This window comes from Neorhizobium sp. 2083 (genome assembly GCF_031455615.1).
GTDB lineage: Bacteria > Pseudomonadota > Alphaproteobacteria > Rhizobiales > Rhizobiaceae > Neorhizobium.
This window is the reverse complement of sequence record NZ_JAVDTC010000002.1, coordinates 774,287-886,051: the sequence shown is the minus strand read 5'-3', so window position 1 is coordinate 886,051 and position 111,765 is coordinate 774,287. Positions and strand designations below refer to the sequence as shown.

Below are 111,765 nucleotides of genomic sequence, written 5' to 3'. Positions count from 1 at the left end.
GGGCTGGTGCTGGTTTGCCAGAAGCGAACGCATTGCCGCTAGTGCCGCATTTTCCTTGGAATGATCAGCGCATCAAGAATGCGCACGCCCTTGCCCTCCGGCAGCACAGCCACCGGATTGAGGTCGATCGCCTCGATATCATCGCCGTACCGGGCCGCAAAGTCCGATACCTTGACCAGCAGCTCGGCAAGCGCTTTGCGATCCGCCTTCGGCGCACCGCGATAGCCTCCCAGCAGCGACGCCAGTTTGGTCTCGCCGATCATCGCGTCGGCGCGGGCGAGGTCGATCGGCAGGAGGTCGAAGGCGCTGTCCTTCACCAGTTCCACCAGCACGCCGCCGATGCCGACGACGATGCCGAAACCGAAAGGATCGTGGCGGACGATGCCGACCAGCGCCTCGATGCCGCCTGTGACCATCTCCTGCACCGAGACGCCGCGAAGCTCGGCGGTCGGGGAATAGGCACGGGCGTCTGCCATGATGGCTTCAAAGGCGGCGCGGGCTTCGGCCTCCGAAGCGACGCCGAGCTTCACGCCGCCGGCTTCGGTTTTGTGCAGGATATCCGGCGACTCGATCTTCATCACGACCGGAAAGCCCAATGACCTGGCCGCTTGCGCGGCGGCATCCGCGTCCGCGACGAGATGTTCCTTCGGAACCGGCAGGCCCTCGGCGGCGAGCAGAGCCTTGGCTTCTCGTTCGGTGAGTGCGGTTGCGGGCAGGGGGCTCTTTTCGGACAGCGCAGCATCCGGCCAGGAAACGGTGCGTTCCTGATACATCAGGCCGCGGACGGCGGTGAGCGCGCTCTTCGTTCCCCGCAGCACCGGCAGGTTGGGCAGTTTCGCTTCGACGGCGACATGGTGCCCGCTCGAAAGGTTGCTCATGAACACGACCGGCGCCTTGCCCGTCCCGGCATAGCCGTAAACAGCTTCGGCAATGCCGAGATATTCGGAGGCGCAGAAATCGTCGAGGCCGATCGGCGCATCCTGTGCGGCGACGATCAGGCCGATCGAGGGGTCGTCGGCGAGCGCGTGGAGGATGTCCCGATAGATGTCGCCATCGGCAAAGACGACGCCGGTCGTGTCGAGCGGATTTTGTGGCGTGGCGAAAGGCGGCAGCAGTGCCCTGACCCGCGCGGCCGTTTCGGGCTGCAGGTCGGGCAGCGACAGGCCGACCTCCTCGGCGATGTCCGAAACATGTGCCACACCGCCGCCGGAGACACCGACGATCGCGACGCCGGGTTTCTCCGGCCGCTGCTTCAGGTTCAGGCAGAGCGTCGCCGTCTCCATGAAGCCGTCCATATCCGGCACTTCGATGATGCCGACCCGCCTGAAGAAGGCGCGGTAGGCGTCGTTGCTGCCCGCAAGCGACCCGGTATGGGCAGCGGTCGCCTGGGCGCCGCGTTCCGAGCGGCCGGCGCGGAGTGCGATGACCGGCTTGTTCGCGGCGTGCATCTTCTCCATGGCCGCCGCCAGCTTTTCCGGTTCCCGGACGGCTTCGATGACGATGCCGACGGCGCGGGTATCGTCATCCGTCGCGAGGAAATCGAGATAGTCGGGAATGTCGGTGGCGGCGCTATTGCCGGAAGAGACGATGTGGCTGAGCCCGAACCTGCCGGTATTGCCGAGCGCAATCGCGCTCGCGCCGGAATGGGAGAGGATCGCGAAACGTCCCTTTTCCAGATCGGTCGACAGGCTGGAGGAATAAAGTGCTGCGCCCGAGCCGAGGTTGAAGAGGCCGAGGCAGTTCGGGCCACAGATGGCCATGCCGTAACGTTCGGCGATCTCGACCAGTTGCCGCTGCCGCTCGCGGCCGGTTTCGTCCAGTTCGGCAAAACCGGAGGCCAGAACGACGGCCGCCTTGACGCCGGTGCTTCCGGCTTCTTCGAGGGCCGCGATCACCTTGTCGGCGGCGATGCCGATCACGGCCACATCCGGCGGCGTAGCAAGCGCGGACAGGGAGGGCGAGGCGGGAAGCCCGAATATCGTCCCGGCCTTGGGATGCACCGGGATGATTTTCCCCTGGTAGCCGAAGCGCATCAGGTTCTTCATCACGAAGCTCGATGAGGCGTCGGCGCGCTCGGTGGCGCCGACGACTGCGATGGAGCGTGGCGCCATCAGGGCCCGCATAGCGTCCGGCGTGTTGGCCGCCATGGCCAAGGCCTCAGTCGAGACCCTTGAAGGGGTCGTCGCGGAAGGCGAGATATTCCTTCAGAGACATTTTCGCGAGGTTCGCCATCCATTCACGGCCTTTTTTGGTGACGTGAAGGGCGGCGATCGCCTCGATATTGTACTGGAAGGACGGCAGCAGGCCGGCAACCATCTGCTGGTTGTTGATCGAGGCCTTGGTGTATTTCAGCGCCGGAACCGGCATGCGAGCCAGCTTGCGGGCGAGGTTTTCCGTCTTTTCCTTGAGCTGGTCGGCGGGCACGACCTTGTTGATCAGGTGCATGCGCAGCGCCTCTTCAGCATCCACCATGTCGCCGGTGAACATCAGCCAGCGCACGTCGCGGGTGGCGAGCAGCCAGGGCATCATCAGCGCCGGCGGGCCGGAATTGTGGCGCACTTCCGGTTCGCCGAACTTGGCATTGTCTGCGGCGATGGCGAGATCGCAGCACATCATCAGTTCGAGAGCGCCGGCAAGAGCGTAGCCGTTGACCGAGGCGATGACCGGGATCGGGGCGCGCCAGATGTTGAGCAGCGCCTCTGCATTTTCCGTCATGTCCACGCGCCAGAAATCGATATCGACGTCGAAATCGTCGCCCTGCAGGTCGTAGCCGGAGGAGAAGGCGCGGCCCGCGCCGGTGATGACGAGGGCGTTGACGTCCGGGTCTGCGACGGCTGCGGCGACCGCGGCATCGATCTCGCGGATCACCGGTTTGTTCATCGCGTTCATCTTGTCGGGGCGATTGATGGTGATCGTCGCGAACTTGTCGGTGGCGTCCTTTTCGTAAAGGATCGTCTCGTAGGTCATGGCAGTTCCCCTTGTTCTTGAACTATTTGCCGGCCTTCTTGAGCGCCGCGTAGGCGACGGCCATCTTCGCGGCCAGCCGCGCATTGTTCCTGACCAGCTCGATATTGGCCTTCAGGCTCTCGCCCTTGGAGAGCTCGTTGATGCGGGCGAGCAGGAAGGGTGTCAGTTCCTTGCGGCCAATGCCCTTTTCATCCGCTTCGCGCACGGCGTCGGCAATCGTGCCGTCGATGAAATCCGGGGTGAGGGCCGCTTCTTGCGGGATCGGGTTGGCGATCATCAGGCCGGTGCCGGTGCCGAGCTGGTGGTGCAGGTACATGGCTCTCGCGATCTCCTCCGGCGTATCGAGCCGGTGGTCAGCCTTGAAACCGCTCTTGCGGGTGAAAAAGGCCGGGAAATCGTCGGTGCCGTAGGCGATGACAGGCACGCGCTGGGTTTCGAGATATTCCAGCGTCTTGGCGATATCGAGGATCGACTTGACGCCGGCGCAGACGACGGCGGTTTTCGTGCGGCCGAGTTCGGTCAGGTCGGCGGAAATGTCAAAGGTCTGTTCGGCGCCGCGATGCACGCCGCCGACGCCGCCGGTCGCGAAGATGTCGATGCCGGCGAGGTCGGCCATCAGCATGGTGGCGGAAACGGTGGTACCGGCCGACTGGCCCCGGACCATGGCGACCGCGAGATCGCGGCCGGATGCCTTCACCACGCCCTTGGCCTGGGCCAGTTCTTCCAGTTCGCTGCGTTCGAGGCCGACGCGCAGCTCGCCGTTGACGACGGCGATGGTGGCCGGGATCGCGCCGTTTTCGCGGATCACCGCCTCGACGCCGAGCGCGGTCTCGATGTTCGCGGGATAGGGCATGCCGTGGGTGATGATGGTGGATTCCAGCGCCACGACCGGGCCGCCGGCCGCAATCGTTTCGGCCACTTCGCGGCTGAGCTTCGGTTTGATGAGGGCCATTTCGGTATTCCTTGGATCGGTTTCGACCAGCCTGATATCAGCCGGCCAGTCGGTGCATATTGGCTTCCAGGAAGCGTTCGGACAATTCCGTATGGACGCTCGCGGTGCTTTCCGTCGTCAGCGTGCCGAGCAGCGCGCCGGTGCGTGCGGCGTTGTAGGTGTCTTCCCCATGCAGGATACGGTGCAGGGTGCCGGCGATCATCGCGTCGCCGGCGCCGGTGATGTCGACCGGGCGGGCGTGCACGGCGGGGAAGGTTTTGGCGCCTTCGGTGCCGGCAACGGCGATGCCGCGCGGGCCCATGGTGACCACCGCCTCGCGCGCACCCGCCGCCTGCAGGGCAAGGGCTGCTTCCTTGGCATCATCGATCGTTTCGTGCGCCTTGCGGTCGAGGACCGCATTGGCCTCGTCGATATTCATGAACAGCAGGTCGATGCCGGTGAGATCCCGCGGGAGGCGAGCCGCCTTGGGGGTCGAGACCGCGTCGATTGCCAGGCGGAAGCGGGCGCCCTGGCGCTTGGCGATCAGGGCGGCCAGCGTTTCGGCCGGCAGGTTGCAGTCGGAAAACACCCAGCTCGCGGCGGCCAGATGCGGCCAGATACGCTCGATATGGTTCGGCAGCAGTAGGTCGAAAATGCTCATGTCGGCAATGCCGAGCACGAGGTCGCCCTTGGTGTCGAGGATGGCGGCATATTCGGCCGTCGGGCGTTCGGTGGTGGTGATGATCTGGCTGACATCGATGCCACGGTCGCGCATGTGCTTCAGCACGGCGCGGCCGCCTTCGTCGTCGCCGACGATCGACACGAAACTCGTGGTGGTGCCGAGAAGGGCGAGGTTTTCCGCGACGTTGCGGGCAACGCCGCCAAGGCTGCGCACGCCGTCGACCGGATTGGAGGTCTCGAAGACGAACTCCTGCTTGGCGCGGTACTTGCGGTCGAGCACGGCGCCGCCGATGCAGACGGCGCGGGTCTCGGCGGGCATCACATAACCGCGGCCGAGGATATAGCCCTTCTGCATCAGCTGGACGATATGGGCCGCGACCGTGGAGCGCGCCAGCCCGAGCATGGTGGCGATCTCCTGCTGTCCCGCGAACGGGTTGTCCTTGATGATTGCGAGGACCGCCGCTTCCTGTGGCGCAAGATCATCCATGTTCGGTCGATTATCCCTGAGGCGCGAGAGCCACGTTGCAACTTCGTTAATTTTGATATGGACAACAACAGATGTTTTTGTCAACATCTGTTTGTCAGATGTGAATTGGAGGAAGGCCATGTCCCTAACGAGCGCCAATCCCGCGTCATCGCATGATGCCGTTCCCGGCATTCCGGTGATCGATCTCAGCCCCTTCATCCGCAACGAGACAGGTGCCGCCGCCGCCGTGGTCAAGGCCATCGAGACGGCCTGCCGGGACACCGGTTTCTTTCTCGTCACCGGCCACGGCGTTTCGCCGGAAGTGACGTCCCGCCTCTATAATCTCGCCCGCGCCTTCTTCGATTATCCGCAGGACTGGAAAAAGACCCAGGGGCGCGGCACCGGCGTTGCGGGTGGTGTCTCCTTTTCGCCGATCGCCGAAGAGGCGCTTGCCGCGACCCTCGGCATCAAGACGCCCGGCGACTACAAGGAAAGCCTCAATTTCGGCAGGAACCTTCCCGGCGACACCTGGCCGGATCGCCCGGACGGGCTGGAACAGGCCTTCCGTGACTATTTCAAGGAAATGGAAGTCCTCGCCAAGCATATGCGCCGCATCTTCTGCCAGGCGATCGGGCTCGACCAGGATTATTTCGAACCCTCCTTCGAAAACCATCTCTCGGCGCTGCGCGTCATCAACTATCCGGAACAGGAAGAGTCGCCGCTGCCCGGCCAGATGCGGGCCGGCGTCCATACCGATTACGGCTTCATGACCATCCTGCGTTCGGAAGCCTCGGCCGGCGGACTGCAGGTGCAGAACCGCAACGGCGAATGGCTGGATGCGCCGTCGATCGAGGGTGCCTATGTGATCAACATCGCCGACGCTTTCATGCGCTGGACGAACGACGAGTGGGTCTCGACGCCGCACCGGGTCGCCAATCCGCCGACCGGGTTCAAAGGCACGGCGCGTCGCCAGTCCATCCCGTTCTTCCTCAATCCTTCCAAGGATACGGTGATCGAGTGCCTGGCGCCGTTCGTAAAAGGTGGCGCGAAATACGCGCCGATCACCTATGGCGAATATATCGACCTGAAGACGAAACAGGCTTTCTCGAAAGGTTGAACGCCGACTGAATTCGACTGAACTCGTGCGCAGAAGCGGAACACCGCCGGCACATATCGATCAAAGATCGCAACAAGGGGAACTGCCATGATGGATTTGACAAGGCGGCAAACGCTTGCCGGAATGAGTGCACTCGCCGCGGCCGGCCTTTTCGGCCTTCCGGCGCGGGCGCAACAGAAAACGCTGGTCGTGCCGACGCTCGGCGGCGTGTGGGAACAATACTGGCGCTCTACGGTCGCTCCCGCCTTCACCAAACAGACGGGTGCTGCCGTGACGCTCGACGTCGGCAACGGCCGTGTCTGGGGCGCCAACCTGCGTGCGGCAGGCACGGCCAAGCCGCCCTATTCGATCGTAATGACCAACGAGGTCTTCGCCTCCGGCCTGCGCAAGGAAGGCTTCTTCGAGAAACTCGACCTCACCAAGCTGCCGAACTACGCCGACCTCTACCCCCTCGCGAAAAAGACGGACGGATGGGGCGCGATCGGCGCCGTCTCGCCGATCGGCATCGGTTACCGCACCGACCTGGTGAAGACCAAGCCAAAATCCTGGAAGGATCTTTGGAACAATCCGGAATTCAAGGGCAAGATCGGCCTCTACAATTTCGCCAACAGCGCCGGCAAGATGGAACTGCTGCTGTTTTCGAAGATCTTCGGCAAGGACCAGTATGACGTCGATGCCGGTTTTGCGGCCCTTCAGAAGCTCGGCTCGGTGATCCAGGTGGACTTCAACATGTCGACCGGCCTTGCCTCCGGCGAATTGGTCGTCGCGCCGTTCGATTTCGGCGAAATCGCCCGTCTTCGCCGCCAGGGCCTGCCGGTGGACTGCGTGATCCCGGAAGAAGGGATGTTCATGTTCGACCAGACCATCAACATCCTCACCAACGCGCCCGAGAAGGACCTGGCCTATCAATACGCCAATTTCCTGCTGTCGCCGGAAGTGCAGGGGATGATGATGAAGGAATTCTTCATCTCGCCGACCAATTCCAAGGTGATCGTGCCGCCCGAACTCAAGGTCGATGTGCCGGTTTCAGGCGCCGACATGGACAAGATCCTCACCTGGGACTGGAACTTCGTCAACGAGAAGCAGGGCGAGCTCGCCGAACGCTGGGCGAAGACCGTCAAGTGATTTTCCCCAACTGCGATCATGGCCTGCCATGAGGGCAGGCCATGATCGGCTTTTTTTCGGGGTCAGGCTCTTCAATTGGAAAGTGGTATTTCATGACAGAGGTTAGCATCGAAAAGCTGACCAAGGACTACGGGCAGGGCCCCGCGGTCAACAGCATTTCGATCAGGATCGCCGAGGGCGAGTTCATCTCGCTGCTCGGCCCGTCGGGCTGCGGCAAGACGACGACGCTGAAGATGATCGCAGGCTTCGAGGATGCGACCGAAGGCGCGATCCGTTTCGACGGACGCGATGTCGTGCATGTGCCGGTCGAAAAGCGCGATATCGGCATGGTCTTCCAGAACTATGCGCTCTTCCCGCATATGACGGTCGAAAAGAACCTCGCCTTCGGGCTGGAGATGCGCAAGACGCCGAAGGACGAGATCCGCACCCGCATCGCCCGCGTGCTGGATATGGTGCAGCTCACCGGTTATTCCGAGCGTTATCCGCGTCAGCTCTCCGGCGGCCAGCAGCAGCGCGTGGCGCTTGCCCGAGCCCTCGTTATCGAGCCGAAGATCCTTTTGCTCGACGAGCCGCTCGCCAATCTGGATGCCAAGCTGCGCGAGGAGATGCGCGTCTTTATCCGCGACCTGCAGCGTCGCGTCGGCATCACCACCGTCTACGTCACCCATGATCAGGCGGAAGCCATGACCATGTCCGACCGGGTCGTGGTCATGTTCGGCGGACGCATCGCCCAGATCGGCACGCCCTCGGATATTTACGAGCGGCCCGCCAATCTGGAAGTCGCCGAGTTCGTCGGGCAGGTGAACATAGTGCGCGGCAAGGTCGGCAACCGCGTCGTTTCGACCGCCTTCGGAGACATTCCGGTCAGCGGCGATCACGCTGCCGGGACCGAGCTGATGCTGGCGCTGCGGCCGGAAGCCGTCGAACTGCTGCCGGTCTCCTCCGGGGCAGACGGCGTGCCGGCCAAGGTCCTGTCCAGTTATTATTCCGGCAGTCTCGTCGATTACCGGCTGGAGCTTGCCGGCGGCGCGACCGTCAGCGTCCAGACCTTTCCACGCACGCGGTTTGCCGATGGCGATCAGGTGCTGGTGCATGCGCCGGCCGATCGCTTCTGGCCGCTTGGAAGTGCCGCATGAACGCTCCTGCCAAGAAGCGTTTCGGACCGCTGCTGCTGATCGCGCCCGCCGCGATCCTGATCGGCGTGTTTCTCGTGCTCCCCTATCTCAACATCGTGCTGATGAGCTTTCGCATGCCGGGGCAGGGCACGCCATACGGGCCGGGCTTCACCTTCGGCAATTACGGCAAGTTCTTCTCGGACTTCTTCTATATCAGCCAGGTGATCAATACGCTGTGGATCGGGTTCCTGACGACCTTCATCTGTCTGGTCCTGGGTTATCCGGTCGCCTGGCAGCTGGCGCGCGGAGCCTCGGCCTTTCGCGCCGTGGGGTATGCGCTGGTGCTCTCGCCGCTTCTCGTCGGCATCGTCATCCGCAGCTACGGCTGGACGATCCTGCTCGGCAATAACGGCATCATCAACCGGACGCTGACCGGCTGGGGCATCATCGACGGGCCGCTGCCGCTGATGTACAACGCGCTCGGTATCATCATCGCGCTGGTACACGTCTTCCTTCCCTTCATGATCCTGCCGATCATGAGCGCCATCCAGGGCATCGATCCGTCGCTGGAAGCGGCAGCCCGGTCGCTGGGAGCGTCCAAAGTCACGTCCTTCCGGCGCATCACCCTGCCGCTGTCGCTGCCCGGCATTCAGGCCGGCTGCATCCTCGTGTTCGTCCTGTCGCTCAGCGCCTATGTCACGCCGTCGCTGATCGGCGGGCTGCGCGTGAAAACCATGGCCGTCACGGTGGTGGATGCGCTGATCGATACGTTCCAGTGGCCGTTCGGTTCGGCGCTGGCTTTGATGCTGTCTGTCACCGGCGCGATCATCGTCGTCATCTTCGGGCGGCTGACCGTCATGAAATGGAAGGCTTGAGGCGCATGTCGAAACCGTTCTTCACCGTCTATTGCCTGATCATCTACGCCTTCCTGCTGGCGCCGATCGCGGTGGTGGTGATCGCCTCGTTCAATGCCGGGGCCTTCCTCACCTTCCCGCCGCAGGGGCTGTCCTTCCGCTGGTATGTCGTGTTCTTCAACAACGAGGTGTTCATGCGGGCGATCCGCACCTCGCTGTGGATCGCGGCGCTGACCATGGTGATTTCCGGGATCATCGGCACGATGGCGGCGATGTTCTACGTCACCCATGCCGGCAAGCTCAAGGAAACCGTGCGGGTCGCCATGCTGGCGCCGCTTCTCTTGCCGGAAGTGCTGACCGCGATCTCGCTTTTGTTCTTCGTCTATTCCATCGGTCTCGGCACCCAGAACCTGGTCGGCATGATCGTCGGCCACGTGCTGATCACGCTGCCCTTCGTGTTCATCAACGTCTCGGCCTCGATGGAGAGTTACGATCCTGCCTGGAGCCTTGCGGCGCAGAGCCTGGGTGCCGGGCGGTTCACCCGCTTCCGGCGGATCATGCTGCCGCTGATCAAACCGGGCGTGATCGGCGGCTGCCTGTTCGCCTTCATCATCTCGTTCGACGTGTTCACGATCTCCTTCATGCTGAAGGGGGTCGGCATGTCGACGCTGCCGATCCAGCTCTTCGACTACCTGCGCACCAATTTCACACCGGAAGCGGCGGCGGTTTCGACCTGCTCGATCATGCTGACGATGGCGGTGGTGATCGTCTCGGAAAAAGTGCTGGGCCTGCGCATCCACCGCTTCTAGGCGGTCAATAGAGCTTGCCGCGGGCGGTGACCGGCCAGAGCGCCTCGACCCGGCCGTTCCGGACGCAGACGTACCAGTCGTAGAGATTGCAGGTCGGGTCGCAATGGCCCGGCACGAGCATCAAGCGGTCGTTGAGCTTCAGCGTATCCTGTGGGTCCTCGATCTTGCCGTGTTCGTCGGACGCGCTGACGAACTTGAGGTCGGGGCGCTCGAAGACGGTCGGCAGGCCGCTGTCGATCGAATGCGCCTTCAGGCCCGCGTCGCAGATGGCGCGGCCGGAGGCGGGCTTGCTCATGATCGAGGTCAGAACGAACAGCGCGTGCTCGAAACCGCCGATCGTGCCATTGCCCTCCGTCGCTCGGACGCGGGCATAGTCGGCATCCATGAAGATGTAGGACCCTGGCTGGATCTCGTTATAGACGCCGGATGCACCTTCGAGATTGTGGGTGCCGGTTCCCGCGCCGGTGACGATCCGCGGCTCCAGGCCGGCATGGCGCAGCAGGTCCGCCGTCTCCCGCGCCATGCCGATCGCCTTGTCGATGGCGGCGCGGCGTTCGGCGGGATCGTAGATATGCTGGGCGCTGCCGTGATAGGCCTGGATGCCGGCGAAGGCGAGGTTCGGTGCCGCGGCGACGGTGCTCGCCAGTTCGACGGCGGGTTGGCCGGGCAGCACGCCGCAGCGCCGCGCGCCGCAATCGATCTCGACCAGCACGTCGAGCGTCACCTCATGGCGGACGGCCGCTTCGGAAAGTGTTGCGACGACCGCAGGATCATCGACGCAGACCGCGACGTGGGCATGCTTTGCGAGCCGCGCCAGCCGGTCGATCTTTTTCGGATCGGCGACTTCGTTGGCGACGAGCACATCGGTGACGCCACCGCGCACCAGCGCTTCGGCCTCCGACACTTTCTGGCAGCAGATGCCGACGGCGCCGCCACTCTGCATTTGGTACAGCGCGATATCGGCCGACTTGTGGGTCTTGGCATGCGGACGCAGGCGTATGCCCGCTGTCTCGGCATAGGTTTTCATCCGTGCGACATTCCGCTCGAAGGCGTCGAGATCGATGATCAGCGCCGGCGTCTGGACGTCGTCAAGGGTGTCGCCGATCGCGGCTGGGACGTCGTAGCCGATGTCGGCGTCGTGGATGGAAGAAGTCATGAAGATCGGGCTCGTTAAAGGATGGCGCGACGATAGGTTCTGCGCGGCATCCACGCAATCTTGGCCTGCAATTTCGTTCAAGATCGCAGGCATGGTCTTCGGTAGCTATGGGCAAACACCCCGAAAGGAGAGCCCATGAGCCTCGAATTCCTGATCACCTCCCTCATCGTCGTCGCGTCGCCCGGGACCGGCGTGCTGATCACGCTTGCCGCCGGCCTGTCGCGCGGTGCGCGGGCGAGCCTCGTCGCCGCCTTCGGCTGCACGCTCGGCATCCTGCCGCATATGATCGCGGCGGTCTCGGGCCTCGCGGCGCTGCTGCATGCCAGCGCATTGGCCTTCGAGGTCATCAAATATCTGGGCGTCGCCTATCTGCTGTTCATGGCGTGGCAGGTGCTGAAGGAGAAGGGGGCGCTGACGGTCGAGATGGAACGGACGCCGAAATCCGTTAGCCAAGTCATCGTTTCGGCCATTCTCGCCAATCTTCTCAACCCGAAACTGTCGATCTTCTTCTTCGCCTTCCTGCCGCAGTTCGTCGCCCATGACGAGGCGGCACCCGTTCTGCGTATGACCTCGCTCAGCCTGGTCTTCATGCTGATCACCTTCGGGGTTTTCGTCCTCTATGGCCTGTTTGCCGCTTCGGTGCGCAACCATGTGATCTCGCGGCCGAACATCCTTGCCTGGATGCGCCGCGTCTTCGCCGGCGCCTTCGTTCTTCTCGGCGCGCGGCTTGCGTTTTCGGTGCGATAGTTATTACCTGCCGCGTAATTGAGACGATGCAGCCGCTCCGGCATGTTCGCCCTGCCTGCAGCAAGCCAGGCGAACAAAGGAGAAAAGACATGACCGATGCGAACACCAAAGCCGAACTTTATCTCGCCATCTGGAACGAGACGGACGCCGTCCGCCGCAAGGCGATGATCGCTGAGGCCTGGGCGGAAGACGGGCTTTACGTCGATCCGCTGATGCGCGGCGAAGGCCGCGAGGGGATCGAATGCCTGGTCGAAGGCGTCCAGGCGCAGTTTCCCGGTTTTCGTTTCACGCTGCTCGGGCCGGCCGACGGCTATAACGACAATCTGCGGTTCTCGTGGGCGCTCGGCCCGGAAGGCGGGGAAGCGCTGATCAAGGGCACGGATTTCGCCACCCTGGAAAACGGCCGGCTGAAGACGGTCCATGGTTTTCTGGATCAGGTTCCGGCTGCCGCATGACGACGCTCGCCGCCGCCCGCCCTCTTGGTGACTACCTGCGCGACTGGCGCCGCCGCCGGCGCATGAGCCAGCTCGACCTGGCGCTGGAGGCCGATATCTCGCAACGCCACCTGAGCTTCATCGAGAGCGGGCGGTCAGCGCCCAGCCGCGACATGCTTCTGCATCTGGCGGAGCGGCTCGAGGTGCCGCTTCGCGACCGCAATCCGATGCTGCTCGCCGCCGGTTTCGCGCCGGTGTTTGCCGAGCGCAGGCTCGACGATCCGGCGCTTCAGCCGGCGCGCCGGGCGATCGACATGGTGCTGAAAGGCCACGAACCGTTTCCGGCGCTGGCGGTCGACCGGCACTGGACGCTGGTGGCTGCCAATGCCGCGGTGGCGCCGCTGCTTGCTGACGTTGCCGACCGGTCGCTGATCGAGGGACCGGTCAATGTCCTGCGGCTCAGCCTGCATCCGGCAGGCCTTGCGCCTCACATCGCCAATCTGGCGGAATGGCGCAATCACCTGCTCGAGCGGCTGCACCAGCAGATCGCGGCGACCGGCGATCGCGTACTCGAAAAACTGCTGGAGGAGCTTGCCGGCTATCCGGTGCCGGAGGCCGCGTCGAAGTCTGCGGCGAAACATGATTATGCGGGCATCGCCGTGCCGATGGAACTGCGCACGCAGGCGGGACTTTTGTCTTTCATCTCGACCACGACCGTCTTCGGCACTCCGGTCGATGTGACGCTGTCGGAACTGGCGGTCGAATCCTTCTTTCCCGCCGATGATGAAACGGCCCGGCTTCTGCGCCAGATGGCGGAAGCCGGGCCGTCGAAGAGCGACAGCTAGAGGGTGCTAACCGGCCGACGATCAGAATTCGGTCCACTGGCTTTCGGCGGGCGCTGCCGCCGCTGCACTCGCGCCGCCGCCGAAGGAGCGGGTGACGCGTTCAGCGAGGCGGCGGGCCGGCGATTCCTGCGGAGCCGCGTTGCGGCCGGCAGGCGCCGGAGCGGAACCATGGGCGGGACGCTGCTGCATTCTGGGGCGCTGGCCGCCTTCGGAAAGCGTGAAGCGGGTGAGCAGGTCACGCAGCTTGGTGCTTTCGGAGGCCAGGTTGGCGCCGGCGGCGTTGGTTTCCTCGACCATGGCGGCGTTCTGCTGGGTCACCTGGTCCATCTGGTTGACGGCCGAGTTGACTTCCGCAAGACCGACCGACTGTTCGCGGGCGGCGGTGGCGATCGCATTGATATGCTCGTTGATGGTGACGACGTGGGATTCGATCGTCTTCAGCGCGTCGCCGGTCTCGCGCACGAGCTTCACGCCGTTCTGGACTTCGGCACCCGACTTGCGGATGAGATCCTTGATCTCCTTGGCCGCATTCGCCGAACGCTGGGCAAGCTCGCGGACTTCCTGGGCGACGACCGCAAAACCCTTGCCGGCCTCCCCGGCGCGGGCTGCCTCGACGCCGGCGTTGAGCGCCAGAAGGTTGGTCTGGAAGGCGATCTCGTCGATCACGCCGATGATGTTGGAGATCTGGCTGGACGATTGTTCGATGCGCTGCATCGCGTCGACGGCGTTGGCGACGACGGCGCCCGACTGGGCGGCGCTGGAATTTGCCTGTAGGGCGATCGCCTTTGCCTCGTCCGCACGCTTGGAGGAGTTCGATACGTTGGCGGTGATCTCGTCGAGGGCGGCTGCGGTTTCTTCGAGCGAGGCGGCCTGCTGTTCGGTGCGCTTGGAAAGGTCGTCGGCGCTCTGGCTGACTTCGCGCGAACCACTGTCGATCGACTGAGCCGATCCGGCGACTTCCGAAAGGGCGGCGCCGAGACGGGACACGGCCGAGTTCAGGTCTTCGCGCAGCGCCTCGAAATCCGGAGCGAACGGCTCGTTGAGCTGGAAGGCGAGGTCGCCGGAAGCGAGGCGGCGCAGGCCGGCCGCGAGGCCGGAAGTCGCCTGCTGCAGACGGGCCCGGGCCGAGGCTTCCGCCTCCTGCTGCAGGCGGATCCGGTCGGCTTCGGCATGGGCGCGGGCCTTTTCGGCGTCTTCCTGAAGCTGCCGGTTGGAGATCGCCGCCTGGCGGAACACCTCGACGGCGCCGGCCATGGCGCCGACTTCGTCCTTGCGACCGGCGAAGGGAATCGCGGTCGCCGTGTCGCCAGCGGCAAGACCGCTCATCGAAAGGGTGATGCGCTGGATCGGACGGGCGATACCGGAGAGGACATAAACGGCTGCGCCGACGATCAGCAGGAAGACCACGCCGAGGATGATTTCCATCGTGGTGAGAGCGGTGGAATAGGTCGTCTTTGCCTTGGCGGTTTCGAGGGCCGCTTCATCCGTATTCGACTTGACCAGCTTCGTGACGGCCTCTATGACCGGCTGGATGGTGATGCGCATCTTTTCCATCTCGACGCGGGCGCGCGCATCCGAGGCCTTGCGCGAGAAGTCCAGCATTTTCTGGCCGTTCAGCACGTATTTGTCGATGCCGGCCTGGATCTGTTCGATGATCTGCTTTTCCTGCTCGCTCGAGATCAGCGGCCTGTAAGTGTCGAGAGCGGCCTTCAGCGCCGCCGACTGCTGGGCGATCAGCTTTTCCGCCGATTCCATGCCGAAGTCCGACGTCGTCGTCAGGTGGCCCATATAGGCGACCGTCATTCCGAGAATGGCCGTCTCGATATTCTTCGAGGCCTGGACGCTCGGCATCGAGTTTTCGGAAATCGTGTTGAGATTGCCGGCGACATTGGAGAGCGAGGAAATGGCCGCCCAGGCAAGAACGGCGACGAGCGCCGCAATCGCGCCGAAGACGGCGATAAGCGAGCTGCGAATGGAGAGACGGGACATGCGGTTCGGCTCCGGAATGGTGAAGCCTCGAATGAGGCGACGCGTTTTCATGCGCAGATCTGATATCTGGCAGTGTGGGAAGAGAACCGGTCTCATACCGGCTCCTGCGCTACACCGGATGGCGGTCGCGCGGTGGCCGGAGAGTAGGATCAAACTCTTTAACGACAGATTGCATTTTGATAGTGTAGAATTGCCTTTGATGACTTTTCGGGCGAAAAATCCGAAATCAGGCGTCCTTTATCCATTTATTTTATAATGATAATATGGGAATCAGGCGCGCTAATTAGCAGGATACCTGTCAATTGCGCATTGCTTGATTTTCCGTTCAAACAGGATACGAAATCTAGCCTATGCGACAGGCCGTCCCGATGCTGATCCGATGCCGGCAGCGGGCGTTATCTGCGGGTCCGGAGGCCGTCCATCAGCAGGCCGATCAGGCGATGCGACCGTTCCCGCCATTCGGGCGATTCCGGGATCGAATAGATGCTGGACAAGGCGTGCATCAGATCGGTCGTTTCGATATCGCGGCGGATATAGCCCTGTTCGCCGGCGGTCTTCAGCAGGCTCTCCAGCGCACCGCGGATCAGGCCCGAGCCCTCGGAAAAAAGCGCGGAGTTCGAGGTCATGAGGATGCGCAGGCTGTTGGCCATGCCGCGCTTGGTCGCGATATAGCCTACGAAGCGCCGCATCCATTCCTCGAGGGCCATGTCCGGCGAATGTTTGCCGGCAAGCTCGGTTGCCGCGGCAGCGAGGCTTTCGAGTTCGCGTCGATAGACGACCTCGACGAGATGTTCGCGGGTCGGGAAATGGCGGTAGAGCGTGCCGATGCCAACGCCCGCCTGACGTGCTATATCCTCCAGCGAGGTCTCGACGCCTTTTTCCGCAAAGGCGGCGGCCGCAACCTCGATCAGCCTGTCGCGGTTGCGGCGGGCGTCGGCGCGAAGCCGGGTCTGGGCGGGCGGTGCTGTCTTCGGCTCGGCCGAGGCCAAAATATTACTCCAATGGGATCCGGGGCTTGACGAAAATCCGCAAGCCATTAATTTAAACGGAGGCGCCTCCGTTTATGTGGAGTGCCTTCCACTTCTTAATCCAGAAGCTTGCAGGATGTCATGCCGAAATCTCATCGGGCCGAAATCTCATCGGGGCACCTGCCGGAGAAAAAACCATACAGCATCTGGTCGACCGTCGGCCAGAGCGTTCTACATTCCGAACTTCCCATTCTCGTGACGATGGCAGGAGCTTGATCCATGACACGAACCATCCATCTTTCGCTCGATATCAACGGGAGGCGGCACGATCTCGATATCGAGCCCCGTGTTACCCTGCTCGACGCGCTGCGCGAACATCTGGCGCTGACGGGCACCAAGAAGGGCTGCGATCAGGGCCAGTGCGGCGCCTGCACCTGTCATGTCGACGGCAGCCGCGTGCTCTCGTGCCTGACGCTCGCCGCCCAGGTCGAAGGCCGGCAGATCACCACGATCGAGGGGATCGCCGCCGAAAACGGCGAGCTGCATCCGGTCCAGGCCGCCTTCGTCGAGCATGACGCATTCCAGTGCGGCTATTGCACGCCGGGCCAGATCATGTCCGCCGTCGCCTGCATCCGCGAGGGCCATGCGGGATCCGACGAGGAGATCCGCGAATACATGTCCGGCAATCTCTGTCGCTGCGGAGCCTATAACAGCATCGTGGCGGCGGTGCGCGAAGCGGCGGAGATGGCGTGATGAGAGACTTTTCCTATCTCCGCGCCTCCTCGGCCGACGAAGCCCGCCAGGCGGCGACGCAGGCCGGCGTCATGCTGCTTGCCGGCGGCACGACGCTGCTCGATCTCGCCAAATGCGGCGTGATGGAACCGGAAACGGTCGTCGACATCACCCATCTCTCCGGTCTCGGCGGGATCGAGGTCGATGAAAACGGCGCCAGGATCGGCGCGCTGGCAAAGATGGGCCAGGTTGCCGATCACGCCGGCATCCGTGCTGCTTTCCCGGCGGTTTCGGAATCGCTGTCGCTGGCGGCTTCTGCCCAGCTTCGCAACATGGCGACGATCGGCGGCAACCTGCTGCAGCGGACGCGCTGTTCGTATTTCCGCGAACCGGACGTGTTTCCGGCCTGCCACAAGCGCAATCCCGGCTCCGGCTGTTCGGCGCTCGGCGGCGTCACCCGCAATCATGCCGTCCTCGGCACGAGCGATACCTGCATCGCCAGCTATCCCGGAGATCTGGCCATCGCCCTCGTTGCTTTTGATGCAAAGGTCGAACTCGGAGGCCGGACGGTCCCGGTGGATGACTTCTTTCTTCTGCCCGGCAACACGCCGGAGCGGGAAACCGTGCTGGAACGGGGCGAGATGATCACTGCCATCACCGTGCCGGCCTCCGCCGTTGCGAAAAACTCGACCTATCTGAAGGTCCGCGACCGGCAATCCTATGAATTCGCTGCCGCGAGTGCCGCAGTCGGCCTCGAATTCGAAGCGGACGGCAGGACGGTGCGCGATATCCGCGTCGCCCTCGGCGGCGTTGCTACCAAGCCGTGGCGGGCTCGTGGGGTCGAACAGGCCCTGATCGGCAAGGTGCTCAGTGCCGAAACTGTCGAAACGGCCAGCCGGCTTGCCATGGAGGGTGCCGTTTCGCATGGCGCCAATCACTACAAGATCGAACTTGCGCCGCGCGTCGTCGCCCGCGCCATCCTGAAAGTTGGAGGTCTGGCATGACCATCATGGAACCCCGAAAACACGGCGACGCTTCCGACGGGACGGTCGGCGGTCGTCAGACGCGTTTCGAAGGCAATCTAAAGGTCACCGGCGGTGCGACCTATGCGCTGGAATATCCGGTCGAAGGTCTCGCCTACGCCATTCTCGTGCAAAGCACCGTTGCGGCGGGGCGCGTCGTCAAGGTCGATACGGGAAAAGCGCTTGCGGCCCCGGGCGTGCTGATGGTGCTGACGCCGGATGACGATATGGGTCTCCTGGTTGCCTCCGACTGGGGCGGCAATCGCCCGGAAAACCAGCCTTATTATCCGCTGCCGAAGCAGGTGCAGTACAACGGCCAGTCGGTCGTGGCCGTCGTCGCGGAAAGCCGGGAACAGGCGGTCGAGGCCGCAAAGCTGATCTGCATCACCTATGAGCGGACGGCGCATGTGGCGAGCTTCGACGATCCGGCCGCCGGCGAAGGCAAGGTCATGGGCAACCTCACCTCCGGCTGGGGCGACGCGGAGGCCGCGCTTGCCGCCGCACCCGTCAGGATCGAAGGCGAATACCGTACGCCGCGCGAATATCACGTCGCCATGGAGCCGCATGGTCTTACCGTGAAGTGGGACGGCGACCAGATCACGGTCTGGGAACCGAGCCAGTGGTCTCACGGCATGGCGCGCAGCTATTCCGAGTGGTTCGGCATTCCTTATGAAAACGTCCGCCTGGTCTCGCCGTTCATCGGCGGCGGGTTCGGTTCGAAGGGGGCGGCTCTCGCCCATGGCGCGGTGGCCGCTTTCGCGGCAAGAAAGCTCGGCCGGCCGGTCAAGCTTGCGCTCACCAGGCCGCAGAATTTCATCAATTATGGCGGCCGGGCCGCCACCCGCCAGAAGATAACCCTCGGCGCGACGGAAGACGGCATCCTGCAGGCGATCGTTCATCGCGGCGCCAGCGAGACATCCACCTATATGGACTGGCCGGAGCAGACCGGGGCGGCGACGCCGATCCTCTACAAGGTCGAAAATTTCTCGTCGCAGCATCGGGTCGTGCCGGTCAACACCGTGACACCCGGCGCGTTGCGCGGCCCGGGCAAGAACCCCAGCGCCTTCGGCATCGAAAGCGCCATCGAGGAACTGGCCTACAAGCTCGGCATGGACCCGCTCGAACTGCGGCTCAAGAACTATGCCGACCGCGACTACCAGTCGGGGAAACCCTGGTCGACCCGCCGGCTGCGCGAGGCGCTGACCGAGGGGGCCGAAGCCTTCGGCTGGTCGAAGCGCAGCCACGAGCCACGCTCGATGCGCGACGGCAAGACCCTCGTCGGCTGGGGCATCGGCTGCGGCACCTTCCCGGTCATCCAGGCGCCGAGCGAGGCGATGATCCGCATCCTCGGCAATGGCCGGGTCGAGGTCGTCAGCGGTGCGATCGACATGGGGCAGGGGACCTATACGATCCTGGCCCAGACGGCGGCCGAAGTGTTCGGCATTCCCGTCGACCAGGTCGAGGTCCATCTCGGCGATTCCCGCCTGCCGGGTTCGGCGATCGCCGGCGGCTCGATGCTGGCGGGTTCGATCCTCGGCGCCGTGCACAAGGCAGCGACGGCTGCCCGCGACGAGCTGATCGGGCTCGCGCTCAGCGACGAGAAATCGCCGCTGCGCGAGACCGGCGCCAATACGCTGACCTTCGGCGGCGGCCGGATCGCAGTGCCCCGCGACCAGGGACCGTCGTTCACGCTGCCGGAACTGATGGCGGCGCTCGGCCGCGACGAGATCGAGGTCCGCAGGAATACGCTGCCGGACGGCGCAACTCCGCAGGAACATCATCAGGCCTGGACGACCATGGCAAAGGTCCAGGGGCCGACCATGGGCGAATATTCCATGCACAGCTGGTGCGCCCATTTCGCGGAAGTACGGGTGGACGAGGATTTCGGCACGGTGCGGGTGTCCCGCATCGTCTCGGCCTTCGATTGCGGTCGGCTCTACAATCCGCGGCTGGTCGAAAGCCAGTGGCGGGGCGGCATCATCATGGGCATTGGCCAGGCGCTGCTCGAAGAAGGTCTCGTCGACCTGCGCAACGGCCGGACCGTCAACAACAACATGGGCGACTACCTGGTCCCGACCAACGCCGACGTGCCGGACATCCAGGTGATCTCGGTCGGCGTTCCCGACTACGGCGCCTCGGCGCTGGGCGGCAAGGGCGTCGGCGAAGTCGGTATCGTCGGCGTTGCCCCGGCGATCGCCAACGCGGTCTTCCACGCGACCGGCAAACGGGTCCGCGATCTGCCGATCACGCTCGAAAAGCTGATCTGACCGCCCCGGCGCATCCGGTTTCGACCGGGTGCGCCTATTTCCGCTTCGGCAGGTTCGATGCGCCGAGGCTGCCCGCAAAACGTTCCGCCAGGCGCTCCCGGCGAAAATGCTCGACGACGAAGTCGACGAAGACGCGGGTCTTTGCCGGCAGCAGCGTCTTGCTGGCGTAGTAGATCGATATCGGCCCGATATCGGCATACCAGTCCGGCAGCAGCCGGATGAGTTCCCCGCGTTCGAAATAAGGCAGGCTATCGGGCATGGCGATCATCCCGACGCCAAGCCCAAGTGCTGCGGCGCGGGCGATGGCCGCAGGGTCGTTCATGACGATCTTTTCCACCGTCACCGCCGTCATCTCGTCCCCAACGGCATTTCGCATCACCCATTGGCGGATGCGGCCGGTATTGGAAGACCGCATGTGGATGCCGTCGAGGTTCGCAAGGTCTGCCGGATGGGTGGGGAGCGGCTTGTCCTTCATATAGGCCGGCGACGCGACCAGAATGATATGGGCCGGCGCCAGCACGCGGGCCACCGTGCCGGGTGTCAGCTCGAAGCCGCCGCCGATCGCGGCATCGTAGCCTTCCGCGATCAGATCGACCTGCCGGTTCTCGAACGTCCATTCCGGCCGGATGAGCGGGTAACGGGCGATGAATTCCGGCATCAGGGGCAGGATATAGTCCGTTCCGAAATGCGGGCTCATGCTGACCTTCAGCACGCCGGCCGGCTCCGCACCTTCCGATGAGACCCCTTCGATTGCCGCCTGCAACGCCTCCACATGACCCCGGATCTCCGACAGAAAGCGCTCTCCCGCCTCCGTCAGCGTCAGCCTTCGGGTACTGCGCTGGAAGAGACGGGTGCCGATATTCCGTTCCAGAATCGCGACATTGCGGCTGACGGCCGCCGGGGTCAGCGCCATCCGCCTTGCGGCCGCCGAAAAGCCCCCGAGCTCCGCACTGCGGACGAAGGACTCCAGGTTGGCGAGGCTTTCCATGATCGACCTGTCTTCAACGGATGCTTGAAAATGATCCGCATCATTGCCGGCTAATCAAGAGCCAGTCCAGAGGCGATATTCCTCCCATCGAAACACGAAGGAGTATCGTCCATGACCATCGGTATCATCGGCGCCGGCAATATCGGCGCGGCTTTCGCCCGCGCTCTTGCCCGCAGCGGCGTGCACGCCACCATCGCAAACAGCCGCGGCCCGGCATCGCTCGAAGAACTGACCACCGAGCTTTCGCCGTGGATCTCGGCCGGCACGATCGAGGAGGCCGCCAGCGCCGACATGGTGCTGATCGCGGTTCCGTGGACGAAGCTGCCGGCCGCCCTTGCCGGGCTACCGGATTGGAAAGGCCGGATCGTCATCGACGCCAACAACCCGATCGAGTCGCCCCTCTACAAGCCGGCCGAACTTAACGGCCGTCTCTCGAGCGAGATCGTGTCGGATCTTGTTCCCGGCGCCCGGGTTGTGAAGGCCTTCAATCACCTGTTCGCGAAACTGGTCGAGGCAGATCCCGCCTCCGAAGGCGGCAAGCGGGTGCTCTTCTATTCGGGCGACGATGCCGCCGCAAAGACGGAGGTCGCCGCCTTGATCGAGAAGCTCGGTTTCTTCGGCATCGACCTCGGGCCGCTATCGGTCGGGGCCAAGCTGGCGCAGTTCCCGGGCGGTCCGCTGCCGGGGCTCAATCTGGTGAACTTCGGCTGACGCTCAGTCTTCCGAATAGCGCTCCTCCGACCAGGGATCGCCGCGCATGTGGTAGCCGTTCTTCTCCCAGAAGCCGGCCTGGTCCCGGTCGAGGAATTCGATCCGGCTCAGCCATTTGGCGCTCTTCCAGAAATAGAGGTGCGGCACGACCAGCCGCACCGGCCCGCCATGCTCCTCGCTGAGCGGCCTGCCTTCCCATTCCGTGACGATGATCGCGTCCGGCGAGGCGAAATCCGAAAGCAGCAGGTTGGTGGTATAGCCGTCATAGCTCGTCAGCATGACGGCGACCGCCTCCTCCTGCGGATCGACAAAATCCAGGAAATCGTGGGTCGAGACGCCTTTCCAGTTGTTGTCGTAACGCGACCAGGTGGTCACGCAGTGGATGTCGGAGCGCATTTCGGTCTGCGGCAGGGCCTGGAAGGCCGCCCAGTCCAGCGTCCGGCGGTTGTTGACGAGGCCGCGCACGTCGAGCTTCCACCTTTCCGTCGAAACCTGCGGCTGCTGGCCGAGGTCGAGCACAGGCCAGTTCTTGACCAGATGCTGGCCGGGCGGCAGGCGGTCTGTTTCAGGCCGCGTCATCCTGCCGGTCAGGAACTTGCCCTGCTCGGCCCATTTCCGTTTGGTGATGGTGAGCTTCGAATCCTGGGGCTCAATCTCGTCGGCCATGTCCGGTTCTCCTTGCGTCGCCCGATAATCTGATAAACAAGGAAGGCAATCAATTGTCCCTACCGCAATTGATGCCGTTGAAAATCATGTTGTCGGAAAATCATGCCTGCCTTCAATCCACTTGTCGAAAAGCTCAGCCCGCCGCCCGTTCCCTCCGTTGCCGCCTGGGGGCGCGCCTATGACGGGGCAAAAGGACCGCTGATCGACCTATCGCAGGCCGTGCCCGGTTATCCCGCCCACCCGGACATGCTGCGGCTGCTTGGCGAGGCCGGTTCGTCCAAGGCCTTTACCGGTTACGGACCGATCGAGGGCGAGGCGGTCCTCAGGACGGCCTATGCGGCGCATGTCTGCGAGGTCTACGGCGCGAATATCGGGCCTTCGAACACCCACATCACGTCAGGCTGCAACCAGGCCTTCGTCTCGGCGGCGATGACAGTCGCCGGTCCCGGCAATACGGTGCTGATGACCGAGCCCTTCTATTTCAACCATGAAACGACGCTCGCCATGATGGGTGTCAGGACCGCGTTCGTCGCCTGCGAAGCGGCGAACGGCTTCCTGCCGGATCTCGTTGCGATCGAGGCGGCGATCACGCCCGACGTGCGGGCGCTGGCGCTCGTCTCGCCCAACAATCCGACCGGCGCGATCTATCCGCCATCGCTGCTCGAAGCGATCTTCAAGCTCTGCCGGAACAAGGGCATCTGGCTGATCCTCGACGAGACCTATCGCGACTTCCTGCCCGTAGCAGGCCAGGCGCCGCACGGGCTCTTCGGCCTCGACGGCTGGGAGGATACGCTGATCAGCCTCTACAGCTTCTCGAAATCCTTCTGCATTCCCGGCCATCGGCTCGGCGCGATCACGGCCGGAACGGCGGCGGTGGAGCAGATCGCCAAGATCATGGACAACCTGCAGATCTGCGCGCCTCGTGCGGCCCAGGCGGCGGTCGCCGAGGCGCTGCCGCTTCTCGCCGGCTGGCGCGAGGAGAACCGCCAGGAGATCGGCCGCCGCGCCGACGCCCTGAAGGCGGTGATGCGCTCCGTCAACGGCTGGAAGCTCGATGCGATCGGCGCCTATTTCGCCTTCGTGCGGCATCCCTTTCCCGGCAAGAGTTCGGCGGAAGTGGCGGAAAAGCTTGCGAGGCAGGCCGGTGTCATCTGCATTCCCGGCGCCTATTTCGGCGAGAGCCAGCAGGATTACCTGCGCTTCGCCTTCGCCAATGCGGACGTCGCGACGATCGGGCTGCTTGAGGAACGTTTGCAGAACTTTTCCCTATCGTGAGCCTGCCCGCCCGTATATAAGCGGGTGATGGTTCAAAGAGCAGGCAGCGCCGATCTTCCGCTTCACGGCGGCCGGGTTCCCCGGTGGCTCGGCGAGCGCATGACCAAGCTCGGGGCGATCATCACCGAAGCGATCGTCATCGAATACGGCCGCGACGAACTCTTGAGGCGGCTGGCGCATCCCTTCTGGTTCCAGTCCTTCGGCTGCGTCATGGGCATGGACTGGCATTCGTCCGGCATCACCACCAGCGTTCTCGGCGCGCTCAAACGCGGGCTGACGCCGATGGCGGGCGAGCTCGGCATCCATGTCTGCGGCGGCCGCGGAAAAAATTCGAGGCAGACGCCGGACGAACTGATCGCGATCGGCAACCGCGTCGGCATCGACGGCAGCGGCCTTGCGACGACCAGCCGGCTGGTCGCCAAGGTGGACAGCGCCGCGGTGCAGGACGGGTTCGATCTCTACCTGCACGGCTTCATCGTCACAGACGACGGCAAATGGGTGGTCGTGCAGCAGGGCATGAACGGCGACAAGAGGCAGGCGCGGCGTTATCACTGGATCTCCGAGGGGCTGAAGAGCTTCGTCGATTCGCCGCATGCGGCGATCGAAGGTCGGCAGCAGGGCGAGATCGTCAACCTCGCCGACCATCGCGCCGAGGCGTCGCGCAAGGGCCAACTCGATCTGCTGGCAACGCTCGGGCCGGACCGGATCGTCCGCGAGGTGATCGCCATCGAGCCGGCCCGCAAGGTGAAGGACGTGGCGCAGCCGATGCTGCCGCATCTGATCATGCCGGCGCATCACGACGTGCGCGAGGAAAACGTCAACATGAAGCGGCTGCACGGCACGCTGGCGGCGGCCGCCGACCGCGGGCCGGAGGATTTCGAAAACCTGCTGCTGATGCCGGGTGTCGGCGCGCGCACCGTGAAGGCGCTTGCGATGGTCGCGGAAGTGGTACATGGCGCGCCCTGCCGTTTTTCCGATCCGGCGCGCTTCTCGCTCGCCCATGGCGGCAAGGACCGGCATCCGTTCCCGGTGCCGCTCAAGGTCTATGACGAGACGATCAGGGTGATGAAGTCCGCCGTCGGCAAGGCCCGTCTCGGGCGGGAGGAGGAGCTGCAGGCGCTGAAACGGCTCGACGACCAGGCCCGCCAGATGGAGCGCTATGTGACCGGCCCGGACCTCAAGGAAATCGTCGCCGGCGAGTTCCGCCAGTCGCACGAATGGGGCGGCCGCAGCGTCTTCGGCTGGGAGCCGCCGCAGGAGGCCGACCGCCAGGTGCTGCCGTGATTTCTGACGGTAATTTCTTGGCGGTGATCTACGCGATCACTTGAAGGGATCGTAACCGGGCATCTTGTAGATGAGGTCCGGCTGGCCCTGGATGTCGGGCACATAGACCTTGTCCGTCCAGTCGTCCTTCGGGACATCCTGGATTGCGACGGAAATCGAGCTGTCCGCGGAACCGAGGGCGGTCATCAGCGCCTTCGTCACTTCCGCAGTCAGAGCCTGCTTCTGCTCCTCGGAGCGGCCCTCGATCATTTTGACGATAACGTGGGGCATCTGGCGCTCCTTGGATGTTAAATCAGCCGGAAACGAGCATAGCCCGTCCCGTTCCCGGATATCAATCGTGAATTCCCGGCAAATCCGCAGGGCCGGACCATCGCCTGCCGGGAAGGGGCGGCAGCCAGAACCCCTCACGCCATCGGGGTTGTGGCGCGGTGTTTGCCAGTGGATGCGATGCGGCCCGCGAGGCTGGCTACACGCTCCATGGCGATCGCGACGACATCCTCCGGCACGGTCAGCGAGATGCGCAGGAAGCCGGCGGCCTGGTCTCCGAAGGAGGTGCCGGGCATGACGGCGACCTTTTCCTCGCGCAGCAGTTCCCAGGCGAATTCCTCGCCGTTAAGGCCGGTGGCGGTCACGTCGAGCAGGATGAACATGCCTCCTTCCGGCGGCATGGGCTTGACGAGGTTGCTGCCGGCGAAAGCTTTCTCGACGATCGCGGCGCGGCGGCGATAGGCTTCCCGCATCACGTCGGCGGTGTCGAAATGCTGCGACAGCGCCATGGCGGTCATGTCGGAGATGAAGGGCTGGACGCCGAACAGCATGGTCTCGGACACGGGCAGCAGCCTTTCGCAGAACTCTTCCGGGCCTGCGGCCCAGCCGCTGCGGAAGCCGGGTGCGGCATGGGACTTCGAAATGGACGAGACGACGATGGTGCGTTCGGCAAGTGCCGGAATGTCGAAGGGGGAAGCGAAGGACGTGCCTTCGAAGATCAGCTGCTCGTAGACTTCGTCGCAGACGATCCAGAGATCGTGGCGGCGGCAGACCTCGCCGATCGCAGCGATCTCGGCCGCCGTGAGCACGGCGCCGGTCGGATTGTGCGGCGTGTTGAGGAGGAGCACGCGGGCCTCCGGCGTGATCGCCCGTTCGAGATCCTCGGCCTGCAGGTGGAATTTTTTCTCCGGGCGTAGCGGCACGGGGATCATGTGCGCACCGGTCGAGGCGATGACGCCTTCATAGGTGGCATAAAGGGGATCGCCGACCAGCACGCCGTCGCCGGCTTCCACGAGACCGGTCATCACGCCGTAAAGCGCCGTCTGGGTGCCGGGGAAACAGAGGAAGTTCTTCTCGGTGACGCCCGGCCGGCGCTTCGAATATTTTTCGACCAGCGCCGCCAGCACCGGCGGCTCGCCGCGGCCGTTGGAATAGCGGGTACGGCCGGCATACATGGCGCGTGCCGCCTCGTCGAGCAGGGCTTTGTCCGGCTTGACGTCCGGTTCGCCGATGGTGAGCTCGATGATGTCCTCTCCCGCAGCCTGCAGGCGGCGGGCTGTCAGGTGAAGTGCCCAGCGGCCAGAACCGAGATGGGCGAGGCGGTCGGTGATCGAGGCATAACGCATCGGTATTTCCTTATCTTATCGTTGTTCGGCCGAAAGCTCGCCGGGTTGCAGCCGCAGCAGCGCTTCCACGGAGATCAGGGCGTTTTCTGCGAGTTCATGTTCCGCGAACGTGTCGGCGGCAAGCGTTCCTTCGAGCCAGAGGCCGTCGACCAGCGCGTTGAGCCCGATCGCATAGGTGCGACATTGCGCCCGGCTCACCACCCGCTTCTCCTCGGCGAAGAAGGCGGTCAGCAAGGTTTCCAGCGCCTCCAGAAAGGAGAGATAGTTTTCGCGATGGATGGCGGCGAAGCTGGGGTCGATCTGGATGTGGCTGATGAAGGCGGCCCAGAGCGACAACGTGCGCGGATCGGTGACCGGCGGCGTGACATTGGCGACGATGAAGCGGCGCAGACGCGAGCGGGCCGTCTCGCCCTCGATCGCGGCGGTGATCGCCGCCTCGGTCATGCCGGCCATCACCTTGCGGTAGGCCGCATGCAACATCTGGTCCTTGCCTGCGAAATAGTGCCGGATCAGCCCGCCGGTGACCCCGGCGCGCATGGCGATCTGGCGGACCGTTGCCCCCTGGATTCCGAATTCGGCGATGCAATCCAGCGTCGCGGCGATCAGGTCCTCACGCCGCTCGGCCTCGCTTGCCCTATGGTAGGTCCGGCGGTTCAAGGGCATCTCCAGAGGATGTGACAATGTGCTTCTCGCGGCGCCAGAGCTTATTATACGCTTGAATAATTGGCGCAAGCGAATTTGTCGGATGCGGGCCGAATTGCCGTTCTTCGGCCTCCATGAAAATCCGTCGCAAATTGTAACTTTCTATCAGTTTTGAGGGGTTCCTATTAAGGGATCCTATACCTTAACCTTCACAATATGGACCCGATACACCCCAAGTCGGGTGGCGACCGCGGCGGATTGGGGGATCGAAATGTCGTCGGCTGAAGAAAAACGCGACCTGCAAGCGCGTCTGGATTTCATTGGCCTGGACCAGGAGGCCCGGGCGACATTGCGCCGTCTTGCGCCGGTGATCGATGCCGGCCTTCCGGCAGCACTCGGCAGGCTTTACGGGAAAATCCAGGCCACATCCGAGACAGCCAAATTCTTCTCCGATCAGGCTCACATGGAGGGTGCCAAGAAGCGCCAGATGAGCCATTGGAGCCTCGTTGGCGAAGCCAGATACGACGAGCGATATGTGAAAGGCGTGCAGGCCGTGGGTGCCGCGCATGCCCATGTGGGGCTCGATCCCAGCTGGTATATCGGCGGTTACGCGCTCGTCATGGAAAGCCTCATCCACAAGGTGATGGCCGAGAACTGGCCATCCCGCTTCGGCCGCGGCAAATCCGAGGAGCTTGCCAGGCAGGTCAGCACGCTGGTCAAGGCGGCGATGCTCGACATGGGCTATTCGATCTCCGTCTATCTGGATATCCAGGCCGAACAGCGTCGCCGCGCCGAGGAGGCAAAGCTTGCCGCCGAAGAGGAGCAGGAGATCGCGCTCGAGGCCTTGGACGACGTGCTGAAGGGGCTTTCGACGGGTGATCTGGAGACCCGGCTTTCGACCGACCTGCCCGCCAATTTCGTCCGCATGGCGCAAGATTATAACGATAGCGCCGAAAAGCTGCGCAGCACGCTGGCGACCGTGCGCAATGCCGGCGAAGGAATTCTCACCAGTACGAATGGTATTTCCCAGGCCTCGCAGGATCTGGCCCGGCGGACGGAGGAACAGGCCCAGGGACTGGAGGAGAGTTCCGCGACCCTGCACCAGCTCACCCAGAGCGTTTCCGGCACGGCCGAAGGCGCCAGCAAGGCGGCGGGCGCGGTCGACGTGGCGCTTTCGGAAGCGCGGGCCTCGGGGCCGGTGGTCAAGCAGGCGGTGGCGGCGATGGGCGAGATCGAGCGCTCTTCAGACGAGATTTCCAAGATCATCGGCGTCATCGACGAGATCGCTTTCCAGACCAATCTCCTGGCGCTGAATGCGGGCGTCGAGGCGGCGCGGGCAGGCGAGGCGGGCCGCGGTTTCGCCGTGGTCGCCCAGGAAGTGCGGGCGCTGGCGCAGCGCTGCGCCGATGCCGCCAAGGAGATCAAGGACCTGATTTCCGACAGTTCCAGGCAGGTGCAGGCGGGCGTCGATCTCGTCAACAATGCGGGCGCCGCGCTCAGCCAGATCACCACCCGCATCGACGACATCAACACGATCGTCAAGACGATCGCGAGCGAGGCGGCGCATCAGTCGATCGGCCTCAATGAGGTCAACGGCGCGCTGAGCCGGATGGATTCGCTGACCCAGGAAAATTCGGCCATGGTGCTTGAGACGTCGAAGCAGACGTCGGACCTGCGCGACGCGGTGGAACGGCTGGTGACGGCCCTGCGGGGCTTCAAGACCCGCAGCGCCGAACGGCTTGCCCGCGACCGCCAGAACCGGAACGAAACCCCCGGCCGTCGTCTCGTCGCCTGATCAGCGTCTGCCGCCGGCAAGCCGGGCGGCGTCCGGCCTGCCGCGAAGGACGAGCATGGAGGCGGCGCCGAAGATCGGCCCGACCGCCAGGAGCACGAACGTCCAGCGCCAGCCGCCCAGCAACTCGGCCAGATGCGGCATCAGCCAGATCATGAAAATGGTCAGCGCAAAACCCATGCCCATCTGCAGCGACAGGGCCGTGCCGATATAGTTGCGATCGGCAAGCTCGGTGACGGCGGCGGAGAATTGCGCTGAATCTCCGATGATCGAAATGCCCCAGACGATGACGACGAGCGACAGCAGCCAGAGGGGGCCGTCGAAGACGAAGCCGATCGTCAGCGCGCAGAGGCCGGAGACGATCATCATGCCGGCGGTCGTGGCGGTGCGGCCGAAGCGATCCGAAAGCACGCCGCCGGCGAAACAGCCGAAGACGCCCGAGGCGACGGCGATGAAGGTGAGGAGCGAAGCATCGCTGCTGATCCCGCTGCCGCCCTTGTCGAGGGCCGCGGTCAGGTAGGCGAGCAGCCAGGCCCACATGGCATAAAGTTCCCACATATGGCCAAGATAGCCGCCATTGACGAGCAGCAGGTTGCGGTCCTTCAGCACCCGGCCGATCTGGCGCGGGTCGAACAGTGCCTTGCCGAACGGGTAGGGGCCTTCGCGGGTGAAGAGGAGGAAAACGACGGCGCCGACCAGCGCCGCACCGCTCGACAGCAGCACGGCATGGTGCCAGTCGACAGCCGCCGTCATGCCACGGAAGAGGTGCGGCAGCGACGAGCCGGCGGTGATTGCGCCGATGACGCCGGCAAGAGCGAGGCCGCGACCGGTTATGAACCAGGTGGAGACGAGTTTCAGCGCCGGCGGGTAGACGCCGGCGAGCGCAAACCCGGTGACCATGCGGCAGAGGGTGGCGCCGGCCGGGCCGGGTTCCAGAGCCAGGGCGGCATTGGAGAGCGCGGCAAGCAGGGCGCAGGCCGCCATCAGCCGGTTCATGCGGATAAGGTCCGGCAGGTTGAACAGGCTTGCCGCCAGCGCGCCGATCACGAAGCCGATCTGTACGCCATTGGTCAGCCATGCGGCCGCGCTTTCCGACAGCGACCAGGCTCGCTTCAGCTCCGGCGCGATGGCGTTGGCGGAAAACCAGCAGGAGAAGGAGAGCACCACGGCAAGGCATAACAGCGCCAGCATCGACCAGCGGCCTGCGGCTGGGGTCTCCGGAGTTGTCGCCATGATCTCGTCCTGCTCGTTAGATATATTTCGTTTTATGCTTGTACTCTGCGGCACCCTTTGCACTGCCGGGCATCTCCTCCTCTAAGGGGGGAGATCGGCCAGCCGCTCTCATACCCACCGTCATCCTAAGGCCCGCCGTCATCCGCCGCCCCCTCGCCGTCATCCGCCGCCCTCTCGCCGTCATCCGCCGCCCTCTCGCCGTCATCCTCGGCCTTGAGCCGAGGATCCACCGCCGCATCTGCGGCGAAGGGACCCGTCCACGCGAAAGACTTCGCGTGGATGGATCCTCGGCTCAAGGCCGAGGATGACGGAGGATAGCGCCCGGGCATGACGGAGGTCGAGCCCGAGGATGACGGGAACTGAGTTTGGGGAGATGCCCGGCGGGGCAGAGGGGGGTGCCGCAGAAAGCAACCCTTCCCAAAACTCATCCTAGAACCCGATACCTCGCCCCAACATGCCGTCCCGGCAACCGCGCCGTCCCGAACAGCTTTTCCCGGAAGGTGCCCTCGCGATAACCCGTCTTGTAAAGCCCGCGTTCCTGCAGGATCGGGATCACCAGCTCGATGATATCGTCAAAACATTCCGGCACAACCGTGCGTGACAGGTTGAAACCGTCGACGCCCGCCTCGTCCATCCAGGCGACGAGCTTGTCGGCGATCTGTTCGGCTGATCCTACCATCGGCGCCTGGCGGCTGCCGAGCACCATCTGTTCGACGAGCTTGCGTTTCGTCCATTGCGGACCCGCCGTGCGGGTCATCGCCTCGACGTTGGAAACGATTGCCGAGCTCCTGCCGGTCTCGATCGGCTCGTCGAGATCGTATTTTGCGAAGTCTATGCCGAGCGAGCCGGCGGCATGCACCAATGCGCCTTCGGAACTCGCATAGGCGCGGTAATCCTCGAACTTTTCGCGCGCCTCCTTTTCGGTGCGGGCGGTGACGATGGTGGCGCCGACGAAGACTTTGACGTCCTCGGCACTGCGGCCGTATTCGACCGCGCGGGCCCTGATGTCGTCGACGATACCCTTGACCCCTTCGGTCTTCTGGCCGTTGACGAAAACGCATTCGGCATGGGTTGCGGCAAACTGCCGCCCGCGGGTCGAGGAACCGGCCTGGTAGAGAACCGGCGTGCGCTGCGGCGAGGGTTCGCAGAGATGGATCGCCTCGATCCCGTACTGCTTGCCGCGATGACCGATCTTGTGGACCTTGGACGGGTCGGCGTAAACGTGGTTCGCACGGTCGAAGACCACGGCGTCATCCTCCCAGCTTCCCTCCCACAGCCGGTACATGACTTCCATATATTCGTCGGCAAGGTCGTAACGGTCGTCATGGGCCGCGACCCCCTCCAGCCCGACCGCCCTGGCGGCGCTGTCGAGATAGCCGGTGACGATGTTCCAGCCGATGCGGCCGCCCGTCAGGTGGTCGAGGGTCGACATGCGGCGGGCGAAAACGAAGGGCGGCTCGTGGGTGAGGTTGGCGGTGACGCCGAAGGACAGGTGTTCGGTGACCGCCGCCATGGCCGGCACCAGCAGCAGCGGATCGTTGACCGGCACCTGTACCGCGCCTCTCAGAGCCGCCGCGTTGCTGTCGCCGAAGACGTCGTTGACGCCCAGCACATCCGCCAGGAAGATGCCGTCGAACAGGCCTGCCTCGAGCCTCCTCGCATAGTCCGTCCAGTAGCGGAGTTCAGCATAACGGTGCGACTGGTCGCGCGGATGCGCCCAGAGACCCTGCTGGATATGGCCGACGCAGTTCATGTCGAAGGCATTGAAACGGATTTCGCGCGGTCGGTTGTTCCCCATGACCTCTTCCCCTTATTGTCGTTGCGAAAGGGTATCGTCTCTTATAAGATTATTTTGTCCACTATAAAAGACGATCAGCGAAAGGCAAGCCGCTTGCAGCAGACGGAAAACGACCCGGTCCAGGCCATCGCCACGCGGCTGAAGATCGAACGGGAGGGGCGGGGCTGGTCGCTTGCCGAACTCGCCGAGCGTTCGGGCGTCTCCAAGGCGATGATCAGCAAGATCGAACGCAGCGAGGCAAGCCCGACCGCGACCGTGCTCGGGCGGCTCTCCGGCGCGTTCGGCCTGCCGCTCTCGGTGCTGCTGGCGCTTGCCGAGCGGGCGCCGGAGCGCGTGGTGCTGCAGGCGGAACAGCCGGTCTGGACCGATCCGGAGACCGGTTACACCCGCCGCGCCGTCTCGCCGGCGAATTCCCGTCTGGAACTTCTGGACGTCGCGCTGCCTGCGGGCGTGCGCGTTCCCTATCCGGCTTCCGCCTTTGCCTTCCAGCACCAGCAGATCTGGGTTCTCTCCGGGCGGCTCGATTTTCAGGAGGGGGGCGTGATGCATCACCTCGCGGAAGGGGATTGCCTCCTGCTCGGCCCGCCGGCGGATTGCAGCTTCTTCAATCCGGGCGAGGCGCCGGCGCGCTACGTGGTGGCGCTGACGCGGCGGTAGGCATTTCATCGTGAAGCAGGCGGATGCAGCCGCCTTGGACCGCCCCGGCGAAAAGAAAAGGCGCCTCCCGGTGAGGGGAGACGCCAGTCGGGGAGGGTATTTATGACGTCGCCGGTCGCGTGGAGGTCAAGCGCCCGACCCGCCATGAACACATGACCGCGAGTTTTGTTCCGCTTGCGCTCGCAATCGCGGGTCGAACCGGAACCTTCGGTGGCGGTCCCGGTTCGACGATGAGATACGGAAAGGAGAACCGACCATGAGCAAAGCCGTGGAAACCACCGATCACAAGGAAATCAGGGAATGGATCGAGCGACGCGGCGGCCATCCAGCGCGCGTCAGGGGTGCCAAGGAAGGCGGCGTGCTGCGGGTCGATTTCGGCAAACCGGAAGATTCCCTCGAAGGGATCGAATGGGACGATTTCTTCTCGATCTTCGACGACAACAAGCTCGCCTTCCTTTTCCAGGAAGAAACGGAAGCAGGCAAGACCAGCTGCTTCAACAAGTTCGTGTCCCGCACGAAGCATTGATGCGCGCCCGTGCGCGGCAATGCGGAGCCAGGTGGTCTCTTTTCGGGAAGACGGAACCCAAACCGCATCCTCCCGGTTGTCGGAGGTCCGGCCGGTGATATGATGCGGCCGGGCTGGCTAGAGAACCACGTGCGATGGCAGAGACCGTCGCACTGTCCCGGGAGGATGAAATGGCCGGTCTGAGCCCAACTTTTACCGATCGCGAGGATGCAGGACGGCAGCTGGCGGAAGCCCTGCAGGTGGCGTCGCTGCCCAACCCGATCGTCATGGCGCTGCCGCGCGGCGGCGTGCCCGTCGCCTTCGAGGTCGCCCAGCGGCTTGGGCTGCCGCTCGATCTCCTGATCGTTCGCAAGATCGGTGCCCCCGGTCATCCCGAATATGGCATCGGTGCAGTCGTCGACGGACGCGAGCCGCATGTGGTCGTCAATGAGGATGCTGCGCGCCGCTTCCATGTGCCGCCGGGATATCTTGCGACCGAGCGCGACCACCAGCTTGCCGAGATAGAGCGCCGGCACCGGATGTATTTCGGCGAGGACGAACCGAGCGAGCACGATCATACCGGCCGCGACGTCATTCTCGTGGATGACGGAATTGCCAACGGCGTCTCGATCCGCGCCGGCATTCATGCGCTGAGGGACATGGGCGTTGCGTCGATCTGCATTGCCGTGCCCGTCGCGCCGCGTCAGATGCTGGAATCCTTGCAGGAGGAGGTGGACGATATCGTCTGCCTGTCCGCCCCGGACCGCATGGAAGCGGTCAGCCTGCATTACGGCGACTTCGCCGAAACCACCGATCAGGACGTGGTGCGTCTTCTCAAGGAGGCGCGCCGGCTCAGCCGGACGCTCACCCATTGAGGCCTTAGAGTTCGACCGTCACCAGAAGCGGCAGATGGTCGGAAGCCTGACGGGAAAGCGGCGTCGATACGACCCGCGTTTCGACCGGCGTGATGTCGCTGGAGACGAAGACGTGGTCGATCCTCAGCAGCGGAAACCGCGACGGGAAGGTGGCTCCGGCCTTCATCCCGGTCAGGCGCGGTGCGTCACCCATCTGCCGGGCGACCGTCCTGTAGGTCGCGGTGAGGGGAATGGCGTTGAAATCGCCGATCAGGATGGTCGGCTTGCCCTGGCAGGCCGGCGCTGCGATCCAGGCAGGCCCCAGGATCTCGCCGATCTGGCGCATGCGGTCGCTGCCCAAAAGGCCGAGATGGGTGTTGAAGACCTGCAGTTTGTGCTCTCCGACGTCGATCTCCACCCATAGGGCGCCGCGCTGTTCGCCATGCGACGGCAGGCCGGCACCCTTGACCATTCTTGCCGGCAGCGCCGTCAGGATTGCGTCGCCGTAACGTTCTTCGGCGACATTGAGTGCGGCGTGGAAATGGAATTCCATCTGCAGGAGAGACGCGATCGCATGCGCCTGGTCTATTCCGCCGGTGCGGCTGCGGCCGACATCCAGTTCCTGCAATCCGATGACATCCGGTTCCACGGCGGCGATCACTTCCGCCACCCGGCCCGGATCAAGCCGGCGATCGGTGCCGATGCAGCTGTGGACGTTGTAGCTCAGGATTTTCAGGCGATGCCTTGCTGGGGAGGGGCGGGCCGTGGATTGCGCTGGTGGTGCTGTCTGATCCGTCATGGCGCTGGGAACACCTTGGGCCCGGTTTCGTTCCCATTCTTATACAGCCATTCACGTGAGGGACCATGATCGCCAGACGCCATCTGTTCAAGTTCCTGATCGGCGCCGCGATCTGCCTGGCAGCCTTCCTCGTCTATCGCAGCCTCGGCCGCTACACGATGGACGAGATCGAGGAATCCGTCCGTTCGATCGCCGGCTTCCGGCTGGCCGCGGCTTTCTTCTTCGTCATCCTCTCCTATCTCTGCCTTGGCGGGTTTGATGCGCTCGCCGTCCGTTATGCGGGCAAACCGCTCCTCCTGCGGCAAACGTCGCTTGCGTCTTTCACGGCGCTGTCGATCGGCCACAATGTCGGGCTGGCTGCGCTCAGCAGCGGCGCCGTCCGCTACCGGTTCTATACGCGCTGGGGCCTGACCGGCGAGCATGTCGCCAAGGTCATCGTGTTCTGCGGGGTTACCGTCGGTCTCGGCCTTGGAACTCTGGCCGGGCTTGCGCTTTTGCTCCAGCGGGGCGATGCGCCGGATCTGCTCGGCCTCGATCATAGGGCGCGCCTGATGGTCGGGCTTGTCTGCCTCGCCGGGCCGGTCGCCTATCTGCTGATCTGCGCCCTGGTGCGCCGCCCGCTCGTCGTTCGCAAATGGCGTTTCGAGCCACCGGCAATGCCGCTTGCGATCGGGCAGGTGGTCATCGGAACGCTGAATTTCGCCTGTGTCGCCGCCTCCATCCAGCAGCTTCTGGCAAGCTTTACCGAGGCCGACTACCTGGATGTCGCCGGAGCCTATGTCACCGCCAACATAGCCGCGCTGATCAGCCACGTGCCGGGGGGATTGGGCGTGCTCGAGGTCACCATGCTCGGCATCCTGCCGACATCCGCCTCTATCGGGGCGCTCGTGGCCTTCCGGGTGCTCTATTTTTTCGTGCCGCTCATCGCCGGGGTACCGACGCTGCTTGTCACCGAGGCCTATTATCGTCATCGGGGCGGCAAATTCCTAGAGCAGACGGTGATGTGAGAACCGGGCGAAAAGCCGCCTGAAGCCCGTCTTGATTTCAGGGATCGGCCAAAAAGGCTGTTTCGGATCGATGATCCCCGTGCCGACCAGCGAACCGGTTTCGCCTTTTTCGGCATCGACGTCGAAGCTCCGCAGACCGCGCGGGCCGACATTGAGTTGTTCGATGGCCGCCAGCATGGAGCCGGTTTCCGCGATGATCCGCGTGACCTCCGCCGGCTGGGCGCCGAGATGTTCGGCGATCAGGTCGTCGCGCAATGCTGTGATTGCCTGGCGGCCCGCCGGATCCGAGGTTTCGATCGCAAGGTCTGCTTCCGTGTCCAGTCCTTCAGAGCGGTTATTGAGATTGGAAGAGCCGACGCGCACGAACTGGTCGTCGACGATGATCAGTTTGGAATGGACGATGATTTCCTGTTCTCCGCCGTTGCCGTTCGGAACCGTGGCATAGAAAACCCGCAGCCGCCCGAAGCGATCGGCCCGCTTCAGGCGGCGGATCAGCCGGTTGCGGTTGTGGCCCATCATCAGCTTTTCCAGGAAGCCGTGGGATTCCCGGGTGACGATCACCACGATTTCCGGTCCGACGGTTTTCCTCAATCGTTTGGCGAGCGTGCGGGCGACGCCGAAGGAGGCGAGATACTGGGTTTCGATATAGAGATGGCGTTTGGCGGCCTTCAGCGCGTCGTGGGTCAACCGGATCGCCTCGCGGTGACCGCGTCGGCCTTTCCATTTCCACGCCTCCGTCAGCGCCAGACCGGTATTGCACTCGGTGAGCGCCGGCTCCAGGTCGTTTGGCCAGGGCGTCGAGCCCGGCGTCTCGACCGGTTGGAGGGCCTCCCGGGTCGCCTTCTTCCAGCGGCGGCGGGCGACATCGCCGATCAGCTTTGCCGTATCGCCTGTGACGATCGTCTGTATGTCGTGGACCGGGCCGTAGGCGTTGCCGTCCACGGACCGGCGAAGCGGGTTCACCGCCGCATGGCTGCGGTCGTCCCAGCGGCGCGCGGTCAGGTCGATGCCGCCGAGGAAGGCCGTCCGGTCGTCGATCGCAACGATTTTCTGATGATGGCTGGCGCGCAGCGGATGATCGAAGTCGAAATGCAGGAAGATGCGCGGATGGTCGTTCCAATCCATCCTGCCGAACATCCGGAGGCTCTTGCCGGAATAAACCGGGCCCATGCCCCAGACCAGGATGCGGATTTCAAGCGCGGGTTTTTCCTCGACCATCCTGCGCAGCAGCGCGCCGATCGTTTCACCCTCGGGATCGCGGGGACGAAGCAGAATATCGGGATTGAAATCCCAGCCGATGATGAAGACTGACCGTTCCGCCTGCCTCAGAACCTGATCCAGCCGGCGGTAATATTCTTCGCCGTCTATCAGGAAGGCAAGCTTGTCCGCCTTTGCACTGCGCCAGGCATTACGGCCCGGCCGGATGATGGGTTCGAAAGGAAATGCCGTTTCCCGGGTCGGAATTGATTGCGTCGTCACGTCCACCTGCGCCACCTCGTCATGGAATCGCGGAAGAACGCATGGATTTTGCCCTTTGTTCCAAAGGCTGCTTCCTGCACTGACCCGGGTGGGCGGTTCGAAGTCGAGGTATTACTCGACGATCGTTTGCGGCGGTGGACCGGGAGCGATGAAATCGTTGTCGCCATCGCCAAAGGCTTCCATAGCGGCGATAAGCCCGAAAAGGATGAGAACAGCGGCAGCTAGCAGCTTCCAGAGCCCCCCGGGTGCCGACCTGTGGCCAGTGTCGCCCTGTACTCCGCTGCGGTCCGTGTGCGTATGGCTATGGGTGTTCATGATGGATTCCCCGGCGCCCCAGCGCCGGTGCCTCTTCAATTCGATGCCAGGTTGCCGGGCGGCATGTAGACCGGTGGATTGTGGTTTTCGTCGGGATTGGGGAGCGGTGCCTCATCCGGCAGCCGGTCGGGCTCCGGCTCGTCGATCGGCGGCTCAGGCGTCCATACGGGCGCCGGCATAGGCGGCTGTTCACTTGGTTCGCGAGGGGTGGGTATCATGGAAAACTCCCTGTTACTCGGTTCACAACCGCCCCGCATGGCGATTGTTCCTCGCGAACCGGCCTTAAGGCTTCGTGGAGCCGGTATTTGTCGGGTCCGTGCCGGTGGCGGGTGCAGGCGCGGGCATCTGCGCCGTGTTCTTGGTCGCCGGCGGTGCGGGGGCCTGTGCCGCGTTATCTGACGGGCCGGTGAAATAATAGCCGCCCGCCAGCAGGAGGAGCACGACGACAATACCTCCGATGATCGAATTTGCCCTTGTCTCGCGTGACATGATCTTCGCCTTCATGGATCGTGAATTTACGACTGGACAATTCGCAAACGGAGGCAATGTTCCAAAGCATAAAGGCGAAGAGGAACTTCGGATGCTTTCAGGGGTTGAATCCGCTGCCTTGCCATCCGTCTTCCCGAGGTAGCCGATATGGGCAACCAGTTTGCGAGGAGAAGCGAATGACCCATGCCCGAGACAATTTTCTTGCCTGGCTTCGCGCTGCCCATGCCATGGAAGAGCAGGCGATCACCGCGCTTTCTGCCCAATCGCGGCGCATCGAGAGCTATCCGGATCTCAAGGCCCGTATCGTCAGCCATCTGCACGAGACTGAGCAACATGCTCAGGCGCTGAAGGAGCTTCTCGACCATTTCGCAGGAGCCGGCAGCGTGTCCGCGATCAAGGACATCGCCGCCAAACTGACGGCCAAGGCGCAGGGCGTCGGGGGCATGCTGACCAGTGACGAAGTCGTCAAGGGAGCGATGGCGGGCTATGCTTTCGAGCATATGGAGATCGCCAGCTACCGGGTTTTGATTGCGGCGGCCGATGAACTGGACGAAATCGGCGCCAAGGCCGTGTTCGAACGCATCCTCGCGGAGGAAGTCGCCATGGCGGACTGGCTGGGTGCCAATCTCGACACCCTCACCCGCATCTTCCTGATGCGGGACGAGCGCGACCTGATGGCGAAAAGATAAGGCGGGACCTCAGGTTTTCAAATGTGCGTCCGCGGCGAGGTGATCCTGCAGTTCCCGTGGGTCACGCACGCCCTGCTGGTAAAGCTGGATGATCTGAGCGGCAAGAGTGCTGGCAACGGGGCCTCCCGTCGGTAGGCCGCGCTCGGCGCAGATATCGTCAAAAAGACGTTGAAGGAAAGCCAGTTCACTCGGCTCGAAAGCGTGGGTCAGGACTGCCGCATTCATTTAAGCCTCCATAGGTGGTGGCGAAAACGCTTCCTGTCGCCGGAGCGTCGTTTTTACCGAGGTCGGCGATGTTGGAAAGACTACTCCTTCTATGCCTCTTTGCAAGGAAAGAAAGCCGCGTGGTGCCCGGAGGGACGGCTTTCAATCCGTTCTTGAGAGTGTACGGATATATTTGCTTTTTCAGTCGTTAAGATGATTGGCCTCGTGATCGTGGAACTGCTCCGTCTGTATCGTTTTGCTATCAAGCCCGCGTTCCCTCGAATGCTGCGCCTTGTCGCGATTGGATAGAACCTTGTTTTCGGGAAGGATTGCCTTGTCGATATCCGTCATGGCCCCGTTGCCGCTGTTTTTCCCTTGTGCTCCCGCGCCCATGCGTTTCGAACTGGCTTTGGCCATGATCTCTGGCTCCTCGTTTTTTCGGTTCCGGGATAGAACCGCGAGAGGGGGCTTTTGATCCGCGAAAATTGGGATAGGAGGTATCTGAACGATCTTTCTGCGCAGATCTTAAGATTTCAGCCCTAAGGGTTTCGGGTCATGAGGCACGAATTCAGCTCAGCCTTTCCAAAGGCTGCCGATACGATCAATCCTTCGGGGATGCGGGTTCTCCAGCTGGTCACCCATGACAAGATGGGCGGCGTACGCACCCTCGTGCAGATGGTCGAAACCGGCCTGCACGCCCGCGGTTTTGCCGTTGAGACCCTGCCTCTCGACACCGGTTCTGGAATGGTGCCCACGCTTCGCAATCTTTCGCGTCTTGGATGGGCCATCCTCTCGCGGAAATACGACGCGATATTCACCTACCAGGCGGCTGCGTCCGTCTTTGGCGGCTTCCTCGGCTTCCTGGGGCGGGTGCCCGTGCGCGCCGCCCATCATACCGCGGCGCCCGAGGGCATTCGCCGGCATTGGAAGGCACTCGACTGGCTGTTCGGCTCGATAGGGGTTTTTACCCATTTCGTATCGAATTCCGTATCGACCAGCGCCTCGTTCGGCAAATGGCCTGCCGCCTATCGGCGGCGTTTCATCCTGATCCCGCATGGGGTCGATCCCATTCCGCCGGCTCGCGCCGCGGTCGACTGGCGGCAGCGCCTGTCGATTTCGCAGGATGCCCTCGTACTGGTCGCGACCGGCCGGCTCGTCGACCAGAAGGATCACGCGGTATTGGTGGAGGCGCTCCCGATGCTGCCGGGGATGCATCTGATCGTCGCGGGCGACGGTCCCAACCGGGAGGCGCTGGAAGGCAAGGCACGGGCTCTTGATGTGGCGGAGCGTGTCCATCTCATCGGATCGATCGACCGGGATGAACTCGGCAATGTCCTGGCCGCCGGCAATATCTATGTGTTTCCGTCGATCTGGGAAACCTTCGGTCTGGCCGGAGTGGAGGCTTCGATGGCGGGGCTGCCGGTTGTCGCGTCGGATCTCCCGGTTCTGCGGGAGGTGCTTTGCATCGGAGACGACCGTGAAAACGCCGCCATGACGCGGTTCCATCCGCCTTGCGATGCGCTCGGCCTTGTCGAGGCGATCAAGGATGTGGCGGCCAACTATCCGGATCCCCAGCTTCGCAACGATTTTGCGCGATTGCATCGCGAGCATCACAGCCGGGAGCTGATGCTGGAGCGATATACGAACTTTCTGCGCTCCGAGGGCGGCGTCCGCTGATCTGGACACCACGCCCACAGGGATGAGCTATCGCCTGTGATAGAGCCGCAGAAGCAGCGAGCGGGCATCGAACAGGTTCCAGCGCAGCGCGATATAGGCGCTGGCGATGCCGATCAGGACGAAATTGATGGCACTCGCAATCGGCTCTCCCGCCAGGATCTCGGCCCCCTTGCCGATCGCGACCAGAGCTATTCCGAGTGCGAGCAGCAGGGCGCCCCGCGGCATGTCGAGCGGCATGCGCAGGTTTCCCGACGCGTAGACCAGGCAGATCAGCAGTGCCGCCGCCTGTCCGAGCGTGAAGGCGATGGCGGCGCCCATGGCGGCGTATGGCGGGATCAGCAGGTAGCTCAGCGTGCCGGTGACCGCCAGCATCACCACGGAAGCGACCAGTTCGAGGTTCGTCGTCCCGCTGAAATAGATCACCTGGCCGAAATAGTGGGAACGCATCACGAGAAAGGCGTTGGCGACCAAAAGGATCGGCATGATCTGCGTGACGACCGGCAGGTAGCTCGGGGCCAGCAGGACGGCAAAGACCACGTCCCCGAGCAGGATGAACGACACCGTGCCGAAAATGACGATATAGGATTGGGTAATGAAGGCGCGCTTGAGCGTATTGCGTGTTTCGGCCCGGTTTCCCTCCGTATGGAGGTTCTTGGCGCTTGAAATATATCCGGCGCTGATTGCCTCGGCCAGGACCAGGAAGGTCTGCTTCATGAGATCCAGCACCGTCCCGTAAGGGGCGACCGTGCTGGTGTTATAGAGACCCGCCAAGAGCAGACGGTCGATGTTCATGGCGGCTGCGGAGGCGCCGAAGGCGATCGCCAGCGGCCAGCCGTAACGCCACATCCGCCGCACGTCGCTGCCCCGTGGCCAGACAAAGCCGGAGGCCCATATGGTGCGCCTGAAATGCCGGAAAACCGGCACCGAGCCCAGGGCATAACCCAGGCCGACGCCCATCAGCAACGCGCCGGGCGTGTCGAATTCCAGCACGGCGATGAAGCCGAACAGCAGGGAAAAGACGCTGCGGGCGATGGTTGCTATCGCGACCAGCCGGACAAGAAGATGGGCGCGGCTGATCTCGACGGCAACGAAATACAGGGTGAAGCAGATCACCAGCAGGCTGCTGCTGACCGCAACCCCGGCAGGCAAAGTTCCCATGAGGTAGAAGAGGTAGATGGCGGCGACCGCCGGCAGCATGACGACCCCTGAGACCAGCAGCAGGGCGCCTGCGAGCCGATCGGCCTCCTTCGGGTCATACCGCCCGAAATGCGCGAATACGATCCACTGGACGCCGAGACTGTAGACCATCATGCATATGGAGAAGCCGACGATGTACTGGCCGTAGACCTCGGGGCTGGTCATGCGGGTGAAGATGGAAACCGATACGAGATTGATGATGGCCGAGGTCGCGCGGGAGGCCAAATACACCGAGGCATGTCTATCGCTCAATTTCGTCGCCCAATGATATGCATTTGGTCAGAATTAACCGCTAACCCTCTAGGGTAGCCGGATCGTTGCCGGAGGTGATGTAGGGCATTCCTTATCAGGAAAAAACGCAATAATCATAGGGCATGTGATGATTATGAATAGCTCTCGGATTGTTGATCCGGTCGGAGCGCGGATCTGCTTTCTCGTCCGCGGTTTCGACGGCGGAGGGGCGCAGCGCGACGCCATTCTCCTGGCAAACGAATTGCAGGCCCAGGGATTTCCGAGTGCCATCGTCACGCTCCAGAGTTCCGGCCCCCTGCGTTCCCTGATCCGCGCCGACGTGCCCGTCGTCGATCTCGGCCATGGCCGCAAGCTGCGCCTTGCCTTTGCTCCCGCCGCGCTGAGACGCCTGCTGGCGACCGGACGCCCCAAGGCGCTGGTGTCTTCGGAGGCGGCGGCGAATGTCCTTGTGGTGCTCGCCTCCCGGGGGCTGGCACGGGAAACGCGGCCGTCGATCGTCCTGCGCGAGGTTGCAAGCCCGCTTCAGGCGCAGACGGGAGATCCCTATTGGCAGAACCGGCTGGCCTACAGGCTGATCCGTTTTGCCTATCCGCGCGCCGATCTCGTCCTGACGCTGACGGCCGGCGCACGAAACGACCTCGTTTCCCGTTTCGGGGTCCCGGCGGAGAAGGTCGCCAATCTCGGAACCAATGCCGTCCTCACGCCGCAGATGCGGCAGAGGATCGGGCAGCTCGGCCATGCGCCGCAGCCCGGCCTCATCGTTTCGGTCGGCAGGCTTTCTCCGGAAAAGGGATATGCGACGCTGATCGAGGCGTTCGCGCAGCTCCGTCAGACGCGTCCTGCGCGGCTGACGATCGTCGGAGAAGGCGACGAGCGCGGCAACCTGGAGGCCTTGATCGAAGCCAAAGGCCTGTCGGGGGATGTCAGCCTGACCGGGCACAATCCCGACCCGCTGTCGGTCGTGTCGCAGGCTTCGCTTTTCGTGTCGTCATCCTCGCACGAGGGGCTGGGGAATGCGCTGATCGAAGCGATGGCCTGCGGCGTGCCCGTGGTTGCGACCGACGCGCCCTACGGCCCGCGCGAAATCCTTGAGGACGGCAGGCTGGGACGGCTGGTTACGGTCGGCGACGCGACCGCGTTGGCCGGGGCGATGGCCGCAACCCTCGACCAGCCAACCGACGGCGCCATCCTTCAGGCCCGCGCGGGCGAGTTCAGCGTGGAGAGATCGGCGGAGCGGTTCATCCAGCTTTTGCAGGCTGCCGGAATAGCGGGAAAAGCGGAGCCGTCGGAGCCGAGGGTTGAGACAACCGTAAGTATTTGACATTATGGTGCCGAAGTCTGGAAGTCTTGATCTGAGTGGGTGGGGGTAGATGGGGAAGACGAAGCTCTGGGAAATGTCCGGTTCCGAGATACTGGCGGGCGTGTCCCGCAAGATCGGCCGGCATGTCTATTTTCGCCCGCATCTGTTGAAGCTGGACGCGCCTGTCGTTGCTTTCACCTTCGATGATTTTCCTGTCTCGGTTTTCGAAAATGCTGCGCCTGCTCTTGAGGACGCGGGCATGCTTGGAACTTTCTATCTGGCGAGCGGGCTGATGAAGCGGGTCGAAAACGGCCAGCTGATCGTCGACGAGGAGATGGTCGCGGCACTTTCGGCAAAGGGCCACGAGATTGGGGGCCACACGCATGGCCATATCAACGTCCAGAAAACACCCCGTCCCGACCTGATGGCCGATGTCAGGCGCAACGACGAGGAAATCGCCCGGATCGTCGGTTTCCGGAAGCCGGTTTCCTTCGCCTATCCTTTCGGGATGATCTCGGTCCCGTCCAAGCTGGCGCTGATGAACCATTATCCGGGCCTGCGCGGCATCAAGGTCGGCACCAATTCCGGCCTTATCGATCTTGCCCATCTCAAGGCGCAGGAACTCTACGATTGCAGCAACACGTCCGCGTCGATCGACAGGATGCTCGACGATGCCGAGCGGCGGCGCGGCTGGCTGATCTTCTATACTCATGACGTGCGCAAGGATCCGACGAATATCGGCTGTTCGCCGGCATTCTTCTCGGAAGTGGTCGACAAGGTCCGCCGGCGCGGCATCAAGGTCGAGACGGTGATCGATACGCTGAAGCGGATCGGCGTCGCCTAAGAAACTTGTCGCCTAGCTGCGGTCGGACTTCAGGTCCTTGTAGACCGCCCAGAGGAAGGCCCAGGACGTGACGAAATAGCGCTTTGCCAGGCGGCGCGGTTCCGTCGCCACGCGCCAGAGGAATTCGAGGCCCGCCTTTCGCAGGAAGACCGGAGCCCGCGATTTGACGCCGGCATAGAAATCGAGCCCGGCGCCAAAACCGAAGCCGTAGCAATCGGGAAGCTCGGCCCGATGCCGGTCCATCCAGATCTCGGATTTCGGGGCGCCGATGCCGAAGAAAATATGGGTCGCGCGGTTTTCCCGAAGCCTGGACACCAGTTCCCGGCCAAATGCCTCGTTCTTCTCGAAAGCCGGCGGCGCCGTGACGATGATATGTTCGGAAAAGCCGAGTGCGCGCAGTTTTTCGTCGAGGACCGCGGCAGTGGTTTCGCTCGAGCACAAAAGCAGGGGCCGGTGAATGCCCGGCTTCAGGCGTCCGATGATTTCGGGAAACAGGTCTGCCCCGGTGATACGGCCGGGGACCGCAAGCCCGCGCAGCCACGCATAGAGGAGGACGGGGGCTCCATCGACGGTGGTCAGCCACGCCTTGTCATAGGCGGCCTTGAAGGCGGGGTTCCTGCTCAGCTGGACGATGTGATCGAGGTTGGCGGTCACCAGCAGCCGCAGGCCTTCTCCCGCCGGCACCGGTTCGGTGACGATCGCATCGACGATCCTGCCCGCATCCCAGGTGGAGAACTCGATGCCGAAGACGGAGGTTCGCCGCGGATTTGCGGGTGCTTGTTCGGACATGTCAGGCGTATGCTGGTCCATAGGCGGGCTCTGCCTTCCTGGAGGCTCGGATGCGGTAGCGTGCCTGGTAGCCAAGGCCGAACATGGCGACCATCATCGTGAACCAGATCGGTCCCGACCGTGCGAGGAAGATGCTTTCGAGGCAGGCAAGGAAGATCGAAAAAAGCCAGATCCTCAGGAAAAGCCTGGTGAGGGGGGTGAAATTCTCTGCGGCGTCGATTGCCGACAGGTTTTTAAGGGGAGTAGCCAAGACCCATATCACCATCAATATCAATCCCGGGATGCCGGCGTTCATGGCGGCATCGACATAGGCATTGTGGGCGTCCACCGCGCGCACGGCCCAGTTCAGGGTGCGCATGTCGCTGTTGACGAGGCTTTCCGCACCCCAGAAAGAGCCGAAGCCATAACCGGTGATCGGATGCTGCGCAATAGCGTCGAGCGCCAGCCGCCAGATATCGGCGCGCGCCGTATAGGTGGTGTCGATCCCGGTGGCGGCGACGATCTCCCGGAGCGGCGCAATGGTCGATACGCCGACCGTCGCCAGGTTGAGCAGGCCGACGCCGCCGAAGACGACGGGAATGCGGATCCAGCGCCAGCGCTCGAAGAAAATACTGAGGAGGAAGATGCCCGGCAGCATGGCGGTCGAGGTCTTGGCGCCGGTCCTCAGCAGAAAAAAGCAGCTTGCCAGGATCAGGAGCAGGCCGGCGACCCGCGACCAGGCGGACATCAGGTAGATGCCGACGAAGCAGGAAAGCGCCATGACGACGCCGGTTTCGTTCTTCTGGACGTAAATTCCCTTCCAGCGACCGGCATGCTGCGGCTCGAGAAAATCGGTGAGCTGATGCACGGCGAGCCTGGGGAGAAAGAGCACGCCGAAATAACATAGCCCGACGATCAGGATCACACCGCCGCCGGCCAGCCGCGCGAACTGGCTTTCGCCCTTCGGCAGCATCAGGAATGCGCTGGCACTGATGCAGACGGTCAGTGCAATCAATACGCGCCTGACGGCGCCGAGCGGATCGACGGAAAGCGCCGCAGTCAGAAACAGCCATCCGAACACGACCGCCAGCAGCAGACGGGGCTGGAAGATGACGCTGCGCACCCTCGGTGTGATCGCATAGACGACCACGATCAGGAACAGCATATAGGCAAGCAGCTGGCTCCAGAGAGCCGGTTTGGCCAGGGCCGGATTGACGCTCGTATCAACGAAGGGTGTCAGGGTGATCCAGTAAAAGCACCCGACGCAGCAAAACAGCAGCTTGGTGCCGAAATTCCCAGAAGACGCAACTTCGTCCGTGTCTCTCGTCATCCGCTCGCCGCCGCGTCCTTCTGCGGGCGAATCGTAACAGAAACCGCCGAATCCCGCCAGCATCCATATCCGCACAGCAGCCCGCTTCGACGGCGTCCAGGGCGGCTGCAGCCCGGTTCGGCAAACCGGTAAAGCGAAAGTGCGGTCGCGCGATATCCCGCGCGTTCATCATAACCGGATAAACTTCGGCGGTTTGCTTGACCTTTTCCCGCCGAACCGGATTTTTCCTTCCATGACGTTATCCTGCGGCGCGTTTCGGGCAGGAATGGAGAGTTTCGGATGCTGAGGATATTGGCGCTGCTTGCGGGATCTCTCATGCTGATGGCGTTGGCGATCGTAAGTGCGCGGGCGCAGAATTTCACGTTGAAACCGTTTTCGGAAACCCGTGCGCCCGAAATCGCCGGGCTGACGGCGGCGGACCAGGCCAGGGCGCTGGGGCGAGGGGTCAATTTCGGAGGGACGCTGGAAGCGCCGAGCGAAGGCGCCTGGGGAGGAAAGCTTTCCGCAGAACTGTTTGCGGCGGTCAGGGAGGGCGGATTTCAGACCATCCGGCTGCCGGTCCGTTTCAGCAGCCATGCGGCCCTCTCGGCGCCCTATACGCTTGACGCGGCCTTCATGAAGCGCGTCGATTTTGCAATCAACAACGCGCTCTCGCGCGGGCTCAACATCATCGTTGATTTTCATCACTACCACGAGATGGATGGCGATCCGCTCGAGGCTGAGGAGGTCGCGATCGGCGTGGAGAAGAGCCGTGAGCGTTTCCTGGCGATCTGGGAACAGCTCGCCCAGCGCTACCAGAGCCTTCCCAACGACAAGGTGCTGTTCGAGATCTACAACGAACCGCACGGCAAGACGGAGGACGTCTGGAACGAGCTGCTCGCCAAGGCGCTTGCGGTGATCCGCAAGACAAATCCCCACCGTTTCCTCATCGTCGATGCTGCGAACTGGGCGACGGCCTGGGGGCTCGAGAAGCTGGCGATCCCGCCCGGCGACCGCCGGCTGATCGTCACCATCCACAATTACGCACCCTTCAAGTTCACGATGCAGGGCGCCAGCTGGATCGAGGGATCCAAGCCCTGGCTCGGCACCTCGTGCTGCGAAACGGCGCAGATCGAGGAGATCAGGACGCCGCTCGACATGGCGGTCGAATGGGGAAAGAAGAACGACCGGCCGATCTTTGTCGGGGAATTCGGCTCCAACTCGCTCGCCTATTATCCCGACCGGGTGACCTATACCCGGATCATGCGGGAGGAAATCGAGAAACGCGGGCTGAGCTGGGCTTACTGGGATTTCGCGTCCCACGAGTTCGGCCCCTGGGACCCTGCCACCAAGTCATGGCTGCCGGAATTGCACGAGGCGCTGGTTCCGAAGAAATAGGGTCAGGCGAGTTCCCGGCCGGCTTCGCGCATATGGCCGAACAGCCCAAACGTCAGCGCCATCAGCACGCCGAAAATGGCGCCGGCAAAAGCGCCGCCGATCATCAGCAGCACCGAGCTTGGCGGCCAGCTTTTCGATTGCGGCGGCACCGGAGGCGAGATCACCCGGACATTGCTGGTATCGATCTGCTGCCGCTCGCTGATCTGGCGCGTGCGTGACAGATAGGTTTCATAGACCGCTGCCTTGGAGCGGGCATCGCGCTCCAGTTCGCGCAGGCGCACCTGCGCATCGTTTTCGGTAAACACCGTCGAGCGCGAGGCATCGGACTTGCGGCGCAGTTCCTGGAGCGCGCTGTTTGCCTGATCGACATCGGTCTTGGCGGACTGGAGAAGACGGGCGGCTTCCTCCGAGATCGCCCGGTCGACGGATGCCAGTTCCGACTGCAGCGCGACCAGCCGCGGGTGTCGGTTGCCGTAGACCAGCGTCATCGAACTGATCTGCTGCTGCAGGGCGCTGTAGCTGGCGCGCAGGGTGATCATGGTGGCGGAATCGAACACGGCCGAATTGGCAACCCGCCGGTCGGCATAGGCCGATTGCAGCTGCTTGTAGCGGGTATCGGCCTGGATCAGCCGCTGCTGGGCGTCGAGGACCTGGGTGTCGAGCGCGCCGGAAATGCGGGTGCTGGTGAGCTCGCCGGCGGTCGACTGCAGGTCGTTCTGGCGCTTGAACTGCTCGACCTTTTCCTCCGCCTCGGTCACCGATCGGCGCAGTTCGTCGAGCCGGCTGTTGAGGCCGACCGCAAGCTGGCCGGCGCTCTCCGACGAGGACTTGAACAGCTCGCCTTCGAAGGCCGAAACGATCGCGTTCGACAGCTTGATCGATTTGTCCGCGTCTCCGGTCCAGACGGAGAGGACGACGACGAACGAGCCGTCGTTGCGCGTCGCGGTGATCTGCTTTTCGAGCTGGCGCAGCACGCTCAGCTGCCTGTCCTCGGGGATGGACGGCGAGGAGAACAGGCGGCGCAGACCGTCGAGCCGTCCGGGGCGGTTGAATTCGGGGTCCTGCGTCAGGTTGAGATCGTTGATGACCTTGTTCAGCACGTTGCGCGACGTGAGGACCCGCAGCTTGCTCTCGACTTCCAGAAGCTGGGAATCGCGCTGCGGATTGGCGGAAAAGACGTCGTCGGAAACGAGGTTCAGGTTGGACGGATCGATGATGATCTCGGTGCTGACCGTATAGCGCGGCGAGGCAACGGCCGCGTAGAGCAGCGCCAGCACGGCACCGAGGATCGCGGCGGCTATGATCCGCAGAAAGCCCTTGCGCAGCCAGCGGATGATATCGGTGAAATGAATATCCGTCAGGCTGTGAAGCTGTGCCTCGAGCCGTTTTTCAAACGGAATGTCGTCATATCGCATCCGGTCGTCATCTTCCCGTTCATAGGCGGGCGGGCGACGATGATAGTCCGAACGGGACCGATAGTCAGGTAGCGAAGAAGGACGAGGATACTGGCGCACCGGGGGCCGTTCTTCCGGCTCCTGTTCGTCTTGGATCGGATGGTCGAGGAGGGAATTCTGGTATTCGCTGCGAGAGCGCAACGCCCGGGCCGATGCCGACCGCCGAGTATGTGGCTCCTTCGGCTCGTACATGGACTACCTCCGCCCTTCCGCCACAGCGAAAGAACCTACAATTGGACACACTCCGGCGATCATGCCGAATTGTCGTGAATTTTAGGTTAATTGAAGATTTTCAATGGCTAATACGCGACCTTGCGAATGGTCTGCGTGTTGTCTGCGGCGGATCGGGAAAAACCCTTCAGCCAGAGCTGGGTGGACAATATGCCGACGAAGGCCGCGTTGTCGCGGAACCCGGAGACGGGCTGCGTCCGGCATTTCTGATGCAGTTTCGCGACGGCCCTCGGATTGAAGAGGCCCGAGGCGGCGATTGCCTGTTCGCCCAGCATCTCGCCGACATAGGCCTGTTCGTTGTTGCCGGCGAACGAGCGGCTGTCCGGGGCGCGATAGGGTTGTTTCGGGCGCTTGCTGATGATGTCGGGCAGCAGATCGCTGGCGACCCGGCGCAGGATGTGCTTTTCCTCGAGGCCCTTGAGCTTCATGCCGGGAGTGAGCCGGCCGGCGAACTCGACCAGCCGGTGATCGAGGAACGGGAAACGGCCTTCGATCCCGTGGGCCATCGCCATGCGGTCGCCCTGGCTCGACAGGATGTAACCGGGCAACAGGAAGCGGCTTTCGAGATATTGCGCCTGGTGCAGCGGATGCCAGCGGCGGAAATTTTCCGGCAGGCGGGAGGCAAGTTCCTCGGCCGCGTCATAGCCGCCGAGCGTGGCGCGGAGATCGTCGGAGTAGAAGATCTTGGCCGCCGCGGTGGAGCGGAAGCGCGGGCGGTGGGAGAAGAGCGGATCGTCCGCCATATCGTTTCCGGCACCGAAGAAGGCTGCGAGATATTCGGAAGACTGCTGCTTCAACCCCGGCAGATAGGGATAGAGCTTGCGAAAAAGATGCGGCCGCATTTTCGATCCGGGCTGGCGGGCACAGAAACGGCGGACACGGGCCTCGCGAAAGATGTCGTAGCCGGCGAATATCTCGTCGGCGCCTTCCCCGGTCAGCACCACCTTCATGCCGGCATCGCGGACGAGGCCGGAGAGGCGGTAGAGCGGGGCAGGGGCGGTGCGCAGGACGGGCCGTTCCGTGAAGCGGATCACATCCGGAAAACTCGCGGCGATATCGGCGGAACCGCTCGCGACGGCGCGGTGACGGGTACCAAGCGCTTCCGCCACCTGTCGCTGGAAGGCGCTTTCGTCGTGTTCGGCATCGTCGAAGGTGACCGAGAACGTGTTGAGGCCGTTCGGCGCCATCGGTGCGGCAAGCGCTGATATCAGCGAGGAGTCGAGCCCGCCGGAAAGATAGGCGCCCACCGGCACGTCGGCGCGCATGCGCAGCCGCGTCGCATCGGTCAGCAGCGCCCGCAATTCCTCTTCCCTGACCGACTGATCGGCTATGGCATGATCGCCCGCATCCGGGAAATCGAGCACCCAATAGGGCCGGGTTTCGGTGCGGCCGTTCTGGGCGATCATCAGATGGCCGGGTTCGAGTTCGAAAACGCCCTTGAAGGCGGTGCGCGGCGGGATCGGCGCCCAGAGGGTAAAAATCTGGTCGAGCGCGACCGGATCGAGTTCGGCCTCGATGCCCGGCACTTGCAGAAGCGCCTTGATCTCGGAGGCGAAATAGAGCGAACCCTTGTTCTCGGCATAAAAGAGCGGCCTGACCCCCATCCGGTCGCGGGCGAGCATCAGCCGGCGCTCGCGGTGATCCCAGATCGCGAAGGCATAGTCGCCGTTGAGGCGAGACAGGCAGGCTTCGCCATAGGTCGCGTAGAGCTGCAGCAGGACTTCCGTATCGCTGCCGGTGCGAAAGACGATGCCGCGCGCCTTCAGTTCGTCGCGCAGTTCGACATAGTTGAAGATCTCGCCGTTGAAGACGATGGTGAAGCGGTTTTCGGCATCCGTCATCGGCTGCTGGCCGTCGGCGAGCCCTACGATCGACAGGCGGACATGCGCAAGACCCAGGCCGGGGGCGGCGAAAATGCCTTGTCCGTCCGGCCCGCGATGGGCGATCGCCTGTGCCATGGACGACAGCAGCGCCTCCGGATTTCCGGAGCCATATGCCTCACCGACGAAGCCCGCAAAACCGCACATCTGTTTCCATCATGAACAGGGACACTGATGCCGATCGTCATAGACGGAAATGCTTGCCGGCCCGCTTAGAGGATCGATAAAATTGTAATCGTGTCCAAAAGAGGCTCAGATCGGCCGCTTCCCGGTCAAACCGGCTTCATGCCAAGGACAACCGTCGGCCAGAACTCCGAGACCGTCGGATGGATCGGCACCGCCCAGCGCAGCGTATCGTAGGTGGCGCCGGCATTCATCATGTCGAGCACGCCGTGGATCGATTCATCGCCGCCGGTGCCGAGGATGGCGGCGCCGAGGATTTCGTGCGTGTCCGCATCGGCCACGAACTTCATCAGGCCCTGCGTTTCGCCCTTTTCGACGGCGCGCCCGACCCTTGCCATGGACTGACGGCCGACCAGGACCTTGCGGCCGGATTTAAGGGCCTCCGCCTCGGTCATGCCGATGCGGCCGAGCGGCGGGTCGATGTAGAGCGCATAACCGACCTTTCGGTCGGAGACCTTGCGGTTCTCGCCGTCGAAGAGGTTGGCGGCGATGATCTCGAAGTCGTTATAGGCGGTGTGGGTGAAGGCGCCCCGGCCATTGCAGTCGCCCATCGCCCAGATGCCGGCGACATTGGTGGAGAGGTCGTCGCCGACCTTGATGTAGCCACGCGCGTCCAGCTCGACGCCGGCCTTGTCGAGGCCGAGATCGTCGGTGTTCGGACGGCGGCCGACCGCGAGCAGCACGTCGGAGCCGATCACTTCCGGCGCGCCCTGCGTGCAGTCGACACCGACCGCGACACCGTCTTCATGCTTGCGGAAACGGATGCATTCGGCGCCGGTGCGGACATGGATGCCTTCGGCTTCGAGGATTTCGCGGATTGCCTGCGAGATTTCCTCGTCCTCGCGGCCGACAAGGCGCGGCCCTTTTTCGACGACGGTCACTTCGGCACCGAAACGGCGGTAGATCTGCGCGAATTCCAGGCCGATATAGCTGCCGCCGACGATGACCAGGTGTTTCGGCACCCGGTCGAGCAAAACGATATCGCTGTTGGTCATGTAGGGCACATCGTCGATGCCGGGGAAATCCGGGATCGCGGCGCGGCCGCCGACATTGAGGAAGATCTGCGGCGCGGTCAGGACTTCGTCGCCGACGCGGATGGTGTTCCTGTCTTCGAAGCGGGCATGGCCGCGGATCAGCGTGCAGTTCGGCATGCCTTCCAGCCAGCTCTCGTTGCCCTGGCGCGAGTCGAGCGTCACCTTGTGCGAACGGCGCATGACGGCCGGCATATCGATCTTCACCGGGCTGTCGAGAACGACACCGTAGTCCCCGCCACGGCGGGCGACATGAGCGGCATAGGCGCTGGCGACGAGCGTCTTGGTCGGTTTGCAGCCGGTGTTGACGCAGGTGCCGCCGACATGTTTGCGCTCGATGATCGCAACGGTCTTGCCGGCGTCGTTGAAGCGTCCGGCGAGCGAGGGGCCGGCCTGGCCGGCCCCGATGATGATCGCGTCGAAGGTTTTCATACCGCGCCTGCGACGGGTAGGGACGCAACGATCAGATAGGCGCCGATGATGGCGACAGCGTCCTCGATGAAGGCGGCCGGAGGATCCTTGCCGAAGCTGGCGGCCAGCTTGGCGCGGACGGCAGCGCCGCCATAGGTGCCGATTGCGGCGCCGATAATGCCGGCAATCAGGCCGACGATCCAGCCGCCATAGGGCGTGCCGATCGCGGCACCCGTGAGCGCACCCATGATCAGGCGGGCGCCGAACTGTTGCGGCACCTTGCGGCTCGGCGTGGAGGGAAGCTGGTCAGTGACGAGCTCGACGACGGCAAGGATGGTGAATATGCCGACGGCCCAGATCGTGCCCATGAAGGAGAGCCAGGAACCGGAGAGATTGAGCCAGCCGAGATAGGCGGCCCAGGCGATCGCGGCGGGTGCGGTCATGGCGCGAAGGCCGGCGACGATACCGATCAGCAATGCGAGCAGATAAACCATAAAACCCCCTTGCGCCGCCTTTGCGGCTTTCCCCGTTGTGCGCCTGTGATCGAAGCATGATCGGGTGCGAAGTCAAGCAGTAGGGGAGCATTATTACGAGAATACGAGGAATGATTGCAGAATCCAGCCCCCGCTTGCTTGTCTCCCGAAAGCCGAAAGGCGGCCAGGGCCCTGATTTGACAGGGCGGAAGGATTTTATGGAAATCGGCAGTGCAGCGGTTAGAATACGCTTTTGGCCGTCGCGGGAGGCGGTTAAGCCAAGTGGAGGAACCCGGGCCTGTTCAGATATCGCTTTCTTCTGCCCCTGGCCCTGCTTGCGGCGATCGGTGTGGCGCTGGTCTTCAAGGGCAGCGATATCGCCGCGCGCGGTTACATCGACGAGGCCGAGATCCAGGCGGGCACGACGCTGCGTCTGGCCGTGTCGGCGCTGGACGGCCATCTGAAGCGTTACGAGGCGCTGCCGGCCCTCATCGCCGACCAGGGCAATATCGAGGCCCTGATCCTCGATCCGAAGAACGAGACGCTGCGGGCGACGACCAACGCCTATCTCAAGGACATCAACGCGCTTCTGAAATCCTCCGACATCTATGTGATGACCATGGATGGCGAGACGATCGCCGCCAGCAATTACGACAGCCCGGTCAGCTTCGTCGGCGAGAACTTCATCTACCGACCTTATTTCCAGGATGCCGCAGAGGGCCGCCAGTCGCGCTTTTACGCGCTCGGCACCACGTCTTCGAAGCGCGGCTATTATTTCGGGTCGCCGATCGAGATCGGCGGCGCCATCCGCGGCGTGATCGTCTTCAAGGTGGATATCGACAGCCTCGAAGCCTCCTGGGGCGGCGGCGACGACCGGATTTTCGTGTCGGATCCCGAAGGCATCATCTTCATGACCGGCAGCCCGGAATGGCTTTACGCCAGTATCCTGCCGCTGACGCCCGACCGGATCGCCCGCACGGAGGCGTCGCGGCGTTATGCGGATGCAAAACTGCGGGAACTGCCGGTCAAGCGCGGCAGTTTCGCTGGCCGTGACGTCATGACCATCCGCGACGGCGGAGCCGAGAAGGAATATCTCGTCGTATCGCAACCGATGCCGGATGCCGGCTGGACCGTCAACGTGCTGATGGATACCGGTTCGGTCCATACCCAGGCAAAGACCGCGACGGTTGCGGCGCTGCTGACGCTCTGCCTTGCCGGCCTCGGGCTCGCCATCGTCCTCCAGCGCCGGGCGAGGCTCAACGAACGGCTGATGCTGCAGGCGGAGGCCCGCAACGAGCTGGAACACCGGGTTGCCGAGCGCACCGCCGACCTTGCCCGGGTCAACAGCCGCATCGAGGAGGAGATCGCCGAACGGCGGCTGACCGAACAGCGGCTGCGCCAGACCCAGGCCGATCTCATCCAGGCCGGCAAGCTCGCCGGCCTCGGCCAGATGTCGGCGGCCCTGTCGCACGAACTCAACCAGCCGCTCGCCGCCGCCAAGACCTATGCGGAAACGACCGGCGTGCTGATCGATCTCGGCCGTACCGACGATGCGCGCGACAATGTCCGGCGCATTTCGGCGCTGATCGACCGCATGGCCTCGATCAGCAAGCATCTGCGCAATTTCGCCCGCAAGCCGAACGAAAAGCTCGGCGCCGTTGCGCTGGACGATGTGGTGCGCGACACGCTGGAGATCGTCGCGGTGCGCCTGAAGACGGCGGATGCGGAGCTCGAGCTCGATCTCGATCCCGGCATTCCCCCGGTCAGGGCCGGCGCCGTGCGCCTCCAGCAGGTTCTGGTCAACATCATCACCAACGCGGCGGATGCGGTCGAAGGCCTCGATGACCGGCGCATTACCGTCTCCGCCAGCCAGGCGGACGGCAAGGTCCTGGTCTCGGTGCGCGACCGCGGGCCGGGCGTCGCGGCTGCCATCCACGAGCGCATCTTCGATCCGTTCTTCACCACCAAGGGGGTCGGCAAGGGCCTCGGCCTGGGATTGTCGATCTCCTACAATATCATCAAGGATTTCGGCGGCAGCCTGAGCGTCGCCGATCACCCGGAAGGCGGCGCGGTCTTCCTGATCGAACTGGACGTCGCCGACGGCAATGTCCTGGAGGCAGCCGAGTGAGCGAGCAACGGGTTCTGCTGGTCGACGACGAGGAGGAACTGCGCCGTTCGACGGCGCAGGCGTTGGAACTGTTCGGCCTGTCGGTCCAGACTTTTTCGAATGCCGACCACGTGCTGGAACTGACCGGCTTCGGCTTCGACGGTGTCGTGGTCAGCGATATCCGCATGCCGGGCACCGACGGGATGACGTTGCTGCAGAAGATCCGCGAGCTCGATGCGGAAATCCCGGTCATCCTGGTCACCGGTCATGGCGATGTGCAGCTTGCGGTCAAGGCCATGCGGGAAGGCGCTTACGACTTCCTCGAAAAGCCGTTCACGCCGCAGCATCTCGCCGGCATCATCCGCCGCGCGCTCGACCGGCGCAGCCTGGTGATGGAAAACCGTCGCCTCAGGGCCGTCGCCGGCAAGCGCGACGATGTCGAGGCCCGGCTTCCCGGCCGCACCCAGGTGATGGTCGATCTCCGTTACCGGATCCGGGCGATCGGCGCGGCCGACGCCGATACGCTGATCATCGGCGAAACCGGCGCCGGCAAGGAAGTGGTGGCGCGGGCGCTGCACGACATCAGCTCGCGCGCCAACCGGCCGTTCATCGCCATCAATTGCGCAGCGCTTCCCGAAAACCTGATCGAGAGCGAGCTGTTCGGCCACGAAGCCGGCGCCTTTCCCGGCGCGCTGCGGCCGCGCTACGGCAAGTTCGAACACGGCCGCGGCGGCACGATCCTGCTTGACGAGATCGGCTCGATGCCGGTCGACCTGCAGGCGAAATTTTTGCGCGTGCTGCAGGAGCGGGTCATCACCCGGCTCGGCTCCAACGAGACCGTGCCGCTCGACGTGCGTTTCATCGCCACCAGCAAGGTGGATCTGGAAGCGGAAGTGGCGGCTGGCCGGTTCCGCGCCGACCTTTTCTACCGGCTCAACGTCGCGACCATCCATGTGCCGTCGCTCATGCAGCGGCGGGCGGATATCCCGCTTCTGTTTCTCCAGCTGGTGCGGGAGGCGGCTGCCCGCTACGGCCGCGAAGACCTGGACGTGCCGGCCGAGGTAATCTCGGCGATCGCCCTGCGCGACTGGCCGGGCAATGTCCGCGAACTGCGAAACGCCGCCGACCGGCTGGTGCTCGGCCTCGACCCGAAACCCGGCGAAACGGGCGGGGTGGTGAAGGACGGGGTCAGGGACGGGCAGGGGAGGCTCGCCGACAAGGTGGCGGCCTTCGAACGCAATCTCATCGCCGGCGAGATCGCCGCGCATGGCGGAGCGCTCAGGCCGGTCTACGAATCCCTTGGGATTTCCCGCAAGACGCTCTACGAGAAGATGCAGAAATACGGGCTCGACAAGAAGCTGCTCGGGCCTGAGCATATGCTGCAGGACGACAGGGACGGCTGATTGCGGCGGCATGTGTGGATATCCACCCATCCTTTTTGTCGATTGTTCCCGAATCCACCCATATTGCGGCGCGATATCTCCGGAAATGGTGTTTTAGGGCTTTAGCAACGATTGCGCGTGTTCCGCGTCTTGCCGCAAATGGTCCCCAGGTTGGCGTCGGAGGAAATTTGCGCGCCGGCTGAACAAAGTTTCATCCTGGAGGAGCCCCGATGAAAATCCTGAACGCCGTTCTCGGCGCAACCGCTCTTGCGGCGCTTTCCCTTTTCTCCGCTTCCGCCAACGCCGCCGGTTATCCCGAGCGCCAGATCACCATGATCGTGCCGTTTGCGGCCGGCGGCCCGACCGACACGGTCGCGCGTCTCGTCGCCGAATCCATGTCGAAGGATCTCGGCCAGCAGGTCATCGTCGAAAACGTCGGCGGTGCCGGCGGTACGCTCGGCGCTGCCCGCGTCGCGAATGCCGAAGCCGACGGCTACACCGTTCTCCTGCACCATATCGGCATGGCGACCAGCGCCTCGCTCTACCGCAAGCTGCCCTATGACACGCTCAACGCCTTCGACTATGTCGGCCTCGTCACCGACGTTCCGATGACGCTTCTCGCCCGCAAGGACATGCCGGCCACCGATCTCAAGGGCCTCATCGAATACGCCAAGGCCAACAAGGACAAGGTGACGGTCGCCAATGCCGGCATCGGCGCGGCCTCGCATCTGTGCGGCATGCTGTTCATGAGCTCGATCCAGACCTCGCTCGTCACCGTTCCCTACAAGGGCACCGGTCCGGCGATGACCGATCTTCTCGGCGGCCAGGTCGATATCATGTGCGACCAGACCACCAATACCACCAAGCAGATCCAGGGCGGCACCGTGAAGGCCTATGCCGTCACCTCGCCGGCACGCCTCAACGTCCTCAAGGACATCCCGACCGTCAAGGAAGCGGGCCTGCCGCAGATGGAAGTCGGTATCTGGCACGGTCTTTACACGCCGAAGGGTGCCCCGAAGGATGCGATCGAAAAGCTCAACAAGGCCCTCAAGTCTGCCCTGAAGAGCCCGAGCGTCGCTGCCCGCTTCGCCGAACTCGGCACCGAGCCGTCGCCGGACAACGACGTCACGCCCGCGGCGCTGAAAGCCAAGCTCGAAAGCGAAATCGCCCGCTGGAAGCCGGTCATCCAGGCTGCCGGCCAGTACGCGGATTGAGCTTCGCTGACGCAACGTACGCCTTCTGCCCTCTGATCGAGGCTGCCCCTCACCCTAACCCTCTCCCCGCTCGCGGGGAGAGGGGACCTGCCAAGCCCATCTTCTGCGATCCGGGAAGTCGGTGCGGCATATCCCTTCTCCCTGCGAGTGGGGAGAAGGTGCCGGCAGGCGGATGAGGGGCAAGCCCCCCAAGCATCTCCACCGTTCACGGAGACACCATGAATTCCCTGAAATTCGACACCGTCAATCTGATCTGCGGGCTGCTGCTGATCGCGACAGGCCTGTTTTTCGCCTACCAGTCGATCGAACTCGAACTCGGCACGGCGCTCAGGATGGGGCCTGGTTATTTCCCGTTCATCCTCGCCTGTGCGCTCATCCTGTTCGGCGCGATCATCCTCGTCCAGTCGATGCGGCTGGAGGGAGCGCCGGTCGGAGCGCTTGCCTGGCGCGGCATGTTCTTCATCCTGCCGGCGCCGGTCTTCTTCGGGCTCACGGTGCGCGGTCTCGGCTTCGTGCCGGCAATCTTCATCACCGCTCTGATCGCCGCTTTTGCCTCCAGCCGGATGAAACCGCTGCCCGCGCTTATCCTGTCGGCAGTACTGACGGTCTTCTCGGTCGCGGTCTTCAGCTATGGCCTCGGCCTTCCGTTCCGCCGTTTCGGGCCCTGGCTCGGTTATTGAGGATTAATCGATGGATCTGTTCAATAACCTCGCGCTCGGCTTCGCGACTGCCTCGTCTCTGGAAAACCTGTTCTTCTGCCTCATCGGCGTGTTGCTCGGCACCCTGATCGGCGTGCTGCCCGGCATCGGCGCCACGGCGACCATCGCCATGCTTTTGCCGATCACCTTCCAGCTCGAGCCGGTCTCCTCGCTGATCATGCTCGCCGGCATCTATTACGGGGCGCAATACGGCGGTTCGACCACGGCGATCCTGATCAACATGCCGGGCGAATCCTCCTCCGCCGTCACCGCCATCGACGGTTACCAGATGGCGCGCAAGGGCAAGGCGGGCGCGGCGCTGGCGATCGCCGCGATCGGCTCCTTCTTCGCCGGCACGGTCTCGACCTTCCTCGTGGCGATCTTCGCGCCGCCGCTCACCAAGATCGCGCTGCAGTTCGGCGCCGCCGAATATTTCTCGCTGATGGTGGTCGGCCTCGTCTCCTCGATCGCGCTCGCCCACGGCTCGATCATCAAGGCGCTTGCCATGGTGGCGCTCGGCCTGCTGCTCGGCCTCGTCGGCACCGACATCTACACCGGCACGCCGCGCTTCACGCTCGGCATCCGCGAATATGCGGACGGGCTGAATTTCGTGGCGGTCGCGGTCGGCGTGTTCGGCATCGCGGAAATCCTGCGCAATCTCGAAAGCGAAAAGACCCGTTCGGTGCTGATGGCCAAGGTCAGCGGCCTGATGCCGAGCCGGGAAGACTTCAAGGCAATGATCGGGCCGGTCATCCGCGGCACGGTCGTCGGCTCGATCCTCGGCATCCTGCCGGGCGGCGGCGCCATCCTTGCGGCCTTTGCGTCCTACACGATCGAAAAGAAGGTCTCCAAACATCCGGAAGAATTCGGCCATGGGGCCGTCGCCGGCGTCGCCGGGCCGGAATCGGCCAACAATGCCGGTGCGCAGACCTCGTTCATCCCGCTGCTGACCCTCGGCATTCCGGCCAATCCGGTCATGGCGCTGATGGTGGGGGCGATGATCATCCAGGGCATCGTACCCGGCCCGAACGTCGCGACCGAGCAGCCGGCGCTGTTCTGGGGCATCATCGCCTCGATGTGGATCGGCAACCTGATGCTCGTCGTGCTCAACCTGCCGCTGATCGGGCTGTGGGTGAAGCTGCTGACCATTCCCTATTACGTGCTGTTTCCGATCATCATGGCCTTCTGCGCCATCGGGGTCTACAGCGTCAACTCGAACGTCTACGATCTCTATGCGGTCGCCTTCTTCGGCCTCATCGGCTACGCGCTGGTGAAGCTGCGCTGCGAGCCTGCGCCGCTCCTGCTCGGCTTCGTGCTCGGCCCGCTTCTCGAAGAAAACCTGCGGCGGGCGATGATCCTGTCGCGCGGTGATCCCATGACCTTCGTCCAACGTCCCATCAGCGCGGCCCTTCTCTTCCTCGCGGCCCTCGTCCTCGTCATCGTCTTTCTGCCGAGCGTCAAGGCAAAGCGTGAGGTCGTCTTCCAGGAAGAGGATTGAGAAGCTGCGGACAGCGCCGCGCGAGGAGACGCGCGGCGCTGAAACCCTTCCGCATGGCTTCCTGACGGGCCGTGCGGGCGGCGCTCCGGGTGGTCAGACCGTCTGGAGCGCCTGCAATTCATGGATGGGGGCAGGGCCGCCGATCCGCTTCAGGAGCAGCTTGCCCATGAGGAAGCCCGCTTCGGTCAGGTCCTCGTAGATCGTCTCGACGCGGGGACGGATCTGGTCGAACAGGCCCGAGGTCTGTTTCGCCACCAGCCTGATATCCTTGCCCAGTTCCAGGCTATGATCATAGGCGGATGCCATGACGGCGAGTGCCGAGACCTCGCCGCCGCAGATATAGCCGTCCGGGCGCTCCGGCTCGCCCATGCGGCGGAAAACGTAATCGCGGATGTCGTCCGATTTGCTGTCGAGCGTCACGCCCTTGGCGATCTCGAAGCCGACACCTTCTTCGCGTACCGCCGTCATGAACCCGTGCTTCAGATGGTGGGCGAAGGTGAAGCGCTCCGGCGGCAGGATGATCGAGAGCTTGCTTGCGCCGGCGGCGATCAGTTTTTTCGCGGCCTGATAGGCGAAGCTGTAATTGTCGTAGTCGACGTAAGGATGGGCCGTCGCAAGCTCGGTCCGGCCGTGACAGATGAACGGAAAGTTGTTCTCCATCAAAAGTTTGACGCGCTCGTCCCCCGGTTCGGTGCGGGTGAAGACGATGCCGTCGGCCATGCGGTTGCGCATGATGTGGCGCACCGGTTCGATCTGCGGCGTATCGGAAAAATGCGGTGTGATGACGAGGTGATAGGCGGTGCCGCGCAGGGCTTCCGTAAGGCCGTTGATCATCGAGGTGGCATAGCCGAGGATTTCCTCATGCGGGTCGAGGACGAGGCTGATGACATTGGTGCGGCCGGTGCGCAGCCGCTGCGCCGCCCGGTCCGGCAGATAGCCGATGTCGGCTGCGACCTGCCGCACGCGCTGGCGGGTTTCGAGCGCGATCTGCGGCGCATCGGCAAGCGCGCGCGATACGGTTGTGACGGCAAGGCCGGTCAGTTCGGCAACGGTCTTCAGGGTAGGCTTCGCATCCGCGCCGGATCTGGCGACCAACCGCTCCGACTTCGCCCGCCGACCTTTTTCCTTCAGGTCATCCAGCGACATATCCTCGTCTCCTCCGCTCCCGCCCCAAAATCGGAGCGAGCCTCATCTATATCGTTACAAATTTTCCGTCCGCCGCCAGGAATTTTTCTCGATTCCTGAGGAAAATTTTGCCAACTCCTAAATTTGCAAGTTTTTTCATCATGTTAGATGCTTCGCGGATGACGCAAAAAACTCCTCCGGCCGGGTTGACACCGACCGTAATTATATCGTTATAAATCGCAATATCCGGAGAGGAGCCCGGATGCAAAGGGAGATTCTCAATGAATATTCGAATGATTGCCAAACTCGCCGCTAGTGCGGCGCTTATCGCCATGACTGCCGGTGTTGCCAAGGCCGCAGAACAGGTCGAAGTCCTGCACTGGTGGACTTCGGGCGGCGAAGCTGCAGCACTCAACGTGCTGAAGGAAAACCTGCAGAAGGAAGGCGTTGCCTGGAAGGACATGCCGGTTGCCGGCGGTGCAGGTTCCGCGGCGATGACCGCGCTGCGCGCCCGCGTCACGGCCGGCGACCCGCCGACCGCCGTCCAGCTGCTCGGCTTCGACCTGAAGGACTGGGCTGAAATGGGCGTCGCCGCAAACCTCGACGACCTCGCCCAGAAGGAAGGCTGGGACAAGGTCATTCCGGCTGCCCTGCAGAACTTCTCGAAGTACAACGGCCACTGGATTGCCGCTCCGGTGAACATCCACTCCACCAACTGGCTGTGGATCAACAAGGCGGCGCTCGACAAGGCCGGCGGCAAGGTTCCGACCAATATCGCCGAGCTCATCACCCTGCTGGACGCCTTCAAGGGCCAGGGCCTCACCGCTCTCGCCCACGGCGGCGTTCCGTGGCAGGACGGCACGCTCTGGGAAGCCGTCGTGCTTTCGACCGGCGGTCCGGACTTCTACAAGAAAGCCGTTCTCGACCTCGATCCGGCCGCTCTTTCCGGCGACACGATGAAGAAGGTCTTCGACACGATGTCGAAGCTGCGCACCTATTTCGACCCGAACTTCTCGGGCCGCGAATGGAACCTGTCGACCGCCCTCGTCATCGAAGGCAAGGCCGGCGCCCAGGAAATGGGCGACTGGTCCAAGGGCGAATGGCTGCGCGCCAACAAGAAGCCAGGCACCGACTTCGTCTGCATCCGCTTCCCCGGCACACAGGGCTCGGTTCTCTTCAACGCCGACCAGTTCATGATGTTCGACGTGGGCAAGGGTCAGCGCGACGCACAGCTCAAGATGGCATCCGCCGTCGAGAACCCGGGCTTCCAGATTGCCTTCAACACGGTCAAGGGTTCGGTCCCGGCCCGTACCGACGTCGCCAACGACAAGTTCGACGATTGCGGCAAGAAGGGCATGGCGGACCTCGCCGAAGCCTCTTCCAAGGGCACGCTGATGGGCTCGCTCGCCCATGGTTACGCTCAGCCGGCCGCCATCAAGGAAGCCATGCTGGACGTCATCACCCAGCACCTCAACGGCCAGCTGACCACCGAAGCAGCGCTGAAGCGCCTGCCGGAAGCGGTCAAGGCTGCCAAGTGATCGACTGATCGCACAATTCTGACATGCGGGTGGCCGGGGACAACCCCGGCCACTTTTCAAATTCCGGCTTGCCGGTATCTTTTAGTTCTGGTGTCTGCCGGAGGTCATGATGACGACAATCGAACCGGTTTCGGTCGTGGAACCGCAAAGACAGCGAAGCACATTCGCCGACGGATTGCGTAACGCGCTGCCGAAGATCGTGCTGGCGCCCTCGTTCGCGGTGATCCTCGTCTTCGTCTATGGCTTCATCCTCTGGACGGTCTACCTTTCCTTCACGACCTCGCGCATCCTGCCGGTCTACAAATGGGGCGGGTTCGATGCCTATTATCGCCTCTGGTCGCAGCCGAACTGGTATGTGGCGATGCAGAACCTGGCGATCTTCGGGGTTCTCTATATCGGCATCTGCATCGCGCTCGGGCTTGGCATCGCCATCCTGATGGACCAGCGCATCCGCGCCGAAGGCGTGCTGCGGCCGATCTTCCTCTATCCGATGGCGCTCTCCTTCGTCGTCACCGGCACCGCCTGGAAATGGTTCCTCAACCCCGGCCTCGGGCTCGAGAACACCATGCACAATCTCGGCTGGACGAGCTTCAAGTTCGACTGGCTGGTCAACCCCAATATGGCGATCTACACCGTCGTCATCGCCGGGGTCTGGCAGGCATCCGGTTTCGTCATGGCGATGTTCCTGGCCGGTCTTCGCGGCATCGACGGGGAGATCATCAAGGCCGCCCAGATCGACGGCGCATCGAGTGTGTCGATCTACCGCCGGATCATCATCCCGCTCCTGCGTCCCGTCTTCCTGTCCGCCTTCATCGTGCTCGCGCACATGGCGATCAAGTCCTATGACCTGGTCATCGCGCTGACCGGCGGCGGACCGGGCAATGCGACCGAGCTGCCTTCCACCTTCATGTATTCCTACACGTTCACGCGCAACCAGATGGCCGTCGGTTCGGCGAGCGCGGTGATGATGCTGATGGGGATCACCGCGATCATCGTGCCCTATCTCTATTCCGAGCTTCGGGAGAAGCAGTCATGAGCGCCGCCAACGAAACCGCCAACGGGACGGTAAGCGCCGGCGGCGCCCGCACCGCCCGCTATTTCATCTATGCCGCGCTCGTCATCCTGGCGCTGGTCTATCTTCTGCCGCTCTATGTGATGCTGTCGACATCGCTGAAATCGCTGGACGAAATCCGCGGCGGCGACATGCTGGCGCTGCCGCGCGATCCGTCGGTGGCCGCCTGGGTGCGCGCCTGGGGCGAGGCTTGCATCGGCGTCTCCTGCGTCGGCATCAAGGGCTATTTCTGGAACTCCATCAAGATGGTGGTTCCGGCGGTCGCCATCTCGACCCTGCTCGGCGCGCTCAACGGCTATGTGCTGACCAAGTGGCGTTTTCCGGGCCACAAGCTGGTGTTCGGCATGATGCTGTTTGCCTGCTTCATTCCGTTCCAGGCGGTGCTGATTCCGATGGCGCGCCTGCTCGGCACGTTCGGCCTTTCGAACTCCACCGCCGGCCTCGTGCTCGTGCACGTGATCTACGGCCTCGGCTTCACCACGCTGTTCTTCCGCAACTATTACGAAGCCTTCCCGGACGAGCTGGTGAAGGCCGCGATGATCGACGGCGCGGGTTTCTTCCGGATCTTCTGGCGCATCCTGCTGCCGAGTTCGGGGCCGATCATCGTGGTGACGGTCATCTACCAGTTCACCAATATCTGGAACGACTTCCTGTTCGGCGTGTCCTTCTCGTCCGGCACGTCCTCGCCGATGACGGTGGCGCTCAACAACCTCGTTGCCTCCTCCACCGGCGTCAAGGAGTACAATGTCGATATGGCGGCTGCCGTGTTCGCAGCGCTTCCGACGCTGTTCGTTTATGTCGTCGCCGGACGCTATTTCGTGCGTGGCCTGATGGCCGGCGCAGTCAAGGGATAACCGCACATGAGCTTTCTTGAAATCAAGGATATTCGCAAGAAGATCGGCAATAACGAGATCCTGAAGGGCATCAATATCGAGCTCGAAAAGGGCGGATTCCTGGTTCTCGTGGGCCCATCCGGCTGCGGCAAGTCGACCCTGCTCAATGCGATCGCCGGTCTCCTGCCGCCGTCGTCGGGCGACATCGTCATCGACGGGCAGGTGGTCAACGACCTGCATCCGTCGAAGCGCGACATCGCCATGGTCTTCCAGTCCTATGCGCTCTATCCGAATATGACGGTGGAGGAAAACATCGCGTTTGCGCTGGAAATGCGCGGCGTGGACAAGGCGCAGCGCGAGGCGGCGGTCAAGCAGGTCGCCAAGACGCTGCAGATCGAGCATCTCCTGACCCGCCGGCCGAGCCAGCTTTCCGGCGGCCAGCGCCAGCGCGTCGCCATGGGCCGGGCGCTGGTGCGCCAGCCGCGCGTCTTCCTGTTCGACGAGCCGCTGTCCAATCTCGACGCCAAGCTGCGTGTCGAGGTGCGGGCCGAAATCAAGGCGCTGCACCAGAATACCCATGCCACGATCGTCTACGTCACCCATGACCAGATCGAGGCGATGACGCTCGCCACCAAGATCGTCGTGCTGAAAGAGGGCATGGTGCAGCAGGTCGGGACGCCCGCCGAAATCTACGGCCGCCCGGCCAACCTCTTCGTCGCCGACTTCATGGGTTCGCCGGCGATGAACATGCTGAAGGGCAAGGTCGTTTCTTCGGGCGGCGCCCGGAGCATCGCGTTGTTCGGCAATGAAGGCGTCACCGTCGCCATGCCGCCATCCGTGACCACCACGCTCGCCGATGGCAAGGATGTCATTCTCGGCCTTCGCCCCGAAACGATCACCGATGCCGGGCTCGTCGATCCGCAGGCACGCGCCACCGCCCATATCGAGGCGGAGGTGACGATGATCGAGCCGACCGGGTCCGACACCTTCGTCACCGGCAGGCTGGACGGCGCGACCTTCACCGCCCGCACTCGCTCCGACGCGCATGTCGAACTCGGGCAGAAGTTCCCCTTCTCCTTCAATCTGGACAAGGCCGTGGTCTTCGATCCGCAGACGACCAGCCGAATCGACTGAACGGGCGGCTAATCTCGCCTGCAGTCGACCGCCTTATTTTAATATAGCGATTACAATATGTTAGGCGCGTGTGGGGAACCTTTCCCCGCGGACCTGTATTTCCTTGGGACGTTTGCAGCCGAGGAGATATCATGTCGCTGACGCGAGATTTCACGCCGTTCGATTCGCGAAACGAGGGTTTTGACCTCCCGTCCCGCCGTGCATTTCCCAAGTCCTGGGGAGCGGAATATCTCGGTGACGGCGAGGTGCTTTTCCGGATCTGGGCGCCGGACCTGGAGCGCGTGCGGCTGCAGATCGCCGGCCGCAACCGGGAAATGCTGCCGGCCGGCGAGGGCTGGTTCACCTTGACGACAGACGGTCTGGCGGAGGGTACGCCCTATCAGTTTTTGATGCCGGACGGCGTGCTTGTGGCGGATCCCGCTTCGCGCGCCCAGGATGGCGGCGTTCATGGGCCTTCGCTCGTCATCGATCCCACCTCCTACCGATGGGAACGGCCGGACTGGAAGGGCCATGCCTGGGAGGAGGCCGTTCTCTATGAGATCCATATCGGCGCCTTTACCGAGGAGGGCACTTTTCGCGCCGCCGCCGAGCGGTTGCGGGAGATCGCTTCGCTTGGCGTGACGATGCTGCAGATCATGCCCGTCAACCAGTTTGCCGGCAGCCGTGGCTGGGGTTACGACAGCGTACTCCCTTATGCGCCGCATCACGCCTATGGCGAACCGGACGACATGAAGGCCTTCGTCGATGCCGCGCATCGACACGGCCTCTCGGTCATGCTCGATGTGGTTTATGACCGTTTAGGCCCGGGCGGCAGCGTGTTCGAGCCCTATTTGCCGTCCTTTTTCAACCTCGGGCGTACCACGCCCCGCGGGCCGGCAATCGATTTCAGCCAGGGCCCGGTGCGACGGTTCTTCATCGAAAATGCGCTTTATTGGCTGGAGGAATTCAATCTCGACGGCCTGCGGCTCCATGCGGTCGACCAGGTCCACGACGATGCCTCGCAGATGCACGTGCTTTGGGAACTGGCAAAGCGGGTTCAGCGGGAGGTGACCGGCCGGCGGCGTCATCTCACGATCGAGGATAACCGCAACATCACCCACTATCTGGAGCGCAGTCGGTCCGGCAAAGCCATGCTTTACGATGCGGTCGTGAACCATGGCATCCCTCAGGCGGCGAACGAGATTGCGACAGCCGAGAGGGTCGGTCATGCCGGCTCTGGCGGGGAAGATCCGGTGGGCAAGCTTGCCAGGGGGCTGGCGGAAGGTTTTATCACCCGGGGCGGAACCGGGCAGGATGGCGGCGCGGGCAGTGAGCCGAGCGGCCACCTGCCGCCCACGGCCTTCATCAACGCTCTGCAGAACCACCAAGAGGCGGGCAATCGCGCCCGTGGCGAGCGGCTGATCTCGCTCGCGGATCCGCGGATGCTGAGGGTGATGACAGCGGTCCTGATCCTGTCGCCGCAGGTCCCGCAACTCTTCATGGGCGAGGACTACGGCGAGAGCCGGGAATTCCGTTTCTTCGGCGATTATGATGACGGGCCCGGCAGGGCGGCCGAGGGCAACATCTCCGGCGAAACCAGGGGCCTCGACGGGGCGCCGGACGGTTTCGCGCAACGGGATGACGTCGCCGATCCGCATGCGGCGGAGGACTTCCGGCTCTCCAAGCTGCGCTGGAACCGGGCACGGGAGCCGCAGGGGCAGGCGCATCGCGACCGCATGCGCACGCTGATCGCCAGGCGCCGCGAACATGTGGTGTCCGGCCTTCATGCGGTTGCGCCGTATTCGGGCACGGTGCTCGATGCCGCCGATGGCGTGATTGCCGTCGACTGGCGGCTGGGGGACCGGTTGCTGCAGCTTCGGGCCAATCTTTCGAAAGAGGAGAGGCGGGTCCCGCCCGTTTCCGGTGTCGTCATCCATAGCGAACCGGCGGACGTGGCCGTGGGCGACATTCTTCCGGGCCTCTCCATGACCGTGGCGGTATCGGCCAATTGAGCTTCGGCAGTCCCCGCAAAAAGCGGAACAATCCCGGGAAGGCGGGGTTGGATCAGCGTCCCGTATGGAACGGGACCAAACCAGACCGAGGAGACAGACAATGGCCAGTGGAAATCATTCCCAATCGGGCGGGTATCGAAACGACCGGATGCGCGACGAGCGTGATTACGCCCGCGAATCCTCCAGCGATTATCGCCCGGGCGATACCGGTTATGTGCGTGGTTTCAGCGACGATCTGCGGAGCGGCGATCCAAATCGGGAGGACGGCGATCGTTCGCGTTTCTCCCGCTACGGCCGCAGCGAACAGTGGGCCTCCGACGACGGCGGGTTCGAGGCGGGCTACGGCGATTCCGAACGCTCGCAGGCCTGGGCTCGCGATTCCTATCGCGGCAGGCCTTCCTCGTTCAGCTACGAACCGGGCCGCAACCGCGTCAATCAGGCCTATGGCGACCGTTACGGTTCGGACTACCGTTTTGGCGACGAAAACCGTCAGCGCTCGGACAATCGCTTCCGCGGATCGGAAGATCATGGCGGCGGCCGGCGCGGCTTCATGGAACGGGCGGGCGATGAAGTGGCGTCGTGGTTTGGCGACGAGGATGCGGAACGTCGCCGGATGATGGACGAGCATCGCGGAAAAGGGCCGAAAGGCTACCAGCGCTCCGACGCCCGCATCGAGGAAGACGTCAATGACCGGCTGAGCGACGACCCGGTACTCGACGCATCCAATATCACCGTGACGGTGCAGGGTTCGGAGGTGACGCTCGACGGTTTCGTATCCAGCCGCTGGGACAAACGCCGCGCCGAGGACCTGGTGGATGACGTTTCCGGCGTCCGGCACGTGCAGAACAACCTGCGGATCAACAACAATCCGACCGATACGCTGACCGGTTCGACCACGATCTGACCCGGCCCGGATTCACGCGTCAGGCCGCTGACGGTGGCCTGACTTTCATGCGGCAAGGAGACATCATGACCAAAACCGACGATACCGCCCGGATCCGCAAGGATGCCGAAGGACAATATGCGAAATCCCAGGCCGATCCCAAATCCAACGGCGTAGCGAGTGCCAAGCCGACGGTAATAACCGGTTCGGACGACGCGACCGAGCATCGCGATCCGCCGGGCAAAAAGAGTTCGAAGCCGGATTGGGACGTCAATTTCGACGTGGGGGAGCGGCCTCGGCACACGTGACCGGTGGCGTTCCGCTCAAACATATCGCCGGCAATCAATCCTTGGCCCGGCGTCCAAAACCGGCTAGAAAAGCCCCGCTAGAATATTAGCAGATGGCGGGACACGGAAATGGGCAATGCCGGCAGGTGGTACAGGCACCTGCAGCCTCTTCTATAGGGTAAATGCGCGGGATGTTTAGAATTTCGCGGTTTTTCCCAACGGCGCCGATCGGTGCCTATCTGGTTGCTCTCGCGGCTGGGGTGGCATTGCCGTTGCTGGTTTTCGTCGGCTATCTGATGATGGAGCTGGAGGCAAACGAACGGGAGATTCTGGCGGGCGAGACCGCCGAGGACGCGCAGCTCATCGCCCGCTCGATCGACCGCGAACTGCAGGACATGGCGACCACGTTGAGGCTGCTGGTCACCTCGCCGGAACTCGAAGCGGGCGACCTGCGCGCCTTCCACAACCGGACCCAGAACAGCCTTCGTTCCAATTCCCTCTATATTCTTGTCGTCAATGCGGATGGCCAGCAAAGGCTCAACACCCGTGTGCCGTTCGACGCGCCGCTCGGCAAGGTCTCCAACATGCCTGCGCTGCAGTCCGCGCTGAACAGCGGCGTCACCGAGGTCTCCAACGTCTTTTTCGGGGCCACCAGCGGCAAGCACGTCTTCAACATCACCATGCCCCTGCCCAGGGAGATTTCCTATTCGGGCGCTGCGATGATCATGACGCAGAATGCCGAGGATCTGCAGAAGCTGATCTCGACGGAAGGTCTTCCTGCCGGCTGGTCGGTTGCGGTGATCGATGGGGCAGGGCAGGTGGTAACCTCGCTCGGCGCCCATGGGCTCACGTCCGGCACGGCGTTTCCTTCCGACACGCTCAAGCTGATGACGGGCTTCAAGGGCACGATCGAGGACATGGACGGACGTCGGCGGCAGATGTACGGCTATGCCCAGATCACCGGCTGGACCTGGAAAGCGGTCGTCTGGGGGCCTATCGATGCGGCGCAGGCGAGCATTCTTACGACCTGGCGGCAGTTGATCGCCGGTGGAGCGATCTTCCTTGCCGTCGCGATGCTGATTGCATGGCTCGTCGGTCGCCAGCTTCGGATACCGATCCGGCAGATCGCCCAAATGGCGGAGCGGATCGGCAAGGGCGAGATCGTCTCGCCGGTGGAAACCAAGATCCGCGAGGCGAACCAGGTGGCCATAGCGCTCTCGAACGCCTCGTTCGATCGCAGCGAGGCGGAGGACCGCATCCACCTCATCCTGCATGAGCTGGTGCACCGAACCAAGAACATCCTCACGCTGATCCAGGCGATGATGCGCCAGCTGGCGCGTCAGGACACGACGATGGAAGAGTTCCAGAAGGCGATCAGCACCCGCCTCCAGGGTCTCGGCAAATCGATCGAGGCGCTGGCCAAGGAACAATGGGCCGGGGTCTCGATCCGTCGGGTCGTCGAAATCCACATGAGCACGTTTGCGGACGTGGCGGACCGCGTCGAGCTGCAGGGGACGGATTTTGTCCTGAAGGCCGAAGCGGTGCAGAATCTCGGGCTGATCCTGCATGAGCTTGCTACCAATTCGGTGAAATATGGGGCGCTGTCCGTGCCGCAGGGCAAGGTGCGCATCAGCTGGAAAGACCTGATCGGCGAGGACGACGGCGAAGGCAGGCTCGAGCTTGTCTGGGAGGAGAGAAACGGCCCGGCGGTGCGTGCGCCTTCGCGCACCGGTTTCGGCACGACGATCATCAAGCGCCATGCGGCGGCGGCTTTTGCAGGCCATGTCGAGGTCGACTTCCGAGACGAGGGGCTTTGCTGGACGCTGAACGCGCCGCGCTCCGCCTTTGAACGCGGCGAGGGCGCCGAAAGCCTCAAGGATATCGCCATCTAGCCGTTTTGCCGGTCTGCCTCGGAACGAAGGCAGGGGCGTCGCCGTTTGATGCGCCATGGACGCCATGCTCACCGCGATCGACATCGATCAGGATTCCCTGAAAACCATCGGCCTTACCTACGTCAGCGACACGGAACCCGGCATCCGCAGGCTCAAGCGCGGCAAGGGCTTTACCTACCGCCTGCCGGACGGCACGCTGCTGGCCGATCCGGAGCACCGCCTGCGGATCTCGTCGCTCGGCCTGCCGCCTGCCTATGATAATGTCTGGATCTGCCTCGATCCGCGTGGACATTTGCAGGCGACGGGCTACGATTCCCGCGGCCGCAAGCAGTATCGCTATCACGTCGATTGGCAGAATTTCCGTAGCGAGCGCAAGTTCGACCAGCTTGTGCGGTTCGGCGAGGCCCTGCCGCGCATCCGCCGCAAGGCGAAACGCGATCTACAGCTCGGGCTCGACAGATCCGATGCGGTGATCGCGGCGCTGGTGGTCCTGATGGATGCGACGCATCTCAGGGTCGGCAATCGGCTTTATGCCAAGCAAAACAAGACCTATGGCGCGACCACGCTGCTGAAGCGCCACATGACGCTGTCAGGCGAGGCGATCATGCTGCGCTTCGTGGCCAAGGGCGGGCAGCGCGTCCAGCACACGCTGAAACATCCCCGCCTTCAGCGCATTCTGGAAGAGATCGCCGATCTGCCGGGCCGGCAGCTGTTTTCATGGCCGGACGAACAGGGCGTGCCGCATCCGATCGATTCAGGCCGGCTGAACGCTTATCTTGCCAAGGCCGCCGGCTTTGCCGTCTCCGCCAAGACGTTCCGCACCTGGGGCGGCAGTCTCGCCGCGCTGATGGCGGCCTGGGAGGTGGTGGAAGAGGAGGGCAGGCGACCCAAGATCAAGGCGATGTGCAAGGCTGCGTCGCAAGCGCTCCACAACACGCCGGCGGTCTGCCGCTCGAGCTATATCCACCCGAGCATTCTGGCGCTTTCGGAGGACATCTCGCCGCTGGAAACGGTGATGAGGGACAAGGCGGTGCTGAACGGGCCCAAGGAGTTGCGTGCCAACGAACGGCGGCTTCTGGCTTTCCTGAAGCAAGTTTCAGCCACTTGCGCGACGACCGCCCGCGAGGAGGTTGCGGGCGGCCGGGGCCGGGTTTGCGTCTAAGTTACGCTGCCCGGCGATTGTGGCGTCCTTCCTGGACTTCCTCGACGATCTTGGCCACGAATTGCGGCAGATCTTCGGGCGAGCGCGAGGTGATGATGCCGTTGTCGACCACGACGGCCTCATCCTTCCACGAGGCGCCGGCATTGCGGATATCGGTGCGGATCGAACGATAGGACGTCGCCTTGCGGCCGCGAAGCGCATCGGCTTCCACCAGCAGCCAGGGGCCATGGCAGATCGCCGCGACCGGCTTGCCGCTCTTGACGAAGTCGCGCACGACCTTCATCGCATCCTCGTCGTTGCGCAGGATGTCGGGGTTGATCTGGCCGCCCGGCAGCACGAGGGCATCGAATTCCTCGGCCTTGACGTTTTTGGCCTCCAGATCGACCGGGACGGTGTCGCCCCAGTCCTTCTTGTCCCAGCTCTTGATCTCGCCCGCCTTGATGGAAGCGATCTTGACGTCGGCCCCGCGTTTTCTCAGTTCCTCCATGGGGACGCGCAGCTCCGACCGTTCGTAGCCGTCGGCTGCGAGGATCAGGATGTTGGCGGACTCGATGGTGGTCATTCTGGTCTCCTTTTGTTGAACGGTCTTGTCATTCACGATCTTGGCCGGGTCGAATGTCTCAAAGCCGGCCGGTCGAGAGGTCCCGGCCGTTGATGGAGGCGGGGACGCTGATTTCTTCGCGAGGCGATTTCGGCAAGGGAAGGACTACCGCGTCCGGTACGACGACCTGCAGTTCCTCCGGATGGGCCACCGCAAACGTCTTCTTCTGCTGCGTGCCGGTGAGCCTGTTTCTGAGCATTTTTAGAAAGTGTCTCATGATTTTCTCCCGTCGCGAAAGCCGGGCACTTGCCCGTCACAACGGGGCAAACCCATCGCAAAAGGATTCGTTCCATCTTTTTCACAGCCGGTTACACAAAGTTATCCGGCGTCTGGAACAAAATTCAGGGTACTGCGTTCGGGCCCGAATGTTTTGCGGCCTCTCTGCCGCGGCCTCTCTGCCGGGTACATGTCGAATGAACGATGACCGCTTGACCGGCTCATGCCGGCCAATCCGATCAAGAAGCCGTATCGGGCGGCAGGGCGTTCCGGGCTGCCAACGGCGGAGAGCTCGACCGGTCTTCTTCATCCCGGCTCTCTTGCCCCTTATTTCCGCCTGCTCCGGTATCCAGTCGGCGCTCGATCCGGCGGGGCGCGAGGCGGCGGATGTCGCTACCCTGTTTTTTGCGATGCTGGTCGGCGGTGTGGTCATCTGGGCCGGCACGGTCGGCATGCTGTTCTATGCCGCGCGCAAGAGGCGGGTTCATTCGGAAAAGGCGGCGGGCCGGGTCATCCTCTGGTGCGGCGCGGTCCTGCCGACCGTCATTCTCGCGTCGCTGCTCTCCTATGCGGTCTGGCTGATGCCGAATATCCGTCCCTGGTTCGGGGGCACGGACGGCGGCATGCGCCGCATCGAGGTGACCGGCGAGCAGTTCTGGTGGCGGGTGCGGTATCTTGAAGACGGCGGTCAACCTGCGTTCGAGACGGCCAACGAGGTGCGCATACCGGTCGGCGAACGTGTCGTCTTTTCGCTGAGATCGCCCGATGTCATCCACTCCTTCTGGATCCCGGTGCTCGGCGGCAAGATGGACATGATCCCCGGCCGCGAGAACCGGCTGACGCTGCTTGCCGAAAAGCCCGGTACCTATCGCGGCGTCTGCGCCGAATTCTGCGGGACGTCGCATGCGCTGATGGCCTTCACCGTGCTCGCCATGGAGAAACAGGCCTTCGAGGACTGGTTGGCTGCACGTCGGAACTCGTCCGGAGGGCGGGATGCCGAAGGGCTGGCGTCCTTTCTCCGCCACGGCTGTTCCGCCTGCCACGCGATTTCCGGCACGCAAGCGCAGGGCACGATCGGGCCGGATCTCACCGCCTTCGGCGAGCGCGGGACGGTCGGGGCGGGTACGCGGCCCAATCTCGAGGAGCACGTCGCAAGCTTCATCCGCGATCCGGGGAAGATCAAGCCCGAGGCTCGCATGCCGCATTTTTCCATGCTGCCGGATGCCGAAATCGAGCGGATCGCTGCCTATCTGAAAGGGCTCAGATGACCGTGGAACTCGGCAATTTTTCGCCGGAAGAGCGTGCGGCCCAGGAGGAGCGGCTCCGCAAGACCTGGGAAACGCCGAAGGGCATCCGCTACTGGACTTCGGTCAACAACAGCGAGATCGGCCTCTGGTATGGCGTCACCGCCTTCGCCTTCATGCTGTTTGCCGGCCTGCTCGGGCTTTTGATGCGGCTGCAGCTGGCGGTGCCGGAGAACGATTTCATCTCGGCCGAGCTGTTCAACCAGGCCTTCACGCTGCATGGCACGGTGATGATGTTCCTGTTCGCGGTGCCGATTTTCGAGGCGGTGGCGATCTTCCTTCTGCCGTCCATGCTCGGCGCCCGGGAGCTTCCGTTCCCGCGGCTCTCCGCCTTCGGCTTCTGGAGCTTTCTTCTCGGCGGCGTCTTCGTCTGTGGCTCGATCTTCTTCAATGCCGCTCCCAACGCCGGCTGGTTCATGTATCCGCCGCTTGCGACCGACGACGAATATGCCGGCATCGGCGCGGACATCTGGCTGCTCGGCCTGTCCTTCATCGAGGTGGCGTCGATCGCCGCCGCCGTCGAGATCATCGTCGGCATCATGAAATGCCGGGCGCCCGGAATGCGCATCAACCTGATGCCGATGTTTGCCTGGTATCTCCTGATCGTCGCGGGCATGATCCTGTTCGCCTTTCCGCCGCTGATCGCCGGCGACATCCTGTTCGAGATGGAACGGATGTTCGACTGGCCGTTCTTCGATGCGACGCGCGGCGGCGATCCGCTTTTATGGCAGCACCTGTTCTGGATCTTCGGGCATCCGGAGGTCTATATCATCTTCCTGCCGGCGATCGCGCTGATGGCGATGATCGTGCCGACCTTCTCGCAGCGGCCGATCGTCGGATATTCGTGGATCGTGCTCGCCGCCGTCGGCACCGGGTTCCTGAGCTTCGGGCTCTGGGTACACCATATGTTCGCGACCGGCCTGCCGCAGATCTCGCTCGCCTTCTTCTCGGCGGCGTCGGAGGCGGTCGCCATCCCGACCGGGGTGCAGATCTTCGTGTTCATCGCCACCATGCTCGCCGGCCGGGTCATCTTCTCGGTGCCGATGCTGTTCGGGGCAGGGGGACTGATCATCTTCGTGATCGGCGGGCTGACGGGCGTCATGGTGGCGCTCGTGCCATTCGACTGGCAGGCGCACGACACCTATTTCGTCGTCGCCCACCTGCATTACGTGCTGATTGGCGGCATGCTGTTTCCGGTCGTCGCCGGCATCTATTATTATTTCCCCTTCGTGACGGGAAAGAAGCTCAGCGACGCCTGGGGCAAAACCGCCTTCTGGCTGATGTTTGCGGGTTTCAACATCGCTTTCTTCCCGATGCATCTTTCCGGGCTGCGCGGCATGCCGCGACGGGTTTTCACCTATCCGCAAGACATCGGCTGGGACTGGTTCAACCTCATCTCCACCATCGGCGCCTTCATCTTCGCCGCGGGCGTCGCGACCTTCGTGATCGATATCTTCCGCCCCAAACCGGGACCCGGAGAGCGTAACCTCAATCCGTGGAATTCCGGCACGCTGGAATGGACGAACGATCCGTCCGAAAGCTGGGGCATGCGATCGGTACCGATCATCACCAGCCGCTATCCGCTCTGGGACCAGCCGAACCTGCAGGCTGATATCGAGGCGGGGCGCTTCTATCTGCCGGATGCGAAATCCGGCAAGCGCGAGACGCTGGTGACCTCGGTTCTGGATGCCGAGCCGATCCAGTGCCTGCGGGTCGGCGGGGTCTCCTATGTGACGATCATCGCGGCATTGGCGCTCGGAGGCGTGTTCATCGCGCTGACGTTCAAGCTGTGGATCACCACGATCGTTTTTGCGATCGTCACCTTCGTCGCCATCATCCATTGGCTCTGGAACGGAACCGCGCCGATACCGGAAGCGCCGGACGTCGATGTCGGGCTCGGGCTCAAATTGCCGGTCTACGTTTCGGGGCCGGCCTCGGTCGGCTGGTGGGCGATGTTCATTACCATGGTCGGCGACGGCACGGCCTTCGCAAGCCTCGTCTTCGGTTATTTCTTCTATTGGACCATCCACAGCGACTTCACCACGACCGCGCAAGGACCGGGCGTCCTGTGGCCGATGGTGGCACTGGTGCTCTATGTCGCCGCCTGGGGGCTGACGCTGCTGGCGCGCGAACTCAACGAAAGGGGGCCGGCCGGCGCGCGGGCCGCACTCGGTGCCGCGTTCGTTTTCACGATCGCGGCCTCGCTGGCAGGTCTTGCCGGTCCCTACGTTCACGCGATGGACCCGACCTCGCATGTCTATCCGGCGATCGTCTGGATCGTTACGATCTGGACGGTCACGCATGGCGTGGTCGGCGCGGTGATGCAGGCCTATTGCCTGGCGCGCAGCCTCGCCGGCAGGATGACTGACGAATACGACCAGGATATCCGCAACGTAACGCTCTACTGGCATTTCACGGCGTTTACCGCCGTCGTCACCTTCGCGGTCCTTGGCCTGTTTCCACTGGTGAGCACATGAAGAGTTTCATTCCGCGCGAAGTCGAAACCCTCTGGACCCTGTTCACCGCCCCGGTCGTCTGGGCGCTGCATTTTGTCGTCTGCTACGGGGTGGTCGCGGTCTTCTGCGCCAAGGGCCTCGCCTCCGAGGTCTCGTTCGATACGGTGCGGATCGCACTCGGCGTCATAACCGTGCTGGCGCTGGCGATGATCGTGCTGTCGGCCTGGCTCGCCTGGCGGCAATGGGGTTTCGGCGCCGACGATCCGCCCCATGACGAGGCGACCCGCAACGCCCGCACGCTGTTCCAGGGGTTTGCGACGCTGTTGCTGTCGGGCTTGAGCTTCGTCGCCGTTCTCTACATGGCGATCCCGATGATCTTCATCGCGGAGTGCCAGCCATGAAGAAGGCGGCGCTGGTCGGCGGAATGGTCATGGTGTTCGTGCTCTGGGGGATCCTGCTTCCCTTTGCTGATCGGTCGTCCTTCTCGGTGCACATGATCGCCCATATGGGGGTCGTGGCGGGTGCCGCGCCGCTGATCGCCATCGGCCTTTCGGGGACGCGTTTCGACTTTTCTGCAAATCGCCCATGGCTGACTCCGCTCACCGCGTCGCTTGTCGAACTCTTCGCCGTCTGGATGTGGCATATTCCCGTCCTGCGGGCTCTGTCGGAATCGTCGCCGCTCATCGCGGCCTTGGAGCAGGCGGTTTTCCTCGCCGCGGGTCTTTCCCTCTGGCTCTCCTGCCTCGGTGGAGCGGCGACGGGGCGGGAGGAGCGGCGGCTCGCCGGCACGTTCGGCCTGCTCTTCACCTCCATGCACATGACGCTTCTCGGTGCGCTGCTGGCGCTTTCGCCGCGTCCGCTTTACGGTGAGGGCGAAGTGAGCTGCCTCGGCATAATGCTTTCGGCGGACGTGGACCAGCAGGCCGGCGGGGTTATCATGCTGCTGGTCGGGGCAGTGGTCTATCTTGCCGGCGGTGTGGCGCTTCTCGCCCGCACCCTCAATGACCAGGTGCCGGAGCCTTCGGGGAGGAATGGCCGATGACGATCCGCTGGAAGCATATCATCATTCTCGTGATCCTGGCGCCGCTGCTGGGGCTGGGATTTGCCTGGTCCGGGTTGATGGGCGTCCAGGCGAGCACCGGCCATTGGGCGGTGACCGACTGGTTCCTTCATTGGGTGATGCGCAATTCGATCCGCACCGCCGCTCTTTCCGTCGAGGTGCCGCCGCTCGACAATCCGGCGCTCGTGCCGCCGGCCGCCGGCCATTTCGAGACGGGTTGCGCCATCTGTCACGGCTCCCCGGCGCAGGGGCGCTCCGGCGCCGTGCTTGCCATGCTGCCGCCGCCGCCGGACCTCAAGACCGTGGTGCCAGGCTGGAGTGACGCCCAGCTCTTCGAGATCGTCAAGCACGGCGTTCGCTTTACCGGCATGCCGGCCTGGCCGGCGCAGGCGCGCGATGACGAGGTCTGGGACATGGTGGCGTTTCTGCGCAAATTGCCGGGCATGGACAGCGGCGCCTATCTGCAGGCGTCCGGCCTGCACGGCATCGGGACGGCGGGCGAAGTCTCGCCGCTGCCGATCACCTGCGAGAGCTGTCATGCGGAAAAGCGGCTCGACGGCAACAGCATCATTCCCCGGCTCACCGGCCAGTCGGAGGCCTATCTCCTGAACAGCCTGCGCGCCTATGCCCACGGCGAGCGGGCGAGCGGGATCATGAAGGTGGCAGTCGGTACCCTGTCGGAGGAGAGCCTGCCGGAGCTTGCGCGCTATTATGCCAAGCAGGCAAGGCCGCAAAGGCCTGCTGTACCGGTGGACGCACAACTGCTGGAGAAAGGCCGCGAGATTGCGGAAAGGGGAAGAGCGGCAGACAAAATTCCCGCCTGCCTCAGTTGCCACGAAAAGCCCGGCGGCAATCCCGCCTATCCGCGCATTTCGGGTCAGAACGCCCCTTATCTGGAGCGTCAGCTCCGCCTCTTCCACGCGGGTGTCCGGGGCGGATCCTCGTTCAGCCACCTGATGACCGAGACGGCACAAAAGCTGAAGGATGACGATTTTGCCGCTCTCGCGGCCTTTTTCGCCAGCCGCGAGAGCAGTGGGCCTTGAGATCAAGGCCGCTCTCCTCCCCAGGAGCTTCGAAAACTCAGACCGGGATGACCATCATGTAACAGGCGGCGATCACCAGAACGAAACCTGCTGCTTCTACCCATTCTCTGACCATCGTCGCCTCCATCGCTTCGGTCGTAAGTGAACGAGAAAGTCCCATTGTAGTTCCACGAAATGGCCATAAACGTGGCGAGATCGCCTTAAATGTGAAATCGCTTGGTTAACAGGGGCTTACTGTTTGTCCGCCTGTGCCCTGGCGCGGGCGGCGTCCAGGATCGAGCGGACCTCGCGGGCGGCGGAATTTTCGATCGCGAAGGCTCCGTCCGGCAACAGGCCCGGATCCTCCTCGTTGTCCTTGAACGTCGCGTCGTCGCGCAATCGCCTGAGGAACGAGGTGATGGTGATTTCGCCGCCGATCATGGCCGACAGGAGTTCGATCATCAGTTCGCGATGTGCATTCAATCGGCCTTCCAGTTCCTGGGGTGTCAGCGTCGACATGGTTTCCTCCCTGTCCAGGTTTCGCATTCTCAAGGAGATAGCGGAGGCGCCGGCAGAGGGAACAATCGCGGCGACGGAAAGTTGATCCTCCAGCAGACACATGGAGGAAGACCATGGCAGAGTTCGCCAGACCGGGCGGCAGCCCCGATGAACGCGATGCGCGCGACCGGCTGATCCTCGCCCTCTACGCCCAGCTGAAAGCCGAACGGCAGACCCGCGAGGCGCTGGAATATGTCATCCGCAACGGCGCGTTGGCGCCTGAAGTGCTGGAAGCCATCGCCGCGGATCCGATTCCGGCCGCGAGCGCCGAAGATGTCGCGGCGGTCGAGAAGGTGATCGCGCTCGATGCGCATCGCCGGCAGGCCGCCTTTCGCAAGTTCAATGGAGAAGACCAGACATGAAGCGTCTCATCGGCGCTCTTTCGGCCGCGGCTCTCCTCAGTGCCTGCAGCGACAGCGGCGAGAAACAGAAGGATCCGATCAATAACACGCCGCCGTCGCAGTCCAACAACACGGCCCCCACGGATCGCAGCCCGTCGCCGCAAACCGGGACCGGCGGCCAGAGCCCGGCGACATCGCCGACCGGAACCGCAAACACCACACCCGGAAACCCGCCTCCGCCCGCATCGGGCAACCCGTAGGCTCGGGCGGCCCGCAGTTTATATGACTGTCCAGGGAACGAAATGCTGTGCCGCACCATTATGACGGCAGTCTTTCAACTGGGTGCCGCATGGATACGAAATCAACTCACTTTGTCATCGAGCCCGGCTCCTGGCTTCAGCTTGGAGCCAATTTTGACGGCGAGGGCGTCAATTTCGCGATTTTTTCGGCGCATGCGGAGCGCGTCGAGCTTTGTCTCTACGATCCGACCGGCAAGGTGGAGATCGCCAGGCTCGAACTTCCCGAATATACCCATGAGATCTGGCATGGCTATGTGCCGGGATTGAAGCCCGGCGCGCTCTACGGCTTCCGGGTGCATGGGCCCTACGACCCGGAAAACGGCCATCGTTTCAATCCGAACAAGCTGCTGATCGACCCCTATGCACGCGCATTCGCCGGCGATGTGGACTGGAACGAGGCGCATTTCGCCTACGACCTTCTGCACGAAGACAAGGACCTCACCTTCGACGAGCGCGACAGCGCGCCGTTCATGCCGAAATGCCGGGTGATCGATCCGAACGAGTTCGACTGGCAGGACCAGAACCGGCCTAATATCGCCTGGCCGGCGACGATCGTCTACGAGACACATGTGAAGGGTTTTACCCAGCTCAATCCAGGTATTCCCAAAGACCTGCGCGGCACGTTCGAGGGCATGGGGCACAAGGCCTCGGTCGAGTATATCAAGAGCCTCGGCATCACGTCCGTCGAGCTGATGCCGGTTCATTATTTTCCCGACGACCAGCACCTGCTCGACAAGGGCCTGCATAATTTCTGGGGCTACAACACGCTCGGCTTTTTCGCGCCCGCTTCCCGCTATTACGGCCCCAGAGGCATCCAGGGCTTTCGCGACATGGTGCGGTCGTTCCACGATGCCGGCATCGAGGTCATCCTCGACGTGGTCTACAACCACACGGCCGAGGGCAACGAGCTCGGGCCGACGCTCTCCTTCAAGGGCATCGACAATTTCTCCTACTATCGGACCATGCCGGACCAGCATCGCTACTATATCAACGACACCGGCACCGGGAACACGGTCAACACATCGCATCCGCGGGTGCTGCAGCTCGTCTTGGATTCGCTGCGCTACTGGACCGAGAGCATGCATGTCGACGGGTTCCGGTTCGACCTCGGCACGATCCTCGGACGCGAGCCGGAAGGTTTCGACCAGCGCGGCGGTTTCTTCGACGCGATCACCCAGGATCCGGTGCTTTCCCGGGTGAAGCTGATCGGCGAACCCTGGGATATCGGCCCCGGCGGTTACCAGGTCGGTGGTTTCCCGCCCGGCTGGGCCGAGTGGAACGACAAATACCGCGATACGGTGCGCGAATACTGGAAGGGCACCAATGTCTCGACGGATTTCGCCGCCCGCCTGCTCGGTTCCGGCGATCTCTACGACCAGCGCGGCCGCCGACCGTGGGCGAGCGTCAACTTCATCGCCGCCCATGACGGTTTTACGCTGAACGACCTCGTCTCCTATAACGAGAAGCACAACGAGGCGAATGGCGAGGACAATAACGACGGCCACAACGACAACCGCAGCTACAATTACGGCGCCGAGGGGCCGACCGAGGACGAGGGCATCAATGCGGTGCGTGATCGCCAGAAGCGCAATTTCCTCGCCACCCTGTTCTTCTCGCATGGCACGCCGATGCTGCTGGCCGGCGACGAGTTCGGCCGCAGCCAGATGGGCAACAACAACGGTTATTGCCAGGACAGCGAAATCTCCTGGGTGCATTGGGAAAACCTGCCGGAGAGCTGCGAGGAGCTTCGCGCGTTCACCCGCCAGATCATCAAGCTGCGCCAGGAACAGCCGCTGCTGCGCCGTGAGAACTGGCGCGACGGCCTGGACATCAAGTGGTTCAATGCCGGCGGCGGCTTCCAGACGCCCGAACAGTGGGACGAGGGGTCGACGCTCGGCCTCTATATCGGCCGGCCCGATCTCAAGGAGGAGGAGGGCATCTGGCACGACGTGCTGCTGCTTTTCAATCCTTTCGAGGGCAATGTCCCGTTCCGCATCCCGCAGTTCGGCGAGGGCGGGTGGGTGCTGGAACTCACCACCTCCGACCTTTCCAAGCGCGGTCTGGTGATCACCAAGGAAAAGGATTTCGAGCTCGAGGGCCGCAGCCTCGCATTGTTCCGGAGGCCGTGAGGCGGCCTCCTATTATCCCTCCCGTCACCATTAAAAAACCGGCCTTCGGGGCCGGTTTCTTTTCGTGCGCGTGGCGGGAGAAACTCAGAGCGTCGCGCGCCGGATGTCGGAGTTCGCCGAGGCGACATGGCCGGACTTGAGCGCCAGATTGGCATAGACGGCGGCATATTGCTGGGCGCTGCGCTCCCAGGAGAATTTCGCCTTCATGCCCTGGTTCTGCAGGCGTGCCCACATCTTCGGATCGGCATAGGCGTGCAATGCACGGCGAAGCGCCAGGCGCAGCCCGTCTGTCGTCACCGGATGGAACTGGAAACCGGTAGCGACGCGGGCGGACATGGCCGCGTCGTTTGCATCGATAATGGTCTCGGAGAGCCCGCCGGTGCGGGAAACGACCGGGACGCAGCCATAACGGAGCGCATAAAGCTGGGTCAGGCCGCAGGGTTCGAAACGCGACGGCTGCACGATCGCATCCGAGCCGCCATGGACCAGATGTGCGGTCGGCTCGTCATAGCCGAAATTGACGGCCATGCTGCCGGGAAACCGCGCTGCGGTTTCGGCCAGCGCCCGCTCGATCTCCCGATCGCCCTGACCGAAGACGATCACCTTGCCGCCGTGGCGAATGATCTCGTCCGCGGTGTCGGCGAACATGTCGAAGCCCTTCTGCCAGGTGAGCCGGCTGACGGCGGAAAACACGGGACCTTCCTGCGCCGGGTCCAGCCCGAATTTCCGGAGCAGGACGGCGCGGTTCTCGCGCTTGCGGCGCAACGTGCCGACGTCGTAGTTGCGCGGCAGGTGCGGGTCCGTCGACGGATCCCAGATATCGAGGTCGATGCCGTTGACGATGCCGCGCAGGACGGAGACGCGGGCGTTGAGGACCCCGTCCATGCCCATGCCGAAACGCGGCGTGAGGATCTCGCGCGCATAGGTCGGGCTGACGGTGGTGATCGCATCGACCGTCTGCAATCCACCTTTCAGGAAACTGATATCGCCGAAATATTCCATGCGGTTCATGGAATAGGCTTCGGGGGGCAGGCCGATACCCATCAGGACGCCGGCGGGATACTGGCCCTGGAAGGCGAGGTTGTGGATGGTCAGCACGACCGGCGTCATGCAGCCGCGTTCGCGCATGTAGACCGAGGTCAGTGCGGACTGCCAGTCGTGGGTGTGAACGAGGTCCGGGACCCAGCCGGGAAGCAGTCCATCGGCAATTTCGGCGGCGGCGAGGGAAAGTGCCGCGAACCGTTTCCAGTTATCGGCATGGTCTATGCCGTCTTCATCGACATAAGGGCCGCCCGGCCGATCGTAGAGAGCGGGTGCATCGAGGATGAAAAGGCTGAGGCCTTCGACCCGGGTATGGAGGAGCGCGGCCTTTTCGCCGAGCAGGCTGTCAAAGGTGACCAGCGGCATGGCGCTCTTCAGCTGCTGCATGACCTGCGGGTAGCCGGGGATCAGGGAGGTCGTTTCGATGCCGAGGGGGCTCAGCGCCTTGGGCAGGGAGCCCGTCACGTCTGCAAGGCCACCCGTCTTCACCAGGGGGAAGATTTCGGAGGTGACCGAAAGTATTCTCATTCCAGGAAGCCCCCGCATTCCATAGCCGGCATTAATCCCCTGTTTCGGCGCGCTCCGCTCATCTCGACGAAGGCCGTCGATCGGGACGTAAGCGTTCATCATGCGTGCCTCCGCCATCTGCCAATCTCACCCTCCAGAACGTTTCCGCCCTCGCCAACGTTCCCCCTCCGGGCAGAACCCTGGCCAAGTCCAGACGCAAAAGCCATTTCGATTTTTCCAGGACAAACAGACCCGCGGCCGCGACGAGGTCAGTCGCCGAGACCCATAACGACAATGATGAAGTTGGGTGGCCGGGCGGCGTCAAGCGCCAGCCGGAACCTTCTTGGAACGCTTCTTGGCCGGTTCCGCCGCTTCGGTCACGGCAGCGGCCGGTGCCTTGGAAGTTGTCTTTGCCTGGGAAGTCTTGGCCGCGGCCGCCTTCGGTGCCGGTTTGGCAGACGCAGCCTTCGCCGCCGGCTTGGCCGCTGTTGCCTTCGGAGGCTTCACCGCAGTCGCAGACTTGCCGCGCGACCCCGCCGCGGGCTTCTTCGAAGCGGTCGGCCCAAGCGTCGCATATTCAAGCTTGGCCTGTTCCCAATGCTCCCTGTCCTTGCCTGAGGGATAGCCTTCTTCTTCCCACAGGGCATAGGCCCGCTTTTTGATCCAGATTTCTTCGGATTCCGCCATTATTGTCTCCATTCGCCCAAGCGCCCAAACGTGCGCGGCGCAGAAAAGTTCCCTGGTAAAAACGAAAAATCGCAACTGGCTACGACGCAGCCATCACTCGAAAAAAACTTCCCCGGAGGCGGAACTTTTGCCTGTCGAATGTACTTATGGCCGCCGGGAAGGAGACACATCCAATGGGAAAATACTGCGATATCGTCCCACACGCAACAGGTTGGGTCTATGTCATAGACGGCCTTCAGTCTGCGTCTTATTACCACACCTACGAACTTGCCATGGAAGCCGCCAAGGCTCATGTGGCGCGTGAGCGTAGCGGACGGGTCGAGATTTTCCGCCGACAGGCGCTGAACGGCGAAATGTTGCCCGTTCCACCGCTCGGAGGAACGTCAGACACCTCGATTTTGAGACGATCTTTCCCGGCTTGAGGAGGCCGGGAAAGGGAGGAAAAGCCCGGCTTCGGCCGGGCTTTTTCGTATCGATTTCCGTACCGCGGGGGCAAAGAAAGGGCGCGACCGAAGCCGCACCCTTGCCGATGTTCGATGTCAGGCGGCCTTCTGGGCGGCCGTGTTGACGGCTGTCTTGGCAAGACCCGTCAGCGCCTCGTCGGTCTTGCTTTCCTCGGCGAGCGTCTGTTCGAGGAGGGTTACCGCCTCCCGGTGGCCAAGCTGCTGGGCCCAGGCGCGCAGGGTGCCGTAGCGGCTGATCTCGTAGTGTTCGACGGCCTGGGCCGCGGCGAGCAGGCCCGCATCGAGGGCCGGAGTCCCCTTGAATTCGTCCAGGATTTCCTCGCCTTCTTCGATGATGCCGTCGATCGCGGGGCAGGTCTTGCCCTGGGCCCGCTTGCCGATGATCTCGAAAACCTGCTTCAGGCGATCGATCTGGCCTTCGGTTTCTTCCTTGTGCTTCTCGAATGCTGCCTTGAGCTTCGGATCCTGTGCGCCGCGCGCCATCTTCGGCAGCGCCTTCACGATCTGGCGTTCGGCGTAATAGATGTCCTTGAGGGTTTCATGAAAAAGGTCATCGAGGGTCTTGCTGGCCATTTGTCTCTCTCCTTGTTGATGGTGTTATGGCAAGGGATTGCGAGGCACCTAACGAGCAGGCGCCTCGCAGGTTCCACGGGCATCAGTGCCTTTCGGGCGCGATCCGAAGATTGTTGCGGCAAGCGGTGACACCTTCGATGTCGAGGACGGTTTCCTCGGCCCGGGTCTTGTCGGCGAAGTGCGCCACGTAACCTTCCAGGGTCACCTCGCCGTTCTCCACCACGACCGACATGTTGGTCGGGTCGAGAAAGGCGTCCTGCATCAGTTGCTCATTGACATCCTGTGCGATCAGGTCGTCGGGACGGTTGTAACCGTCCGGTCCCTTGCCGATCTGCTTTTCCTGCTCCGGTCCCTCGGCGAAGATATCGGCTTCACCCTGAAGATAACCGCTCGGGCGGCTTTCCGCCGGGCCCTCCCACCGAGGCCATTGCGAGGTCTCGCCGGGACGGCCAGCTTTCGGCTGCTCATTCTTCATCGGCTTTCTCCTTCTCAGGGGGCATGATCGCCCGCAGCGGAGAAACCCATGGTTGCCGGAAAAGTTCCGCGCAATTTGATGGAACCGGAACGCGCGAGCCACGTTTAGCTCTCCAACTAGAAAAGTGCTTACGACGGGAGAGAGACATGCAGGACAGGCTGAAGATCTATCGGCTGGTGCCGACAGCCGCGCCGAACGATCCGAACTGGCAGAATTCGCCCGCGCATGGCGAAGTGGTGGTCAGGGCAAAGACCGCCGGCGATGCGCGGCTGGTGGCGAGCCAGGCGGAACTGGATTTCACGGAAATCGACGCCGCGCCCTCGGAGGGCAACTCGACCGAGATGGCAAGCGCCTTCCGCAGCGACAAGCTCTATACGGTGATCGAGGACAGCAGCGGCAGGTTTGCGCCGAATGGGCCGCGGGGCGTGATCGGGGGGCGCGTGCGCACCGACAACCTGATTTCAACCCAGCTCTGACAGGCGCGCCGCGTCAGCCCGTATGGCGGTCGTCGATCTTTTCGTTCAGCGCCTTTTGCAGGTCACGCGCCAGTTGGAGCAGACGATCAGGAACGTCTTCCTTTTCAATTTCGGTCAGAAGAACCGAGACCTGACGGCTGACCCGCCGCCCCATCCTGATGTCCTCTTCCGCAACCGGAGTGTTCTGTTTCGCCATCCCGACCTCTGACACGTCCACATCGGAATACCCGATGTCGCAACCATATCCGCCCACGACAACCCTATATCAGCTCCCAATACATCAACAGGGTCGATCTCGGATATCCCGAAAAAGTCACAGAGGAAAAATGAAATAAGGCGACTTCCTATCCGGAAGCCGCCCTTTTTGTTCCAGCGATTTTAAAAAATGTTAATGCCGGGGCGGTTTGGGCGTACCGGAGGGAATGGACGTCACGGTGCTCGACACCGGATCGCTTGCCGGAAACGTGTCTTCCAGGCCTTCGTTGAGCTGTTCATCCAATTCCTTCTTTTCGCCGCGCTCGCGAGCCGAGAGCTCGGCCTTCTTGTTCAAGTCTTTCTGCGCAGAGTTCGAGATATTGTTGACGCTCATCTGATTGGCTCCTGGCTTGTCTGATCCGGAAAACGGTTTGGATCGCGCGTTTGTTCCGGAACCAAGCGAAGGGAGCGCGGGTTATCGCCAAACGAAGGAGTTGCCCGTGGCGCCGCGCGTATTCTGGAAAGGTTATCTGAAGCTCTCGCTCGTCACCTGCCGGGTGACGATGACCCCTGCCGTTTCCGAAGGCGCAAAGGTTCGCTTCCACAACATCAACCGCAAGACCAACAATCGCGTCCTCAGCCATTATGTGGATGCGCAGACAGGCGAGGCGGTCGAGGACGAGGATCAGGTCAAGGGTTATCCGAAGGGCGAGGACGATTACGTGCTCCTCGAAGACGAGGAAATCGAGGATGTCGGGCTCGAAAGCACCCGCACCATCGATATCGAGACCTTCGTGCCGTCAGGGTCGATCGGCTGGGTCTGGTATGACCGGCCGCATTATCTGGCGCCTGACGACGAGGTGAGCGCGGAAGCCTTTGCCGTCATCCGCGAGGCGATGGAAAAGACCAATACCGGTGGCATCGCCCGGCTTGTCATGTATCGCCGCGAGCGGGCCGTTCTCCTCCTGCCGAAGGACAAGGGAATTGTCGTCTGGACGCTGCGTTATGGCGACGAAGTGCGCGACGCGGCGGAATACGCCGGCGACAGGCCCGGGGAGAAGATCGACGCCAAACATCTGGCGATGATGAAGAAGATCATCGACGAGCGCACCCGGGCCTGGAAGCCTTCCATGGCGGACGACCCGGTCCAGGACCGGCTTCTCGAAATCATCGCCGAGCGCAAGAAGAGCCGCAAGACGAAGAAGAGGGTCGAGGAAAAGGCGCCGGAGCGCAGCAGCAACGTGATCGACATCACCGCCGCGCTGAAGAAGAGCCTGGAAGCCGAGCGGAAGGGGCGGACGTGATTACCCTCCGCTGGGAGAATTTTATGGCCGGGAGACGGCGATGCAGCAGACTCCCCATGCCCGCTGAGGCAGGGTAATTCGCATATGAGAGGTGAGGCGGCGCGGCATTCTTAACCCTCCCCCTTGTGGGGAGGGTGGCCGGCAGGCGGGAGGGGTTTTTATACTGGATCAAGACCCCTCCCCAACCCCTCCCCACAAGGGGGAGGGGCTCCACGCACCGTCGCGAGTCCCATATGCCATAGCCCTTTCCCGCAATTGGGGAGGGTTAAGAATGCCGCCCCGCCCGCATCCCATATCGGCATGCCGCGCGGTCTCGCCTCAGCCGCTACCGTTTCTTCTTCACCTTGAACTCGATCACCGCTTCCGCCTTGCGAAAATCTCCCCAGGGATCCTTCGTCTGCTGGGCGATGCGGGCCGGGGCGTTGATGACGGTGAAATAATTGGGCCCGATCGCGCCGCCGAGTTCGTCCCATTCGACCGGCATGGAGACCGGCGCGCCGGGACGGGCGCGGGTGGAATAAGGGGCGACCGCCGTGTTGCCGCGGCCGTTGCGCAGGTAGTCGATGAGGATCTTGCCCTTGCGTTTCGACTTGGTGATAGTCGAGATGTATCTGTCGGGGTCGTCGCCGGCCATACCGTCGGCGAGCGCCTTCATGGCCGCCTTCACCTCCGGCCATTCCGCCTTGGGTTTGACGGGGGCGACGACATGCAGGCCCTTGCCGCCGGAAGTCTTGACGAAGGCGACAAGGCCCATGTCCTCGAAGCGGCGCTTCACCTCATGGGCGGCTGCGATGATATCGGTCCATGACACGCCTTCGCCGGGGTCGAGGTCGATATTGACCATGTCCGGCTTTTCCCAGTCGTCCAGGGTGGAGCCCCAGGGGTGGATTTCGAGCGTCGCGCCCTGAACGAGGCCGAGCAGCCCGTCGAGGTCGCGGATGGTGATGTCCTCTTCCGCCGGATCGGCGGGGTCCTTCACCAGCACGGCACTCTTGGTCATGCCCTTCCAGCCGTGTTTCTGGAAAAAGAGCTGGCTGCCGATGCCGTCGGGCCCGCGCAGAAGCGCCAGCGGGCGGTTGACGACGAAGGGCGCCATCAGCCGCCAGACTTCGGTGTAATAATCCGCAAGCCCGGCCTTGGTCACCCCTGCATCCGGCCAGTAGACCCGGTCGGGATGGGTCAGATTGACTGTCCGTTTCGGCGGCTTCGGTTGTTCCGTTGCGTTCACAGGTCCGCCCTCCCGGACGATCTCCTTCGGGTCCTTGTCTTCGCGCAGGCCACGGAAGGCGGCATGGCGGATATGCGCATCCGCCGTCCAGCCGCGGAACTCCACTTCCGCGACCAGTTCGGGCCTTACGAAAACGACGTCCTTCTTTTCCACCCCGGCGAGCTTTTCGTCAAACGGGCTTTCGTCGGCGCTCATCCCGCTGAGGCGTTTGAAGAGCGATTGCGCCACGACGTTCGAATAACCGGTGCCGACACGGCCGGCGTGGCGCAGCTTTCCCTTGTCGTAATATCCCATGACCAGCGAACCGATCGCCGTCCTGGAAACGGAGGAGGGGACAAAACCCGCGATCACGAATTCCTGTCGTGCCGAACATTTCGACTTCACCCAGTCGCGGCCGCGACCGGGGCGATAGGGCGCGTCCGATATCTTGGAGATGATGCCTTCGAGGCTGAGCCGGCAGGCATGTTTCAGCACAAGCCCGCCCTCGTCGCTGAAATGCGTGCTGTAGCGCAAGGCCGGGCCGCTGCCGGCCAGCAGCCTTTCGAGCGCCTCCTTGCGCTTCAACAGCGTTGCACCGGTCAGGTCGTAGCCGTCGAGATGCAGCAGGTCGAAGGCGTAGAAGGTGAACCGGTCGTCCCGGCCGTCGCTGAGATCCTGCTGCAGAAGGGAAAAATCGGTGGCGCCGGAACCCGCCTCGACCGCCACTTCGCCATCGATGATCGCGCCTGAAACCGAAAGCTTTTCGAATTCCGCGACGATCTCCTCGCCGAACTTGTGCGTCCAGTCGAGGCCGGTCCGGGTCAGCAGCTTCACCTTGCCGCCTTCGACATTCGCCTGCAGGCGATAACCGTCAAGCTTGATCTCGTGGACCCAGCGCTTGCCGGACGGCGCGCCCTTTACCAGCGTCGCAAGCTGCGGCTCGACGAAATCCGGAAGCTCGGCTTTTTTCGCGCCCTTGATCTTCGCAGGCGAAAGGCCGCTCCCTTCGGGCTCCGGCGGCCTTGCCTTGGCGTCCGACTTGCGTTTGGGCGCGGACGGATTGCGGCCCCAGATTTCGTCCAGCGTCTTGCCTGATTTCACCGAGAGCGGCATTTCGTCGAGAATGTCCGTGTCGCCCTCGGCGCGGGCGAATTCGTCGTCGCCCTTGACCAGCAGCCAGTTTTCGCGCTTCTCGCCTTGCTTCTGGCCCATGCGGATCAGGTGCCAGCGGCCTTCCAGCTTCTCGCCCTTCAGCTCGAATTCCATATGGCCCTTCTTATAGGCCTTGTGGGGATCGCCGATCGGTTCCCAGGTGCCGCGATCCCAGAGCATGACCGCACCGGCGCCGTAGTTGCCCTCCGGGATCATGCCTTCGAAACCGCCGTAATCCAGCGGGTGGTCTTCCACATGCACCGCCAGCCGCTTTTCGCCGGGCACGAAACTCGGGCCGCGGGTGACGGCCCAGCTTTTCAGGACGCCATCCATCTCCAGCCGGAAATCGTAATGAAGGCGGGTCGCATCGTGTTTCTGGATCACGAAGCTGTTGCCGCTCGCCTTGGCCTTGCGGCCGCGGGGCTCGGGAGAGGCCTTGAAGTTCCGTTTCTGGTTGTAGGTTTCGAGCGCCATGGTCAGCTCGCCTTTCTCTGCGGGGCGGCAGTCTTACGAGATACGGTTTTCCCGGCGGGCTTTTTCGGCGCGGCCTTCTTGCCGCCGCCGGCGCTCTGACGCAGCGCCTCGATGAGGCTCGAAACCTTCTTCGGTTCCGGCTTCGGTTTCTTCCTGAGCTTGCGGCCCTCGATCTTCGCCTTGACCAGTTCGGCGAGCGCCGCCTCGTAGCGGTCGTCGAACTCGGAGGGGTCGAACTTGCCGCGCTTGGTATCGATGATGTGCTCGGCGAGCTCGAGCATCTCGCCTTCGATCTTGAAGCTCTTGATGTCGGAGAAGATCTCCTTCGCCGGCCGGACCTCGTATTCGTAGTTCAGCGTGCTGGCGATCAGGCCGGTCTCGCTCGGGCGGATCAGCAGCGTCCGCAGGCGCCGGAACAGCACGGTGCGGGCAAGTGCCGCGACGTTCTTCTCGGTCAGTCCCTTTCGGATCAGCTCGAACACTTCGGCGGCCGGTTTGTCGGCCGGAGCAAGGTAATAGGGACGATCGATAAAGATGGTGTCGACGCCATCGCAGGGGATGAAGGTTTCGAGCTCGAGGGTCTTGTCGCTTTCAGGGACCGCTGCCTTCACTTCGTTCGGCTCCAGAAAGACGTATTGACCGCTCGAAACCTCGTAACCCTTGACGATGTCCTCGCTTTCGACCGGCCGGCCGGTATCGGCATCGACCATCTGGCGATGCACCCGGTTGCCCGTCTCCCGATTGATGATGTGAAAGCTGACGCGGTCGGACGTCGAGGCGGCCGTATAGAGCGCCACCGGGCAGCTCAGTTCTCCGACCTTCAGATAGCCTTTCCAGTTTGCGCGCGGCGCCATATCCGAACTCCCGGCAGAACTCCCGTGAAAGTGCTATCAACAGGCCTGCCGGTCTGTTTGTTCCGCAAGCGGCAGGGGTTTCCGCCACGAAGATGAACAGGGCATTCATCTTGGCGGAACCAAATGCATAAGGCGTGCGTTTGCCCCCGTCATTCCAGCCATGAAGACTTCGGAGAGGTAGGCAACGGTGTCTGAATCACAGTTGAATGGTGATCCTGCACGTGCAGACATAGTAAGGCTTATTCCGGCTCTCCGCGCATTTGCCCGTACTTTCTGCCGCAATCCCAGCGATGCGGACGACCTGGTGCAGGAGACGCTGATGAAGGCGCTTGCCAATCTCGACAAGTTCGAGCCGGGCACGAAGCTGAAAAGCTGGCTTTTCACCATCATGCGCAACACGTTCTACACACGTGCCAAGGTATTGGGACGCGAGGCGCCGGGGATAGAGGAGAACGTTTCCGGCGATACGCCGGTTGCAGCCAGCCAGGAGATGGCGGCGAGAGCCCGCGAGGTCCAGCGGGCGCTCGAAAAACTCCCCCCGCACTACCGTGAAGTGCTGACGCTGGTCGCCATTCTCGGGGAAAGTTACGAGGCGACGGCGGAGATCTGCGATTGCGCGGTCGGCACGGTGAAAAGCCGCCTCAACCGAGCGCGGCATCAAATTCTGCAGGAATTGGGAGAAGAAACGAACTGAGCTGCCGTAATAACCACGACAGCTCTCGTTCCATTGGAGGTCGTCATGAAATTCACTTTGGTCGCGGCGGTGATCGTCCTGGTGACGATCGCCCCGGTTTTCGCGTTCATCTAGCCGGTCAGGCCGGCTCCTGGTCCAGATCCGGGTAATGCCGGAATATGCCCGACTCGTTGAAGGCGAGCCGGCGCTTCGACTTGAGATAGGCTTCGATATTCTTGCGTTTGGCGACCGCGTCGCGGAGCCTGGCGACGCCCGGGTAATCCTTGTCGAAATTTTTCATCGCGCGCGGGAAGGCATAGGCGAGGCCTTCGGCGAGCTGAAAGAGCGACAGGTCGACATAGGTCAGGCCATCGCCGACCGCGTGGCCGCTTTTCGCCGGATTGGCCGCGATGATGCGTTCGAAATAACCGATGAACTTCGGCACCCGATGTTTCAGGAAGGCTTTCGAGCGGGCCCTGGCTTCCTGCTTCTGATCTTCGTAATAGTCTCCGGTGCTGATCGGGTGATGCGTGTCGTGCACTTCGGTGATGAAATCGGTGATCGTCAATTGCAGTCCATGGGCGAAGATGCGGGATTTTTCGTCCTTCGGCACCAGGCCCAGCTTCGGCCCGAGATAGTTGAGGATATTGGCGACATGCGAGACGATCAGCTCGCCATCCTTGAGAAAGGGCGGTGCAAACGGCATCTCGTAGCCGTGCTTGCCGTGAATATAGTCCATCATACTGGGCGTACCGCGCTCGCCGCGGGCAACATCCACGTAATCGGCTCCCGCTTCTTCCAGCGCCAGCCGCACGAATTCTCCGCGGCCCTGGAGGCCGTCCCAATAATAAAGCTCGTAGGTCATCTTCACTCCAGAAATTCTGCGATCTTTCTCAGGTCATCGACGAAGCGGGCCCGTTTGCGCTCCGCGTCCGGCCGATCCAGCGTCCTCAGCAACGCCGAAGGGTGGATGGTCACCAGCACCGGCGGGCCGTCGGGCGAGGGCATCACGGTGCCGCGGTCGCGGGTCACCTTTGCCTGCCGGCCAAGCAATGCATAAAGCGCGGTTGCGCCGAGCGCCACCGCGAGTTTCGGTTTGACGAGACGCAGCTCCGCCGCCAGCCACCAGGCGCAGGCCTGGACCTCGCCGGCATTGGGTTTGGCATGGATGCGCCGCTTGCCGCGTGGCGTGAACTTGAAATGCTTCACCGCATTGGTGACGTAGCAGATGTCCCGCTCGATGCCGGCTTCTTCCAGGCAGCGGTCGAGAAGCTTTCCCGCCGGACCGATGAAAGGTCTGCCGGCCAGATCCTCCTTGTCGCCCGGCTGCTCGCCCACGAACAGCACTTTCACCCTCGCAGGGCCTTCGCCGAACACGAGATGCGTTGCGTTCCTATAGAGGTCGCAGCGCGTGCAGCTTTTCGCGTCCCGCATCACATCCGGCAGTCTGTCGCCTTCCGCGCCGGGTGTTTCGAAGGCTGGGCCTTTGCGCGATGTCAGCATTCTTGCGACTCCTCGTGGAAAGTCCAGAACCAGCGTGGTCGTGTGACGGTTCCGTTAAATCTGCATCGCAGGAACACAAGCCGGAACTTTTGCATCGAGGGTGTGTTGAAGGCTCGGGGTGCCGGGAGGTTTCGCGTACGGGATTTTCAGGTCGGACAGGATTTTGAACATGGCTATCAGGATTACCGCGATCCTTTTCACGTTGATCGGGGTGGCGCTGGCCATCGGCGGCGGGCAGCTGCTGCTGCTCGGAGGCAGCGCCTATTACATCATATGCGGTCTCGGCTTCGTGCTGACCGCCATCCTGCTTTTCCTCAGGAATGCGATGGCGCTCAGGGTCTATGCGGTGATCGTATTGGCGTCGCTCGCCTGGGCGATCTGGGAAGTGGGGCTCGACTGGTGGCAGCTCGGCCCGCGCGGCGGGCTGATCATCCTCCTCGGCCTCTGGCTCCTGACGCCCCGGATCCGCACCCCCCTCGGCTTCGCGAGCCCGACCGGCATGCGCTACGGAGCCAGTGCCCTGCCGCTTAGCATTTCGCTGATGATCGCGATCGTGGTTGCCATCGTGTCGATGTTCCTCGATCCGCTCGACCGGAGCGGCGAACTTCCGACACAGTCCGTCGCCGCCGCTCCGCCGATGGGCGGCAACGTGCCGCCGGGCGAATGGCACCAGTACGGCCGCACGCCCTACGGTCAGCGTTATTCGCCGCTCGACCAGATCAAGGTCGATAACGTCGCCAGGCTCACCGAAGTCTGGCGTTACCAGACCGGCGACGTGAAGCGGCCGGACGATGTCGGGGAGACCACCTATCAGGTGACGCCGCTGAAGGTCGGCAATTCGCTCTATCTCTGCACGCCGCACAATCTCGCCATCGCGCTCGATGCGACGACCGGCAAGCAGAAGTGGAAATACGACCCGCATTCCGGCATGAACCCGGACCGCCAGCACCAGACCTGCCGCGGCGTCAGTTACTATAAGGATCAAGCGGCCGCCGCCGGCAGCCCTTGCGCGGAACGCGTTTACCTTCCGACCTCGGATGCGCGGCTGATCGCGCTCGATGCCGCGAACGGACAGGTCTGCACCTCCTTCGCCGACAACGGAACCCTGCAGCTCACCAGCGGCATGCAGTACAATCCGGCCGGTTATTATTATTCGACCTCGCCGCCGGCGATCGCCGGCAACAAGATCATCATCGGCGGGGCGGTCAACGACAACTATTCCACCCAGTCGCAATCCGGCGTCATCCGCGCCTTTGACGTCAACACGGGAAAACTGATCTGGAACTGGGATTCCGGCAATCCGAGCCAGACCCAGCCGCTGCCGCCGGGCCAGACCTACACGACCAATTCGCCGAACAGCTGGTCGGTATTCAGCGTCGACGAGGAACTCGGGCTTGTCTATATCCCGCTCGGCAACCAGGTACCCGACCAGCTCGGCATGGGCCGCAGCGACAATGTCGAGAAATATTCCTCGTCGATCGTCGCGCTCGACCTCAATACCGGCGCCGACCGTTGGGTTCGCCAGACGGTGCATCACGATCTCTGGGACATGGATGTCCCGGCCCAACCGGTCCTCCTCAACATCACCAGACCGGACAACACGGTGGTGCCGGCGCTGGTCGGCCCGACCAAGCAGGGCGATATCTACGTGCTCGACCGGCGCACCGGCGAGCCGATCATTCCGGTGACCGAGGAGCCCGCACCGGCGGGAGCTATCCCGGAAGACCGCACGGCGCCGACGCAGCCCACCTCGGCTCTGACATTCAAGCCGAGGCCGCTCGAAGAACGGGACATGTGGGGCATTACCATGTTCGACCAGATGGTCTGCCGCATCCGGTATCACGAATACAATTATCTCGGCCGCTACACGCCGCCGTCGCTCAAGGGCACGATCGTCTATCCGGGCAATTTCGGCACGTTCAACTGGGGCAGCGTCGCGGTGGATCCGGAACGGCAGGTGATGTTCGGCATGCCGACCTATCTCGCTTTCACCTCCAGGCTGGTGCCGCGCACGGACATTCCGCCGAAGAGCCAGGACCAGAAGGGCAGCGAACAGGGCCTCAACCGCAATGAAGGCGCGCCCTACGGCGTCTATATGGGGCCATTCCTCGGGCCGCTGCAGATCCCGTGCCAGGCACCGCCATGGGGTTATGTCTCGGGCGTCGACCTGAGGACAGGCCAGACCGCCTACAAGCACCGCAACGGTACCGTCTACGACATGACGCCGCTGCCGCTGCCCTTCAAGGTCGGGGTGCCCGGCATCGGCGGACCGATGATCACCAAGGGCGGTCTCGCGTTCCTCGGTGCCGCGGTCGACAACTATCTTCGTGCGTACGACCTTACCAATGGCAAGGAGCTGTGGAAGGCGCGGCTCCCGGCCGGCGGCCAGGCGACGCCGATGACCTACGCGGTCGATGACGGCCGCCAGTTCGTGGTGATGGTGGCCGGCGGCCACGGCTCGGTCGGCACCAAGCCCGGCGATTACGTGATCGCCTATGCGCTGCCGCGATAGGCATAGCTCAACGGAAAAGGTCCGGGCGTTGTGCGTCCGGACCTTCTTGCATCGGGCTTCGGCTGGGTCAGGCGATGCCGTTGAAGCTGATTTCGTTGCGAACGTTGGTGACGCCTGCGACGCTCCGCGCCACTTCCTCGGCCCGCACTACTTCGGTCTCCAATTGGACGGTTCCGCTCAGAGTGATCTCCGATCCGCTGGCGGTGACGGTGACGTCGCTTGCATCGACACCGCCGGCCGAAGCCAGTGCATCGGAGACCGCTCCTTCAAGCGTCGCGCTCGGGGGGAACTCCGCCTCGACCTCAGGGGGCGTCTCGTGAAAATGCTGATGCTTGAAGACCATTGCCGTTCTCCGTTCTGACACGGCACGACAACGCGCGGCGAGGCCGATTGGTTCAGCGCCCGCCGGCAAGAACCGTGGCGATGGTCTCCTCAAGCTGGTTCTGCGAGAAAGGCTTGGGCAATCGCGGCAGCCGGTTGTCGCCTCCGGTCGGCAATTCCGCATAACCGGTCGCCAGCACCACCGGCAGGCCCGGCCTTTCCTCGCGGATGACGGCGGCCAGTTCCGAACCGGTCATGCGCGGCATGGAATGGTCGGTGATGACAATGTCGATGTCATGTGCGCCGCTTCTCAGCTCCTTCAGGGCATCGGCGCCGCTATAGGCTTCGATCACCGTGTGGCCGAGATCCTCAAGCATCAGCGTCGTATTCATCAGGACCAGTGCGTCGTCATCGACGGCGAGAATGGTGAGACGTCCTCTGGGAGTGGCGGCGGGCGAAGGCATGGTTTTCTCCGAAGACTGCGGACAGTCGTTTACATCTGCCGCGGGCAGATAGAGCGAAACCGTCGTGCCCTTGCCCTTGCGGCTTTCTATCTCGAGTTTTCCGCCCGACTGTTCGGTCAGGCCCTGTACCATGGACAGTCCGAGCCCGGTTCCCTTGCCGACGCCCTTGGTGGTGAAGAAGGGCGTCGTGGCGCGGATAAGCGTTTCCTCGTCCATGCCTTCGCCGCTGTCGGTGACGGCCAGCCGCACGTAAAGGCCGGGCTTCAGCCGCTCCGTTTTCTCGTCGGCGAGATATTCCTCGGCGGTGATGACGATCGCGCCGCCCCCCGCCATGGCATCCCGGGCGTTGACCACCAGGTTGAGAATGGCGGTTTCGAGCTGAACCGGGTCGCTGGTGACAGGCGGCAGGTTTTCGGCAAAACGGGTCTCGACGGAGGCGGCGGCACTGAGGGAACGCTGAACGAAATCCATCATGCCGTTGACGAGCGCCGGCACGTCGATTGCCTGCATGTTCAATTCCTGGCGGCGCGAGAAGGCGAGCATGCGCTGGGTAAGCGCCGCGCCCCGTTCGGCGCCCTGGATGGCATTGTCCAGTAACGGCATCAGCGCCGGATCGTCGGGCAGCCGTTTCTTGAGAATTTCCAGGCTCCCCAGCACGGCCATCAGCAGATTGTTGAAATCATGGGCGACACCGCCGGTCAGCTGGCCGATCGCCTCCATCTTCTGGGACTGGAAAAGTTCCTCGCGCGCCTGGGTGAGGGCCTTCTGCGCCTCGACCTTTTCGGTGATATCGCGGGTGATCTTGGCGAAGCCGAGAAGTTCGCCTTCCTCGTTGCGGATCGCGTCGACGACCACATGTGCCCAGAAACGTGTGCCATCCTTGCGTTGCCGCCAGCCTTCCCTCTCGAAACGGCCCTCCCGGAGCGCGGTCTCCAGGCTGCGCTTCGGTTCGCCGCGTTCGCGGTCTTCGGGCGTATAGAACTGCGAAAAATGCTTGCCGACGATTTCCTCCGCCGTATAGCCCTTGATGCGCATCGCGCCGGAGTTCCAGTTGCTCACGTAACCATCCGGATCGAGCATGTAGAGGGCGTAGTCGGTGACGCCCTGGACGAGGAGCTGGAACTTCTCCTCGCTTGCCCTGAGTTCCGTCTCGGCCTTCTTCCGTTCGGTCAGATCGCGGGTCACCTTGGCGAAGCCGAGAAGTTCGCCGGAACGGCTCCGGATCGGATCGATGACGACATGGGCCCAGAAGCGGGTGCCGTCCTTGCGGACCCGCCAGCCCTCTTTTTCGAAGCGGCCTTCGGCTGCGGCGGTGCGCAGCGCATGTTCGGGTGCGCGCGCCAACCTGTCTTCGGGCGTATAGAAGCGGGAAAAGTGTTCGCCGAGGATTTCCCAGGCCTCGTACCCCTTGAAGCGCTGCGCGCCAGGGTTCCAGCTGACGATCTTGCCGTTCGGGTCGATCATGTAGATCGCGTAGTCGGTGATGGAATCGACGAGCAGGCGATAACGTTCCTCATCAAGCAACGAAACGTCGTAACTTTGCGGTACGCTCATCAATCGTCCCCGACCCACCAAATTCGCCGTGCAACGCGATGTAACGGCGAAACGTCGTCACTCTGCAACAGGATCACTTTCTCCTGGTCCACAAACCTTGCGGTTAACACGCCATAATGTCCCGCGTCCCATTTTGGTTCCCTGGATCGGAAATTTTTTATCTTGCACCGCAGCGATCAGCCCCGGGAGTTGACGAATGACGGGTTTTCGTTTACGACTGACGAAAGATGAAAATCGTCACACGTAAAATGGAAGCCAGCAGCGGTATGGATACCAACGAAAATACCCTGGAAACGTCGCGACAGGACAACGTCACCCGCATCCTCGATGCGGCTGAGCGGCTGTTCAAGCACTACGGCTATACCAAGACCAACGTCGCCGACATCGCTCGTGATCTCGGCATGTCGCCTGCCAATATCTACCGCTTTTTCTCGTCGAAGGCGGACATCCACAAGGCGCTCGCGCATCGGATGATGGAAGCCGGCCGTGCCGTAGCGCGTGCCAATGCAGCCCGTCCGGTGAGTGCGACGGAGCGGCTGCGCGACCATTTCCTGCAGCAGCATCAGATCACCGTGGAAACCTTTCTGCACGAAAACAAGGTCCACGAGATGGTGGTCATTGCCATTGAAGAGCAGTGGTCCGTTGTCGAGGATCACATCAAGCAGTTGCAGGCGATCGTCGCCGACGTCATCCGCGAGGGTATCGTTGCCGGCGAATTTCGTGAGCAGGATGCCGTTCTGGCATCGGAGTGCATGTGTGCCACCGCCGTCACGCTCTGCCATCCGCAGATCGTCGCGGAATGCCTGATCGAGGACCGGCGCATGACGCCGGCCGATCTCGTCGAATTCGCCCTCAGGGCTCTCAAGTAAACACCGGCGCCCACTCCCACCGTTTATGGGGGCGTCTCGATCGAAAACCCGCCATCAGGAGTGCGGATCCATGTTTTTCGTAAACACCAGACGTGATGTCTCGTTTCTCTTCAAGGGCCTTTTGGTCGCGACCGCCCTCGGTGCGCTGACGGCCTGCTCGCAGGAGAAGAAAGCCGAAGCCCCGGAAATCGTCCGCCCGGTCAAGGTGACCGAGGTCGCTGCCGCCGATCACGGCCGCAAGATGGATTATTCCGGCTCCGTCAAGGCGCGCACCGAGATGAACCTCGGCTTCCGCGTCGCCGGCAAGATCACCGAACGGCTCGTCGATGTCGGCCAGCGGGTTCGCCCCGGCGACGTGCTGGCAAGGCTCGACTCCGTCGATTACCAGCTCGCCGTGCGCCGCGCCGAGGCCGATCTCGCATCCGCCCAGAAGCAGGTGGAAATCTCAGGGCTTGCCCGCCGCCGCGCCGAGACGCTTGTCGAGAAGAGCATCTCCTCCCAGTCGCAGCTCGAACAGGCGCAACTCGCCAATGACCAGGCCGTTTCGCAGAAGGAATCGGCCCAGTCGGCGCTCGATCAGGCCCGCAACCAGGTCGCCTATACCGAACTGAAGTCCGACCAGAACGGCATCGTCACCGCCGTCAGCGCCGACATCGGCCAGGTGGTCGCGTCCGGCACGCCGGTTCTCTCGGTTGCCGTCGAGGGCAGCAAGGAAGTGCAGATCGCCGTTCCCGAAATGGATGTCGCCCAGTTCGCACCGGGCAAGACGGTGAAGGCCAGCTTCTGGTCCGCTACCGGTCTGGCGCTCGACGGCAAGGTTCGCGAAGTCGCTGGCAGCGCCGATGCGCAGTCGCGCACCTTTGCGGTCCGCGTCAGCCTGCCCGAGGACGGCCGTGTCCTGCTCGGCATGACCGCGACGATCGAGGCGGCCGAAAGCAATTCCGTCGCCACTTACGCCATTCCGCTTGCGGCACTTTCCAAGAAGGACGGCCAGTCGGTCGTCTGGATCGTCGACCGCAGCAAGGGCACCGTCAATTCGCGCGCCGTCAAGGTCGCCGATTTCTCTGATGACGGCGTTCGCGTCGCCGAAGGGCTTGCCAAGGGCGATCTCGTCGTCTCGGCCGGCACGCAGTTCATGAAGGAAGATATGAAGGTCAAGCTGCCGGAAACCGTCGCCTCGCGCTTCGGCAGCGTCAGCGGCCTTACCACCGCATCGCTCGCGCCCTGATCGCCGGCTTCAAAGGACCCAAGACCATGAGCTCCTCTCATCAGGCCAATCCCCCGGAAAAGGCCCGGTTCAACCTGTCCCGCTGGGCGATCGCCCATCCGAGCATCGCCCGCTTCCTGTTCGGCCTCATCATCGTCATGGGCGCGCTCGGCGTCATGAACATGGGCCAGAAGGAAGACCCCGACTTCACCTTCCGCGTCATGGTCGTGCAGACCGTCTGGCCCGGCGCCTCCATTCAGGAGATGCAGGACCAGGTGGTCAACAAGATCGAGCGCAAGCTGCAGGAAACCCCGCATCTCGACTGGGTCAAGTCCTATACCCGCGCCGGTGTGGCGATCACCACGGTGCAGATCAAGGGCGATACCAATACCGCCCAGGTCAAGGACGCCTTCTACCAGGTGCGCAAGAAGATCGGCGATATCAATCAGGATCTGCCGGCCGGCCTGCTCGGTCCCTATTTCAACGACGAGTTCGGTGACACCTACATCACCCTCAACTCGATCAGCGGCGAGGGCTACAGCTATCCGGAGCTCAAGCAGTTCGCGATCCAGGCCCGCGACATGCTGCTCGCCACGCCCGGCGTCGAAAAGGCCGTCATCCTCGGCGACCAGCCGCAGAAGATCTTCATCGACGTCTCGTCGAAGGCGCTCGCGGAACGGGGCCTCACCGCCCTCAGCATCCGCGATGCCTTGTCCGGCCAGAACAATATCGATCCCGCCGGCAGCGTCCAGACCGCCGATCGCTCGGTGCGCATCTCGGTCGAAGGCGGCGTCACGACCCCCGAAGACATCCGCGAACTCCGCCTCAAGGCCGGCAACCAGGTGATCCGGCTCGGCGATATCGCCACCGTCACCGCCGGCCTCGAAAACCCCTATCAGCGGAAGTTCCGCTTCAACGGCCACGACAGCGTCCAGGTCGGCGTCGTCATGGCGCCAGGCTTCAAGGTCACCGATGTTGGCCATGAGGTCGAAGCCACCTACAAGCGGTTCGAAGAGACGCTGCCGGTCGGCGTGTCCGTCGAGCAGGTCTCCAACCAGCCGGAAGTCGTCACCGAAGCGGTCGGCGAGTTCACCCAGGCACTTTTGGAAGCGCTGGTCATCGTCCTCATCGTCTCGCTGATCTCGATCGGCTGGCGTTCGGGCATCGTTATCGCCATCACCATCCCGCTGGTGCTGGCTGCGACGTTTGCGATCATGTTCTACATGGGCATCGAGCTGCAGCGCATCTCGCTCGGCGCGCTGATCATTGCGCTCGGCCTGCTCGTCGACGACGCGATGATCGTCGTCGAGATGATGGAACGCAAGCTGGAGGAGGGGCTCGCACGCCTCGATGCCGCGAGCTTCGCCTATTCGTCCACCGCCTTCCCGATGCTGACCGGCACGCTGATCACCACCGCCGGCTTCATTCCGGTCGGGTTCGCCGATTCCACCGCCGGCGAATACGTGCGCTCGCTGTTCTACGTGGTGGGCATCGCGCTCGTCACGTCCTGGTTCGTGGCCGTCTATTTCACCCCCTGGCTCGGCCACATGATCCTCAAGCAGCGGGCGCACGCAGGCACCCATCACGATGCCTATGACACGCGCATGTACCGGGGCGTCAGGCATGCCGTCGCCTGGTCGGTGCGGCACAAGGCGATCGTGCTCGTCCTGACCTTCGGTGCCTTCTTCGGCAGCCTCTGGTCGTTCCAGTTCATCCCGCAGAGCTTCTTCCCGCAGTCGTCGCGGCCGGAAATCCTGGTCGACCTGTGGCTGCCGGAAGGTACGGCGATCGAGGAAGTCGAACGCCAGGCGAAGGCTCTCGAGGAAAAGATCCTGCCCGATCAGGACAAGACCTTCGTGGCCACCTATATCGGCGAGGGCGCGCCGCGCTTCTTCCTGCCGCTCGACCAGCAGCTCCGCAACCCGAACTATGCGCAGCTCCTGATCATGTCCAAGAATGTCGAGGCCCGCGAACGGCTGATCATCAAGCTCAGGGATATCCTGGCCAAGGATTTCCCGACCGTGCGCGGCAAGGTCGATCGCCTGTTCCTCGGTCCGCCGGTCGGCTGGCCGGTCCAGATCCGCGTCACCGGCCCGGACGCTTCGGAAGTGCGCCGCATCGCCGACCAGGTCAAGGAACGTTACCAGCAGCAGCCGCTGTTCGGCGCGATCCATGACGACTGGATGGAACCGGTCACCGGCATGAAGCTGGTCATCGACCAGGACCGCGCCCGGGCGCTGGGCGTCACCTCGCAGCGTATCCGCCAGATGCTGCAGGCCGCGACCGCCGGTGCTCCGATCAGCGACTTCCGCGACGGCGAAGAAACCGTCTCGATCGTCGTCCGCGAACCGGATGCCACCCGCACCCTGCTTTCGGCGGTCCAGTCGGTCTATGTGCCGACGGATTTCGGCGGCTTCGTGCCGGTCTCGCAGGTTGCCAAGGTCGTGCCGGTTCTCGAACAGGGCATCGAATGGCGCCGCGACCGCCTGCCGACGATCACCGTCAAGGCAACGCTGCCGGATGGCGTCGAACCGACCCAGGTGTCGCTCAACCTCTACAACAGCATGGCGGACCTGCGCGCAAGCCTGCCGGCCGGCTACAAGGTCGAGATCCAGGGCGGTGCGGAGGACGCGGCGGAAAGCCAGAACTCGATCGCCGCCAAGGCACCGATCATGCTCCTGGTCATCCTCGTGCTGCTGATGGTTCAGCTGCAGCATTTCGGCAAGGCGATGCTGGTGCTGGCCACCGGTCCGCTCGGCATCATCGGCGCCGCCATGGCGCTGCTTCTGACCGGCGCGCCGTTCGGCTTCGTGGCGATCCTCGGCGTCATCGCGCTGCTCGGCATCATCATGCGCAACTCGATCATCCTTGTCGACCAGATCGACCAGGATATCGCGGCGGGCATGGAGCGGATGGAGGCGATCGTCGGTGCTGCCGTGCGTCGTTTCCGGCCGATCATGCTGACGGCGCTCACCGCCGTGCTGGCGCTGATCCCGATCTCGCGCGGCGTGTTCTGGGGTCCGATGGCCTATGCGATGATGGGCGGCATCCTGGTCGCGACGGTACTGACCGTTCTCGTCCTGCCGGCTGCCTATGCCCTGTTCTTCGGCCGCGAGCCCAAGAAGAAGAACGACAAGGACGACCGGACGCCCGCCAATCAGGGCGACCTTTTCGACAGCCGTGACGACCTGCCGATGGCGGCGGAGTGACGGCGAGCGCCTTCCTCGGGAGCCTGGTAACTCTTGAGGAAGGCGTCCTGATTGGCCCTGACGGACTGGAAGATGTAGTCCCTCACCATTCTGACACGGGGGATCTGGCTCAGGTCCCTATGGCAAACCAGCCAGTAGCTGCGTCTGAGTTCCACCTCGTCGGGCAGCACGATTTCGAGATCGGGCTGCTTGCGGGTGATGAAATGCGGCAGCACGCAGAGGCCGAGCCCATCCAGCGTCGCGGTCAATTGCGCGAAGATGCTGGAGCTCTGGAAGCGCGCGCGGATGCCCGGATGAACGTCGCCGAGATAATCGAGCCCGGGCGCGAAAATCATGTCCTCGATATAACCGATGAACGGGTGCGACAGCAGATCCTGCCGATTGCGGATCGGGCCTGCCTTCGCCAGGTATGACTTCGTGCCGTAGACGTTGAGACTGTAGTCGGTCAGTTTTTCCGTGAGATAGGGCCCGTCCTTGGGCGGATCGAGCGACACGGCGATATCCGCCTCCTTGCGCGACAGGGACATGATCTGCTGGATCGTCACCAGCTCCAGCGAGATGTTGGGATGGCCGTCGCAGAAGCTGCGGATCTTGTCGGCGAAGAAGAAGTTCGCGAACCCTTCCGGGGTGCTCAGCCGCACCACGCCGCGCTGCGCGGTGGTGCCCGAGGCGACATCCGCCTGCAGCCGGTCCGCCTCGACCTCGATCCGCTCCGCCGTCTCGATGAAGCGCTGGCCCATGCCGGTGAGGACGTAACCGCGCGGATTGCGCTCGAAGAGCTTGACCTTGAGCGCGAATTCCAGCCGGTCGATGCGCCGGGAGACGGTCGCGTGGCTGGTGCGCAACTGGCGGGCGGCGGTGGACAATTGTCCGCTGCGGGCCACAGCCAGGAAATACTGCAGGTCGTCCCAGGTGAAGTTCTGGTTGTTGCTCAATGTGTTCCCGTCTGTTCAAAAATGCACAGATGCTGTTTGCAATTAATTACAGCGGCCTGCTTGCGTCAACGGCGGTTTTCCTGAACCATGCAATCCGGAGCTGCCGCTTTGAGGAGAGCGGCTCACCAATTTTGAACAGACCTTTCAAATTTTCTGGGCACATTCTCTGGGAGGAGAAATCATGCACAAGACAATTCTGGCATCCTTGGCCGTCCTTCTCGCGAGCAGCGCGGCATTCGCGCAGAGCGCGCCGGGAGGTGCATCCGACAACAAGGTGAAAATCGGCATCCTGAACGACCAGTCGGGCGTCTATGCCGATTTCGGCGGCAAGTCGTCGGTCGAGGCGGCCAAGATGGCGGTCGAGGATTTCGGCGGCAAGGTTCTGGGGCAGCCGATCGAGATCGTCGATGCCGACCACCAGAACAAGCCGGACATCGCCTCCAATATCGCCCGCCAGTGGTACGATACCCAGCAGGTCGACGCGATCATGGAACTGACGACCTCGTCGGTGGCGCTCGCGGTGCAGGCAATCGGCAAGGAAAAGAAGAAGATCGACATCGTCACCGGTGCGGCGACCACCGATCTGACCGGCAAGGCCTGCAGCCCCTACGGCTTCCACTGGGCCTATGACACCCATGCGCTCGCGGTCGGCACCGGCGGCGCGCTCGTCAAGCAGGGCGGCGACAGCTGGTTCTTCCTCACCGCCGACTATGCTTTCGGTTATTCGCTCGAGCAGCAGACCGGCGATTTCGTGAAGTCCTCGGGCGGCAAGATCGTCGGCGCGGTCCGCCATCCGCTGGCGACCACCGACTTCTCGTCCTTCCTGCTGCAGGCCCAGTCTTCCGGCGCCAAGGTGATCGGCCTCGCCAATGCCGGCCTCGACACGTCCAACGCCATCAAGCAGGCGGCGGAATTCGGCATCACCGCCGGCGGCCAGCGGCTGGCGGCGCTGCTCTTCACGCTTGCCGAAGTGCATGGCCTCGGCCTGCAGGCGGCGCAGGGCCTGACCCTGACGGAAGGTTACTACTGGAACCTCGACGACAAGAGCCGCGAGTTCGCGAAAAAGTTCTTCGCCCGCACCAAGAAGATGCCGAACATGATCCACAGCGGCACCTATTCGGCGGTCACGCAATATCTGAAGGCGGTCCAGAAGGCCGGCACGGACGATGCGGACGCCGTCTCCAAGGCGCTGCATGAAATGCCGGTCGACGATTTCTTCGCGCGCGGCGGTACCGTCGCCAAGAACGGCCGGATGATCCACGACATGTACCTGCTGCAGGTCAAGAAGCCGGCCGAAAGCAAGGAGCCCTGGGATTATTTCAACGTGCTCGCCACCATTCCCGGCAAGGACGCCTACATGGATCCCGCCAAGAGCGGCTGCGATCTGGTGAAGTAATGGCGTTCACTGCCACAGCAAAACAGGAAGAGCCGCGGGTGGTATTGTCCGCCCGCGGCCTCTCGAAAAGCTTCGGCGCCTTCATGGCGGTGAAGAATGTGGATCTCGACGTCCGCCACGCGCGCGTCCACGCGCTGATCGGCCCGAACGGGGCCGGCAAGACGACCGTCTTCAACCTGCTGACAAAGTTCCTGCAGCCGACGGCGGGTTCGATCACGCTTCTGGGCACGGACATCACCAAGACGCCGCCCGACAGGGTCGCGCGGATGGGGCTCGTCCGGTCCTTCCAGATTTCGGCGGTCTTCCCGCATCTGACGGTGCTCGACAACGTGCGCGTCGCGCTGCAGCGGCCGAGCGGTCTGTCGACGCAGTTCTGGCTGCCGGTGTCCTCGCTCGACCGGCTGAATGCCCGCGCCGACGAGCTGATCGAATCGGTCGGCCTGAAGCGCGAACGCAATGCGCTCGCCGCCGATCTCTCCTATGGCCGCAAGCGCGTGCTGGAGATCGCCACGACGCTGGCGCTCGATCCCAAGGTTCTGCTGCTCGACGAGCCGATGGCCGGCATGGGGCAGGAGGATATCGGCACCGTTTCCAACATCATCCGCGAGGTGGCGAAGACCCGGGCGGTGCTGATGGTCGAGCACAATCTTTCGGTCGTCGCCGACATCTGCCACCACGTGACGGTCCTGCAGCGCGGCGAAATCCTTGCCGAGGGCGATTATGCCGAGGTCAGCCAGGATCCGCGCGTCCGCACGGCCTATATGGGCACGGAGGAGGCTTGATGGCACCGCTCCTGCAGGTTTCCAATCTCAATGCCTGGTATGGCGAAAGCCACGTCCTGCACGGCGTCGACATGACGGTGGGCGAGGGCGAGACGATCACCATTCTCGGCCGCAACGGCGTCGGCAAGACGACGACGCTCAGAACCATCGTCGGCATCATCCGCGAGCGCAAGGGCGAGATCCGCTTTGCCGGCAAGGACATGGCCAGCGTGCCGCTGCATCGCACGGCGCATGCCGGCATCGGTTTCGTACCGGAAGAGCGCGGCATCTTCTCGACCTTGACCGTCGAGGAAAACCTGATGCTGCCGCCGGTCGTGGCCGAAGGCGGCATGTCGCTCGACGAGATCTACGAGCTCTTCCCGAACCTTCTGGAGCGTCGCTCCAGCCCCGGCACCAAGCTTTCCGGCGGCGAGCAGCAGATGCTGGCGATCGCCCGCATCCTGCGCACCGGCGTCAAGCTTTTGATATTGGACGAACCGACCGAGGGCCTCGCGCCGGTCATCGTGCAGCGCATCGGCGAGGTCCTGAAGACGCTCAAGGAACGCGGCATGACGGTGCTTTTGGTCGAGCAGAATTTTCGTTTCGCCAGCCGCGTCGCCGACCGGTTCTACCTGATGGATCACGGCCGGATGGTCGCGGATTTCCCGGTCGGGGAACTGCCGGGCAGGATGGACATGCTGCATAAGGTTCTGGGGGTGTAGGGATGGACGCGATCTTGAAAAGCCAGACCCCTCCCCAACCCCTCCCCACAAGGGGGAGGGGCTTAACCTGCCGCACAGCTGGCGTTCGATATGGCGGACAGGGTGCAGCGGGTTTTCTCCCCCCTTGTGGGGGAGATGGCCGGCAGGCCAGAAGGGGTCTTTCTTACTTACTTGCCCTGTCCAGGAGCCTCGCCCCATGACGATGATCTTCGGCATTCCACTCCAGGCCTTTCTCGGGCAGCTGCTGATCGGCCTGATCAACGGGTCCTTCTACGCGCTCTTGAGCCTCGGGCTTGCGGTCATCTTCGGCCTGCTGCGCGTCATCAACTTCGCCCACGGCGCGCAATACATGCTCGGCGCCTTCGCCGCGATGCTGATGCTGCAGTATTTCGGCATCAATTACTGGTTCGCGCTGATCCTCGGGCCAATCGTCGTCGGCCTGTTCGGGGCCGTCATCGAACGGACGATGCTGTCGCGGCTCTACAATCTCGATCCGCTCTACGGCCTGCTCTTCACCTTCGGCCTGGCGCTGACCATCGAGGGCACGTTCCGCTATCTCTACGGTGCGGCCGGCCAGCCCTATTCGGTGCCGGCGCAGCTTGCAGGCGGGACCAATCTCGGCTTCATGTTCTTACCCATCTATCGCGGCTGGGTGGTGGTCGTTTCGCTGGTTGCCTGCATCGGCACATGGCTGCTGATCGAAAAGACCAAGCTCGGCGCCTATCTGCGGGCCGCCACCGAGAACCCGGTTCTGGTCCAGGCGTTCGGCGTCAACGTGCCGGTGCTTCTGACGCTGACCTATGGGCTCGGGGCAGCGCTCGCCGCCTTTGCCGGCGTGCTTGCCGCGCCGATCTACCAGGTTTCGCCGCTGATGGGGTCGAACATCATCATCGTCGTCTTCGCGGTGGTCGTGGTCGGCGGCATGGGCTCGATCATGGGGGCGATCCTCACCGGCTACATGCTCGGTATTGCAGAAGGTCTCACCAAGGTGTTCTATCCGGAAGCATCCAATATCGTGATCTTCGTGATCATGGCGATCGTGCTTCTGCTTCGGCCTGCCGGCCTCTTCGGACGGGATGCGTGAGATGAGCGAGATGACACAAACCGCTGCCAAGCCGCGTATCGAACGGTCGGCCACCGCCTCCAGGACCTATGCGATCTTCCTGATCATCGGTCTCGTGGCGCTGATCATAGCTCCGATGTTCTTCTACCCGATCTTCCTGATGAAGCTGCTCTGCTTCGCGCTGTTCGCCTGCGCCTTCAACCTGCTGCTCGGCTATACCGGGCTCTTGTCCTTCGGTCATGCCACCTTCTTCGGGGGAGCGGCCTATTTCACCGCGCATGTGGTGAAGGAATGGGGCTTTCCGCCGGAGCTCGGCATCCTGACCGGCGTCGTCGGCGCGGCGTTTCTCGGACTGGTCATGGGCTTCTTCGCGATCCGCCGGCAGGGCATCTATTTCGCGATGATCACGCTCGCCCTGTCGCAGATGTTCTTCTTCTTCTGCCTGCAGGCGAAGTTCACGCAAGGGGAGGACGGCATCCAGTCGGTGCCGCGCGGGCATCTGTTCGGCTTCATCGACCTGAACGGCTCGACCAACATGTATTATTTCGTGCTGGGCGTGTTCCTGATCGGCATGGTGATCATCTGGCGGTTCATCAATTCGCCCTTCGGGATGATCTTGAAGTCGATCCGCGAGAACGAGCCGCGCGCCATCTCGCTTGGTTATTCCGTTGCCCGCTACAAGCTCGGCGCCTTCGTGATGTCTGCGGCACTGGCAGGCCTTGCCGGCGGGTTGAAGGCTCTGGTCTTCCAGTTCGCGACGCTCACGGATGTCGCCTGGCAGATGTCCGGCGAAGTGATCCTGATGACGCTGCTCGGCGGCATCGGCACGCTGATCGGGCCGATCTTCGGGGCGGGCCTGGTGGTCACGCTGCAGAACTATCTGGCGACCTCGGATTTCCCGGTGACGATCATCACCGGCGTGGTCTTCATGGTCTGTGTCCTCGTCTTCCGGCGGGGCATTATCGGAGAATTCTACGCCTCCCGCCTCGGCCGGAAGCTCGGCTTCGAGCATAGACGATAAGATCCGGCACGACGCGCGGGCGGCGCGTCACATGGACATGGACGGGGGAGGCGGCTTGCGGACATGGCCCGCGGGGTGCCTTTCCATGGAGACTGAGCATGGAAAACTACGACTACATCGTCATCGGCGCGGGCAGTGCCGGCTGTGTCCTGGCCAATCGGCTATCGAAGGATCCGGGCAACCGGGTACTGATCCTCGAAGCGGGCGGCAACGACAATTATCACTGGGTGCATATTCCGGTCGGCTACCTCTACTGCATCAACAACCCGCGTACCGACTGGTGTTTCACGACCGAGAAGGAGGAGGGGCTGAACGGCCGTTCGCTCTCCTATCCGCGCGGAAAAATCCTCGGCGGCTGCTCGTCGATCAACGGCATGATCTACATGCGCGGCCAGGCCTACGATTACGACATGTGGCGGCAGATGGGCTGCACCGGCTGGGGCTGGGACGACGTGCTGCCGATCTTCAAGAAAAGCCAGGATTTCTACAAGGGCGCCGACGACATGCACGGCGCCGGCGGCGAATGGCGCATCGAAAAGCAGCGTCTGCGCTGGGCGGTGCTCGACAGTTTCCAGAAGGCGGCGCAAGAGGCCGGCATCCCGATCGTCGACGATTTCAATCGCGGCAGCAACGAGGGTTCGAGCTATTTCGACGTCAACCAGCGCTCCGGCATCCGCTGGAACACCTCGAAGGCGTTTTTGCGTCCTGCAATGAAGCGGCCGAACCTGACCGTGCTCACCAAGGCGCATGTGCGCCGGCTGATCATCGAGAACGGCGAGATAAAGGGGATCGAATTCCAGCACGACGGCGTGGCGAAGAAGGCCTATGCGAAACGCGAAACCGTGCTCAGCGCCGGCGCCATCGGCACGCCGCATATCCTCGAACTCTCCGGCATCGGCCGCGGCGACGTGCTTGCCGATGCCGGTATCGAAGTGGTCAAGGAGGTCAAGGGGGTGGGCGAAAACCTGCAGGACCATCTGCAGCTTCGCCTCGTCTACAAGGTAACCGGGGTTCCGACGCTCAACGAAAAGGCGTCGAGCCTGATCGGCAAGGCCTCGATCGGGCTCGAATATGCGCTGAAGCGGTCCGGGCCGATGTCGATGGCGCCAAGCCAGCTCGGTATCTTCACCAGGTCCGGGCCGGACAAGGAGACGCCGGATCTCGAATACCACGTCCAGCCCGTATCGCTCGACAAGTTCGGCGAGCCGGTCCATTCCTTCCCGGCGATGACGGCGAGCGTCTGCAACCTGCGTCCCGAAAGCCGCGGCTCGGTGCATCTGAAAAGCCCGGATTTCGCCGCGGCGCCGGGCATCCATCCGAATTATCTGTCGACCGCCGCCGACCGGGATGTCGCCGTCAGGTCGATCCGGCTCACCCGCGAGATTGTCAGGAAACCGGCGTTCGCGCGCTATCACCCGGAGGAATACAGGCCCGGTCCCTCCTACGAGACCGACGCGGATCTCGAAAGAGCGGCGGGCGATATCGGCACGACGATCTTCCATCCGGTCGGCACCGCCCGCATGGGCTCCGACCCGGACAGCGTCGTCGATCCGCGCCTGAAAATGCGCGCAGTCGGAAGGCTGCGTATCGCCGATGCCTCGATCATGCCTAATATAACCTCCGGCAACACCAATTCGCCGACCATCATGATCGCCGAGAAAGCGGCCGAGATGATTTTGGCGGATAACAGGTAACGAAACGGTCGCAGAAA

106 protein-coding genes are annotated in these 111,765 nt (G+C 63.2%); 60 read left to right on the top strand and 46 right to left on the bottom strand.

What is annotated here, in order from left to right; translation table 11 throughout:
• Window positions 1-38: 38 nt before the first annotated feature.
• From J2X76_RS12520 to J2X76_RS12505, 4 genes are read right to left on the bottom strand one after another with little or no spacing between them, the layout of a single operon-like run.
• On the bottom strand, window positions 39-2,147 hold the full coding sequence (locus J2X76_RS12520) for an acetate--CoA ligase family protein (RefSeq protein ID WP_310216401.1): 2,109 nt from the start codon (window positions 2,145-2,147) through the stop codon (window positions 39-41).
• A gap of 10 nt (window positions 2,148-2,157) precedes the next feature.
• Window positions 2,158-2,967 carry an enoyl-CoA hydratase/isomerase family protein gene (locus J2X76_RS12515; RefSeq protein WP_113127959.1) on the bottom strand — a complete coding sequence of 270 codons (810 nt, stop codon included), beginning with the start codon at window positions 2,965-2,967 and terminating at the stop codon, window positions 2,158-2,160.
• A 22-nt stretch (window positions 2,968-2,989) separates the two neighbouring features.
• Complete coding sequence (locus tag J2X76_RS12510) at window positions 2,990-3,919, bottom strand: pseudouridine-5'-phosphate glycosidase (protein WP_310216398.1); 930 nt, start codon at window positions 3,917-3,919, stop codon at window positions 2,990-2,992.
• Window positions 3,920-3,956: 37 nt separating this feature from the next.
• Window positions 3,957-5,066, bottom strand: a complete 1,110-nt coding sequence (locus J2X76_RS12505; RefSeq protein ID WP_310216396.1) for a carbohydrate kinase — start codon at window positions 5,064-5,066, stop codon at window positions 3,957-3,959.
• A 118-nt stretch (window positions 5,067-5,184) separates the two neighbouring features.
• Here J2X76_RS12505 and J2X76_RS12500 point away from each other — a divergent pair, with 118 nt between their 5' ends.
• The 5 genes from J2X76_RS12500 to J2X76_RS12480 all read left to right on the top strand — a co-directional run bounded on the left by J2X76_RS12500 (window position 5,185) and on the right by J2X76_RS12480 (window position 10,065).
• Entirely contained in the window at window positions 5,185-6,162 is a 978-nt protein-coding gene (locus J2X76_RS12500; RefSeq protein ID WP_310216392.1) for a 2-oxoglutarate and iron-dependent oxygenase domain-containing protein, read from the top strand.
• An 87-nt stretch (window positions 6,163-6,249) separates the two neighbouring features.
• Window positions 6,250-7,287, top strand: a complete 1,038-nt coding sequence (locus J2X76_RS12495; protein WP_113127955.1) for a PotD/PotF family extracellular solute-binding protein — start codon at window positions 6,250-6,252, stop codon at window positions 7,285-7,287.
• Between the two features lie 92 nt (window positions 7,288-7,379).
• Window positions 7,380-8,423, top strand: a complete 1,044-nt coding sequence (locus J2X76_RS12490; RefSeq protein WP_310216387.1) for an ABC transporter ATP-binding protein — start codon at window positions 7,380-7,382, stop codon at window positions 8,421-8,423.
• Window positions 8,420-9,277, top strand: a complete 858-nt coding sequence (locus J2X76_RS12485) for an ABC transporter permease (RefSeq protein WP_310216384.1) — start codon at window positions 8,420-8,422, stop codon at window positions 9,275-9,277. The genes J2X76_RS12490 and J2X76_RS12485 overlap by 4 nt, the downstream gene beginning before the upstream one ends.
• A complete protein-coding gene (locus J2X76_RS12480) occupies window positions 9,265-10,065 on the top strand; it encodes an ABC transporter permease (RefSeq protein ID WP_405030018.1) in 801 nt (266 codons plus the stop codon). Before J2X76_RS12485 ends, J2X76_RS12480 begins: the two co-directional genes overlap by 13 nt.
• Before the next feature lie 4 nt (window positions 10,066-10,069).
• On the opposite strand, the gene J2X76_RS12475 is transcribed toward J2X76_RS12480, so the two are convergent.
• A complete protein-coding gene (locus J2X76_RS12475; protein ID WP_310216379.1) occupies window positions 10,070-11,221 on the bottom strand; it encodes a DSD1 family PLP-dependent enzyme in 1,152 nt (383 codons plus the stop codon).
• A gap of 135 nt (window positions 11,222-11,356) precedes the next feature.
• Here J2X76_RS12475 and J2X76_RS12470 point away from each other — a divergent pair, with 135 nt between their 5' ends.
• The 3 genes from J2X76_RS12470 (at window position 11,357) to J2X76_RS12460 (ending at window position 13,247) form a co-directional block, all read left to right on the top strand.
• Entirely contained in the window at window positions 11,357-11,968 is a 612-nt protein-coding gene (locus J2X76_RS12470; protein WP_310216376.1) for a LysE family translocator, read from the top strand.
• An 89-nt stretch (window positions 11,969-12,057) separates the two neighbouring features.
• Window positions 12,058-12,423, top strand: a complete 366-nt coding sequence (locus J2X76_RS12465) for a nuclear transport factor 2 family protein (RefSeq protein WP_113283309.1) — start codon at window positions 12,058-12,060, stop codon at window positions 12,421-12,423.
• Window positions 12,420-13,247: a helix-turn-helix transcriptional regulator gene (locus J2X76_RS12460; RefSeq protein ID WP_310216373.1), complete on the top strand. Its 828-nt coding sequence runs from the start codon at window positions 12,420-12,422 to the stop codon at window positions 13,245-13,247. Before J2X76_RS12465 ends, J2X76_RS12460 begins: the two co-directional genes overlap by 4 nt.
• A gap of 21 nt (window positions 13,248-13,268) precedes the next feature.
• On the opposite strand, the gene J2X76_RS12455 is transcribed toward J2X76_RS12460, so the two are convergent.
• A complete protein-coding gene (locus J2X76_RS12455; protein ID WP_405030026.1) occupies window positions 13,269-15,236 on the bottom strand; it encodes a methyl-accepting chemotaxis protein in 1,968 nt (655 codons plus the stop codon).
• A gap of 395 nt (window positions 15,237-15,631) precedes the next feature.
• The gene (locus tag J2X76_RS12450; RefSeq protein ID WP_405030017.1) at window positions 15,632-16,225 is read right to left on the bottom strand and encodes a TetR/AcrR family transcriptional regulator; all 594 of its coding nucleotides are present in this window, start codon (window positions 16,223-16,225) and stop codon (window positions 15,632-15,634) included.
• Window positions 16,226-16,483: 258 nt separating this feature from the next.
• Here J2X76_RS12450 and J2X76_RS12445 point away from each other — a divergent pair, with 258 nt between their 5' ends.
• Genes J2X76_RS12445 through J2X76_RS12435 form a run of 3 tightly spaced genes read left to right on the top strand, consistent with a single transcriptional unit; the run spans window position 16,484 to window position 20,225 of the window.
• Entirely contained in the window at window positions 16,484-16,957 is a 474-nt protein-coding gene (locus J2X76_RS12445) for a (2Fe-2S)-binding protein (protein WP_113127947.1), read from the top strand.
• Window positions 16,957-17,940 carry a xanthine dehydrogenase family protein subunit M gene (locus tag J2X76_RS12440; protein ID WP_310216368.1) on the top strand — a complete coding sequence of 328 codons (984 nt, stop codon included), beginning with the start codon at window positions 16,957-16,959 and terminating at the stop codon, window positions 17,938-17,940. Before J2X76_RS12445 ends, J2X76_RS12440 begins: the two co-directional genes overlap by 1 nt.
• A complete protein-coding gene (locus J2X76_RS12435) occupies window positions 17,937-20,225 on the top strand; it encodes a xanthine dehydrogenase family protein molybdopterin-binding subunit (protein ID WP_310216366.1) in 2,289 nt (762 codons plus the stop codon). Before J2X76_RS12440 ends, J2X76_RS12435 begins: the two co-directional genes overlap by 4 nt.
• Window positions 20,226-20,259: 34 nt before the next feature.
• On the opposite strand, the gene J2X76_RS12430 is transcribed toward J2X76_RS12435, so the two are convergent.
• A complete protein-coding gene (locus J2X76_RS12430) occupies window positions 20,260-21,213 on the bottom strand; it encodes a LysR family transcriptional regulator (RefSeq protein WP_310216364.1) in 954 nt (317 codons plus the stop codon).
• Window positions 21,214-21,288: 75 nt separating this feature from the next.
• Between J2X76_RS12430 and J2X76_RS12425 the strand changes: the two genes are divergently transcribed.
• Entirely contained in the window at window positions 21,289-21,924 is a 636-nt protein-coding gene (locus J2X76_RS12425; protein WP_405030025.1) for an NADPH-dependent F420 reductase, read from the top strand.
• A gap of 3 nt (window positions 21,925-21,927) precedes the next feature.
• Here J2X76_RS12425 and J2X76_RS12420 read toward each other — a convergent pair whose 3' ends face one another.
• Window positions 21,928-22,590 (bottom strand): sulfite oxidase-like oxidoreductase, encoded by a 663-nt coding sequence (locus J2X76_RS12420; RefSeq protein ID WP_310216361.1) that lies wholly within the window; start codon window positions 22,588-22,590, stop codon window positions 21,928-21,930.
• A 102-nt stretch (window positions 22,591-22,692) separates the two neighbouring features.
• On the opposite strand from J2X76_RS12420, the gene J2X76_RS12415 reads away from it, so the two are divergent.
• Both J2X76_RS12415 and J2X76_RS12410 read left to right on the top strand, forming a co-directional pair.
• A complete protein-coding gene (locus tag J2X76_RS12415; protein ID WP_310216358.1) occupies window positions 22,693-23,865 on the top strand; it encodes an aminotransferase in 1,173 nt (390 codons plus the stop codon).
• 27 nt (window positions 23,866-23,892) lie between these two features.
• A complete protein-coding gene (locus tag J2X76_RS12410) occupies window positions 23,893-25,149 on the top strand; it encodes a DUF763 domain-containing protein (RefSeq protein WP_310216355.1) in 1,257 nt (418 codons plus the stop codon).
• Window positions 25,150-25,185: 36 nt separating this feature from the next.
• Here the strand turns inward: J2X76_RS12410 and J2X76_RS12405 are convergent, their stop codons facing one another.
• From J2X76_RS12405 to J2X76_RS12395, 3 genes are all read right to left on the bottom strand, one after another.
• Window positions 25,186-25,419, bottom strand: a complete 234-nt coding sequence (locus J2X76_RS12405) for a tautomerase family protein (RefSeq protein WP_113127939.1) — start codon at window positions 25,417-25,419, stop codon at window positions 25,186-25,188.
• Between the two features lie 134 nt (window positions 25,420-25,553).
• Window positions 25,554-26,762: a pyridoxal phosphate-dependent aminotransferase gene (locus J2X76_RS12400; RefSeq protein WP_113127938.1), complete on the bottom strand. Its 1,209-nt coding sequence runs from the start codon at window positions 26,760-26,762 to the stop codon at window positions 25,554-25,556.
• Window positions 26,763-26,777: 15 nt separating this feature from the next.
• Window positions 26,778-27,419, bottom strand: coding sequence for a TetR family transcriptional regulator C-terminal domain-containing protein (locus tag J2X76_RS12395; protein WP_310216350.1), 642 nt, complete (start codon window positions 27,417-27,419; stop codon window positions 26,778-26,780).
• Between the two features lie 256 nt (window positions 27,420-27,675).
• Here J2X76_RS12395 and J2X76_RS12390 point away from each other — a divergent pair, with 256 nt between their 5' ends.
• A complete protein-coding gene (locus tag J2X76_RS12390) occupies window positions 27,676-29,199 on the top strand; it encodes a globin-coupled sensor protein (RefSeq protein WP_310216347.1) in 1,524 nt (507 codons plus the stop codon).
• Here J2X76_RS12390 and J2X76_RS12385 read toward each other — a convergent pair whose 3' ends face one another.
• Entirely contained in the window at window positions 29,200-30,429 is a 1,230-nt protein-coding gene (locus tag J2X76_RS12385; RefSeq protein WP_310216344.1) for an MFS transporter, read from the bottom strand.
• A gap of 424 nt (window positions 30,430-30,853) precedes the next feature.
• Window positions 30,854-32,227, bottom strand: a complete 1,374-nt coding sequence (locus J2X76_RS12380; RefSeq protein ID WP_310216341.1) for an LLM class flavin-dependent oxidoreductase — start codon at window positions 32,225-32,227, stop codon at window positions 30,854-30,856.
• A 93-nt stretch (window positions 32,228-32,320) separates the two neighbouring features.
• Between J2X76_RS12380 and J2X76_RS12375 the strand changes: the two genes are divergently transcribed.
• From J2X76_RS12375 to J2X76_RS12365, 3 genes are all read left to right on the top strand, one after another.
• A complete protein-coding gene (locus tag J2X76_RS12375) occupies window positions 32,321-32,884 on the top strand; it encodes an XRE family transcriptional regulator (RefSeq protein ID WP_310216339.1) in 564 nt (187 codons plus the stop codon).
• Between the two features lie 256 nt (window positions 32,885-33,140).
• Window positions 33,141-33,410: a hypothetical protein gene (locus J2X76_RS12370; protein ID WP_310216336.1), complete on the top strand. Its 270-nt coding sequence runs from the start codon at window positions 33,141-33,143 to the stop codon at window positions 33,408-33,410.
• Window positions 33,411-33,580: 170 nt separating this feature from the next.
• A complete protein-coding gene (locus tag J2X76_RS12365; RefSeq protein WP_113127930.1) occupies window positions 33,581-34,264 on the top strand; it encodes a phosphoribosyltransferase in 684 nt (227 codons plus the stop codon).
• A 4-nt stretch (window positions 34,265-34,268) separates the two neighbouring features.
• Here J2X76_RS12365 and J2X76_RS12360 read toward each other — a convergent pair whose 3' ends face one another.
• Entirely contained in the window at window positions 34,269-35,042 is a 774-nt protein-coding gene (locus J2X76_RS12360) for an endonuclease/exonuclease/phosphatase family protein (RefSeq protein ID WP_310216334.1), read from the bottom strand.
• A gap of 65 nt (window positions 35,043-35,107) precedes the next feature.
• Here J2X76_RS12360 and J2X76_RS12355 point away from each other — a divergent pair, with 65 nt between their 5' ends.
• Window positions 35,108-36,049, top strand: coding sequence for a UPF0104 family protein (locus J2X76_RS12355; RefSeq protein WP_310216331.1), 942 nt, complete (start codon window positions 35,108-35,110; stop codon window positions 36,047-36,049).
• Here J2X76_RS12355 and J2X76_RS12350 read toward each other — a convergent pair.
• The 4 genes from J2X76_RS12350 to J2X76_RS12335 all read right to left on the bottom strand — a co-directional run bounded on the left by J2X76_RS12350 (window position 36,029) and on the right by J2X76_RS12335 (window position 38,332).
• Window positions 36,029-37,528: a phospholipase D-like domain-containing protein gene (locus J2X76_RS12350; protein WP_310216328.1), complete on the bottom strand. Its 1,500-nt coding sequence runs from the start codon at window positions 37,526-37,528 to the stop codon at window positions 36,029-36,031. The two genes, J2X76_RS12355 and J2X76_RS12350, sit on opposite strands and share 21 nt — an antisense overlap.
• Window positions 37,529-37,639: 111 nt before the next feature.
• Window positions 37,640-37,843 (bottom strand): hypothetical protein, encoded by a 204-nt coding sequence (locus tag J2X76_RS12345; protein ID WP_310216326.1) that lies wholly within the window; start codon window positions 37,841-37,843, stop codon window positions 37,640-37,642.
• 35 nt (window positions 37,844-37,878) lie between these two features.
• On the bottom strand, window positions 37,879-38,058 hold the full coding sequence (locus J2X76_RS12340; RefSeq protein ID WP_310216561.1) for a hypothetical protein: 180 nt from the start codon (window positions 38,056-38,058) through the stop codon (window positions 37,879-37,881).
• 67 nt (window positions 38,059-38,125) lie between these two features.
• Window positions 38,126-38,332 carry a hypothetical protein gene (locus tag J2X76_RS12335; RefSeq protein WP_162732241.1) on the bottom strand — a complete coding sequence of 69 codons (207 nt, stop codon included), beginning with the start codon at window positions 38,330-38,332 and terminating at the stop codon, window positions 38,126-38,128.
• A 176-nt stretch (window positions 38,333-38,508) separates the two neighbouring features.
• Here J2X76_RS12335 and J2X76_RS12330 point away from each other — a divergent pair, with 176 nt between their 5' ends.
• A complete protein-coding gene (locus J2X76_RS12330; protein ID WP_310216324.1) occupies window positions 38,509-39,021 on the top strand; it encodes a DUF892 family protein in 513 nt (170 codons plus the stop codon).
• Window positions 39,022-39,030: 9 nt separating this feature from the next.
• On the opposite strand, the gene J2X76_RS12325 is transcribed toward J2X76_RS12330, so the two are convergent.
• Together J2X76_RS12325 and J2X76_RS12320 are read right to left on the bottom strand one after the other, a co-directional pair.
• A complete protein-coding gene (locus J2X76_RS12325) occupies window positions 39,031-39,246 on the bottom strand; it encodes a hypothetical protein (RefSeq protein ID WP_113127924.1) in 216 nt (71 codons plus the stop codon).
• A 180-nt stretch (window positions 39,247-39,426) separates the two neighbouring features.
• Entirely contained in the window at window positions 39,427-39,642 is a 216-nt protein-coding gene (locus J2X76_RS12320; protein ID WP_113127923.1) for a hypothetical protein, read from the bottom strand.
• Between the two features lie 138 nt (window positions 39,643-39,780).
• On the opposite strand from J2X76_RS12320, the gene J2X76_RS12315 reads away from it, so the two are divergent.
• Window positions 39,781-40,902 (top strand): glycosyltransferase family 4 protein, encoded by a 1,122-nt coding sequence (locus J2X76_RS12315; RefSeq protein ID WP_310216320.1) that lies wholly within the window; start codon window positions 39,781-39,783, stop codon window positions 40,900-40,902.
• Window positions 40,903-40,929: 27 nt separating this feature from the next.
• Here the strand turns inward: J2X76_RS12315 and J2X76_RS12310 are convergent, their stop codons facing one another.
• Entirely contained in the window at window positions 40,930-42,351 is a 1,422-nt protein-coding gene (locus tag J2X76_RS12310; RefSeq protein WP_310216318.1) for an oligosaccharide flippase family protein, read from the bottom strand.
• A 133-nt stretch (window positions 42,352-42,484) separates the two neighbouring features.
• Here J2X76_RS12310 and J2X76_RS12305 point away from each other — a divergent pair, with 133 nt between their 5' ends.
• Together J2X76_RS12305 and J2X76_RS12300 are read left to right on the top strand one after the other, a co-directional pair.
• Window positions 42,485-43,672: a glycosyltransferase gene (locus tag J2X76_RS12305; RefSeq protein ID WP_310216315.1), complete on the top strand. Its 1,188-nt coding sequence runs from the start codon at window positions 42,485-42,487 to the stop codon at window positions 43,670-43,672.
• Window positions 43,673-43,721: 49 nt separating this feature from the next.
• Complete coding sequence (locus J2X76_RS12300; protein WP_113127919.1) at window positions 43,722-44,495, top strand: polysaccharide deacetylase family protein; 774 nt, start codon at window positions 43,722-43,724, stop codon at window positions 44,493-44,495.
• Window positions 44,496-44,507: 12 nt separating this feature from the next.
• Here the strand turns inward: J2X76_RS12300 and J2X76_RS12295 are convergent, their stop codons facing one another.
• Both J2X76_RS12295 and J2X76_RS12290 read right to left on the bottom strand, forming a co-directional pair.
• Window positions 44,508-45,284 carry a WecB/TagA/CpsF family glycosyltransferase gene (locus tag J2X76_RS12295; RefSeq protein ID WP_310216312.1) on the bottom strand — a complete coding sequence of 259 codons (777 nt, stop codon included), beginning with the start codon at window positions 45,282-45,284 and terminating at the stop codon, window positions 44,508-44,510.
• A gap of 1 nt (window position 45,285) precedes the next feature.
• Window positions 45,286-46,593 (bottom strand): O-antigen ligase, encoded by a 1,308-nt coding sequence (locus J2X76_RS12290; protein ID WP_310216311.1) that lies wholly within the window; start codon window positions 46,591-46,593, stop codon window positions 45,286-45,288.
• Window positions 46,594-46,872: 279 nt separating this feature from the next.
• On the opposite strand from J2X76_RS12290, the gene J2X76_RS12285 reads away from it, so the two are divergent.
• Complete coding sequence (locus tag J2X76_RS12285) at window positions 46,873-47,970, top strand: glycoside hydrolase family 5 protein (RefSeq protein WP_310216309.1); 1,098 nt, start codon at window positions 46,873-46,875, stop codon at window positions 47,968-47,970.
• A gap of 2 nt (window positions 47,971-47,972) precedes the next feature.
• On the opposite strand, the gene J2X76_RS12280 is transcribed toward J2X76_RS12285, so the two are convergent.
• The 4 genes from J2X76_RS12280 to J2X76_RS12265 all read right to left on the bottom strand — a co-directional run bounded on the left by J2X76_RS12280 (window position 47,973) and on the right by J2X76_RS12265 (window position 53,654).
• Window positions 47,973-49,616 carry a GumC family protein gene (locus J2X76_RS12280; protein WP_310216305.1) on the bottom strand — a complete coding sequence of 548 codons (1,644 nt, stop codon included), beginning with the start codon at window positions 49,614-49,616 and terminating at the stop codon, window positions 47,973-47,975.
• A 107-nt stretch (window positions 49,617-49,723) separates the two neighbouring features.
• Window positions 49,724-51,682: an asparagine synthase (glutamine-hydrolyzing) gene (gene asnB, locus J2X76_RS12275; protein WP_310216302.1), complete on the bottom strand. Its 1,959-nt coding sequence runs from the start codon at window positions 51,680-51,682 to the stop codon at window positions 49,724-49,726.
• A gap of 125 nt (window positions 51,683-51,807) precedes the next feature.
• A complete protein-coding gene (locus tag J2X76_RS12270) occupies window positions 51,808-53,181 on the bottom strand; it encodes an FAD-containing oxidoreductase (RefSeq protein WP_310216299.1) in 1,374 nt (457 codons plus the stop codon).
• Window positions 53,178-53,654: a DUF4126 family protein gene (locus tag J2X76_RS12265; protein ID WP_310216295.1), complete on the bottom strand. Its 477-nt coding sequence runs from the start codon at window positions 53,652-53,654 to the stop codon at window positions 53,178-53,180. The genes J2X76_RS12270 and J2X76_RS12265 overlap by 4 nt, the downstream gene beginning before the upstream one ends.
• A 277-nt stretch (window positions 53,655-53,931) precedes the next feature.
• Between J2X76_RS12265 and J2X76_RS12260 the strand changes: the two genes are divergently transcribed.
• The 5 genes from J2X76_RS12260 to J2X76_RS12240 all read left to right on the top strand — a co-directional run bounded on the left by J2X76_RS12260 (window position 53,932) and on the right by J2X76_RS12240 (window position 60,532).
• Window positions 53,932-55,761: an ATP-binding protein gene (locus tag J2X76_RS12260; RefSeq protein ID WP_405030024.1), complete on the top strand. Its 1,830-nt coding sequence runs from the start codon at window positions 53,932-53,934 to the stop codon at window positions 55,759-55,761.
• Complete coding sequence (locus tag J2X76_RS12255) at window positions 55,758-57,143, top strand: sigma-54 dependent transcriptional regulator (RefSeq protein WP_113127910.1); 1,386 nt, start codon at window positions 55,758-55,760, stop codon at window positions 57,141-57,143. Before J2X76_RS12260 ends, J2X76_RS12255 begins: the two co-directional genes overlap by 4 nt.
• 209 nt (window positions 57,144-57,352) lie before the next feature.
• Complete coding sequence (locus J2X76_RS12250; RefSeq protein ID WP_113127909.1) at window positions 57,353-58,336, top strand: tripartite tricarboxylate transporter substrate-binding protein; 984 nt, start codon at window positions 57,353-57,355, stop codon at window positions 58,334-58,336.
• Between the two features lie 218 nt (window positions 58,337-58,554).
• Window positions 58,555-59,016 carry a tripartite tricarboxylate transporter TctB family protein gene (locus J2X76_RS12245; RefSeq protein ID WP_113127908.1) on the top strand — a complete coding sequence of 154 codons (462 nt, stop codon included), beginning with the start codon at window positions 58,555-58,557 and terminating at the stop codon, window positions 59,014-59,016.
• A gap of 10 nt (window positions 59,017-59,026) precedes the next feature.
• Window positions 59,027-60,532, top strand: a complete 1,506-nt coding sequence (locus J2X76_RS12240) for a tripartite tricarboxylate transporter permease (protein WP_113127907.1) — start codon at window positions 59,027-59,029, stop codon at window positions 60,530-60,532.
• Window positions 60,533-60,625: 93 nt separating this feature from the next.
• Here J2X76_RS12240 and J2X76_RS12235 read toward each other — a convergent pair whose 3' ends face one another.
• Complete coding sequence (locus J2X76_RS12235; RefSeq protein WP_310216288.1) at window positions 60,626-61,678, bottom strand: LacI family transcriptional regulator; 1,053 nt, start codon at window positions 61,676-61,678, stop codon at window positions 60,626-60,628.
• A gap of 260 nt (window positions 61,679-61,938) precedes the next feature.
• On the opposite strand from J2X76_RS12235, the gene J2X76_RS12230 reads away from it, so the two are divergent.
• The 9 genes from J2X76_RS12230 (at window position 61,939) to J2X76_RS12190 (ending at window position 72,449) form a co-directional block, all read left to right on the top strand.
• Window positions 61,939-63,195, top strand: coding sequence for an ABC transporter substrate-binding protein (locus tag J2X76_RS12230; protein WP_310216286.1), 1,257 nt, complete (start codon window positions 61,939-61,941; stop codon window positions 63,193-63,195).
• A gap of 109 nt (window positions 63,196-63,304) precedes the next feature.
• A complete protein-coding gene (locus J2X76_RS12225; RefSeq protein WP_310216281.1) occupies window positions 63,305-64,231 on the top strand; it encodes a sugar ABC transporter permease in 927 nt (308 codons plus the stop codon).
• On the top strand, window positions 64,228-65,121 hold the full coding sequence (locus tag J2X76_RS12220) for a carbohydrate ABC transporter permease (protein ID WP_113127904.1): 894 nt from the start codon (window positions 64,228-64,230) through the stop codon (window positions 65,119-65,121). The genes J2X76_RS12225 and J2X76_RS12220 overlap by 4 nt, the downstream gene beginning before the upstream one ends.
• Window positions 65,122-65,127: 6 nt before the next feature.
• Window positions 65,128-66,234, top strand: coding sequence for an ABC transporter ATP-binding protein (locus J2X76_RS12215; protein ID WP_310216277.1), 1,107 nt, complete (start codon window positions 65,128-65,130; stop codon window positions 66,232-66,234).
• 131 nt (window positions 66,235-66,365) lie between these two features.
• Window positions 66,366-68,225: an alpha-amylase family glycosyl hydrolase gene (locus J2X76_RS12210; RefSeq protein WP_310216275.1), complete on the top strand. Its 1,860-nt coding sequence runs from the start codon at window positions 66,366-66,368 to the stop codon at window positions 68,223-68,225.
• Between the two features lie 100 nt (window positions 68,226-68,325).
• Window positions 68,326-69,129 carry a BON domain-containing protein gene (locus J2X76_RS12205; protein WP_310216273.1) on the top strand — a complete coding sequence of 268 codons (804 nt, stop codon included), beginning with the start codon at window positions 68,326-68,328 and terminating at the stop codon, window positions 69,127-69,129.
• Between the two features lie 65 nt (window positions 69,130-69,194).
• Complete coding sequence (locus tag J2X76_RS12200) at window positions 69,195-69,416, top strand: hypothetical protein (protein WP_113127900.1); 222 nt, start codon at window positions 69,195-69,197, stop codon at window positions 69,414-69,416.
• Between the two features lie 170 nt (window positions 69,417-69,586).
• Entirely contained in the window at window positions 69,587-71,287 is a 1,701-nt protein-coding gene (locus J2X76_RS12195) for a sensor histidine kinase (RefSeq protein WP_310216270.1), read from the top strand.
• A gap of 82 nt (window positions 71,288-71,369) precedes the next feature.
• Window positions 71,370-72,449 carry a DNA topoisomerase IB gene (locus J2X76_RS12190; protein WP_310216558.1) on the top strand — a complete coding sequence of 360 codons (1,080 nt, stop codon included), beginning with the start codon at window positions 71,370-71,372 and terminating at the stop codon, window positions 72,447-72,449.
• A 1-nt stretch (window position 72,450) separates the two neighbouring features.
• Here the strand turns inward: J2X76_RS12190 and J2X76_RS12185 are convergent, their stop codons facing one another.
• Both J2X76_RS12185 and J2X76_RS12180 read right to left on the bottom strand, forming a co-directional pair.
• Complete coding sequence (locus J2X76_RS12185; RefSeq protein WP_113127899.1) at window positions 72,451-73,011, bottom strand: type 1 glutamine amidotransferase domain-containing protein; 561 nt, start codon at window positions 73,009-73,011, stop codon at window positions 72,451-72,453.
• A gap of 58 nt (window positions 73,012-73,069) precedes the next feature.
• Entirely contained in the window at window positions 73,070-73,267 is a 198-nt protein-coding gene (locus tag J2X76_RS12180; RefSeq protein ID WP_162732237.1) for a hypothetical protein, read from the bottom strand.
• A 319-nt stretch (window positions 73,268-73,586) separates the two neighbouring features.
• Between J2X76_RS12180 and coxB the strand changes: the two genes are divergently transcribed.
• Genes coxB through J2X76_RS12155 form a run of 5 tightly spaced genes read left to right on the top strand, consistent with a single transcriptional unit; the run spans window position 73,587 to window position 79,129 of the window.
• Window positions 73,587-74,534, top strand: a complete 948-nt coding sequence (gene coxB / locus J2X76_RS12175; RefSeq protein WP_310216267.1) for a cytochrome c oxidase subunit II — start codon at window positions 73,587-73,589, stop codon at window positions 74,532-74,534.
• Window positions 74,531-77,047: a cytochrome c oxidase subunit I gene (gene ctaD, locus J2X76_RS12170; protein WP_310216264.1), complete on the top strand. Its 2,517-nt coding sequence runs from the start codon at window positions 74,531-74,533 to the stop codon at window positions 77,045-77,047. The genes coxB and ctaD overlap by 4 nt, the downstream gene beginning before the upstream one ends.
• A complete protein-coding gene (locus J2X76_RS12165) occupies window positions 77,044-77,427 on the top strand; it encodes a hypothetical protein (protein WP_113127895.1) in 384 nt (127 codons plus the stop codon). The genes ctaD and J2X76_RS12165 overlap by 4 nt, the downstream gene beginning before the upstream one ends.
• Window positions 77,424-78,068, top strand: a complete 645-nt coding sequence (locus J2X76_RS12160) for a cytochrome c oxidase assembly protein (RefSeq protein WP_310216260.1) — start codon at window positions 77,424-77,426, stop codon at window positions 78,066-78,068. Before J2X76_RS12165 ends, J2X76_RS12160 begins: the two co-directional genes overlap by 4 nt.
• Window positions 78,065-79,129, top strand: a complete 1,065-nt coding sequence (locus tag J2X76_RS12155; protein ID WP_310216258.1) for a c-type cytochrome — start codon at window positions 78,065-78,067, stop codon at window positions 79,127-79,129. Before J2X76_RS12160 ends, J2X76_RS12155 begins: the two co-directional genes overlap by 4 nt.
• Window positions 79,130-79,166: 37 nt before the next feature.
• On the opposite strand, the gene J2X76_RS12150 is transcribed toward J2X76_RS12155, so the two are convergent.
• Both J2X76_RS12150 and J2X76_RS12145 read right to left on the bottom strand, forming a co-directional pair.
• A complete protein-coding gene (locus J2X76_RS12150; protein WP_310216256.1) occupies window positions 79,167-79,289 on the bottom strand; it encodes a hypothetical protein in 123 nt (40 codons plus the stop codon).
• Between the two features lie 71 nt (window positions 79,290-79,360).
• A complete protein-coding gene (locus J2X76_RS12145; RefSeq protein WP_113127892.1) occupies window positions 79,361-79,627 on the bottom strand; it encodes a hypothetical protein in 267 nt (88 codons plus the stop codon).
• Window positions 79,628-79,740: 113 nt separating this feature from the next.
• Between J2X76_RS12145 and J2X76_RS12140 the strand changes: the two genes are divergently transcribed.
• The 3 genes from J2X76_RS12140 (at window position 79,741) to glgX (ending at window position 82,435) form a co-directional block, all read left to right on the top strand.
• A complete protein-coding gene (locus tag J2X76_RS12140) occupies window positions 79,741-80,028 on the top strand; it encodes a hypothetical protein (protein WP_113127891.1) in 288 nt (95 codons plus the stop codon).
• Window positions 80,025-80,267 (top strand): hypothetical protein, encoded by a 243-nt coding sequence (locus J2X76_RS12135; RefSeq protein ID WP_310216251.1) that lies wholly within the window; start codon window positions 80,025-80,027, stop codon window positions 80,265-80,267. Before J2X76_RS12140 ends, J2X76_RS12135 begins: the two co-directional genes overlap by 4 nt.
• An 89-nt stretch (window positions 80,268-80,356) precedes the next feature.
• Window positions 80,357-82,435: a glycogen debranching protein GlgX gene (gene glgX / locus J2X76_RS12130; protein ID WP_310216249.1), complete on the top strand. Its 2,079-nt coding sequence runs from the start codon at window positions 80,357-80,359 to the stop codon at window positions 82,433-82,435.
• Between the two features lie 84 nt (window positions 82,436-82,519).
• Here glgX and glgA read toward each other — a convergent pair whose 3' ends face one another.
• Together glgA and J2X76_RS12120 are read right to left on the bottom strand one after the other, a co-directional pair.
• On the bottom strand, window positions 82,520-84,004 hold the full coding sequence (gene glgA / locus J2X76_RS12125) for a glycogen synthase GlgA (protein ID WP_162732236.1): 1,485 nt from the start codon (window positions 84,002-84,004) through the stop codon (window positions 82,520-82,522).
• A 300-nt stretch (window positions 84,005-84,304) separates the two neighbouring features.
• The gene (locus J2X76_RS12120) at window positions 84,305-84,670 is read right to left on the bottom strand and encodes a DUF2934 domain-containing protein (RefSeq protein WP_113127888.1); all 366 of its coding nucleotides are present in this window, start codon (window positions 84,668-84,670) and stop codon (window positions 84,305-84,307) included.
• A 173-nt stretch (window positions 84,671-84,843) separates the two neighbouring features.
• On the opposite strand from J2X76_RS12120, the gene J2X76_RS12115 reads away from it, so the two are divergent.
• Complete coding sequence (locus J2X76_RS12115; protein WP_162736310.1) at window positions 84,844-85,092, top strand: hypothetical protein; 249 nt, start codon at window positions 84,844-84,846, stop codon at window positions 85,090-85,092.
• 117 nt (window positions 85,093-85,209) lie between these two features.
• Here J2X76_RS12115 and J2X76_RS12110 read toward each other — a convergent pair whose 3' ends face one another.
• Both J2X76_RS12110 and J2X76_RS12105 read right to left on the bottom strand, forming a co-directional pair.
• Window positions 85,210-85,707, bottom strand: a complete 498-nt coding sequence (locus tag J2X76_RS12110; protein ID WP_113127887.1) for a ferritin-like domain-containing protein — start codon at window positions 85,705-85,707, stop codon at window positions 85,210-85,212.
• An 82-nt stretch (window positions 85,708-85,789) separates the two neighbouring features.
• Complete coding sequence (locus tag J2X76_RS12105; RefSeq protein ID WP_310216244.1) at window positions 85,790-86,182, bottom strand: BON domain-containing protein; 393 nt, start codon at window positions 86,180-86,182, stop codon at window positions 85,790-85,792.
• Between the two features lie 146 nt (window positions 86,183-86,328).
• Here J2X76_RS12105 and J2X76_RS12100 point away from each other — a divergent pair, with 146 nt between their 5' ends.
• Window positions 86,329-86,658, top strand: a complete 330-nt coding sequence (locus tag J2X76_RS12100) for a hypothetical protein (protein WP_113127885.1) — start codon at window positions 86,329-86,331, stop codon at window positions 86,656-86,658.
• A gap of 13 nt (window positions 86,659-86,671) precedes the next feature.
• Here the strand turns inward: J2X76_RS12100 and J2X76_RS12095 are convergent, their stop codons facing one another.
• Together J2X76_RS12095 and J2X76_RS12090 are read right to left on the bottom strand one after the other, a co-directional pair.
• The gene (locus tag J2X76_RS12095) at window positions 86,672-86,854 is read right to left on the bottom strand and encodes a hypothetical protein (RefSeq protein ID WP_113127884.1); all 183 of its coding nucleotides are present in this window, start codon (window positions 86,852-86,854) and stop codon (window positions 86,672-86,674) included.
• Between the two features lie 192 nt (window positions 86,855-87,046).
• Entirely contained in the window at window positions 87,047-87,247 is a 201-nt protein-coding gene (locus J2X76_RS12090) for a hypothetical protein (protein WP_113127883.1), read from the bottom strand.
• A gap of 106 nt (window positions 87,248-87,353) precedes the next feature.
• On the opposite strand from J2X76_RS12090, the gene J2X76_RS12085 reads away from it, so the two are divergent.
• Window positions 87,354-88,157, top strand: coding sequence for a Ku protein (locus J2X76_RS12085; RefSeq protein ID WP_310216239.1), 804 nt, complete (start codon window positions 87,354-87,356; stop codon window positions 88,155-88,157).
• A 325-nt stretch (window positions 88,158-88,482) separates the two neighbouring features.
• Here J2X76_RS12085 and ligD read toward each other — a convergent pair whose 3' ends face one another.
• Together ligD and J2X76_RS12075 are read right to left on the bottom strand one after the other, a co-directional pair.
• The gene (gene ligD, locus J2X76_RS12080; RefSeq protein ID WP_310216237.1) at window positions 88,483-90,990 is read right to left on the bottom strand and encodes a DNA ligase D; all 2,508 of its coding nucleotides are present in this window, start codon (window positions 90,988-90,990) and stop codon (window positions 88,483-88,485) included.
• Window positions 90,991-90,992: 2 nt separating this feature from the next.
• Window positions 90,993-91,844 carry a Ku protein gene (locus tag J2X76_RS12075; RefSeq protein WP_310216235.1) on the bottom strand — a complete coding sequence of 284 codons (852 nt, stop codon included), beginning with the start codon at window positions 91,842-91,844 and terminating at the stop codon, window positions 90,993-90,995.
• 187 nt (window positions 91,845-92,031) lie between these two features.
• Here J2X76_RS12075 and J2X76_RS12070 point away from each other — a divergent pair, with 187 nt between their 5' ends.
• Window positions 92,032-92,538: a sigma-70 family RNA polymerase sigma factor gene (locus J2X76_RS12070; protein WP_310216233.1), complete on the top strand. Its 507-nt coding sequence runs from the start codon at window positions 92,032-92,034 to the stop codon at window positions 92,536-92,538.
• Between the two features lie 118 nt (window positions 92,539-92,656).
• Here the strand turns inward: J2X76_RS12070 and J2X76_RS12065 are convergent, their stop codons facing one another.
• Together J2X76_RS12065 and J2X76_RS12060 are read right to left on the bottom strand one after the other, a co-directional pair.
• Complete coding sequence (locus J2X76_RS12065) at window positions 92,657-93,382, bottom strand: glutathione S-transferase (RefSeq protein ID WP_310216231.1); 726 nt, start codon at window positions 93,380-93,382, stop codon at window positions 92,657-92,659.
• A gap of 2 nt (window positions 93,383-93,384) precedes the next feature.
• Window positions 93,385-94,020 (bottom strand): UdgX family uracil-DNA binding protein, encoded by a 636-nt coding sequence (locus J2X76_RS12060; protein WP_310216228.1) that lies wholly within the window; start codon window positions 94,018-94,020, stop codon window positions 93,385-93,387.
• A gap of 169 nt (window positions 94,021-94,189) precedes the next feature.
• Here J2X76_RS12060 and J2X76_RS12055 point away from each other — a divergent pair, with 169 nt between their 5' ends.
• Window positions 94,190-96,532: a glucose/quinate/shikimate family membrane-bound PQQ-dependent dehydrogenase gene (locus J2X76_RS12055; RefSeq protein WP_310216225.1), complete on the top strand. Its 2,343-nt coding sequence runs from the start codon at window positions 94,190-94,192 to the stop codon at window positions 96,530-96,532.
• A gap of 67 nt (window positions 96,533-96,599) precedes the next feature.
• Here the strand turns inward: J2X76_RS12055 and J2X76_RS12050 are convergent, their stop codons facing one another.
• Together J2X76_RS12050 and J2X76_RS12045 are read right to left on the bottom strand one after the other, a co-directional pair.
• Window positions 96,600-96,875, bottom strand: a complete 276-nt coding sequence (locus J2X76_RS12050) for a BON domain-containing protein (RefSeq protein WP_113127877.1) — start codon at window positions 96,873-96,875, stop codon at window positions 96,600-96,602.
• Window positions 96,876-96,927: 52 nt separating this feature from the next.
• A complete protein-coding gene (locus tag J2X76_RS12045; RefSeq protein WP_310216222.1) occupies window positions 96,928-98,871 on the bottom strand; it encodes a PAS domain S-box protein in 1,944 nt (647 codons plus the stop codon).
• Window positions 98,872-99,137: 266 nt separating this feature from the next.
• On the opposite strand from J2X76_RS12045, the gene J2X76_RS12040 reads away from it, so the two are divergent.
• The 3 genes from J2X76_RS12040 (at window position 99,138) to J2X76_RS12030 (ending at window position 104,156) form a co-directional block, all read left to right on the top strand.
• Entirely contained in the window at window positions 99,138-99,740 is a 603-nt protein-coding gene (locus tag J2X76_RS12040) for a TetR family transcriptional regulator (protein WP_310216220.1), read from the top strand.
• Between the two features lie 70 nt (window positions 99,741-99,810).
• Window positions 99,811-100,968: an efflux RND transporter periplasmic adaptor subunit gene (locus J2X76_RS12035; protein ID WP_113127874.1), complete on the top strand. Its 1,158-nt coding sequence runs from the start codon at window positions 99,811-99,813 to the stop codon at window positions 100,966-100,968.
• A 26-nt stretch (window positions 100,969-100,994) separates the two neighbouring features.
• Entirely contained in the window at window positions 100,995-104,156 is a 3,162-nt protein-coding gene (locus J2X76_RS12030; protein ID WP_310216217.1) for an efflux RND transporter permease subunit, read from the top strand.
• On the opposite strand, the gene J2X76_RS12025 is transcribed toward J2X76_RS12030, so the two are convergent.
• Complete coding sequence (locus J2X76_RS12025; protein WP_310216214.1) at window positions 104,105-105,091, bottom strand: LysR family transcriptional regulator; 987 nt, start codon at window positions 105,089-105,091, stop codon at window positions 104,105-104,107. The genes J2X76_RS12030 and J2X76_RS12025 overlap by 52 nt on opposite strands.
• Before the next feature lie 181 nt (window positions 105,092-105,272).
• Here J2X76_RS12025 and J2X76_RS12020 point away from each other — a divergent pair, with 181 nt between their 5' ends.
• The 6 genes from J2X76_RS12020 to J2X76_RS11995 all read left to right on the top strand — a co-directional run bounded on the left by J2X76_RS12020 (window position 105,273) and on the right by J2X76_RS11995 (window position 111,748).
• Window positions 105,273-106,487: an ABC transporter substrate-binding protein gene (locus J2X76_RS12020; RefSeq protein ID WP_113127871.1), complete on the top strand. Its 1,215-nt coding sequence runs from the start codon at window positions 105,273-105,275 to the stop codon at window positions 106,485-106,487.
• Window positions 106,487-107,269, top strand: a complete 783-nt coding sequence (locus J2X76_RS12015) for an ABC transporter ATP-binding protein (RefSeq protein ID WP_113127870.1) — start codon at window positions 106,487-106,489, stop codon at window positions 107,267-107,269. The genes J2X76_RS12020 and J2X76_RS12015 overlap by 1 nt, the downstream gene beginning before the upstream one ends.
• The gene (locus J2X76_RS12010; protein ID WP_113127869.1) at window positions 107,269-107,970 is read left to right on the top strand and encodes an ABC transporter ATP-binding protein; all 702 of its coding nucleotides are present in this window, start codon (window positions 107,269-107,271) and stop codon (window positions 107,968-107,970) included. The genes J2X76_RS12015 and J2X76_RS12010 overlap by 1 nt, the downstream gene beginning before the upstream one ends.
• A gap of 196 nt (window positions 107,971-108,166) precedes the next feature.
• Window positions 108,167-109,054 carry a branched-chain amino acid ABC transporter permease gene (locus J2X76_RS12005; protein WP_310216209.1) on the top strand — a complete coding sequence of 296 codons (888 nt, stop codon included), beginning with the start codon at window positions 108,167-108,169 and terminating at the stop codon, window positions 109,052-109,054.
• 1 nt (window position 109,055) lies between these two features.
• Entirely contained in the window at window positions 109,056-110,054 is a 999-nt protein-coding gene (locus tag J2X76_RS12000; RefSeq protein ID WP_310216206.1) for a branched-chain amino acid ABC transporter permease, read from the top strand.
• A 98-nt stretch (window positions 110,055-110,152) separates the two neighbouring features.
• Entirely contained in the window at window positions 110,153-111,748 is a 1,596-nt protein-coding gene (locus J2X76_RS11995; protein ID WP_310216204.1) for a GMC family oxidoreductase N-terminal domain-containing protein, read from the top strand.
• Window positions 111,749-111,765 lie beyond the last annotated feature (17 nt).

What these genes read in the sequence shown, in the direction of transcription:
- J2X76_RS12220 (WP_113127904.1), top strand. Translation starts at nt 64,228, where the DNA reads ATGAGCGCCGCCAACGAAACCGCCAACGGGACGGTAAGCGCCGGCGGC.
- J2X76_RS12495 (WP_113127955.1), top strand. Translation starts at nt 6,250, where the DNA reads ATGATGGATTTGACAAGGCGGCAAACGCTTGCCGGAATGAGTGCACTC.
- glgX (WP_310216249.1), top strand. Translation starts at nt 80,357, where the DNA reads ATGGATACGAAATCAACTCACTTTGTCATCGAGCCCGGCTCCTGGCTT.
- J2X76_RS12230 (WP_310216286.1), top strand. Translation starts at nt 61,939, where the DNA reads ATGAATATTCGAATGATTGCCAAACTCGCCGCTAGTGCGGCGCTTATC.
- J2X76_RS12405 (WP_113127939.1), bottom strand. Translation starts at nt 25,419, where the DNA reads ATGCCCCACGTTATCGTCAAAATGATCGAGGGCCGCTCCGAGGAGCAG.
- J2X76_RS12000 (WP_310216206.1), top strand. Translation starts at nt 109,056, where the DNA reads ATGAGCGAGATGACACAAACCGCTGCCAAGCCGCGTATCGAACGGTCG.
- J2X76_RS12440 (WP_310216368.1), top strand. Translation starts at nt 16,957, where the DNA reads ATGAGAGACTTTTCCTATCTCCGCGCCTCCTCGGCCGACGAAGCCCGC.
- J2X76_RS12435 (WP_310216366.1), top strand. Translation starts at nt 17,937, where the DNA reads ATGACCATCATGGAACCCCGAAAACACGGCGACGCTTCCGACGGGACG.
- J2X76_RS12235 (WP_310216288.1), bottom strand. Translation starts at nt 61,678, where the DNA reads ATGTCGCTGGATGACCTGAAGGAAAAAGGTCGGCGGGCGAAGTCGGAG.
- J2X76_RS12160 (WP_310216260.1), top strand. Translation starts at nt 77,424, where the DNA reads ATGAAGAAGGCGGCGCTGGTCGGCGGAATGGTCATGGTGTTCGTGCTC.
- J2X76_RS12365 (WP_113127930.1), top strand. Translation starts at nt 33,581, where the DNA reads ATGGCCGGTCTGAGCCCAACTTTTACCGATCGCGAGGATGCAGGACGG.
- J2X76_RS12185 (WP_113127899.1), bottom strand. Translation starts at nt 73,011, where the DNA reads ATGACCACCATCGAGTCCGCCAACATCCTGATCCTCGCAGCCGACGGC.
- J2X76_RS12285 (WP_310216309.1), top strand. Translation starts at nt 46,873, where the DNA reads ATGCTGAGGATATTGGCGCTGCTTGCGGGATCTCTCATGCTGATGGCG.
- J2X76_RS12150 (WP_310216256.1), bottom strand. Translation starts at nt 79,289, where the DNA reads ATGGGACTTTCTCGTTCACTTACGACCGAAGCGATGGAGGCGACGATG.
- J2X76_RS12120 (WP_113127888.1), bottom strand. Translation starts at nt 84,670, where the DNA reads ATGGCGGAATCCGAAGAAATCTGGATCAAAAAGCGGGCCTATGCCCTG.
- J2X76_RS12090 (WP_113127883.1), bottom strand. Translation starts at nt 87,247, where the DNA reads ATGAGCGTCAACAATATCTCGAACTCTGCGCAGAAAGACTTGAACAAG.
- J2X76_RS12280 (WP_310216305.1), bottom strand. Translation starts at nt 49,616, where the DNA reads ATGTACGAGCCGAAGGAGCCACATACTCGGCGGTCGGCATCGGCCCGG.
- J2X76_RS12100 (WP_113127885.1), top strand. Translation starts at nt 86,329, where the DNA reads ATGCAGGACAGGCTGAAGATCTATCGGCTGGTGCCGACAGCCGCGCCG.
- J2X76_RS12390 (WP_310216347.1), top strand. Translation starts at nt 27,676, where the DNA reads ATGTCGTCGGCTGAAGAAAAACGCGACCTGCAAGCGCGTCTGGATTTC.
- J2X76_RS12270 (WP_310216299.1), bottom strand. Translation starts at nt 53,181, where the DNA reads ATGAAAACCTTCGACGCGATCATCATCGGGGCCGGCCAGGCCGGCCCC.
- J2X76_RS12330 (WP_310216324.1), top strand. Translation starts at nt 38,509, where the DNA reads ATGACCCATGCCCGAGACAATTTTCTTGCCTGGCTTCGCGCTGCCCAT.
- J2X76_RS12075 (WP_310216235.1), bottom strand. Translation starts at nt 91,844, where the DNA reads ATGGCGCCGCGCGCAAACTGGAAAGGCTATCTGAAGGTCGGAGAACTG.
- J2X76_RS12035 (WP_113127874.1), top strand. Translation starts at nt 99,811, where the DNA reads ATGTTTTTCGTAAACACCAGACGTGATGTCTCGTTTCTCTTCAAGGGC.
- J2X76_RS12045 (WP_310216222.1), bottom strand. Translation starts at nt 98,871, where the DNA reads ATGAGCGTACCGCAAAGTTACGACGTTTCGTTGCTTGATGAGGAACGT.
- J2X76_RS12445 (WP_113127947.1), top strand. Translation starts at nt 16,484, where the DNA reads ATGACACGAACCATCCATCTTTCGCTCGATATCAACGGGAGGCGGCAC.
- J2X76_RS12465 (WP_113283309.1), top strand. Translation starts at nt 12,058, where the DNA reads ATGACCGATGCGAACACCAAAGCCGAACTTTATCTCGCCATCTGGAAC.
- J2X76_RS12005 (WP_310216209.1), top strand. Translation starts at nt 108,167, where the DNA reads ATGACGATGATCTTCGGCATTCCACTCCAGGCCTTTCTCGGGCAGCTG.
- J2X76_RS12110 (WP_113127887.1), bottom strand. Translation starts at nt 85,707, where the DNA reads ATGGCCAGCAAGACCCTCGATGACCTTTTTCATGAAACCCTCAAGGAC.
- J2X76_RS12490 (WP_310216387.1), top strand. Translation starts at nt 7,380, where the DNA reads ATGACAGAGGTTAGCATCGAAAAGCTGACCAAGGACTACGGGCAGGGC.
- J2X76_RS12335 (WP_162732241.1), bottom strand. Translation starts at nt 38,332, where the DNA reads ATGTCACGCGAGACAAGGGCAAATTCGATCATCGGAGGTATTGTCGTC.
- J2X76_RS12415 (WP_310216358.1), top strand. Translation starts at nt 22,693, where the DNA reads ATGCCTGCCTTCAATCCACTTGTCGAAAAGCTCAGCCCGCCGCCCGTT.
- J2X76_RS12320 (WP_113127923.1), bottom strand. Translation starts at nt 39,642, where the DNA reads ATGGCCAAAGCCAGTTCGAAACGCATGGGCGCGGGAGCACAAGGGAAA.
- J2X76_RS12300 (WP_113127919.1), top strand. Translation starts at nt 43,722, where the DNA reads ATGGGGAAGACGAAGCTCTGGGAAATGTCCGGTTCCGAGATACTGGCG.
- ctaD (WP_310216264.1), top strand. Translation starts at nt 74,531, where the DNA reads ATGACCGTGGAACTCGGCAATTTTTCGCCGGAAGAGCGTGCGGCCCAG.
- J2X76_RS12515 (WP_113127959.1), bottom strand. Translation starts at nt 2,967, where the DNA reads ATGACCTACGAGACGATCCTTTACGAAAAGGACGCCACCGACAAGTTC.
- J2X76_RS12510 (WP_310216398.1), bottom strand. Translation starts at nt 3,919, where the DNA reads ATGGCCCTCATCAAACCGAAGCTCAGCCGCGAAGTGGCCGAAACGATT.
- J2X76_RS12050 (WP_113127877.1), bottom strand. Translation starts at nt 96,875, where the DNA reads ATGGTCTTCAAGCATCAGCATTTTCACGAGACGCCCCCTGAGGTCGAG.
- J2X76_RS12455 (WP_405030026.1), bottom strand. Translation starts at nt 15,236, where the DNA reads ATGTCCCGTCTCTCCATTCGCAGCTCGCTTATCGCCGTCTTCGGCGCG.
- J2X76_RS12155 (WP_310216258.1), top strand. Translation starts at nt 78,065, where the DNA reads ATGACGATCCGCTGGAAGCATATCATCATTCTCGTGATCCTGGCGCCG.
- J2X76_RS12165 (WP_113127895.1), top strand. Translation starts at nt 77,044, where the DNA reads ATGAAGAGTTTCATTCCGCGCGAAGTCGAAACCCTCTGGACCCTGTTC.
- J2X76_RS12225 (WP_310216281.1), top strand. Translation starts at nt 63,305, where the DNA reads ATGACGACAATCGAACCGGTTTCGGTCGTGGAACCGCAAAGACAGCGA.
- J2X76_RS12095 (WP_113127884.1), bottom strand. Translation starts at nt 86,854, where the DNA reads ATGGCGAAACAGAACACTCCGGTTGCGGAAGAGGACATCAGGATGGGG.
- J2X76_RS12215 (WP_310216277.1), top strand. Translation starts at nt 65,128, where the DNA reads ATGAGCTTTCTTGAAATCAAGGATATTCGCAAGAAGATCGGCAATAAC.
- J2X76_RS12180 (WP_162732237.1), bottom strand. Translation starts at nt 73,267, where the DNA reads ATGAGACACTTTCTAAAAATGCTCAGAAACAGGCTCACCGGCACGCAG.
- J2X76_RS12345 (WP_310216326.1), bottom strand. Translation starts at nt 37,843, where the DNA reads ATGAACACCCATAGCCATACGCACACGGACCGCAGCGGAGTACAGGGC.
- J2X76_RS12105 (WP_310216244.1), bottom strand. Translation starts at nt 86,182, where the DNA reads ATGAAGAATGAGCAGCCGAAAGCTGGCCGTCCCGGCGAGACCTCGCAA.
- J2X76_RS12065 (WP_310216231.1), bottom strand. Translation starts at nt 93,382, where the DNA reads ATGACCTACGAGCTTTATTATTGGGACGGCCTCCAGGGCCGCGGAGAA.
- J2X76_RS12355 (WP_310216331.1), top strand. Translation starts at nt 35,108, where the DNA reads ATGATCGCCAGACGCCATCTGTTCAAGTTCCTGATCGGCGCCGCGATC.
- asnB (WP_310216302.1), bottom strand. Translation starts at nt 51,682, where the DNA reads ATGTGCGGTTTTGCGGGCTTCGTCGGTGAGGCATATGGCTCCGGAAAT.
- J2X76_RS12205 (WP_310216273.1), top strand. Translation starts at nt 68,326, where the DNA reads ATGGCCAGTGGAAATCATTCCCAATCGGGCGGGTATCGAAACGACCGG.
- J2X76_RS12040 (WP_310216220.1), top strand. Translation starts at nt 99,138, where the DNA reads ATGGATACCAACGAAAATACCCTGGAAACGTCGCGACAGGACAACGTC.
- J2X76_RS12140 (WP_113127891.1), top strand. Translation starts at nt 79,741, where the DNA reads ATGGCAGAGTTCGCCAGACCGGGCGGCAGCCCCGATGAACGCGATGCG.
- J2X76_RS12135 (WP_310216251.1), top strand. Translation starts at nt 80,025, where the DNA reads ATGAAGCGTCTCATCGGCGCTCTTTCGGCCGCGGCTCTCCTCAGTGCC.
- J2X76_RS12015 (WP_113127870.1), top strand. Translation starts at nt 106,487, where the DNA reads ATGGCGTTCACTGCCACAGCAAAACAGGAAGAGCCGCGGGTGGTATTG.
- J2X76_RS12195 (WP_310216270.1), top strand. Translation starts at nt 69,587, where the DNA reads ATGTTTAGAATTTCGCGGTTTTTCCCAACGGCGCCGATCGGTGCCTAT.
- J2X76_RS12240 (WP_113127907.1), top strand. Translation starts at nt 59,027, where the DNA reads ATGGATCTGTTCAATAACCTCGCGCTCGGCTTCGCGACTGCCTCGTCT.
- ligD (WP_310216237.1), bottom strand. Translation starts at nt 90,990, where the DNA reads ATGGCGCTCGAAACCTACAACCAGAAACGGAACTTCAAGGCCTCTCCC.
- J2X76_RS12480 (WP_405030018.1), top strand. Translation starts at nt 9,265, where the DNA reads ATGGAAGGCTTGAGGCGCATGTCGAAACCGTTCTTCACCGTCTATTGC.
- glgA (WP_162732236.1), bottom strand. Translation starts at nt 84,004, where the DNA reads ATGAGAATACTTTCGGTCACCTCCGAAATCTTCCCCCTGGTGAAGACG.
- J2X76_RS12265 (WP_310216295.1), bottom strand. Translation starts at nt 53,654, where the DNA reads ATGGTTTATCTGCTCGCATTGCTGATCGGTATCGTCGCCGGCCTTCGC.
- J2X76_RS12030 (WP_310216217.1), top strand. Translation starts at nt 100,995, where the DNA reads ATGAGCTCCTCTCATCAGGCCAATCCCCCGGAAAAGGCCCGGTTCAAC.
- J2X76_RS12360 (WP_310216334.1), bottom strand. Translation starts at nt 35,042, where the DNA reads ATGACGGATCAGACAGCACCACCAGCGCAATCCACGGCCCGCCCCTCC.
- J2X76_RS12430 (WP_310216364.1), bottom strand. Translation starts at nt 21,213, where the DNA reads ATGGAAAGCCTCGCCAACCTGGAGTCCTTCGTCCGCAGTGCGGAGCTC.
- J2X76_RS12385 (WP_310216344.1), bottom strand. Translation starts at nt 30,429, where the DNA reads ATGGCGACAACTCCGGAGACCCCAGCCGCAGGCCGCTGGTCGATGCTG.
- J2X76_RS12325 (WP_113127924.1), bottom strand. Translation starts at nt 39,246, where the DNA reads ATGAATGCGGCAGTCCTGACCCACGCTTTCGAGCCGAGTGAACTGGCT.
- J2X76_RS12060 (WP_310216228.1), bottom strand. Translation starts at nt 94,020, where the DNA reads ATGCTGACATCGCGCAAAGGCCCAGCCTTCGAAACACCCGGCGCGGAA.
- J2X76_RS12115 (WP_162736310.1), top strand. Translation starts at nt 84,844, where the DNA reads ATGGGAAAATACTGCGATATCGTCCCACACGCAACAGGTTGGGTCTAT.
- J2X76_RS12020 (WP_113127871.1), top strand. Translation starts at nt 105,273, where the DNA reads ATGCACAAGACAATTCTGGCATCCTTGGCCGTCCTTCTCGCGAGCAGC.
- J2X76_RS12520 (WP_310216401.1), bottom strand. Translation starts at nt 2,147, where the DNA reads ATGGCGGCCAACACGCCGGACGCTATGCGGGCCCTGATGGCGCCACGC.
- J2X76_RS12010 (WP_113127869.1), top strand. Translation starts at nt 107,269, where the DNA reads ATGGCACCGCTCCTGCAGGTTTCCAATCTCAATGCCTGGTATGGCGAA.
- J2X76_RS12315 (WP_310216320.1), top strand. Translation starts at nt 39,781, where the DNA reads ATGAGGCACGAATTCAGCTCAGCCTTTCCAAAGGCTGCCGATACGATC.
- J2X76_RS12245 (WP_113127908.1), top strand. Translation starts at nt 58,555, where the DNA reads ATGAATTCCCTGAAATTCGACACCGTCAATCTGATCTGCGGGCTGCTG.
- J2X76_RS12295 (WP_310216312.1), bottom strand. Translation starts at nt 45,284, where the DNA reads ATGTCCGAACAAGCACCCGCAAATCCGCGGCGAACCTCCGTCTTCGGC.
- J2X76_RS12305 (WP_310216315.1), top strand. Translation starts at nt 42,485, where the DNA reads ATGAATAGCTCTCGGATTGTTGATCCGGTCGGAGCGCGGATCTGCTTT.
- J2X76_RS12485 (WP_310216384.1), top strand. Translation starts at nt 8,420, where the DNA reads ATGAACGCTCCTGCCAAGAAGCGTTTCGGACCGCTGCTGCTGATCGCG.
- J2X76_RS11995 (WP_310216204.1), top strand. Translation starts at nt 110,153, where the DNA reads ATGGAAAACTACGACTACATCGTCATCGGCGCGGGCAGTGCCGGCTGT.
- J2X76_RS12380 (WP_310216341.1), bottom strand. Translation starts at nt 32,227, where the DNA reads ATGGGGAACAACCGACCGCGCGAAATCCGTTTCAATGCCTTCGACATG.
- J2X76_RS12505 (WP_310216396.1), bottom strand. Translation starts at nt 5,066, where the DNA reads ATGGATGATCTTGCGCCACAGGAAGCGGCGGTCCTCGCAATCATCAAG.
- J2X76_RS12475 (WP_310216379.1), bottom strand. Translation starts at nt 11,221, where the DNA reads ATGACTTCTTCCATCCACGACGCCGACATCGGCTACGACGTCCCAGCC.
- J2X76_RS12500 (WP_310216392.1), top strand. Translation starts at nt 5,185, where the DNA reads ATGTCCCTAACGAGCGCCAATCCCGCGTCATCGCATGATGCCGTTCCC.
- J2X76_RS12470 (WP_310216376.1), top strand. Translation starts at nt 11,357, where the DNA reads ATGAGCCTCGAATTCCTGATCACCTCCCTCATCGTCGTCGCGTCGCCC.
- J2X76_RS12400 (WP_113127938.1), bottom strand. Translation starts at nt 26,762, where the DNA reads ATGCGTTATGCCTCGATCACCGACCGCCTCGCCCATCTCGGTTCTGGC.
- J2X76_RS12145 (WP_113127892.1), bottom strand. Translation starts at nt 79,627, where the DNA reads ATGTCGACGCTGACACCCCAGGAACTGGAAGGCCGATTGAATGCACAT.
- J2X76_RS12370 (WP_310216336.1), top strand. Translation starts at nt 33,141, where the DNA reads ATGAGCAAAGCCGTGGAAACCACCGATCACAAGGAAATCAGGGAATGG.
- J2X76_RS12210 (WP_310216275.1), top strand. Translation starts at nt 66,366, where the DNA reads ATGTCGCTGACGCGAGATTTCACGCCGTTCGATTCGCGAAACGAGGGT.
- J2X76_RS12200 (WP_113127900.1), top strand. Translation starts at nt 69,195, where the DNA reads ATGACCAAAACCGACGATACCGCCCGGATCCGCAAGGATGCCGAAGGA.
- J2X76_RS12420 (WP_310216361.1), bottom strand. Translation starts at nt 22,590, where the DNA reads ATGGCCGACGAGATTGAGCCCCAGGATTCGAAGCTCACCATCACCAAA.
- J2X76_RS12460 (WP_310216373.1), top strand. Translation starts at nt 12,420, where the DNA reads ATGACGACGCTCGCCGCCGCCCGCCCTCTTGGTGACTACCTGCGCGAC.
- J2X76_RS12055 (WP_310216225.1), top strand. Translation starts at nt 94,190, where the DNA reads ATGGCTATCAGGATTACCGCGATCCTTTTCACGTTGATCGGGGTGGCG.
- J2X76_RS12290 (WP_310216311.1), bottom strand. Translation starts at nt 46,593, where the DNA reads ATGACGAGAGACACGGACGAAGTTGCGTCTTCTGGGAATTTCGGCACC.
- J2X76_RS12250 (WP_113127909.1), top strand. Translation starts at nt 57,353, where the DNA reads ATGAAAATCCTGAACGCCGTTCTCGGCGCAACCGCTCTTGCGGCGCTT.
- J2X76_RS12410 (WP_310216355.1), top strand. Translation starts at nt 23,893, where the DNA reads ATGGTTCAAAGAGCAGGCAGCGCCGATCTTCCGCTTCACGGCGGCCGG.